The organism is Pseudomonas sp. FP198, from assembly GCF_030687895.1.
Lineage (GTDB): Bacteria > Pseudomonadota > Gammaproteobacteria > Pseudomonadales > Pseudomonadaceae > Aquipseudomonas.
This window is the reverse complement of the sequence record NZ_CP117452.1, coordinates 1892225-2007567: the sequence shown is the minus strand read 5'-3', so window position 1 is coordinate 2007567 and position 115343 is coordinate 1892225. Positions and strand designations below refer to the sequence as shown.

Sequence of the window (115343 nt, the reverse complement as noted above, 5' to 3'; positions counted from 1 at the left end):
AGGGCAAGGCCGCGGTACCCGGCAGCGACAAATGGCTGCCGATCCTGCAGGACTGGCTGCCCTTCATCCTGGTCAGCCAGTTGAGCTTCGTCGTTGGCGCGTTCCTCAATTCTTCCTGGGGCTTCGCCCTGGCTGCCCTGCTGTCGGTGCCGTTGGGGTTGATGGGCCTGCAGTGGCAGCAACGCGGGATCAAGCGCCTGCTGCGCCTGGCCGAGCAGACCACCTCCGATCCGTTGATCGCGCGGATGTATACCGACAGCCGTGGTGTCCAGGCACGCCTGGAGATGTCGATTCTCAGTCAGGAAGCGCGTCTTAAAACCTGCCTGACCCGCCTGCAGGACACCGCCGAACATCTCAACGCGCAAGCGCGGCAGTCCAATTCCCTGGCCCATGACAGTTCCACAGGCCTTGAGCGCCAGCGGGTGGAAACCGAACAGGTGGCCACCGCCGTCAACCAGATGGCCGCGACTACGCAGGAAGTTGCCAGCCACGTGCAGCGCACCGCCGATGCCACCCAGGAAGCCAATCGCCTGACCGGTCGCGGTCGTGACATTGCCGGGGAAACCCGTGAAGCCATCGAACGCCTGTCGGTGGTAGTGGGCGAGACCGGGCAGACCGTGACCCAACTGGCCAAGGACAGCGACGAAATCGGTGGTGTGGTCGACGTGATCAAGGGCATTGCCGACCAGACCAACCTACTGGCGCTCAACGCCGCCATCGAAGCGGCCCGCGCCGGTGAAATGGGCCGCGGCTTTGCCGTAGTGGCCGACGAAGTGCGGCAACTGGCCCAGCGTACCAGCGAATCCACCGGGCAGATCCATGCCCTGATCGCCAAGCTTCAACAGACCGCCAACAACGCCGTACAGACCATGGACGCTGGCCATCGCCAGGCCGAAGAAGGCGTGGCGCGGGTCATGGAAGCGGACCAGGCGCTGGTCGGGATCAGCGAAGCCGTGGCCCACATCACCGATATGACCACCCAGATCGCGGCTGCCACCGAGGAGCAGAGTTCGGTGGCCGAGGAGATCAGCCGCAATATCAGCAACATCTCGGAACTGGCCGACCAGACCTCGGGACAGGCCCACAGCTCGGCGCTGCTCAGCGAAGAACTGACTCGAACGGCCAATACCCAGTATTCGTTGGTGGAACGGTTCAACCGCTGATTTCAGTTGGCAAACTGAAAACCCGGACAGCGAAAGCTTCCGGGTTCTTTGTCGTCTGGCAGGCCGCTATCGCGAGCAAGCTCGCTCCCACAGGGGTTCACCGTGGTTCATTCAACCGGGTTCCAATGTGGGAGCGAGCTTGCTCGCGATGAGGCCGGGACAGGCTGTCAAGACCCTATCGGAGAAACTCGGCTACCTTGAGCGCCGCCGCCTCCAAATGCTCTTCATGACTGAATCCCGAAGCCTTCAGCGGCTTCAGATCATGATCCCCCGCTACCAACCACAACACCTCAATGCTCGGTGACAAGGTATAGCCCTGCACCGCCTCGCGATTACCCAACGCGTCCCGCTCGCCCTGGACAATCAACGCCCGGGTTTCCAACGCCGCCAAATGCTCGACCCGCGGTTTCTCCGGCTTGCCCACGGCATAGAAGGGATACCCGAGGCATACCAGCGCATCGGCACCCAGCTCATCGGCTACAAGGCTTGCCATGCGCCCGCCCATGGATTTTCCGCCAATCGCCAGCCGCCCAGCGACATAGGGTCGCACCGTGGCGTAGACCTCACGCCAGTATTCCAGCAGCTTAGGCGCCGGGTTGGGTGGCCGCTTGCCCCCATCCACGCGCCGTTGGGCCATGTAGGGAAACTCGAAGCGCAGCACATTGACACCCTGTGCGGCAAGGCGCGTGGCCATTTCGTTCATGAAGCCGCTGTCCATTGGCGCACCGGCGCCATGGGCCAGGATCAGCGTCGGCGAATCGGCACCCGCACCTGATTTCGCCGCTGTCCACAACCAGCCGCGCTCGGTCACACATCGCGCCCATTGATCCCCGTCAATACTGGCCTTGTGCTGTTTGTCCATGCTTGCCTCGCTTTCAGTCTGCCTATAACTCCAGGCGAAGATCGCTGCACTGCCCTGCGCAGGCGCACTTCGGCTGAACCGTGGATGGGGAACCATGAACACTTCTATCAGTACCGCCTACAACTACAAGGTGGTCCGCCAATTCGCCATTATGACGGTGGTGTGGGGCATCGTCGGCATGGGCCTCGGGGTTTTTCTCGCGGCCCAATTGGTCTGGCCACAACTCAACTTCGATTTGCCCTGGACCAGCTTCGGTCGCTTGCGCCCGCTGCACACCAACGCGGTAATCTTCGCCTTCGGCGGCTGCGCCCTGTTCGCCAGTTCGTTCTACTCGGTGCAACGTACCTGCCAGACCCAGCTGTTTGCGCCGAAACTCGCCGCGTTCTGCTTCTGGGGCTGGCAGCTGGTCATCCTGCTGGCGGCCATCAGCCTGCCACTGGGCTACACCAGTTCCAAGGAATACGCCGAGCTCGAATGGCCGATCGACATCCTCATCACCATTGTCTGGGTCGCCTACGCCATCGTTTTTTTTGGCACCGTGGCCAAACGCAACACCAAACACATCTACGTCGGCAACTGGTTTTTCGGCGGGTTCATCCTGACCGTGGCGCTCCTGCACATCGTCAACAACCTGGAACTGCCGGTGAGCCTCACCAAGTCCTACTCGGTGTATGCCGGGGCCACGGACGCGATGGTGCAGTGGTGGTACGGGCACAACGCCGTGGGCTTTTTCCTCACCGCCGGTTTCCTCGGGATGATGTATTACTTCGTGCCAAAACAGGCCGAGCGCCCGGTGTATTCCTATCGGCTGTCCATCGTGCACTTCTGGGCGCTGATTACCCTGTACATCTGGGCCGGCCCGCACCACCTGCACTACACCGCGCTGCCGGACTGGGCGCAGTCGTTGGGCATGGTGATGTCGCTGATCCTGCTGGCGCCCAGCTGGGGCGGCATGATCAACGGCATGATGACCCTCTCGGGGGCCTGGCATAAGTTGCGCAGCGACCCGATCCTGCGCTTTCTCGTGGTATCCCTCGCGTTCTACGGCATGTCGACCTTCGAAGGCCCGATGATGGCGATCAAGACCGTCAACGCCCTCTCCCACTACACCGACTGGACCATCGGCCACGTTCATGCCGGCGCGCTCGGCTGGGTGGCGATGATTTCCATCGGTGCGCTGTACCACATGATCCCGAAAGTCTTCGGCCGGGCGCAGATGCACAGCATCGGCCTGATCAATGCGCACTTCTGGCTCGCGACCATCGGTACCGTGCTGTACATCGCCTCGATGTGGGTCAACGGCATCGCCCAGGGCCTGATGTGGCGAGCGGTGAACGAGGACGGCACGCTCACCTACTCCTTCGTCGAAACCCTGGTGGCCAGCCATCCCGGCTTCATCGTGCGGCTGGCGGGCGGGGCGATCTTCCTCGCTGGCATGCTGCTGATGGCCTACAACACCTGGCGCACCGTGCGGGCCTACCAGCCTGCCGAAGCCGCCGCTGCCGCGCAGATGGCTTGAGGAGTCCGCCATGAAACACGAAACAATCGAAAAAAACGTCGGCCTGCTGATGCTGCTGATGGTCCTGGCCGTGAGTATCGGCGGCCTGACCCAGATCGTGCCGCTGTTCTTCCAGGACGTGACCAACAAACCCGTGGACGGCATGAAGCCCTACACCGCCCTGCAGCTCGAAGGCCGCGATATCTATATCCGCGAAGGCTGCGTCGGCTGCCACTCGCAGATGATCCGTCCGTTCCGCGCCGAAACCGAACGCTACGGGCATTACTCCGTCGCTGGCGAGAGCGTCTGGGATCACCCCTTCCTGTGGGGCTCCAAGCGCACCGGGCCGGACCTGGCCCGGGTCGGCGCGCGTTACTCCGATGACTGGCATCGCGCCCACTTGTACAACCCGCGCAACGTCGTCCCCGAGTCGAAAATGCCGGCCTACCCGTGGTTGGTGACCCAGGCGGTCGACAGCAGCCACACCGAAGGCAAGCTGCGCGCCATGCGCACCCTTGGCGTGCCGTATACCGACGATGACATCGCTGGCAGCGTGGCATCGCTGAAGGGCAAGACCGAGATGGACGCACTGGTGGCCTACCTGCAAGTGCTCGGCACTGCCATCAAGAGCAAGAGGTAAGCGCCATGTTCCTTGAAATGAGCACTGGAATGATTCGCGGCCTGGGCACGGTCGTGGTGTTCGTGGCCTTCATCGGCCTGACCCTGTGGGTATTCAGCAGCAAGCGCGGCCCGGAATTCGCCCAGGCGCGCCTGCTGCCGTTCGCCGACGAGCCGCCCGCTGACGCTACCCCCCAAGACCCCGCACCAAGGAGTACCCGGTCATGAGCACTTTCTGGAGTACGTGGATCTGCGTACTGACCCTCGGCAGCCTCATCGGCCTGACGTGGCTGCTGATCGGCACCCGCAAGGGCGAGACCAAGGGCAGCGTCGACCAGACCATGGGCCACAGCTTCGACGGCATCGAGGAGTACGACAACCCCTTGCCGCAATGGTGGTTCCTGCTGTTTGCCGGCACCCTGGTGTTCTCCGTCGGCTACCTGATCCTGTATCCCGGCCTGGGCAACTGGAAAGGCATTCTGCCCGGCTACGAAAATGGCTGGACCGGCGCCCACGAATGGGAAAGGGAAATGGCCAGGGCCGACGCCAGGTTCGGGCCGATCTTCGCCAAATTCGCCGCAATGCCGCTGGAGGAGGTCGCCAAGGACCCGCAAGCGCTGAAGATGGGGGGCCGCCTGTTCGCCTCCAACTGCTCGGTCTGCCATGGCTCGGACGCCAAGGGCGCCTTCGGCTTTCCGAACCTGGCCGACAGCAACTGGCGCTGGGGCGGCAATGCCGAGGCCATCAAGGCAACCATCCTGGGCGGTCGCATGGCGGCGATGCCGGCCTGGGGCGAAGTGCTGGGTGACGCCGGGGTCAGGAACGTCGCCGCCTATGTACGCCACGACCTGGCTGGCCTGCCTCTACCGGCCGACAGCGGTGCCGACCTGCAAGCCGGCCAGCAAGCCTTCAACACCACTTGCGTGGCTTGCCACGGCGCCAACGGCCAGGGCACCGAAGCCATGGGCGCGCCGAACCTGACGCAACCGGCCGGGTTCATCTACGGCACCAGCCTGGCCCAGTTGCAGCAGACCATCCGCCATGGCCGCCAGGGGCATATGCCGGCGCAGAACGAACTGCTCGGCAACGACAAGGTGCAGCTGCTCGCCGCCTACGTCTACAGCCTTTCCCACGGCGCGCGGTACCGAGCGCCTGCAAGCTGAACGCGAAGGCGAAGGCGAAGGCGAAGGCGAATAAATCCTGTCCACTTGATCAGTCGCATTCATCCGGATGCGGCTGATCCATGTCATTGCGCGACGCATTGTCGCACCCTTCCAAGGTCTTCCTTTCGGTTCGCTGCAATCGCGTCTAAGCTTGCCCCAAAGCATCTGGGCGACTGCCGGGACCTGGTCGAGCCGACCCGATGTGTTTGCCGCTCGTTCGACAAAAATCCCGTGAAGTCAGGCAGATACTGACTGTTGCGAGGAAGCCTGGGCATCACTCGAACGCAGCGTTTGAACACACCCCGTTACAACCGACCCGCCCCCCTCGCCTCGTACATTTGGCGCGACAATTTACCGGGGGCGATTTTTGTCCCTACGCGGCGCATGGAAAGGCCGCAGAATCAGCGTTGGAAAGCATTGACGCAGGTCATGGCGCGTTGCAATGACCCCCCGCTTTCTCCATACTTGCGGCCGATTTTTATCCTAATAAAATACCCAAACCGTGGAACCTTAGAATGAGCACAGCAATCAGTCCGACTGCTTATAACTATAAGGTAGTCCGCCAGTTCGCCATCATGACGGTGGTCTGGGGGATCCTTGGCATGGGGCTCGGTGTCTTCATCGCCTCGCAACTGGTCTGGCCGGAGTTGAACTTCGATCTGCCATGGACGACATTTGGACGCCTGCGCCCGCTGCACACCAACCTGGTGATCTTCGCCTTCGGTGGTTGTGCGTTGTTTGCCACCTCCTACTACGTCGTGCAGCGAACCTGCCAGACGCGACTGATTTCCGACAGCCTCGCCGCCTTCACCTTCTGGGGTTGGCAAGCGGTGATCATCGGCGCGATCGTGACCTTGCCAATGGGCTTCACCACCACCAAGGAATACGCGGAACTGGAATGGCCGCTGGCTATCCTGCTCGCCATTGTCTGGGTGACCTACGGTCTGGTGTTCTTCGGTACCATCGTCAAGCGCAAGACCAAGCACATCTACGTCGGCAACTGGTTCTACGGTGCATTCATCGTCGTGACCGCCATGCTGCACATCGTCAACCACGCGTCGCTGCCGGTCAGCTTCTTCAAGTCCTACTCGGCCTACTCGGGCGCGACCGACGCGATGATCCAGTGGTGGTACGGCCACAACGCCGTGGGCTTCTTCCTGACCACCGGCTTCCTGGGGATGATGTACTACTTCGTGCCAAAACAGGCCGAGCGTCCGATCTATTCCTACCGCCTGTCCATCGTGCACTTCTGGGCGTTGATCACCCTGTACATCTGGGCCGGTCCGCACCACCTGCACTACACCGCGCTGCCGGACTGGGCGCAATCCCTGGGCATGGCAATGTCGATCATCCTGCTGGCGCCAAGCTGGGGCGGCATGATCAACGGCATGATGACCCTCTCGGGCGCCTGGCATAAGCTGCGCACCGATCCGATCCTGCGCTTCCTGGTGGTATCCCTGGCGTTCTACGGCATGTCGACCTTCGAAGGCCCGATGATGGCGATCAAGACCGTCAACTCCCTGAGCCACTACACCGACTGGACCATTGGCCACGTACACGCCGGTGCGCTCGGCTGGGTCGCGATGATCTCCATCGGCGCCATCTACCACATGATCCCGAAACTGTTCGGTCGTGCGCAGATGCACAGCACCGGCCTGATCAACGCGCACTTCTGGCTCGCCACCATCGGTACCGTGCTCTACATCGCCTCGATGTGGGTCAACGGCATCACCCAGGGCCTGATGTGGCGCGCCATCAACGACGACGGCACCCTGACCTATTCGTTCGTCGAAGCACTGCAAGCCAGCCACCCCGGTTTCATCGTCCGTGCCCTGGGCGGCGCGTTCTTCGCCAGCGGCATGCTGCTGATGGCCTACAACGTGTATCGCACCGTTCGTGCCTCTGACCCGGTTGAAGCAGAAGCCGCCGCCAAGATCGCCGTAGTTGGAGCTCACTGATGAAGCACGAAGCAGTAGAGAAGAATATCGGCCTGCTGGCCTTCTTCATGGTCATCGCCGTCAGCATTGGCGGCCTGACCCAGATCGTTCCGCTGTTCTTCCAGGATGTCACCAACAAGCCGGTCGAAGGCATGAAGCCGCGCACCGCCCTTGAACTGGAAGGCCGTGACGTCTACATCGCCAACGGTTGTGTCGGCTGCCACTCGCAGATGATCCGTCCGTTCCGTGCTGAAACCGAACGCTACGGTCACTATTCCGTTGCCGGTGAAAGCGTCTGGGACCACCCGTTCCTGTGGGGCTCCAAGCGCACCGGTCCGGACCTGGCCCGCGTCGGTGGTCGCTACTCCGATGACTGGCAGCGTGCGCACTTGTACAACCCGCGCAACGTAGTGCCTGAATCGAAGATGCCGGCCTATCCGTTCCTCGTAGAAAACAAGCTCGACGGCAAAGACACCGCCAAGAAAATGGAAGTCCTGCGTGCCCTCGGCGTGCCCTACACCGACGAAGACATCGCCGGCGCAAGGGATGCCGTGAAAGGCAAGACTGAAATGGACGCGCTGGTGGCCTATCTGCAAGGCCTGGGCACCATCATCAAAAGCAAACGGTGATCTGGATGGATATCGGGATGATTCGTGGCCTGGGCACCGTCGTCGTGATGGTGGCCTTTATCGGCCTGGCCCTGTGGGTGTTCAGCCCCAAGCGCAAGTCGGAGTTCGAAGACGCGACCTTGCTGCCGTTCGCGGATGATCCCGAAGCCATCAAGCACGTCGAGCAAGCTTCTAGGAGTAACAAAGAATGACTACGTTCTGGAGTCTGTACGTCACAGTCCTCAGCCTGGGAACGATCTTCGCCCTGACCTGGCTGCTGCTGTCGACCCGCAAGGGCCAGCGCAGCGAAGCCACCGAGGAAACGGTTGGCCACTCCTTCGACGGCATCGAGGAGTACGACAACCCGCTGCCGAAATGGTGGTTCATGCTGTTCATCGGCACCATCGTGTTCGCCCTTGGTTACCTGGTGCTCTACCCTGGCCTGGGCAACTGGAAAGGCCTGCTGCCAGGCTATAACTACCTGGACACCGAAAAGCAGACCCCCTTCGCCAACGGCCAGACCGGCTGGACCGGCGTGCACGAATGGGAAAAGGAAATGGCCCGCTCGGATGCCAAATTCGGTCCGATCTTCGCCAAGTTTGCCTCCATGCCGATTGAAGAAGTCGCCAAGGACCCGCAGGCCCTGAAGATGGGTGGCCGCCTGTTTGCCTCCAACTGCTCGGTCTGCCACGGTTCCGACGCCAAGGGCGCCTACGGCTTCCCTAACCTGACCGACGCCGACTGGCGCTGGGGTGGCGAGCCGGAGACCATCAAGACCACCATCATGGGCGGTCGTCATGCTGTCATGCCGGGCTGGGCTGCCGTGGTTGGCGAACAAGGCGTCGCCGACGTGGCTGCCTATTTGGTAACCAGCCTGCACAGCCGCAAACTGCCGGAAGGCGCCAAGGCCGATCCGGCCAACGGGCAGAAGCTGTTCGCAGCCAACTGCGTGGCCTGCCACGGACCCGCCGGCAAAGGCACGCCCGCCATGGGCGCACCCGACCTGACGCATCCGGCCGGTTTCATCTACGGTTCGAGCTTCGCTCAGTTGCAGCAGACCATCCGCTACGGTCGCCAAGGCCAGATGCCGGCCCAGGCCGATCTGCAGGGCAACGACAAGGTCCACCTGCTGGCTGCCTATGTCTACAGCCTGTCCCACGGCGAAAAGGCTCCGGCCGCTGACGCTCAGTAAGGCAAGTAGCTGATACACGAAGGCCCCGCCAACAATGTTGACGGGGCCTTTTTTATCTGTGTCTGTAACAGCGCACTGTGTCAGTGCCGCCCGCGTCAGCGACACATCACAGGATGTTTCCCCTGCCCAGGCTATCGAGCCCGCCATGGCCTCGCTTCCTGTCGGCAGCACTCTCGTCATCGACAGATCGGGCACGCCTGTTCAACCGAGTGGTCTCGACAGGGGCTTCATTCTGCGGAATCGGGTCTCGGTCCGCAGCCGTGGTATCGGTTTTTACAATTTCCTGCTCACTCATCTTGGCTTCCTTGTCAGTGGGTAAAAACATTGAACGGATGACCGATCGCAGCGAAGGCCGAGACAGGCGTTCATCCGTAAGCCGACCCTATAACGTGAAGAGACCTGATCCCAGCGCAATTTGATTGCAGCATATGAGACCCGGGCCACCCGCTTGTTTTCAAAACGGCATGCTGGCTATAGTCAATTGATCTGCGTCATGAGTTGTTACATCCGCTACACCATTCGGCGCCAACGCCCAACGCGACCAAAGGTCGCACGCTTGAGCCAGAGCGACAGGCGTATCATTGCGCCATTGCAACACCCTTTCTGACCGTGGTCGGCACGTACTGGCCTCGGCATTTTTCCACTGCCGTGGGATGCAATTGATGAGCAACCAGATTCCGGTACATGACGTTACCCCGCCTGCCAAGGACGCCAACAAAAGCGTCGACCTCTATGCCTCTCGGGAAAAAATCTACACCCGCGCCTTCACTGGCCTGTTTCGCAACCTGCGCATGGTCGGCGGGGCGGTTCTGTTCCTGCTGTATTTCGGTACAGTCTGGCTGAACTGGGGCGGTCATCAGGCCGTCTGGTGGAACCTGCCGGAGCGCAAATTCTTTATTTTTGGCGCGACCTTCTGGCCCCAGGACTTCATCCTGCTCTCGGGGCTGCTGATCATCGCGGCCTTCGGCCTGTTTTTCATTACCGTCTATGCCGGTCGGGTCTGGTGCGGCTATACCTGCCCACAAAGCGTATGGACGTGGATTTTCATGTGGTGCGAAAAGGTCACCGAAGGCGATCGCAACCAGCGCATCAAGCTCGACAAAACGTCCATGAGCGCCAACAAGTTCCTGCGCAAGTTCGCCAAGCACAGCCTGTGGCTGCTCATCGGTTTTGTCACCGGCATGACCTTCGTCGGTTATTTCACCCCCATCCGCGAGCTGGTCTTCGAGTTTTTCACCGGCCAGGCCGACGGCTGGTCGTATTTCTGGGTCGGCTTCTTCACCTTGGCCACCTACGGCAATGCCGGCTGGCTACGTGAGCAAGTGTGTATCTACATGTGCCCGTACGCTCGCTTCCAGAGCGTAATGTTCGACAAGGACACCCTGATCGTCTCCTACGACCCGCGTCGCGGCGAAGCCCGTGGCCCGCGCAAGAAAGGCATCGACTATAAGGCGTTGGGCCTGGGGGACTGCATCGATTGCACCATGTGCGTCCAGGTCTGCCCTACCGGGATCGACATCCGCGACGGCCTGCAGATCGAATGCATCGGCTGCGCAGCCTGCATCGATGCCTGCGACAACATCATGGACAAGATGGATTATCCCCGCGGCCTGATCAGCTACACCACGGAACACAACCTCTCGGGGCAGAAAACCCATAAACTGCGTCCGCGCCTGATCGGTTATGCCCTGGTACTGCTGGCCATGATCAGCCTGTTGGTGACCGCGTTCTTCATGCGCTCGCTGGTGGGTTTCGATGTCAGCAAGGACCGCGTGCTGTACCGCGAGAACGCCGAAGGCCGGATCGAGAACGTCTACAGCCTGAAGATCATGAACAAGGACCAGCGTGACCATACCTACGTGCTCGAAGCCACCGGTCTGCCTGATCTGAAGCTGCAGGGTAAACGGGAAATCAAGGTCGCGGCCGGCGACATCTACAGCCAGCCGGTAGAGTTATCCAGTGCACCGGAACAATTGCCGTCCAGCACCAATGAGGTGACCTTCATCCTCAAGGATGCCGATGACGACAGCGTCCATGTTGAAGCCAAGAGCCGGTTCATCGGCCCACAGACTCGTTGAGAGAAATGCACATGCCTGCAGCAACCGCCACCAGCCCTTGGTACAAGCACCTCTGGCCGTGGATCATTATCGGGATCCTTGCTTGCTCGGTGACGCTGAGCCTGACCATGGTGACCATCGCGGTGAAAAACCCGGACAATCTGGTCAATGACAACTATTACGAAGCCGGCAAGGGCATCAATCGCTCGCTGGAACGCGAACTGCTGGCCCAGACCCTGCAACTGCATGCCAATGTGCAACTGGACGACCTCACCGGCGAAGTGAGCCTGCGCCTGAACGGTAACAGCCGGCCCCAGACCGTGGAGCTGAGCCTGATCTCCCCAACGCAGCCGGAGAAAGACCGCAAGATCGTGTTGACCCGCAACGACAGCGAACCAGGACGCTACGTCGGCCAACTGGCGGACAAGATCGAAGGTCGGCGTTTTGTCGAATTGCTGGGGGTGGAACACGATCAGACCTGGCGCTTGTTCGAAGAAGAACAGATCACCCACGGCCAGGATATCGAGCTTGGCGACGAGCCGCTGCAAGGCGCTGAAGACCTGAAAAAGTAGACCGCTGTCGTGTGGCGAGGGAGCTTGCTCCCGCTGGGCCGCAAAGCGGCCCCGGTTTTTTAATCCAGCATTCCCCAGGCGTATTGTTGTACTCAGACTGCGACTGCTTCGCAGCCGAGCGGGAGCAAGCTCCCTCGCCACAAAAAGGTTTTCACGCGACAACCATGACCACTCCACAGCCCTGCTACCACTGCGCCCTGCCCGTCCCGCCCGGCAGTCGCTTCACCGCCGTTGTCCTCGGTGAGACCCGCGAGCTGTGTTGCCCCGGTTGCCAGGCGGTGGCCGAAGCAATCGTTGCCGGTGGCCTTGAGCACTATTACCAACACCGCAGCGAAGCGTCGGCCAACCCACAAACCCTGCCCGTTCAATTGACCGACGAACTGGCGTTATACGATCGCCCCGACGTGCAGCAATCGTTCGTCCGCCATGAAGGCGAGCTGGCCGAAACCACCCTGCTGATGGAAGGCATCAGTTGCGCCGCCTGCGGCTGGCTGATCGAAAAGCAATTGCGCAGCCTGCCGGCCGTGGCCGAGGCGCGATTGAACCTGTCCAACCACCGCCTGCACGTACGCTGGGCCGATGCGCAGCTCCCGCTGAGCACGCTGCTCGCCGAACTGCGCCAGATCGGCTATGCCGCGCACCCGTACCAGGCCGACCAGGCCAGCGAGCAGCTCGCCGCACAGAACCGCTTGGCCCTGCGTCAATTGGGCGTGGCCGGGTTGCTGTGGTTCCAGGCGATGATGGCGACGATGGCGACCTGGCCCGAATTCAACATCGACCTGAGCCCGGAGATGCACACCATCCTGCGCTGGGTCGCACTGTTCCTCACCACGCCTATCGTGTTCTACAGTTGCGCGCCCTTCTTCAAAGGTGCGCTGCGAGATTTGCGCACCCGCCACCTGACCATGGACGTTTCGGTGTCCTTGGCCATCGGCAGCGCCTATATCGCCGGGATCTGGACCTCCATCACCGGCGTGGGCGAGCTGTACTTCGATGCGGTCGGCATGTTCGCCCTGTTCCTGCTCGCCGGCCGCTACCTGGAACGCCGGGCCCGGGAGCGCACCGCTGCGGCCACCGCCCAACTGGTCAACCTGCTGCCAGCGTCGTGCCTGCGCCTGGACGAGCGCGGCCAGAGCGAACGCATCCTGCTCAGCGAACTGCGCACCGGCGACCGGGTGCTGGTCCAACCCGGAGCGATCCTGCCCGCCGATGGCACGATTCTCGACGGCCAGTCCAGCGTCGACGAATCGCTGCTGACCGGCGAATACCTGCCGCAACCGCGCCAGGCAGGCGACGCGGTAACGGCAGGCACGCTCAACGTCGAAGGCGCCCTGACGGTCGAGGTACGGGCGTTGGGACAGGACACGCGGTTATCGGCGATCGTGCGCCTGCTGGAGCGGGCCCAGGCCGAAAAGCCACGGCTGGCGGAAATCGCCGACCGCGCCGCCCAATGGTTCCTGCTGTTCTCCCTGGTCGCAGCGGCGGCCATCGGCGTGTTGTGGTGGCAGCTGGATGCTTCGCGTGCGTTCTGGATAGTCCTGGCGATGCTGGTCGCGACCTGTCCTTGCGCGCTGTCCCTGGCGACACCAACCGCTCTGACAGCGGCCACCGGAACCCTGCACAAACTCGGCCTGCTGCTGACGCGTGGTCATGTGCTGGAAGGCCTGAACCAGATCGACACGGTGATTTTCGACAAGACCGGCACCCTCACCGAAGGTCGCCTGGCGTTGCGCGCCATTCGGCCACTGGCCGCCCTCGACGGTGATCAATGCCTGGGCTTGGCCGCGGCCTTGGAAAATCGTTCGGAACACCCCATCGCCCGAGCTTTTGGTCGCGCACCATTGGCCGCCGAGCAGGTACACAGCAGCCCTGGGCTGGGACTCGAAGGCCTGGTCGCCGAACAACGCCTGCGCATCGGCCAGCCCGGTTTTGTCTGCGAACTGAGCGGCTCGGCCGTACCGCCGATGCCGGACGAACCCGGACAATGGCTGTTGCTGGGCGACGACATCGGGCCACTGGCCTGGTTCGTCCTCGATGACCGCCTGCGCGCTGATGCGCCGGCGCTGCTCGCCGCCTGCAAGGCGCGGGGCTGGCGTACGCTATTGCTCTCCGGTGACAGCTCGCCGATGGTGGCCAGTGTCGCCGCCGAACTGGGCATCGACGAGGCCCGCGGCGGCTTGCGTCCGGACGACAAGCTGGCGGTGCTTCAGCAGTTGCACCAGCAGGGTCGCAAGGTGCTGATGCTCGGTGATGGCGTGAATGACGTGCCGGTGCTGGCGGCGGCGGACATCAGTGTCGCCATGGGTTCGGCCACCGACCTTGCCAAGACCAGCGCCGACGCAGTGCTGCTGTCCAACCGCCTCGATGCCCTGATTCATGCGTTCAGCCTGGCCCGGCGCACCCGCCGCGTGATCATCGAGAACCTGGTCTGGGCAGGGCTGTACAATGGCCTCATGTTGCCGTTCGCCGCCCTCGGCTGGATCACGCCGGTGTGGGCCGCGGTCGGCATGTCTATCAGTTCGTTGACCGTGGTGCTGAATGCCTTGCGGCTGACCCGCCAACCGCAGGCGCAGGTTGGCGAAACCACGCCCGATACCCGTCCGCTGCCGGCCTGAGCCGCGTGGACCTGGAGTTCCGAGATGCCAGCTCTCTACGTGATGATCCCGGCAGCACTGTTGATCGTGGCCGTTGCCGTCTACATTTTCTTCTGGGCCGTGGACAGCGGCCAGTACGACGACCTCGACGGCCCGGCCCATAGCATCCTGTTCGACGACCAGGACCCGAACCACAAGGCGGCCGTCGAGGAAGCCAGCGGCGCGGAACACAAACCGGACGACAAGGCGCCGCCCCATGCTTGACCTGGCGCCGATGCTGGTTTCCGCCGTCATCCTCGGCCTGCTCGGCGGCGGCCATTGCCTGGGCATGTGCGGTGGCCTGATGGGCGCCCTGACCCTGGCGATTCCCAAGGAACAACGCAGCCGCCGCTTGCGACTATTGCTCGCGTACAACCTGGGACGCATCGTCAGCTACGCCGCGGCCGGCCTGCTGATCGGCCTGGCCGGCTGGGCCGTGGCGAACAGCCCGGCGGCGATGATCCTGCGCGTGCTGGCCGGTTTACTGCTGATCGTCATGGGACTCTACCTGGCAGGCTGGTGGAGCGGCCTGACCCGTATCGAAAGCCTGGGCCGTGGTTTGTGGCGGTATATCCAACCCATCGCCAACCGCTTGCTGCCGGTGTCGAGCCTGCCCCGGGCCCTGCTGCTCGGCGCGCTGTGGGGCTGGCTGCCCTGCGGACTGGTCTACAGCACCCTGCTGTGGTCCGCCAGCCAGGGTAACGCGCTGGACAGTGCACTGCTGATGCTCGCCTTCGGCCTGGGCACCTGGCCGGTCCTGCTCGCCACCGGCCTCGCGGCAGAGCGCGTCACGGCGCTGCTGCGCAAACGCAGCGTGCGCATGGCCGGGGGGTTGCTGGTGATGGTCTTCGGCATCTGGACATTGCCGGGGCCGCATCAGCATTGGCTCATGGGACATTGACCGAGGCGCCCGCAATCGCGAGCAAGCTCGCTCCCACAGGGAATTGTGGCGAGCAACGGATTGGGAAGCTCCTGGGACCAATGTGGGAGCGAGCTTGCTCGCGATGAGGCCAGCAGCCTCAACCCCATGCCCCGTTGACGCAAATCAACACGCTTGCTCCCCCGCCCCCATAGACTTCAAGCATGCCAGCCTAACCGGGGAACGCCCGCATGCTCGACGCCATTCGTTGGGACTCAGACCTGATCCGCCGCTACGACCTGGCGGGACCGCGCTATACCTCGTACCCGACCGCGGCCCAGTTCGCCGGCCAGGTGGGCACGTTCGACCTGCTCCACGCCCTGCGCGACAGCCGCAAGGCCCGCAGGCCTTTATCGCTTTATGTGCACGTGCCGTTTTGCGCAAACATTTGCTACTACTGCGCCTGCAACAAGGTCATCACCAAGGACCGCGGCCGCGCCCATGCCTACCTGCAACGCCTGGAGCAGGAGATCCAGCTGATCGGCTGCCACCTGGACCCGGCCCAGCGCGTGGAACAGTTGCACCTGGGCGGTGGCACGCCAACCTTCCTCAGTCACGACGAGCTGCGCCAGTTGATGGCCAAGCTGCGCGAGAATTTCAACCTGATGGACGATGACGGCGGCGACTACGGCATCGAAATCGACCCGCGGGAAGCGGATTGGTCGACCATGGGTCTGCTCCGGGAATTGGGTTTCAACCGAGTCAGCATCGGCCTGCAGGACCTTGACCCAACCGTGCAGCGCGCCGTCAACCGCCTGCAAAGCCTGGAGGAAACCCGCGCGGTGGTCGAAGCCGCCCGGACCCTGCAGTTTCGCTCGATCAACATCGACCTGATCTATGGCTTGCCCAAGCAGACCCCGGAAAATTTCGCCCGCACCGTCGAGGAAGTGATCAGCCTGCAACCGGACCGTCTCTCGGTGTTCAACTACGCCCACCTGCCGGAGCGCTTCATGCCGCAGCGGCGCATCAACAGCCAGGACCTGCCGAATCCTGTGCAGAAACTGGCCATGTTACAAGGCACCATTGAACAGCTGACCGCCGCCGGTTATCGCTACATCGGCATGGACCACTTCGCCCTGCCCGATGACGAACTGGCGATCGCCCAGGAGGAAGCGACCTTGCAGCGCAACTTCCAGGGCTACACCACCCACGGCCATTGCGACCTGATCGGCCTCGGGGTCTCGGCAATCAGCCAGATCGGCGACTTGTACTGCCAGAACAGCAGTGACCTGAACCAATACCAGAACGCCCTCGCCGACGGGCAATTGGCAACCAGCCGGGGCATTGTGTGCAATGCCGACGACAGGCTGCGACGCGCGGTGATCCAACAACTGATTTGCCATTTCAGCCTGGCATTCGCCGAGATCGAGCAAGTCTTCAATATCAATTTCCGGGGGTATTTCGGCTCTATATGGCCGCAACTACAGGCGATGGACGACGACGGGCTGGTCGAAGTGACGGCTACGCACATCAAGGTACTCCCTGCCGGACGTCTGTTGGTGCGATCGGTTTGCATGGTGTTCGACGCGTATCTGCAGCAGCAGAATCGGCAGCGTTTCTCCCGCGTCATCTGAGCGCGACAATTTGACGGCAATACCACACTGGCCGGTGTTTGCGTGCTGAGTTACCCTTACGGCTTATGTGTGTTTTCCCACAAGGATTTAAGAAATGTCCGAGCCAGTCAAATCGCGCGCTCATAACCAGGCCCATTGCAAGGACTGCAGCCTGGCCCCTCTGTGCCTGCCACTTTCGTTGAATCTGGAGGACATGGACGCGCTGGACGACATCGTCAAACGAGGCCGTCCGTTGAAAAAAGGCGAGTTCCTGTTCCGCCAGGGCGATGCCTTCGATTCGGTCTATGCCGTGCGCTCGGGCGCCTTGAAGACCTTCAACCTGAGCGACGGTGGCGAAGAACAACTTACCGGTTTCCACTTGCCCAGCGAGCTGGTGGGCCTGTCGGGCATGGACACCGAGACCCATCCGGTCTCGGCCCAGGCGCTGGAGACAACCTCGGTGTGCGAAATTCCGTTTGATCACCTGGACGAACTGGCTTTGCAACTGCCACAACTGCGCCGTCAACTGATGCGCGTGATGAGCCGGGAGATCCGCGACGACCAGCAGATGATGCTGCTGCTCTCGAAAAAAACCGCCGACGAGCGCATCGCGACCTTCCTGGTCAATCTCTCGGCACGCTTCCGCGCCCGTGGTTTTTCGGCTAATCAGTTTCGCCTGAGCATGTCGCGCAATGAGATCGGCAACTACCTGGGCCTGGCGGTGGAAACCGTGTCCCGGGTGTTTACCCGTTTCCAGCAGAGCAAACTGATTGCCGCCGAGGGTAAGGAAATCCATATCCTTGACCCGATCCAGCTCTGCGCCCTGGCCGGCGGCTCGGTCGAAGGCTGATGCGCCTGCGCGGCTGAGGCTTTTGCCGCCGCCGCGCTATACTGCCGCGTTTGCAGCCAGCCAGGACACCTCGACGATGGTCTTCGACTCCTTCGACATCAAATCCCTGATCCGCCCGGTAATCGACTTCCCCAAGCCAGGCGTGATCTTTCGCGACATCACCCCGCTGTTCCAGTCCCCCACCGCGCTGCGGCTGGTCATGGACAGCTTCGCCCATCGCTACGTCGAGGCCAGCTTCACGCACATCGGCGCGATGGACGCGCGCGGCTTCCTGATCGGCTCGATCCTGGCCTATCAGTTGAACAAACCGCTGGTGCTGTTCCGCAAGCAAGGTAAATTGCCAGCCGACGTTTTGGCCGAGGGTTACCAGACCGAGTACGGCGAGGCTTTCCTGGAGGTCCACGCCGACAGCCTGTGCGAGGGCGATTCGGTGGTGATGTTCGATGACCTGATCGCCACCGGCGGCACGTTGATTGCCGCCGCCAACCTGATCCGCCGCATGGGCGCCACGGTCCATGAAGCGGCCGCGATCATCGACTTGCCGGAATTGCTCGGTTCCCGGCGGCTGGAAGACATGGGCATACCGACGTTCTGCCTGACCCGGTTTTCGCTCAGCGAGAAATAATTCCCGCCAATAAAACATCTATCCCTTGTGGGAGCGAGCCTGCTCGCGAAGGCGCTGTGTCAGTACATGATTTTTTGACTGATCCACCGCTTTCGCGAGCAGGCTCGCTCCCACAGGGAGGACTTTTGTAGTTTGGTTACAGAGCGATCGGCTTGCGCCCGGCAAACGAATGCGCCAGCGTCCCGCCGTCCACCAATTCCAGCTCGCCACCCAATGGCACGCCATGGGCGATGCGGGAGGCAACCAGGCCCTTGTTGCCGAGCAACTGAGCGATGTAATGGGCGGTAGCTTCGCCTTCCACCGTCGGGTTCGTCGCGAGGATGACTTCGGTGAACGTGCCCGCCTCTTCGATGCGGGCCATCAGTTGTGGGATGCCGATGGCCTCCGGTCCCAGGCCATCAAGCGGCGACAAGTGGCCCTTGAGTACAAAGTAGCGGCCACGGAACCCGGTCTGCTCCACCGCGTAGACATCCATCGGCCCCTCCACCACGCAGAGCAGGCTGTCGTCACGACGCGGGTCGGCACACTGCGGGCAGAGGTCATCTTCGGTGAGGGTGCGGCATAAGCGGCAATGCCCTACCCCTTCCATGGCCTGGCTCAAGGCCTGGGCCAGGCGCGACCCGCCGCTGCGATCACGCTCAAGCAATTGCAACGCCATGCGCTGGGCAGTTTTCTGACCCACACCCGGCAAGGTTCGCAGGGCATCGATCAGTTGGCGGATCAAAGGGCTGAAGCTCATGGAGGAAACGTCCGACATAACAACGAGACGCGGTTTATACCCGCGCCTCCGTTTAGCGTCAAATACTCAGTCCTTCGACACGCGTATCACCAATTTGCCGAAGTTGCGCCCTTCCAGCAGCCCGATGAAAGCCTGAGGCGCGTTCTCCAGGCCATCCACCACATCTTCGCGGAACTTGACCTTGCCATCGCGCACCCACGGCGCCATCGCGCTGATGAACTCCGGCTGGCGGTCGCCGTAGTCGTCGAAGACGATGAAGCCCTGGATCCGCACGCGCTTGGTCAGCAACGTGCGTTGCAGTTGCGGCAAGCGATCCGGACCACTTGGCGGCTGATGATCGTTGTAGGACGCGATCAAGCCGCAAAGTGGGATGCGTGCCTTGGCGTTGAGCAGCGGCACCACCGCGTCGAAGACCTTGCCGCCGACGTTTTCGTAATAGATGTCGATGCCCTGGTCACAGGCCCGGGCCAGTTCGTCGGCGAAATTCGCACTCTTGTGGTCGATGCAGGCGTCAAATCCCAACTCGTCGACCACGTATTTGCATTTTTCACTGCCACCGGCCACGCCCACCACCCGCAGCCCCTTGATCTTCGCCACCTGGCCGACCACCGAGCCCACGGCGCCCGATGCCGCCGCGACCACCAGGGTCTCGCCTGCCTTGGGTTGGCCGATGTCCATCAGTCCCATGTAGGCGGTCATGCCCGGCATGCCCAGGACCCCGAGCGCCATCGAGGGGCTGGGCAGTCCGGACGGGATGGGGATAACGTTGCGGCCATCGCTGATGCAGTGGCTCTGCCAGCCCGTAGCGCCGACCACCAGATCACCTTCCTGGAATTTCGGGTGCATCGAGCGCTCCACACGACTGACGGCGCCACCGGTCATCACTTCGTCGATTTGCACCGGCGCGGCGTAGGAAGGCGCGTCACTCATACGGCCACGCATGTAGGGATCGAGCGAAAGGTACAGCGTCTTCAGCAGGATCTGCCCGTCCGCCAGGTCCGGCAGCGTCACATCTTCAAGACGGAAATTTTCCGGGGTTGGCGCACCTTGGGGGCGCGAGGCCAGGACGATGCGCTGATTGGAAATCGATGACATGGAGGCGGTCTCCTTGTTCGGTGAGTGGACACGTATAGGGAGCAGACCATTGCCGAGGGGGCGGCGTTCGATGTTTGTTCAGTTGGTCCGCAGTGCGGCCTTCGCGAGCAGGCTCGCTCCCACATTTTGATTGCGATCACCTATCCATGTGTGAGCGAGCCTGCTCGCGAAGGCGGCCTGGCATTCACGCAAAACATCCGGGCCACAAACAAAAATGCCAGGCGCGATGCCTGGCATTGTATGTAGCCCATCCCGAGCGGGATGGCGAATCAGAACGGCAGCTTCATGCCCGGCGGCAGTTGCATGCCGGCGGTCATGCCGGACATCTTGTCCTGGCTGTTGGCTTCGATCTTGCGCACCGCGTCATTGACGGCGGCGGCAAACAGGGCCTCGAGCATTTCCTTGTCGTCTTCGCTCAAGCCCTCGACCACGCTCGGATCAATGCTGACGCGCTTGATGTCGTGGCGACCGGTCATGACCACGGTCACCATGTCGCCGCCGGACTTGCCGGTGACTTCGGCGTTGGCCAGCTCTTCCTGCATCTTGGCCATTTTTTCCTGCATCTGCTGCGCCTGCTTCATCAGGCCGGCCATGCCACCTTTCATCATGGGAATCACCTCGAAAGTACGTGGATAAACACAGCGCCCGGCGTTCAGGCCGGCGCTTTCAATTATGAGCCCTGGGTAACCGGGGCCTCGACGGGTTCGATAGTATCGTGACGGACCACAGCGCCGAACTGTTGCATCATCTGCTGGATGAACGGATCGTTGTGAATCGACTCCTCGGCTTCGCGCTGGCGGTCGGCACGCCGACGGGATGCGGCCTGGGCCGGGGTTTCCTGCTCGGGCTTGATCAGCTCGATGGTCAACGTCAGGGTGCGCTGGTGATATTGGTTCAGCGCATCGTTCAGACGACGTTGCTGGGTCGCGTTGAACAGCGCGCTGTGGGCCGGGTCCAGGTGCAGCAGCCAATGGTCGCCGTCCACCGAAATCAAGGTGCAGTTGGCGGCGATGCTGCCGGTCATGCCACTGATCTGCAGTTTCGGGAACAACTCCAGCCATTGCAGCGCCAGCCCGGTGGCCGGCATTGCCGCCGGTTCCGGTTCGGGCTCCGGCGCCGGCTCGGCGGCGTGCTCGCTGGCCAGGTCGTCCAGATAGCTGTAGGCCGAGTCCATGTCCGGCTCGATATAGTCCTCGTCCAACGGCGGCTCATCGTCCAGGTCGATGCCCGGCGTGGCGACAGCAACGTCAGCCACGGTCGGCTCAGGCATCGGCGCGGCCACCCACTCGGGCGCATCGGGCACCACGCTGTCAGGCGTGGGCATCGGCATGGGCGGCAGCTCAGGCTGCTCGGCGACGGTTTCCAGCACCGGCTCCACGGCAGGCTGCTGGACGATCTCCGGCTCGACCGGGTCATTCCAAGGCAAGTCGATGATGGCTTCGGCGACCGGCTCGGATGGCGCCTCGACAGCCGGCTCAGGCCGCGACTCGACGACCGGCTCGGGCGTGGCGACGACAGCTGTCGGCTCGGCCACGGGCGCCACCGCTGCAGGGGCAGAAGCCGCTGCCGACGCAACAACGGGCGTGGCAGCCACTGGCTTGGCGGAATCAGCTGTGGCCTGGCTGATCCCCACTGGCTTTAGCGCTTGTCTCGGCGCGTCCGGCGTATCGGCCGGCCGGAACGCGAGCATGCGCAGCAGGACCATTTCGAAGCCACCACGCGGATCCGGGGCCAACGGCAGGTCGCGTCGACCGATCAGGCCCATCTGGTAATAGAACTGCACGTCTTCGGCCGGCAGCGCCTGGGCCAATGCCAGTACGCGATCGCGGTCCCCGTGACCGTTATCGACACCCTCGGGCAAGGCCTGGGCGATGGCGACACGGTGCAGTACGTTGAGAATTTCCGAGAGCACGCCATTCCAGTCCGGCCCCTGCTCGGCCAGGTGACGCACCGCTTCAAGCAGCGCCTTTGCGTCACCTTCTATCAGCGCGTGCAACACGTCATAGACCTGGCCGTGATCGAGGGTACCGAGCATGGCGCGCACATCGGCAGCCATGACCTTGCCCTCACCAAAGGCGATCGCCTGGTCGGTCAGGCTCATGGCGTCGCGCATCGAACCATCGGCAGCGCGGCCCAGCAGCCAGAGCGCGTCGTCCTCGAAGGGTACGTTCTCCACGCCGAGGACGTGCGTCAGGTGCTCGACCACCCGTTCCGGCGTCATGTTCTTCAGCGAGAACTGCAGGCAGCGCGACAGAATCGTTGCCGGAAGTTTCTGCGGGTCGGTGGTGGCCAGGATGAATTTGACGTAGGGCGGCGGCTCTTCGAGGGTCTTGAGCAGCGCATTGAAGGAATGGCTGGAAAGCATGTGCACTTCGTCGATCAGGTAGACCTTGAAGCGCCCACGGCTCGGTGCGTACTGCACGTTGTCGAGCAGCTCGCGGGTGTCTTCGACCTTGGTGCGGCTGGCGGCGTCGATCTCGATCAGGTCGACGAAACGGCCTTCGTCGATTTCCCGGCAGACCGAACATTCGCCGCAGGGCGTCGAGGTGATACCGGTTTCACAGTTCAGGCACTTGGCAATGATCCGCGCGATGGTCGTCTTGCCCACGCCACGGGTGCCGGTAAACAGGTAGGCATGGTGCAGCCGCTGGCTGTCCAAGGCATTGATCAGAGCCTTGAGCACATGGGTCTGGCCGACCATTTCGCGGAACGAGCGCGGACGCCATTTACGTGCAAGAACCTGATAACTCATCGAAAACCGTCGCAACGAAGGAACATAAGCGGCTAATGCTAGCGGAGCAGGGCCGAAATTGCATCCGGTGTGCTCGTCTAATCTGACTAAGCTTGAGTTGGGGCTCGGTTGTCGACGCGGTTTTGCACAGTCAGGAGAGTTTATGCGCTCAGCCATGGGGGCTTTGCTGTTGCTGGGTACAGGATGTTTCGCCGCCGAAGTGCCCTTGCGCTTCGCCATTACCGATGGCTGGGCCATGCCCATGGTGCAGATCGAACGGGGCCGTCCGACCCAGGGCATTCTTCCGGACGTCATGACCAGCCTGGCAACCCAGGTCGGCATACCGGCACAGTTTCATGTCCTTGCCCGCGCGCGATTGGACAGCGCCATGGAACACGGCGAAATAGACATGCGATGTTACGTCTCGCCCGACTGGGTGAAGGATAAAGGGGGCGATTACCTTTGGAGCGTTCCGCTGTTCTTTCAGCGCGATGTACTCGTTGGCTCGGCCAGCGCCTCCGCCCGAGTGACCCCGGCAACACTTGCCCAGCAGTCCATCGGCACAGTGCTCAGCTATCACTACCCGACGCTGCAACCCTTGTTCGACAACGGCCATCTGCGTCGTGACGACGCGCGCAGCCAGGACCAGGTGCTGGCGAAACTGCTGGCCGGCCGCTACCGCTATGCGGTCAGCAATCAATGGGCGCTGGACTGGTTCAATCAACGGCATGGCGCCGACCGGCAACTGCATGAGGTTGCCGTCCTCCAGGAACAGCAACTGAGCTGTTATGTGCGCAATGACCCGGACATCCCGGCGCAACGCATTCTGCGCACCTTGCTGAAGATGAAGATGTCCGGGGAAATCGACGCGATTATCAAGCTTTATACCGGCCGCAACGAAGGGTCCCAGGCCGCCTCCCCCTGACTGCACGGGTGGGCCTGCCACTGCGGCGGCGAGATGAAGTTCCTTACCCAGCCCGGTATCTCGTCGGCCGGCATGGGCCGGGCGATGAAATAACCTTGGGCCACTTCGCAGCCCAGGCGCAGCAACAATTGCCCATGTTCGAGACTGTCCAGGCCTTCCGCGACCACTTGCCGGCCGAACGCCCGGGCCAAGCCGATTACCGCCTCGGTCAGTGCCAGGTCGTCCCGGTCGTCGAGGATGTCGCGCACGAACGTCTTGTCGATCTTGATGGTTTGCGTGCGCAAGTGCTTGAGGTCATTGAGCGAGCAATAACCGGTACCGAAACCGCCCAGTGAAAACCCTACGCCCAAGGCCTGGCACGCTTGGAGGCAGGCACTGACATGGGCCAGGTTTTCCACGGCGACCGACTCGACGATCTGCAGATCGAGCATCCGCGGCGGCACCGTCGGATGCTGTTCCAGCATACGTTGCAGCCGCTCGACGAAATCCGCCCGCTGGAAATGCCGCGCCGAAATATTGATGCTCACCGGCCAGCCCTGCCCCGCCTGCTGCCATTGCTGAAGCAGCGTCAGGACCTGGCCCATGACCCATTCGCCGATCTCGACAATCAGGTCGGTCTCTTCTACCAGTGGCAGGAATTCACGCGGTGGCACCAGGCCTCGTTGCGGATGTTTCCAGCGCAACAAGGCTTCAAGGCCGACGACCGCGCCGTTGCGCATATTGACCTTGGGCTGGAAATGCAACCGCAGCTCATCGCCGGCGAGTGCCTGCCGAACCCGATCGACGATCTGGTAAGTGGCCCGCACCTCCTTGTCCCGGGATACATCAAACAGATGGAAACGGTTACGACCGCTCTGCTTGGCGACATACATGGCTTGATCGGCGTGGCGCAGCAACGTATCGGCGTCTTCGTTATCCCACGGCGACAGCGTGACACCAATGCTGGCGAAGACATTGATACTCTTGCCATCGATCGCATAGGGCATGGAAACCGCAATCAGGACCCGGTTCAACGCGGCATGCAGTTCGTCCATTCCAAGCACATGACGCAGCACCAGCACGAACTCGTCGCCAGCCAGGCGCGCCACCACATCCTCGCCGCGCACAATGCTGCGCAGCCGCCGGGCGACTTCCACCAGCAGCCGGTCACCGCTGGCATGGCCATAACCGTCGTTGACGGCCTTGAAGCCATCCAGATCGAGCATGCACACCGCCAGGGGTAGACATTCCCCTCGCGAGGACTCCAGGGCCTGGTCCAGCAGCTCGGACAGATAGGTGCGATTGGGCAACCCGGTCAGCACGTCGTGCCCGACACGCCATTGCAACGAGTGCAGCAATCGGCGCTTTTCGCTGACATCGAAGCGAATCGCCAGGTAGCGCTCGATATGCCCGGTGGTTTCGTCGGCTACCGGTACCAGGGTGGTATCGACCCAAATCAGCGTGCCGTCCTTGGACCGATTGCAGATTTCACCTTTCCAGACATTACCCAGGGCGATGGTGCGCCACATCGCACTGAAAAATTCGCTGGGGTGCTGGCCCGAGTTGAGCAACCGGTAGTTCAACCCCAGCAGCTCATCGCGTCGGTAGCCGAACAGGGCGCAGAATTGATCGTTGACGTAGGTGATGCGCCCGCTCAAATCGGTTTCGGAAAAGATCGCGGCGGCGTCAACAGCCCTGCGGTACTTCTTATCCATCGAAGCAGTCATCCATGAGTCAGGCTCGTTTGTCGCGCGCGGTTGCACCGCCCCCGGACGGGCGAAAATCAACTAGGCTCAAATACCTTGAGAAAGCTGGAGCACGGACGCTGGCGGTGCGACCTGCATGCTCCAGGCCCCGCCTTGTGTCGCTGCAAAGAAGCGCGAGCCCCGGTCTTTTCACACACCCGGCTTCTGAAGCAGGTCACCAAATCCCCATGCCAAAGGCCGATTCTACGAAACACATCACATTTTGCAAAGCAAGGTGATGGAACACGCGGTTGCCTAATGCGAAAATCTATCGTTAAGTTCTTGATTCTGAATGGGAATTAAGCGATGCAAATTTCAAGTCTGGGCTCGGCCATCAGACGCTACCGCAAAGTAGCGGGGCTTACTCAGGCTGAACTTGGCGAAAAGACCGGTTTTGACCCCAAAACCATCAGCCGCTTCGAGACCGGCACCTACACGCCCAGCGTCGAAGCCTTGTTCCTGCTGGCCAACGCACTGGACGTACAGCCCAAGGTTTTTTTCGCCGACATGGGCGAGGAAGATGAACAGCGGGCATACCTGTTCAATGTCATTCACAAAGCCACTTCGAAGGATCTTGGGAAGCTGATTGCCGCGGTTGAGCAGGCGTTGGCCAAGTCTTGAGGCACCGTCACAGCCTCCGAAATGTATCCATCCGATCATGGAGCACACGAACAATCACAACCCCGTAGGTTGTGATTTAGAAGTAAATCATATGTCGTCCGACACTATGCCGACGGTACCCAACTCGGATGTGATCACATGCTGGAGCTGTTTCCGGCTTTTGCGCCAGTTCCTGAACGCCGTTGAGATGATATCGATGTATCGATTGGCCTGCCCTAAGCCCCAATGCTGGACGGTATAGGTCCAGACTTTTTCAAGATCACGCTCGGCGGCCGGTGCAAGGCGATATTCAGCCATGCGCTTCCAGCATTCTCTTTTTGAATGCATCGGGATCGAATGATTGCGGATTTCCGCTGGACTCACCCTCTTTCAGGGCTGACCGGATAACCTCGAGTTCAGCGCTACGCTCCTGCTCGCGCCGAATCAGATCGCGGATGTATTCGCTGTCATTGGTGTAGTGACCCGCTTCGATCTGAGACTTGATCCAGCCGTCCTGCTGGTCGGTAACGGTGATGGTTTTTCGCACGGTACCCATGCATAGCCTCCGGGGAGAATGGCCGACTCAGGCGAAATTATCATACTATTGGTGCGATATCGAGATAGCCACGGTTTATCCCAGCCCAAATCTGGACAATGGAAAACCGTCGCCTCGATCAGACATCGAACCGAGCAGCAAGCAAAATATATGAGAGATTGGCAAACCTTGCGAACGAAGGCCTGGGGCGTTATGGAGGCAACCCCACCAGCCACACCCCGGCACACAATGTTCCCGCTGTGGCTGCTTCCTTCCGGATCTGACCAGGTTCACGGGTAATCGTTGCGGGGGGACCGATGGGGTCACCATAACGACGCCCGCCTGACGGCGAGCCGCGCCATTGTACCTATCTGACAAGAAGTTACAACCGTTCGTGCGGGATTAAAAACTGATTAAGCTCAAGCACTTGCTTCGGCTGATCTGCACACATCAACCCGGATGCAAGCCGGCCGGACGCTTTCGCGAGCAGGCTCGCTCCCACAGAACAGATAAGTTATCCAAAGGTGGGAGCGAGCCTGCTCGCGAAGGCGTCGGTACATTCGAGATAGGGGCAGCCTCCTTCCACAGACTACAACAGCACCTCATCCGCCCGGCCACCCTCCTCCTGGATCACCAGATGGATGAAATGCAATTTGGTGATCACTGCCGCCGGCACGACAAACGGGTAGAAATCCGGCTGGCCCATGCTGCGCGAAAGTTCGTTGAGCATGCCGGCCAGTTCGATCCAGGCGTTGACGAATGACAGGAACGCCGTACCGCCGGCGTGCTCGGGGTCGAACAGGGTTTCGGGGGGAAATGGCTGGTAGTCGAAATCCATTTCCCGCGCGCTCATGCCAAAGCCCAGCGCCGTGTCCACCGCATCCATCATGTGCAGGTAATGGGCCCAGGTTTCGGCCCAATCCTCCCACGGATGCATGGTGGCGTAGGCGCTGACGTAACGGGACTGCCAGTCCGCTGGCGCGCCTTGCTGGTAGTGCCGCTCCAGGGCTTCGGAATAGCTGGCGCGCTCGTCGCCGAACAGCTCGCGGAAGGGTTCCAGCCAATGGCTGTCGGCAATCAGGCGATCCCAATAGTAATGACCCACCTCATGGCGAAAGTGCCCGAGCAAGGTGCGATACGGCTCGCGCATCTGCTGGCGCACGTGTTCGCGGTGAGCATCGTCGGCCTCTTTGATATCGAGGGTGATGAGTCCACTGGCGTGCCCGGTCGTCGGCGGCTTGCCGTCGAGGTCGACGCCGATGAAATCGAAGGCCAGGCCAATATTTTCGTCGACGGTCTTCGGAATAACCGGCAAGCCGAGCGTGATCAGTTGTGCCACCAACCGACGCTTGGCGGTTTCGACCTTGCGCCAGCGCTCGGGGTTTTCCGGGATCGACAGATCGGGAATCGTCCGGTTCAGGCAACAAGCGATGCACAGCGTGTCTTGCCCGTTGGCGGGCAGCAGCCAGTTGCAGGACGCCGGGGTATCGAGATTGGCGCAGCGACGAAACAGCCCCGCCTGCGGATCAACGTCCAGGGTCCAGGTATCGGGGTGCTCGCCGGGTTGCAGGGACGACAGGCGGCTCTGCTCCGGCTGATAGCCCAGCGCCGCCAGGCAAGCCAGGCACTGGCTGTTGCGAAAGAATAATGACTGGCCGCAGCGACACGGCCAGATCTTGCTGTTACGTGATCGGTCGCCCAGGAACGGCGCAGCGATGCGTGAGCTCAGTTGTTCGAAGAAGCGGTACATGGCGATCTCTCCCTGGAGCCTGCAAGACTAGATCACCCTGCGTGCATGATCGTTCCCACGTTCTAGCCATGGACCACAACCCGTGGCGAGGGAGCTTGCTCCCGCTCGGCGGCGCAGCCGTCGTAAACCGGCTGATGCGGTCCACCTGGAGGGCTGCGTCGTTCCGGTTGGGGCGGCTGCGCCACCCAGCGGGAGCAAGCTCCCTCGCCACAAGAGTGGGCTGCCCACTCACACTGTGATGCCATGCCCCTTCAAGAAATCGACGAAGGCTTGTTCGTCGAGCACCTTGAGCCCCAGCTCATTGGCCTTGGCCAACTTCGACCCGGCGCCCGGCCCGGCCACTACGCAATGGGTCTTTGCCGATACGGAACCGGCCACCTTGGCGCCGAGGCTTTCCAGCTTGTCCTTGGCGATGTCGCGACTCATCAATTCCAGCGAGCCGGTCAGCACCCAGGTATGTCCCGCTTCAGGCAAACCCTCGACGACTTTTTTCTCGCTCTGCCAGTGCATGCCGAAATCCCGCAGTTGCTGCTCGGCGGCCAAGGCCTGCTCGCGGTTGGCGGCGCTGGCGAAATACTCCCGCACGGCGTTGGCCTGCTTCTCCGGCAATGCCTGGCGCATGTCCAGCCAGTCGGCATTCATGACCGCTTCGAGGGAGCCGAATTTGTCCGCCAGTTTTTGCGCCCCTCCCGGTCCGACCGAAGGGATGTGCAGCTTGTCGAGGAAGCCGCCCAGGGTAGTGCTGGCGGAAAATTCGGCGCCGAGTTCGCCCTGGTCCTGGATCTCCAGGCCATGCCGCAGCAAATCCTTGATCACCTGGCGATTGTGCGGATCCTCAAAAAAGCTGTGGATCTCATGAGCGACCTCCAGGCCGACATCCGGCAAGTACGTCAGCACTTGGGGCAAGGCCGCCTGCACGCGCTCCAGCGAACCGAGGGAGCGGGCCAGGACCTTGGCGGTTTCCTCGCCCACGTCCGGAATGCCGAGGGCATAGATGAAGCGCGCCAGGCTCGGCTTCTTGCTGTCGACGATAGCCGCCAGCAGGTTCCTGCTCGACAACTCGGCGAAACCTTCCAGATCGACCACTTGCTCGAACGTCAGCGCGTAGAGATCGGCTGGCGAGCCCACCAGGCCTTCATCCACCAACTGCTCGACGCTTTTTTCACCCAGGCCTTCGATGTCCATCGCCCGGCGCGAGACAAAGTGGATGATCGCCTGCTTGAGTTGCGCGCCGCAGGCCAGCCGACCGACGCAGCGGTACACCGCGCCTTCGCTGACGGTTTCGCGGCCCTTGCTGCGCTTGATCAGTTGCGTGCGCTCGACATGGGAACCGCAGACCGGACACTGTTCAGGCACCTGCACCGCCCGGGCGTTGTCCGGACGACGCTCGGTGACGACCTGCACCACCTGCGGAATGACGTCGCCGGCGCGGCGAATGATCACCGTATCGCCGATCATCAAGCCCAGCCGCGCCACTTCGTCCATGTTGTGCAGCGTGGCATTGGCCACGGTCACGCCAGCCACCTTGACCGGCTTGAGCCGCGCCACGGGGGTGACGGCGCCGGTGCGGCCGACCTGGAACTCTACGTCCAGCAACTCGGTGAGTTCTTCGCTGGCGGGGAATTTATGCGCGATGGCCCAGCGCGGCTCCCGTGCCCGGAAACCCAGCTCGCGCTGCGAGGCGATGCTGTTGACCTTGAACACCACGCCGTCGATTTCGTAGGGCAGCGAATTGCGCCGCTCGCCAATGTCGCGGTAGTAGTCCAGGCACTCATCGATGCCGTGGGCCAGCTTCAGCTCGCGGCTGACGGGCATGCCCCAGGCCTTGAGCTGCTTGAGGTTGCCGATGTGGGTATCGGCGATGTCCGAGGTCACCTGGCCGATGCCATAGCAGCAGAACTCCAGGGGACGGTTGGCGGTGATCCTCGAATCCAGCTGGCGCAAGCTGCCCGCCGCAGCGTTGCGCGGGTTGGCGAAGGTCTTGCCGCCCGCCTCCAGTTGCGTAGCGTTGAGGCGCTCGAAACCGGCCTTGGACATGTACACCTCGCCACGCACTTCCAGCACCGGTGGCCAGCCGCTGCCCTGCAGCTTGAGGGGAATATTGCGCACGGTGCGCACGTTGACACTGATGTCCTCGCCCGTGGTCCCGTCGCCGCGCGTCGCCCCGCGCACCAGCATGCCGTCCTGATACAACAGGCTGACGGCCAGGCCATCGAGTTTCGGTTCACAGCTGTATTCCACCGCCGCGCCAGCGCCGAGCAAATCGCCGGTGGGCAGGTCAAGACCTTCGGTCACCCGGCGGTCGAACTCGCGCATGGTGGTTTCGTCGAAGGCGTTGCCCAGGCTGAGCATCGGGATCTCATGACGCACCTGGCTGAACGCCGACAGCGCCACGCTGCCGACCCGCTGGGTCGGGGAATCGCTGGTCACCAGCTCCGGATGCTGCTCTTCCAGGGCCTTGAGTTCGTGGAACAGGCGATCGTACTCGGCGTCCGGGATGGTGGGTTCGTCAAGGACGTGGTAGCGATAGTTATGCTGGTCCAGCTCGGAGCGCAGCTCCAGGATGCGGGTTTCGACGGCGTTCATGGGTGTTCTCTCATAAAGCAAAAGAGCAGCCTGGGCTGCTCATTTTTCAAGACATTTTGCGGAGGGCTTCGCCCTCCAGCGGGAGCAAGCTCCCTCGCCACAAAAAAGCTCCTGGCCAAAGACTGACTTCAGCGCTTCTGGGTCAGTGCCCGGCGCTCGAACTCGACGATGCGCTGGCGGTAGTGCTCGATGGTCTGGGCGGTCAGCACGCTGCGCTGGTCATCCTTCAATTCACCGTTGAGTTCCTGGGCCAGCTTGCGAGCCGCGGCCACCATCACATCGAAAGCCTGTTTTGGATGGCGCGGGCCTGGCAGCCCGAGGAAGAAGCTCACCGCAGGGGTACTGAAGTGATCGATGTCGTCCAGATCGAACACGCCTGGCTTGACGGCGTTGGCCATGGAAAACAGCACCTCGCCATTGCCTGCCATGCTTTCGTGGCGATGGAAAATATCCATTTCGCCGAAACGCAGGCCACTTTCGAGAATGTTCTGCAGCAGCGCCGGGCCCTTGAAGCCGGCTGGATCGCGGCAGATCACACTGATCACCAGCACTTCTTCAGCCTGGGCCTGGTCCTTGTCGCTACTGGAACCGGAGGCCTTGCTCTCGTCCGGGAAATCACCGTCGCGGCTGCTGAAACCCGGACCGCCATCAAGATCCAGGTTCAGGTTCAGGTCGCCCTGGGACGGCTCACTGTTGCGCTTGCCGCGCTTGGAGCCCGACTCACGTGGCTCGCGCGCCGGCGCGCTCATGGACGGCAGGTCGTGTTCGTCCAGCTGCGGCTCCTTGTGGGTATCCAGCACCCGGGGCGGGCCCAGCAGTTCGGCACTGTCATCTTCATCCGGCAGGTTCGACAGGCTGCGATCCAGGCGAAACTTGAGTTTCCCCTTGCCGCCGCGCATGCGACGCCAGCCGTCGAAAAGAATACCGGCAATGACAATGATGCCGATGACGATCAGCCACTCGCGCAGACCGATTTCCATGTAATCCCGTGCCTCTATAAAAATGCTGATAAATAAGGGGCTTAGCTATTTGCAAACCGCTTTAAAACGTGGCGCCAACTCTATGTTCTGAATGGCGTTTTGCCCACGCACACGAAAAATTGACATTAAACTAGCACGACCAAAGACAACTTTACACCGTCTGTCGCATTGGCTTATGCCCAATCTGTGAATTGAGTGACAAGCCAAAAGGGTAAAAAGGCCTACAACGCCCTACGCAAAGCGCCTACAGACATGCCTTACGCATCAACCATCGCCATGGCCTCTTCCACATCCACCGCCACCAGTCGCGAGCAACCCGGCTCGTGCATGGTGACGCCCATCAACTGATCGGCCATTTCCATGGCGATTTTGTTATGGGTGATGTAGATGAACTGCACCGTTTCAGACATTTCCTTTACCAGGCGTGCGTAACGGCCGACGTTGGCGTCGTCCAGTGGCGCATCGACTTCGTCGAGCATGCAGAACGGCGCCGGATTCAACTTGAAAATGGCAAAAACCAGGGCCAATGCGGTCAGGGCCTTTTCGCCACCGGAAAGCAAATGAATGGTGCTGTTCTTCTTGCCGGGAGGACGCGCCATGATTGTCACCCCAGTATCGAGTAGATCTTCGCCCGTCAGTTCCAAATAGGCACTGCCGCCGCCGAAAACTTTCGGGAAAAGTGCCTGCAAACCGCCGTTGATCTGATCAAAGGTATCCTTGAAGCGATTGCGGGTTTCCTTGTCGATCTTGCGAATGACGTTTTCCAGGGTCTCCAGCGCCTCCACCAGGTCATCGTTCTGGGCGTCGAGGTAGCGCTTGCGCTCGGACTGCTGCTGATACTCGTCGATGGCGGCCAGGTTGATCGCGCCCAGGCGCTGGATGCGCGCGGCGATGCGTTCGAGTTCTTCCTCGGCCTCTTTCTCGTTGGCACCTGCCACGAGGGTGGCGAGCACTCCGTTGAGGTCGTAGCCGTCCTCCAGCAACTGGTCCTGCAAGGCTTTGCGGCGGACCGTCAGGGCCTGCCATTCCATGCGCTGCTGCTCCATCTGGCCGCGAATCAGCTGGGATTGCTGCTCGGCCTGGCTGCGGCGCTTCTCCGCGTCGCGCAATTCGCGGTCGGCGTCCTCCAGCGCGATCTGCGCGGTCTTGAGTTCTTCGTCGACGCTCATGCGTTTGTCGAGCAATTCCTCGAGTTTCAGCCGCAGCTCCTCCAGCGGCGCCTCGCCCTCCTCCAGGTTGAGGCTCAGCTGTTCGCGCTTTTCGGTGAGGCGTTCGGATTGCATTTCCAAACGTTCCAACGCCTGGCGCGTGGAATCGTACTGGGCCTGGAGCGAGCCCAGGCGCACCGCCAGCTGATGGGCATGATCCTTGTGTTGGCGCGCTTCCTGGCGCACCCGATCGAGGCGTTCGCGCAGGCTGTCGCGCTGGGCCAGGAGCAATTCGCGTTGTTCGGTGTCCAGCGCCATGGCGTCGAGGGCTTCCTGCAATTGCAGGCGCGCCTCGCCGATCTGTCCGTGCTCCAGCGCCCGCTGTTCGCCCAACTCGGCGATTTCTTCATCGAGACGGGTGCGCCGCAGGGCCAGTTGCTCGACCTTGGCCTTGCCGGCGGACAGCTGCGCCTTGAGTTCGCCCTGCTGGCGCGCCTCGTCCTGCAACAACCGGCGCAGGTGTTCGCGACCGTTTTCCTGTTGACGCTGTTGCGCCCGCAGGTTCTGCAATTCGGTTTCCAGGGCTTCGACGCTGGCCTCGCGCTCTTCGCGCTCGGCGCCCAGGCGCTGGATTTCCTGGCCACGGGCGAGCATGCCGCTTTCGGCCTCGCCGGCCCGGCGCACCCGCAGGAAATGCCGGCCGAGCCAATACCCGTCACGACTGATCAGGCTCTCGCCGACGGCCAATTGACCACGCAAGGCCAGGGCCTGCTCCAGGCTATCCACGGGTTTGACCTGACCCAACCAGGGCGACAAGTCAACCTGGGCCTCGACTTTGTCCAGCAGGCTTCCAGGGATCCGCACGCCATCGTCAGCCGGACTGAGCAGACGCAAATCGCCTTGGGCAAACCCCGAGAGATCGAAGCCGGCGAAATCGTCCACCAGCACCGCTTGCAGGTCGGCGCCCAGCACGGTTTCCACCGCCAGCTCCCAGCCTGCGTCGACTTTCAGTCCTTCGGCCAGACGCGGGCGTTCGGCCAGATGTTGGTCGCGCAACCACTCGGCCGTGCCGGTGCCTGGGTCCAGCGCGGCCTGTTGCAAAGCTTCCAGCGAGGCCAGGCGGCCGTTGAGGCGCTGCAGTTCGCCCTGGGCCTGCTGCTGGTTCTGCAAGGCCAGTTGCAAGGCTTGGCGCAGTTGTTCCAAACGCTCGACCTGGGCGTCTTCACTGGCCTGCAAATCTTCCAGGGTCGCTTCGCTGGTGGCGAGCTGCTCGCTCAGGTCGAGGATCGCCGCATCTTCGGGATCCGCAGCGAGCAATGCCCGCTCTTCAGCCAGGCGCCGTTGCCGTTCAGCCAAACGCTCCATGCTGGTTTCGAGCTGCTGGATGCGCGACTGCTGCACCTCGGCCTGGCGCCGCGGTTCGGCGGAAGTCAGGTTGAAACTGTCCCACTGCTCCTGCCAGCCGTGCATGGTCAGCTCGGCTTCTTCGAGGGCTGCCGCGGCCTCTTCGGCGGCGGCGCTGGTGATTTCCTGTTCCGGCGTAAGACGGTCCAGTTCTTCGCCAAGGGTCAGCAGCAAGGTGCGGTCATGGCCCAGGTGGGATTCGGTCTCCAGGCGTGCGCGCTCGGCTTCCTTCAAATCGTCCTGTAACTGGCGCAAACGCTGCTGGCCGTGCTGGATGCTCTGTTCGACCCGGGCAATGTCGCCGCCCACCGAATAGAAGCGTCCTTGCACCAGATTGAAGCGCTCGGACAGCTCGTGGTGCCCGTCGCGCAGGCGTTCGATGGCGGCATCGGCATTGCGCTGCTCGGCCACCAGTGCTTCGAAACTGACTTCCTGGTTGCCGATGATCGCCTCTCGCTGGCCGACCTGTTCGTTCAACGCCTGCCAGCGCAACGCTGACAACTGGGCCTTGAGCTGGCGCTCCTCGCCCTTGTATTCCTGATACTTCTTGGCGGCCTCGGCCTGGCGATGCAGTCGTTCGAGCTGACGTTCGAGCTCCTCGCGCAAGTCGGTCAGGCGCGCAAGGTTCTCGTGGGTACGGCGGATGCGGTTTTCGGTCTCGCGGCGCCGCTCCTTGTACTTGGAGATGCCGGCGGCTTCCTCGATGAAATTACGCAGGTCTTCCGGCTTGGCCTCGATCAGCTTGGAGATCATGCCCTGCTCGATGATCGAGTAGCTGCGCGGGCCCAGGCCGGTGCCGAGGAATATATCGGTGATGTCGCGGCGACGGCATTTGGTGCCGTTGAGGAAATAGCTGTTCTGGCTGTCGCGGGTCACTTTGCGACGAATGGAGATTTCCGCGTAGGCCGCGTATTCACCGATCAAAGTGCCGTCGGAGTTATCGAACACCAGTTCGATACTGGCCTGGCTCACCGGCTTGCGACTGGTGGAGCCGTTGAAGATGACGTCGGTCATCGATTCGCCGCGCAGGTTCTTGGCCGAGCTTTCGCCCATCACCCAGCGCACGGCGTCGATGATGTTCGACTTGCCGCAGCCATTGGGCCCGACCACCGCCGCCATGTTACTGGGGAAGTTCACCGTAGTCGGGTCGACGAAGGACTTGAACCCCGCCAGCTTGATGCACTTGAGTCGCACGTCAGGCCGCCGTCAGGGCCGAAACCACCAGATCGCAACTGCGCTGGGCATAGGCCGTCAGCACGATGCGGATCTGCGGCAGATCACGGGCCAGCACCGCCACAAGCAGGCGCTGGAACAGGTCGAGGAATTCGCTCATTTCAGCCTTGCGCTGTTCAAGTGCCAGGAAGTAGGCGCGGCTCATCGCCGGTTGCAGATTCTCGACGGTCTCTTGCAGATACGGATTGTCGGCAAACGGATAGGCCGCGCGCATCACGCTGAAGCTTTCATCGACGAAGGTGCGGATGTCCTGGCGCTCGTAAGCTTGCTGGAGGCGCTGCTGGATCGCCACGAACGGGGCCATGTCGGCCTGTTCCTTCCAGCCATGAGCCACCGCATTGCCCAGCAGGATGTAGAGCTCGCTCATCAACGCGCACAGGCTGCGCACCTTGTGCTCGGTAAGCTCGGTGACGTGGGCGCCACGGCGCGGCAGGATAGCGATCAGATGACGCCGCTCGAGGATCAGCAAAGCCTCGCGGACCGAGCCGCGACTGACATTGAGCGCCAGCGTGACCTTCTGCTCCTGGATGCGCTCTCCCGGTTTCATTTCGCCGCGAATGATGCGTTCGGCGAGGTAATGGGCGATTTGCTCGGCGAGGCTGTCCGGGGCCTTGAACGTCATGGTTGTCCTTGAAACTCTTCGATCTGCACAAGCGGCGCAGTGTAGCGCACTCGATACGTCATGGCGCAGGGCCTGCACCGGGTTTTTGGCACGATATAAGCAAAAACTTCAGGAGTTTGCACTGAAACAAAAAACTGTGGGAGCGAGCTTGCTCGCGATAGCGGTCTGTCAGCTTGCATCCATACTTAATGTAACGCCGTCATCGCGAGCAAGCTCGCTCCCACAGGGCTCTACAGTGTCCATAGGTCATTGAGTATCGACAAAACAGCTTTTCTTGACCTTTAAGTCAGAAAATCGTTGACCGAAAAGTCAGAACTGCTAAATTCAGCCCACGTCGATACAACAATAATGAATCTGCGAGGCCTTCCGTGATCCAGTTTTTACTCAACCAGGAACTCCGTAGCGAGCACGCCCTGGACCCGAACCTGACCGTGCTCAACTATCTGCGCGAGCATGTCGGCAAACCCGGCACCAAAGAAGGCTGCGCCAGCGGCGACTGTGGCGCATGCACCGTGGTGGTGGGCGAACTGGAAACGGACGCGAACGGTAGCGAGCGCATCCGCTACCGCAGCCTCAATTCGTGCCTGACCTTCGTCTCGTCGCTGCACGGCAAGCAACTGATCAGCGTCGAAGACCTCAAGCACAATGGCCAGTTGCACAGCGTCCAACAGGCGATGGTCGACTGCCACGGCTCGCAATGCGGTTTCTGCACCCCGGGCTTCGTCATGTCACTGTTCGCCCTGCAAAAGAACAGCGAACAACCCGACGCCCACAAGGCCCACGAAGCCTTGGCCGGCAACCTGTGCCGCTGCACCGGCTACCGGCCGATCCTGGCGGCGGCCGACCAGGCCTGCTGCAGCAAACAACCGGACCAGTTCGACGCCCGCGAAGCCCAGACCATCGCCCGCCTGAAAGCCATTGCCCCGACCGAAACCGGCGAGCTCAACAGCGGTGACAAGCGTTGCCTGGTGCCGCTGACCGTGGCCGACCTGGCCGACCTCTACGACGCCTATCCGCAGGCGCGGCTACTGGCTGGCGGCACCGATTTGGCCTTGGAGGTCACGCAGTTCCACCGCACCCTGCCGGTGATGATCTACGTGGGCAACGTCGCCGAACTCAAGCGCATCGAGCGTTTTGATGACCGTTTGGAAATCGGCGCCGCCACCGCACTCTCCGATTGCTACGAGGCTTTAAAAGCCGAATACCCGGATTTCGGCGAGCTGCTGCAGCGTTTCGCCTCGCTACAGATCCGCAACCAGGGCACGTTGGGCGGCAATATCGGCAACGCCTCGCCCATCGGCGACTCCCCGCCCCTGCTGATCGCCCTCGGCGCGCAGATCGTGCTGTGCAAGGGCCAGGCCCGCCGCACCCTGGCCCTGGAGGACTATTTCATCGACTACCGGGTAACCGCCCGCCAGGAAAGCGAATTCATCGAAAAGATCATCGTGCCCCGAGCCAGCGCCGAACAGACGTTCCGCGCCTACAAGGTTTCCAAGCGCCTGGACGATGACATTTCCGCGGTCTGCGCGGCGTTCAACCTGCGTCTTGAAAACGGTCTGGTGGAGGACGCGCGTGTCGCCTTCGGCGGCATGGCCGCAACACCCAAGCGTGCCAGGCACTGTGAAGCCGCACTGATCGGCGCGCCGTGGAACGACAGCACCATCGAACGCGCCTGCGCGGCCCTGGCCGAGGATTTCACGCCGCTGTCGGACTTCCGCGCCAGCAAGGAATACCGTCTGCTCAGCGCCCGCAATCTGCTGCGCAAATACTTCATCGAGCTGCAAACGCCGCACATCGAGACTCGGGTGACCGCTTATGTCTAACCATCACGCCGTAGAGAAGACCCAGGCCGAACTGGCCGAGCTGTTCGCTCGTGACCTGACCACGGGCGTGGGCCGCAGCGTCAAGCACGACAGCGCCGCAAAACACGTGTCCGGCGAGGCCCAGTACATCGATGATCGGCTGGAATTCCCCAACCAGTTGCACGTCTATGCCCGGCTGTCGGACCGCGCCCATGCGCGAATCCTGCGTATCGACACCACGCCCTGCTATGCCTTCGAAGGGGTGCGCATCGCCATTACCCATCAGGACATACCGGGCCTGAAGGACATTGGCCCGTTGTTGCCCGGCGACCCGCTGCTGGCGATCGACGACGTGCAGTTCGTCGGCCAACCGGTACTTGCCGTGGCGGCCAGGGATCTGGAGACCGCACGCCAGGCAGCCATGGCCGCGATCATTGAATATGAAGACCTCGAACCGGTGCTGGATGTGGTCGAGGCGCTGCGCAAGCGGCACTTCGTGCTCGACAGTCACACCCACCAGCGCGGCGATTCGGCCACGGCGCTGGCCACCGCCGAACACCGCATCCAGGGCTCGCTGCACATCGGCGGCCAGGAACACTTTTACCTGGAAACCCAGATTTCCTCGGTGATGCCCACCGAAGACGGCGGCATGATCGTCTACTGCTCGACCCAGAACCCCACCGAAGTGCAGAAGCTGGTGGCCGAAGTGTTGGGCGTGTCGATGAACAAGGTCGTGGTGGACATGCGCCGCATGGGCGGCGGCTTTGGCGGCAAGGAAACCCAGGCCGCCAGCCCGGCCTGCCTGTGCGCCGTCATCGCGCACCTCACCGGCCAGCCGACCAAGATGCGCCTGCCCCGGGTGGAGGACATGCTGATGACCGGCAAGCGCCATCCTTTCTATATCGAATACGACGTTGGCTTCGACGACACCGGGCGCCTGCATGGCATCGCCCTGGAACTGGCCGGCAACTGCGGTTGCTCGCCGGACCTGTCGGCCTCGATTGTCGACCGGGCGATGTTCCATGCCGACAATGCCTACTACCTGGGCGATGCGACCATCAACGGCCATCGCTGCAAGACCAACACCGCGTCGAACACCGCTTACCGTGGTTTCGGCGGGCCCCAAGGCATGGTCGCCATCGAAGAGGTGATGGATGCCATCGCCCGACACCTGGGGCTCGACCCGCTGGCGGTGCGCAAGGCCAACTACTACGGCAAGACCGAGCGCAACGTCACGCACTACTACCAGACCGTCGAGCACAACATGCTCGAGGAAATGACCGCTGAACTGGAAGAAAGCAGCCAGTACGCCGAACGCCGCGAAGCGATCCGCCGCTACAACGCAGGCAGCCCGATCCTCAAGAAGGGCCTGGCGTTGACGCCGGTGAAGTTCGGCATTTCCTTCACCGCCAGTTTCCTCAACCAGGCCGGGGCTCTGATCCACGTCTACACCGACGGCAGCATCCACCTGAACCACGGCGGCACGGAAATGGGCCAAGGGCTCAATACCAAAGTCGCCCAAGTGGTGGCCGAGGTGTTCCAGGTGGAAATGGACCGCGTGCAGATCACCGCGACCAATACCGACAAGGTCCCGAACACCTCGCCCACCGCCGCGTCCAGCGGCGCCGACCTGAACGGCAAGGCCGCGCAGAATGCCGCCGAAACCATCAAGCAACGCCTGGTCGAATTCGCCGCGCGGCAATACAAGGTCAGCGAAGAGGACGTGGAATTCCACAACGGTCACGTGCGGGTGCGCGATCACATCCTGACCTTCGAGGCGCTGGTGCAACAGGCCTACTTCGCCCAGGTCTCGCTGTCGAGCACCGGCTTCTACAAGACCCCGAAAATCTACTACGACCGCAGCCAGGCCCGTGGCCGGCCGTTCTATTACTACGCCTTCGGCGCGGCGTGTGCCGAGGTGATCGTCGACACCCTCACTGGCGAATACAAGATGCTGCGCACCGACATCCTCCACGACGTTGGCGCCTCGCTGAACCCGGCCATCGACATCGGCCAGGTCGAGGGCGGTTTCATCCAGGGCATGGGCTGGCTGACCATGGAAGAACTGGTGTGGAACGACAAGGGCAAGCTGATGACCAATGGCCCGGCCAGCTACAAGATCCCGGCCGTGGCCGACATGCCGTTGGACCTGCGGGTGCGACTGGTGGAAAACCGCAAGAACCCCGAAGACACGGTGTTCCATTCCAAGGCCGTGGGCGAGCCGCCGTTCATGCTCGGCATCGCCGCGTGGTGCGCCATCAAGGACGCCGTGGCGAGCCTGGGGGATTATCGGCAGCAACCGAAAATCGATGCGCCGGCGACGCCAGAGCGGGTGTTGTGGGGATGCGAGCAGATGCGTGGGTTGAAGGTGGTCAAGGCTGAGGAAGCTGAAGCCGAAGTGGCTTCGCTCTAGACCGCGGCGCGGCCAATCGCGAGCAAGCTCGCTCCCACAGGGGATGTGTGAACACCGATCCAATGTGGGAGCGAGCTTGCTCGCGATGAGGCCGGAACAGACAACACAGATGTCGAGGTGAATATGTACAACTGGATCAGCGCCCTCGCCGACCTGCAGACCCGCGGCGAACCCTGCGTGCTGGTGACGATCATCGAGGAGCTCGGCTCCACCCCGCGCAATGCCGGCTCGAAGATGGTCATCAGCGCCCGCCAGACATTCGACACCATTGGCGGCGGTCATCTGGAATACAAGGCGATGGAGATCGCCCGGCAAATGCTCGCCAGCGGCCAGCAGAACACCCATCTCGAGCGCTTCAGCCTCGGCGCCAGCCTGGGCCAGTGCTGCGGTGGCGTCACCGTGCTGCTGTTCGAACCCATGGGTCAGGTCCAGGCGCAGATTGCCGTGTTCGGTGCCGGTCATGTCGGCCGCGCCTTGGTTCCGCTGTTGGCGAGCCTGCCATGCCGGGTGCGCTGGATTGACTCGCGGGAAGCGGAATTCCCTGAGCAACTGCCCCACGGCGTGCATAAAATCGCGACTGAAGACCCGCTGGACGAAGTCGACGAACTGCCCGCCGGCAGCTACTGCATCGTCATGACCCACAACCATCAGCTCGATCTGGAACTGAGCGCCGCGATCCTCAAGCGCAACGATTTTGCCTACTTCGGCCTGATCGGCTCGAAGACCAAACGCGTCAAGTTCGAACATCGCCTGCGTGATCGCGGCTTCGACAGTGGTGCCCTGCAACGCATGCGCTGTCCGATGGGCATCGGCGAAGTCAAAGGCAAGTTGCCCGTGGAAATCGCCATCTCCATCGCCGGCGAAATCATCGCCACCTATAACGCGGATTTCGGCCAACACACCTCCCGCGCCGAACCCATTGCCAGGTTGCTGCCGGTTTCGCGCCGCAACCAGCGTTAATCCTTTTTGTCGAGAATTCCCATGCCCCTGACACGCAAAGCCTACCGCGCCGCCCTGCTCCACAGCCTCGCCGACCCGGCCGAAACCGGTATCGAGGCGTCCTATGAATATTTCGAGGACGGCCTGCTGGTGGTGGAAAATGGCCTGATCAGCGCCATCGGTCACGCCAGCGATTTGTTGCCGACCCTGCCGGCGGATATCGAGATCACGCACTACCAGGACGCCCTGATCACTCCCGGCTTCATCGACACCCATATCCATCTGCCGCAGACCGGCATGGTGGGCGCCTATGGCGAGCAACTGCTGGATTGGCTCAACACCTACACGTTCCCCTGCGAAAGCCAGTTCGCCGACCCGGCCCACGCCGAGGCGGTGGCGGACATTTTCGTCAAAGAACTGCTGCGCAACGGCACCACCACAGCCCTGGTATTCGGCAGTGTGCACCCGCAATCGGTGAACGCATTTTTTGAGGTTGCCGAGAAACTCGACCTGCGGATGATCGCCGGCAAGGTCATGATGGACCGCAACGCGCCGGACTACTTGGTCGACACCGCCGAATCCAGCTACACCGAGAGCAAGGCGCTGATCGAACGCTGGCATGGCAAGGGTCGCCTGCATTACGCCGTGACCCCGCGCTTCGCGCCGACCAGCACGCCGGAGCAGCTGACCCTGGCTGGCCAGTTACTCGGCGAATACCCGGACCTGTACATGCAGACGCACATCAGCGAGAACCTGCAGGAAGTGCAATGGGTCAAGGAGCTGTTCCCCGAGCGCAAGGGCTACCTGGACGTCTACGACCACTACCAATTGCTCGGTGAGCGCTCAGTGTTCGCCCATGGCGTGCATCTGTGCGACGAAGAATGCGCACGCCTGGCGCAAACCGGTTCGGCCATCGCGTTCTGCCCGACCTCGAACCTGTTCCTGGGCAGCGGCCTGTTCAACCTGCCAATGGCCGAGAAACATAAAGTCAACGTGGGCCTTGGCACCGACGTGGGTGGCGGGACCAGCTTTTCGCTGCTGCAAACCCTGAACGAAGCCTACAAGGTCATGCAGTTGCAAGGTGCGCGGCTGAGCCCGTTCAAATCGCTGTACCTGGCCACCCTCGGCGGCGCCCGGGCCTTGCGCCTGGAAGACCGGATCGGCACGTTGCAGCCGGGCACGGACGCAGACTTCCTGGTGCTGGACTACAACGCCACGCCGCTGTTGAGCTATCGCCTGAAGCAGGCCAAGGACATGGCCGAGCGGTTGTTCGTGCTGATGACGCTGGGGGATGACCGGGTGGTGGCGCAGACTTATGCGGCTGGCCGGTTGGTGCACCAGCGCTAACTTTCAGCGCCTGCCAGACCGCTTTCGCGAGCAGGCTCGCTCCCACCGGGTTGCCTGACCCTAGAAATCAGATTGGTCTCCAACTTTTTGGGGGCAGCCCAGGGTCAGTGTGAACACAAATCCGCTGTGGGAGCGAGCCTGCTCGCGAAGGGCGCGACTCGGCATCGCTGACTCAACTCGATCAGAGCTTGGCCGTCGACCGCCCCGGCTTCTTGCTCTGCAACAAATGCGAAAACACCGCATGCAAGTCATCCGAAGCACTTTCTTCGTCGAGATTGAGCTTGCTGTCGATGTGATCCATGTGATGCATCATCAGGTTCACCGCCAGGGCTGCGTCACGGGCCTCGATGGCGTCGATCAGCTGGGTGTGTTCGTCATAGGAACAGTGGGAACGGTTACCGCTTTCGTACTGGGCGATGATCAACGAGGTCTGTGATACCAGGCTGCGCTGGAAGCTGATCAGCGGCGCGTTTTTTGCCGCCTCGGCGAGCTTGAGGTGGAACTCGCCCGACAACCGGATGCCGGCGCCACGGTCGCCGCGAGAGAAACTGTCGCGCTCGTCGCTGACCATCTGCCGCAGCTCGGCAAGCTGTTCGGCGCTGGCGTGCTGTACCGCCAGCTCAGTGATTGCCTTCTCCACCATGCGCCGGGCAAAAAATACCTGGCGTGCCTCTTCGACACTCGGGCTGGCGACCACCGCACCGCGATTAGGGCGCAGCAGCACCACGCCTTCATGAGCCAGACGCGACAGCGCGCGACGAATGATGGTGCGACTCACCCCGAAAATCTCCCCAAGCGCCTCTTCGCTCAACTTCGTGCCAGGCGCCAGACGCTGTTCGAGGATGGCCTCGAAAATGTGCGCGTAGACAATATCGTCCTGGGTTCCGCTGCGGCCGGCTTTGCCTGCTCGCGGTTGTTTCTTGAGGGGTTGCAACTGTTCGTTCATGGGCACTCGAGTCGGGAGAACTGCGGCGATTTAACCGTGACTGTAATACGGCACAGCGGGTCGCTGGCAAGTATCGCGTAATAAACACGGCGATTGTACACAACCTCTGATGGCAACACGACTGTACGGCTCTTTGCGGGCATGGCTGTATTGCAATCGACAACTGCGTTGAGTTTAGGCTTGATCCGGCAATCCGTGGCTCCGCCAGTCCAGCCAAATCTACAACAAGGACAACCGCTCACCATGACCGAAATCAGTACCGCGCCACTGCGCCCCCTGGCCGATACCTCGCCCTCGGCCATCGTCGCCGGTTTCATCGCCATGATGACCGGCTACACCAGCTCACTGGTACTGATGTTCCAGGCTGGGCAGGCGGCTGGGCTGACCAGCGGGCAGATTTCATCATGGATCTGGGCCATCTCCATCGGCATGGCGGTGTGCTCCATCGGCTTGTCGCTGCGCTACCGCACGCCAATCACCATCGCCTGGTCAACACCCGGCGCAGCCTTGCTGATCACCAGCCTGGGCGGCGTGAGTTATGGCGAAGCCATCGGAGCGTACATCACCTGTGCGGTGCTGGTGACGATCTGTGGCCTGACCGGCAGCTTCGAGCGCCTGGTCAAGCGCATTCCGGCTTCGCTGGCGGCCGCGCTGCTGGCGGGCATCCTGTTCAAGATCGGCAGCGAGATATTTGTCGCCGCGCAACATCGCACCGGGCTGGTGCTGGGGATGTTCTTCACCTACCTGATCGTCAAGCGCCTGTCGCCGCGTTATGCGGTATTGGCCGCGCTGATGGTCGGCACTGCCTTGTCGGGCTTGCTCGGGCTTCTGGACTTCAGCGGTTTCGCCCTGGAAGTGGCGACACCGGTCTGGACCACGCCAGAATTTTCCCTGGGAGCCACCATCAGCATCGGCATCCCGCTTTTCGTGGTAGCGATGACCTCGCAAAACATGCCCGGCATCGCCGTGCTGCGCGCCGACGGCTACAACGTACCGGCCTCGCCATTGATCACCAGCACCGGCGTTGCGTCGCTGTTGCTGGCCCCATTTGGTTCCCATGGTATCAACCTCGCCGCCATCAGCGCGGCGATCTGCACCGGGCCACATGCCCATGAAGATCGCAACAAGCGCTACACGGCGGCCGTCTGGTGCGGGATTTTCTACGGCTTTGCCGGGGTGTTCGGCGCCACGCTGGCGGCGCTGTTCGCCGCGCTGCCCAAGGAGTTGGTGCTGTCAATCGCGGCATTGGCGCTGTTCGGCTCGATCATCAATGGCCTGAGCATCGCCATGAGCGAAGCGAAGGAACGGGAAGCGGCGTTGATTACCTTCATGGTCACGGCGTCGGGGTTGACGCTGTTTTCCATCGGCTCGGCGTTCTGGGGGATTGTCGCGGGGGTGGTGACCTTGCTCATCCTGAACTGGCGGAGCACCTGAATCTTGAAAGCTTCGCGAGCCTGCTCGCGAAAGCGGCCTGACGGACAACTATTACCCAACCGACAGGCACAAAAAAACCGGCACCCAAACGGGTTGCCGGTTTTTTTCAGACCATCAAGCCTTGTTGATCGGCTTTTCCGGATACCACACATCCATCAGCGGGCTGACTTCAACACTGGTCAGCTCAGGACGGGCCTCGAGCCAGGCTTCAACGGCAGCGCGCTGCTCTTCGGTCACCGAGCCACGCTTCTGCAGGCAGACCAGACCATAGTCGTCACCGCCGACATAGCCCAGGCCATTGGCTTCCATGGCTTCTTTCAGGAAAGCGTCGAGGAAAGCGTCAATAGCCTCATCGGCCAGATCTTCTTTGAAATCCAGGTTCAGTTCGAAACCCAGCTCTTGAAATTCATCCACGCACAGTTTTTTGCGCAGACGCTGGGAACGGTTAGTCGCCATTGGAACAATCCTCATAAGTAATAACGGCCGGCACTTTACCAGTTTGGTGCGTCGATTGCCCGACTGATCGGGCAAGTCCGCCTACCGCCGGTAAAAAAATACCGCTTCGCTGGGCTTGGGCACGGCACAAGCCGTTGCGCCTTGGGGCATAATGCCGACACTTTCATGACCGTTGAGGGCGTTCATTTTCATGTCCTCGTTCTTTTCCCCCTCGCCTGTAGGGTTTTATTTCACATGATCAAATCTTTGCGCCCATTGCTTCTGGCCAGCCTTCTTCCTTTGGCCCTGCCTGTCACCACCCAAGCCGCCACCATCAACACCGCCCTGTCGCCGAATGTGCAAAAGGCCCTGAAAAACAGCAAACTGCAAGACAACGCCCTGTCCCTGGTGATGGTGCCGCTCAACGGCCCCGGCACCCCGACGCTGTATAACGCCGACGTTTCGGTGAACCCGGCGTCCACCATGAAGCTGGTAACGACCTACGCAGCCCTGGAAATGCTCGGGCCGAACCATCAGTGGAAAACCGAGTTCTACACCGACGGCACCCTCAGCGGGGGCATTCTCAACGGCAACCTGTACCTCAAGGGCGGCGGCGATCCCAAGCTGAACATGGAAAAGCTCTGGCTGTTGATGCGTGACCTGCGGGCCAACGGCGTGCAGCAGATTACCGGCGACCTGGTGCTGGACCGCAGCTTCTTCATCCAGCCGCAGTTGCCCGAGTTCAACGACGATGGCAATGACGAAAACAAACCCTTCCTGGTCAAGCCCGATTCGCTGCTGGTCAACCTCAAGGCGCTGCGCTTCGTGGCCCGCAATGACGCTGGCCGGGTACTGATATCGGTCGAACCGCCCATCGCCAGCATCCGCATCGAGAACGTGGTCAAGGCCGCCAATTCCAAGCAATGCACCGGTGGCGTGCGCTACAACCCGGTGGCCCAGGCGGACGGCAGCATGACCGTGACCGTCAGCGGCCAACTCGGCGAGGGTTGCAGCTCCCAGACCTACCTGTCGCTGCTCGACCATGCCACCTACACCGCTGGCGCCGTACGAGCGATCTGGAAGGAGCTGGGCGGCAGCATCCAGGGCAGCGACCGCCTGGCCGCGACGCCGAAGAACGCCAAACTGCTGGCCCGGGCATTCTCGCCGGACCTGGCGGAGATCATCCGCGACATCAACAAATACAGTAACAACACCATGGCCCAGCAACTGTTCCTGAGCCTGGGCGCAGAGTTTCGCAACGAGGCCGACGGTGACGACGCCAAGGCTGCGCAGCGGGTGGTGCGCCAATGGCTGGCCAAGAAAGGCATTACCGCGCCGCACCTGGTGATGGAAAACGGCTCCGGCCTGTCCCGCGCCGAACGGGTCAGCGCCCGGGAGATGGCGGCGATGCTGCAAGCGGCATGGCGCAGCCCGTATGCGGCGGAATTCATCAGCTCGATGCCCATCGCCGGCACGGACGGCACCATGCGCAAACGCCTCAAGACCACCGCCATGGCCGGTGAAGCGCACGTCAAGACCGGTACGTTGAACACAGTCCGCGCCATTGCTGGCTACAGCCGCGACATCAACGGTAATACCTGGGCGGTCGTGGCGATCCTCAACGATCCGAAGCCATGGGGCGCCTCCTCCGTGCTGGACCAGGTGCTGCTGGACTTGTATCGCCAGCCGAAACTGCCGCAGACGGCGTCGGTGCTCTGAGCCAGCCCCGACACAAGGCCAGATGTGTCCCGGGGTGAAGTTGGCTATCCCAACTGCACCTCGACCCGATCGCGCCCGGCCTGCTTCGCCGCGTACACACCTGAGTCGGCCCGCAACAACAGCGCGTCGGCACCTTCGCCGAGGCGCCAGCTGGCGATGCCAAAACTGGCGGTGATGGTGCCGATGTCGTCGATCGGCGAACCCCGCAGGCCGTCCCATAACCCCAAGGCCAGGGTGTACGCATTTTCACTGTCCGTATCCGGGCAGAGCACCACGAACTCTTCACCGCCCAACCGGCAGAACACGTCGGTGCGGCGCAGCCGTTGGGTGATGCGCTGGCAGACCGCCTGCAACACCCGATCACCCACCGCATGGCCATGCTGGTCGTTGATACGCTTGAAGTGATCGATGTCGAGCATGATGACCGTCAGCTCGCCGGAGCCCCGTTCAACCCGGGCCATCTCCGAAGTCAGGCGCTCCTGGAAATACCGTCGGTTGCGAATGCCGGTCAAGGCGTCGGTGATGGACAGTGCCCGCAGTTCTTCTTCCACGCGCTTGAGGTCGGAGATGTCCGAGACATAGCCGTGCCACAACACACCGCCGCCAGGCAATTGCTCGGGCGTGGCCTCACCGCGTACCCAGCGCAGACCGCGCTGCGGCAGTTGCACCCGGTACTCTTCACGCCATGGGCTCAATGTGTCCGCCGAGATGCGGATCGAAGCCCGCACCCGCGCGCTGTCCAGCGGATGGATGCGCGAAAACACCGCTTCGGCGTGCCGTACCAGCACGTCAGGCTCCAGTTCGTAGATGTCGCGGATGCCGTCGCTGGCATAGATCACGCTGAACTCACCGGTAAAGTCCATCTTGAATTGATAGATGCCGCCGGGGACATGAGCGCTGAGTTTTTTCAACAGCAGGTCCCGTGCGGCCAAGGCTTCGTGGACGCGCTTGCGTTCGGTGACGTCGATGCAGATTGCCAGGTGCCCGACCCACAACCCTTGGTCGTCGAGCACGGGCGTGGCCAGCATGTTGACCGTCAGGTGGCTGCCGTCGCGGCGCACCAGGGTCCACTCCCGAGCCTGTTGGCCGCCCTGCTCACCGCCTTCGAGCAGCATCGCATGGCACGTCGGGATTGGCTTGCCGAAACGCACGGCCAGCTGTGCGGCCCGATGCTGCAGCTCACGCGGAACGTGAAGACTTTCCAGGGTCATGCTCTGCAGGACATCGCAACTGCGGTAGCCGAGCATCTGCTCGGCGCCGGCATTGAACGTGGTGATGACACCGCGCAGGTCGGTGGCGATGATCGCGACTTGCGTCGCGGCGTCGAGCACGCCCTTCAATTGGCCGTGGGTGCCGCGCAGTTCCGATTCCCGGGCATGCAGTTCCCGGGTGCGCTGTTCCACCAGCGCCAAGGCCCGCTGTCGCTGGCTGACCAACGTATACAGCAGGACGCTGAGCATCAGGCTGAGCAGCCCGCCCAGCACCGTGACGCTCACGACGCTGGAATGATTGTTCGACAGGAACGCGAGACTGGGCCGCAGCTCCACGCGGAAGTCATGATCGGCCAGGCGCAACATCCGGACTGCCGACAGCTCGCTTTTACCCGGTCGGTTGGATGTTTCGAACAGGACTTCCCAAGGAGTATCGTGGGAGGAATCAAGCACACGCATCGTCAGATTGTCATCCTCCGCCTCCGGCAGCCCATCGGCGACCAACTGGCGCATGCTGATGGCCGCCACCACGTAACCGAACGGCTCGCTGGCCAGCGGCTTGAGAACAGGCGCCGCCAGCATGACACCACGGGAAAAGGCCGGATCGCCCCCGGTCAGATCGATGGGCTCGGAAACCACCAGGGCGTTACGCTGACGGGCCCGTTCAAGCGTGACACGGCGCAGTGAGTGCGAAAGCAGATCCAGGCCCAGCGGCGCGCCATAGGATGGCTGGCTCTGGACGTATAGGAGCGGCACGTATTCATCCCGTTCAGCGGCCTCGCGCAGGGCTCCAGCCTCGTCTCGCTCACGAATGGTAAAGGTATTGGATAGTTCGGCTCGTGCCTGTTCCTCGAATGCCTGGCGCTCACTGCGCAGCACCCGAGGCGCCCATGCGAAGGCCCGGGTACGCCGCAAGAGTGCTTCGGTATAGCCGTGGAATTCGGCGCCAGACACTCCCGCGGAGTTGGCGAAGAAGCGCCTCAGACTGTCGAGACGTTGCTCCTGGTCCTGGAAACGCTCTTCGAGGCGGCTATAGCGTTCGTCGACGAGCAATTCGAAGCGCTGGCGCAATTGCTGGTTGAACTGCTTCAACGTGCCCCAGGCCAACAGACCGGTCAGCAGCAGGCCTGCCATCAGGACGACGCAAGCCACTAGCCATGCTGAAACATCTTCGCTGATAAAGCCCAGGATCCTGGGACGCACCTGATGTAATGCCATAAACATGACTCAGAAAGGACCAGGCATTGGTCCAGCCCCGGTCACACACTAAGTTATAGCTATTTGCCATTACTTTTGCCAGTCCCAAAAACGCCTGCAGGCCTTGAATTTCAAGGCCTGCATGGATCCAATCGACCGCCGGTCAGCGCGCCATGATTTTCCAGGCGCGGTGAATCTTGCTGTTTCGGGCAAAATCCGGGTCGATGGTCCCGGCGGTGATTTCCTCCACGGCGTAACGCTCGCCCAGGTTGGCTTCGAGCTGGAACTTGCGGAAGTTGTTGGAAAAATACAGCACGCCGCCCGGCGCCAGGCGCGCCATGGCCAGGTCCAACAGCTGGACGTGGTCGCGCTGCACGTCGAACACGCCTTCCATGCGCTTGGAGTTGGAGAACGTTGGCGGATCGATGAAGATCAGGTCGTACTCGTCGCGACTGGCTTCAAGCCAGGCCATGACATCGCCCTGCTCCAGGCGATTCTTGTCGGAAAAACCATTAAGTGACAGGTTGCGCCGCGCCCAGTCCAGATAGGTTTTAGACAAATCGACGCTGGTGGTGCTGCGCGCGCCACCCTTGGCGGCATGGACGCTGGCGGTCGCGGTGTAGCAGAACAGGTTGAGGAAGCGCTTGCCGGCGGCCTCTTTCTGGATCCGCAAGCGCATCGGCCGGTGATCGAGGAACAACCCGGTGTCGAGGTAGTCGGTGAGGTTGACCAGCAGCTTCACACCGCCCTCGTTGACCTCGGTGAACTTGCCCTGGGCGCTCTGGCGCTCGTACTGCCTGGTGCCGCTCTGGCGCTCGCGACGCTTGATGACGACGCGGCTCTTGTCGACATTCAAGGCTTGGGGAATGGCCGCCAGCGCATCGAACAACCGGGCCGAGGCCTTTTCCGGGTCGATGGACTTCGGCGCGACGTATTCCTGGACATGCACCCAATCGTGGTACAGGTCGATGGCCATGGAATATTCCGGCATGTCGGCATCATAGACCCGGTAGCAGTCGACGCCTTCACGCTTGGCCCACTTGCCCAGCAGCTTGAGATTTTTCTGCAGGCGATTGGCGAACATCTGCCCGCCTTCGCTCAACCGCGCCTGCTCGACCACAGGGGCTGGCGCCGGGGCCGGTTTGATCGGGTTGCCATTCTTGTTGTACTGGCGCTCTTGCGGTACTTCAGGGGTTTGATCGTAGACAGCCTGTTCACGCTCGGCCTGGCGTTGTTCCGGGGTGCGCCGCTCGCCAGTGACGAACTGATCCGGGAGCACCTTGATCAGCAGCAACTTGCACGGCAACGCGCCGTTCCAGAACGAATACTGCTTGTGGCTGCGAATACCCATGCGCTTGCCCAGGTCCGGCGCGCCAGTGAACACCGCGGCCTCCCAGTTGAGGCAGGCCTGGCGCAGGCGTTCACCGAGATTCTGGTACAGATAGAGCAGGCTGGCTTCGTCGCCCAGACGCTCGCCGTACGGCGGGTTGCAGATCACCAGGCCCTTCTGGTTCTGGTCCGGGCGCGGCTCGAAGGTGGCGACTTCGCCCTGATAGATCTTGATCCACTCGCTCAGACCCGCACGTTCGACGTTGTTGCGGCCCGGCTGGATCAGCCGTGGGTCAGCTTCGTAGCCGCGAATCCACAACGGTGGCTTGGCCAGCCCGGCGGCGGCGCGCTCGCTGGCTTCTTCGTGGAGTTTTTTCCATAACGCCGGCACGTGGCCGAGCCAGGCGGTAAAACCCCATTGCTGGCGACGCAGGTTCGGCGCCATGTCGGCGGCGATCATGCCGGCTTCCACCAGGAACGTGCCGACGCCGCACATCGGGTCGGCCAGCGCCCCGCCTTCGGCGGCAATGCGTGGCCAACCGGCGCGAATCAGGATCGCGGCGGCGAGGTTTTCCTTCAGCGGGGCGGCGCCCTGCTGCAAGCGATAGCCACGTTGGTGCAGGCTATGGCCCGAAAGGTCGAGGGACAGGATTGCTTCGCCACGGTCCAGGCGCAGGTGGATGCGCAGGTCCGGGTTGAGCTTGTCGATGGATGGCCGCTCGCCCGACGGCGTGCGCAGCTTGTCGACAATGGCATCCTTGACCTTCAAGGCGCCGAAATGCGTGTTGTCGATGCCCGAGCCGTGACCGCTGAACTCGACCGCCAAGGTACCATCGGCGAGCATGTGGTCTTGCCAGTCGACGTCCAGCACGCCGTGGTACAGGTCTTCCGCGTCTTTCATCGCGAAGCGCTTGAGCACCAGCAATACGCGGTTCGCCAGGCGCGACCACAGGCACAGGCGATAGGCCGTTTCCATGTCGGCGATGCCGCGAACGGCCGAGGTGTGCTCGCGCGCCTCTTCAAGGCCAAGCCCGACGGCTTCCTCGAGAAGCAGGCCTTCGAGGCCCTTGGGGCAGGTGAGGAAGAGTTCGAAACGATCGGACATGGATTCAGAGCCTTTGGCTAAGTGGGCCGGGCAACGCATTGCCGGGCCGGGTTCAATCAGGTGCTTTTCTCAAGAGCACCCGCGTGGCACGAACGTGTGCCGTTCCGTCCTCGCCGCTCAGGTTCAAAGAGCTTAGATGCGAGGACAGATAGAAAATTCTGTGCAACAAATTGTGTAAAGTTGTCCCTTTCGTCGAATAGTACCCGAGTGCAACGGGGGGACATTCTCATTCGACACCGGCGACCGCCCTTCGGCGCAGGGCTGATCATACAGGGGTCTGACGCAAAAGCGGGCGTCGAACGTGATGTTACTTATCGCACTAACATCTTTCTTGTTACGTGCTTATGACAAAACGATCATTCCATCCATGTGACGCTTTGGTTAGAACTCACCACAGGTTGACGTCGCAACGGCGTCAACACCCTTGGCTCGTCACGCCGGCAACGAGCCACCAACGGCAGAATGATTCTGCCCCGGCCTCGATAGAGGTCGACGCTAAGCAACAGTCAACAAGTGAGGGCAACACCCTATGAGAAGACTTAAGCGTGATCCGTTGGAAAGAGCATTTTTACGCGGTTACCAATATGGCGTTGGTGGTAAATCCCGTGAGCTTTGCCCCTTTACTCTACCGTCGGTACGTCAAGCCTGGATCAACGGCTGGCGAGAAGGACGCGGCGACAACTGGGACGGTATGACCGGCACTGCGGGTATCCACAGACTCAACGAACTTCACGCCGTCGGCTGACACAGGGCCTGATAATCAAAAACCCGACAATCTGACACTCACATCGATTTAACCACGCACGTCCCATCCGGGCGGCGGGCTACGGCCCAGAGGGCTCCCTTGAGGAGCCCTTTTTAATGGGCTTCCCAAAACCCCGTGGCGAGGGAGCTTGCTCCCGCTGGGTTGCGCAGCAGCCCCATAAAAGCTGACGGGTATCAGCCTGGCACACCGCGGTGATGGGTTTGGGACTGCTGCGCAGTCCAGCGGGAGCAAGCTCCCTCGCCACAGGGGGTCTGCTTCGCCTTCAAGAAAGGGTTAATCAACCCAACGCCGCAATCGCATCCACCGACTCGCGAATCAACGTCGGGCCTTTGTAGATGAATCCGGAATAAATCTGCACCAGGCTCGCCCCTGCCGTGATCTTCTCGGCGGCATGCCGGCCTTCGGTAATACCGCCCGCCGCGATGATCGGCAAGCGTCCCGCCAATTCGCCGGCCAGCACTTTCACCGTGTGGGTGCTCTTGTCGCGCACCGGAGCGCCGGACAGGCCGCCCGCCTCGTCACCATGCTCCAGGCCTTCCACACCTTCGCGGCCCAGCGTGGTGTTGGTGGCGATCACCGCATCCATGCCGGTCTCGATCAAGGCCTGGGCCACCTGGGCGGTTTCTTCGTCGCTCATGTCCGGGGCAATCTTGATGGCCAGCGGCACATGCCTGCCGTGCGTCACCGCCAGTTCCGCGCGACGTCGCGCCAGGTCGGCCAGCAGTTGCTTGAGCGAATCGCCGAACTGCAGGCTGCGCAGCCCTGGCGTGTTCGGCGAACTGACGTTGACGGTCACATAACTGGCGTGAGCGTAGACCTTGTCCAGGCAGATCAGGTAATCGTCGACGGCGCGCTCCACCGGCGTATCGAAGTTCTTGCCGATGTTGATCCCCAGCACACCCTTGTACTTGGCCGCGGCCACACGGGCCAGCAGATGATCCACGCCCAGGTTGTTGAAGCCCATGCGGTTGATGATCGCCTCGGCCTGCGGCAAACGGAACAGCCGTGGCTTGGGGTTACCCGGCTGCGGACGCGGCGTCACGGTGCCGATTTCAACGAAGCCGAACCCCAGCTGGGCAAACCCGTCGATGGCCGCGCCATTCTTGTCCAGGCCGGCGGCCAGGCCGACCGGGTTGGGAAATTCCAGGCCCATGACTGTCACCGGCAGTTTTGCCGGGGCCTTGCACAGCAACCCGTTGAGCCCCAAACGTCCACCCGCGCCGATCAGGTCCAGGGACAGATCATGGGAAGTTTCCGGGGAAAGTTTGAACAGCAGTTCACGGGCCAGGGTGTACATGGGCGGGTTTGACTCGATCAGAGAAATGAGTCGGCGATTATAGCCGGGCCGGAAGAGGCCAGGCGAGCAACCCAGTCAATAGAGCGCTATTTGATAGTCCAGTCCCCCAGAAGCGCTTGATGCTTGAACAGCCATAACAGCCACGCTCCCCTCACTCATGCAGGATGAAAAATGATCCCATCGACTCCAGGCTTGATTACTTCATCTTTCAACCGATCAGGCGTCAACGCGAACGGTCCGACTACCAACTCCACCAACAAGCTTCACACGACGATAGAAATGGGCGATTGCAACAGGGCCCACAGCGAGTTGCTCGAACACTTGAATGAGCCCGATCAGCGAATGGATCGACTGCGGATGGACAACATCGTCCCGATACTGACAGGCGTCAACGAGGAACTTGCCGATCTCATAGCGCAAAACATGGAGAATGCTCCGATCAGGGTCCAGGAGCTGGTTCTTGACATACAAGCGTTGATGCAGGGCGTGCCCGACCGAATGAAAGACCGGAGCGACTACGTCGTCCTGGATATCGAGAGTCCAGAGCTGTTCGATAACTCGATACACTCCGCAGAGCCCGAAACACTCATACAACGCGCCACGATCCTCATGGATTATCTCGGCGAGCAGTTGGGCAAACTGGCCAGGAACGAATTCGAAGGCGACCTTGGACGCTGGGCCAGCAACCTGACCATTTCCACGGTGCGCACCGGGCTGGTTACCGGCACCTTGACAGTGCTCAGGCAGCTCATCGGGTTCGCCGTTGAAAAAGCCCTGCAATCCAATGCCGCCTCGCCTCTGACTCGCAACGTTATCGGTGGGATAGCCCTGGCGATCGGCCCGGTACTGAACACCCTCGGCGCGATCAGGGACGAGTGCAACGGAACTGCAAATGCAGAAACACGCCTGGCTCGCCTCGCCACCTTCGCGCTGTCGCTAGCCGCTTTCGCTGCCGCGGTATCGGTACCCACCGTGCTGCCGGCATTGGCCTCCTTCGGCCCACAGATGGCTTTCTATACTTTTGCCCAGGACCTGGTGAACCTGTTTTGCCCGACCAAAGACAACACAACAGCCAACCCCAACGGCACGGCAGCCACCGGTGCGCTGAACGGCGCCCTTCAGTTCCTGTCCTTTACCGGCATGAACTACACCACACCGCATTCCGGACCCGGATACGTAATGGCGCAAAGTCGCGAGCCACTACCGCCCGAGACGGAAGGCCTGGCCTTTCAACTTGCATCCTGGGTGGAACAGCAGGCGGGTATGACTCTCGATGCCAATCTATCGGTCAAGGCCCGGGCCAACCAGATCGTCGAGTCCCTGGTTCCGGTATTGGGGCACGATGTATTGCGGGGTGTTTTCAACGCCGGCGCCGACGTCGCCGGACAAGTGTTTGGCGGTGAACTGACGCACTTCTTCCAGCCGAACGCTTCTGAACAAGGCTATCGGCTTGATCCCCTCGGCCTACGAACCCCTACAGCCGAGCAAGCACTTGATCAACTGCTGTCGACCAATGCGATACGGACCTCCACGGGCCAGACGGTTTATGGCATTTTGCTCTCGACGTCCCGATACTTTGCGACCCTGCCAATCCCGAAGGAGACGGTGGACCATATCGCCAATCTGATCATCGCGGCCGTATTTTTCGTTGCGCGCGGGAGTAGCGTGTACATCAACCAACGTTCAGCGTCGTGATATCGCCCTCCAGCGCAAAAGCGTCTGCGCCTGGCTTCTCGCTCAGGCGCATGGCATCTACCACTCGGTTTTCTCCCAAGCCTCATCCCCCAATGGCTGGAACACCTGCCCCATGAAGTCTTTGGTGAACAGATCCATCGAGAAAGCCAGGCCATTGGCGCTCTCGACTTCCGCATACAGGCGCGAGTCCTTCAGCCCTCCCTCCATCAATCGAACCAAGACCTGCTGAGTAACCTTGAGCAACTCCTTGGCGGTGGGGTACGCACGTGTTTCTCCATCTGCACCCAGTTGCGTGCGGATGAACTCGTAGATGGCTTTCCCCCCTTCCCCCTCCATCGCCAGCAGCCGTTGATACAGCTGCTCGAACTGCGGATCCGTAAACGCGCTGTCCACCGTCGTCTGGCGCGCGGCAAGCAGCCGCGATTCAAGCGTCTCGAGCGGCGGGCAGGCACTTGAATCCGGCACGCCGATGCCGGCACTTGCTTCAATTTTCAGGGTGGACCTCGGTTTTTTCAGAGAGTGGCGACTCCGCCGGACGCTCGGCGAAACTCGAACACAAGTCGAAGAGTGTCTGTCTCGATGCATGGTCCAGGGCGCGAACCGCTTCAGGCAGATTGGCGATGTTCGCCAACAACCGTGGCTCCAGCTGTTGTCGGGCGGTTTCGATGTTGAATTCCAGCAACTGATCCGCGAGCCGCAGCACATAGCGCTCTTGAGCGTGGTATTCCAGGCTCAGTCTGCCGGACCAGCGTTCACGCAAGTGTCCCAGCAGTTCGTTGCCTCGCGAACGGCAATGCAACGGCAGCAGCAAGTGCAGTACCGCGTCAGAATCGTCTGGTAGCTGTGCCTGAAGCCAACGCTCAAGCATTTCATCCAGCCAATGCGGGCTACTCAAAGCTTGCGAGAGCATCTCACCCGCCGCCCGGGCCAGGTCCTTGCGCAATTGGAACGCCAAGGTTTGCGCTTCAAGCAAAGCGTCGGCCAGATGCCCGGTCGCGCGCAGGATGCCCTCGGCATAGCCTTGCTGGAATGCCTTCGCGTGTACTGCCTCAACGTCGCGGTGTGCCTGCTCGATATACTCGCGCGCCCGACGCTGGGCCTCACCCTGCAAGGCGTGGCGGCGACGCGCAGCGACGATGTCCTCGCGCGCCAGGTACGCATCGCTGCTGGCAGGCAGGTCAGTCAGGGTTCGGATGGAATCGAGCATGCTGCACCGCCAGGAAAAAAAGAGCTGGGTCAGGTTTTGCGAGCGGCCATTGCCTGTGCAGGCGAACAACCGGCTCGGAGAATTGCAGGGGCAGGCGCTCCAGCAGATGGGGCGGAACCTGCTCGCACCAGCTGCTTAACGCGTTGAGGCCGGCGGCATCGACCTGCTCCACTGAAATCGGTGAGCCATCGAGCATCAGTGCGCCGCCACTACCGAAACCGTAGCAGGCAAACCGGCGGACCGGCTCCGCCAGGCGCAGCAGCGCCGCGCCGCGCGCGAGGTCCGGCATCAAGCGAGCGGCCCCGATCAACCTGGCGATATAGGGCAATTGTTGCCAATGACGAACCCATTGTTGCGCCACAGCCGTCAGCGGCGCCGACGCAACCCCCGGTCCCTGCAGCGCCAGCCCGTCCAGCACCATCCGATTGAGCAAGCTGCGCGCTTCGGGCCCATCGAACCCTGCCGGGACAACCAGCCGTTGCCGGTGCAGGTAAGCCAAAGGCTCGGCCAGGATCGCCTGCAGACATGCCTCGGACGACATCACCGCGCCCTGCGCCTGACGACTGGATAGGCCCAGGCCGCGCCACCGATAGTCAGTACAGCGGTTAGCCCGATCAGCCACCAAGGCCAGTTCGACCGACCTTGAGTGACAGCCATCGAAGGCGCGACATGCTGGATAGGGGCGCGCTTGGACAGTACCACCGAAATATTTTCGTAGCCGACCGCCGCAAAGCTGTTCTTGAGGAAACGCTTGATATCGGTAATCAGCAGTTGCGGTTCGACATCGCGCTCATGCAGGACCACCGCAGAAAGATGAATGGGCGGCGCCGCACGCCCGCCTTCCCCGGCATCCAGGTCGTAGCTGACGTGCACCCGCGCGGAAACCACACCTTCAAGTACGCCCAACGATTGTTCGATACGCTGCTCCAACGCTGAATACAGCCGGGCTTTTTCCGCCCGGGGCGAGGCTACCAGCGCATCTGCGGGAAACATCTCGGCTACCTGCAGGCGTGGTCGCGACGGTAACGAATAAAGGTTGAGCAGATCGACCGCGGCCGCGAAGTCGCGCTGATCGATCTTCACTGCATAACCGGTTTTTCCGCCATCGACTTTAACCGCCACGATGTTGTTGCGCTGCAGCACCGAAAGCACTTCGTTGGCTTGTTGCTGGTCCAGGCCTTCGAGCAGGCTGGGCTGTCGACATGCAGACAACGCCAGGCACAGCAGGATCAACCACACGCCCGGTTTCATGATGCACGCAAGAGGGTTTCAGCGGTGCCTACCGCTTTGCGTACCAGCACGTTGAGCAAGTTGATGTCGACGTTGTACTGGCCTGTCACTTCCTGCAAGCGTGCGAGCACTTCAGGGTCGGTAACATCGGCGTGCTGTGCCAGCCGATTGATCGCCGACACTTCCTGCTCGCTATTGACCGCCGAGCCGGCGAACGCCTCGATCAGTCGGGATTCAAGTGAAACGACCGGGACTTCTCCGGGGCTACGCAATTCGCTGAGAGATGACTGGGCGATGAGCGCAGGGGAAAGGTTCTGGATGGACATGGGTGCACCTGTGCAGGTGGCCATTGCCGCCGGGACAATGGCCAATGGAGAAGAGAACGCCTCAGCGCGCCGCCTGGATGATCGCCATGTCGATGTCCTTGAAGCCCTTGACCGTGTTGGTCTGGGCGTTTCGGAACACCGTGTACGACGAAAATGCGGCCTGGTAGGCGGCCAGCATTGAAGGATCGGAGGCATTCCCCTTCAGATCCTCAAGGGCTTTATCCAGAATTCTTTTGAGCTCCACGGCGCCAGACTCAAATGCCTGCGCTTGCTGACCAAGAAAATCATCGTGAAATTCAGGAACCCTTATGGGCAAGGTATCGCTCATTCGTCACCTACTGTGTTTGTCTGGGAAAAATGCCAGGACGAAGCACTCGTCTTGACGTAGCCCTGCGGGCCGGTTTGAAACGACTTGCCCTTGAGCGCGTCGTCCTTCAGCTCGACGGTGAAATGCACATGACGATTACCCCACTGCCGGTAAAACTCATCGACGAACCCGCGCGCGGCGGCCAGCTCGTAGTCCTGCAGGTTGCCTTCGACGGCGAACGTGACGCCGCCTTCGTGCTCGGTCCGCTCGAAACCCAATGCAAGCCGTTCCAGGCCACCTTGCGCCGCGTCGGCAAGCAGCGCGTCGTCCTGCATCTGCACCACGATGTCGCTGGCATACGGCGCCGCCGCGAGCAGCACTTCAAGTAGCCCTGCCTGCTTGTCCGGAGTGAGCACATTGCGTTGCGCGCTGAGCAGCAGACGCGGCACCGAGGGGTCCTTGAGATCGAGGAAATGCCAGGCCAGTTGCGGATCGTGATCGACCAACAATTGCTCCAATCGACGGCGCTCCTGATCGATCAGCAACACCTGACCGGCCAAAGTGTCGTGACGCGTCAGTACCTGCCGACTCCAGCCGGCATCGCGCTCGGAAGCGACAAAGACGTAGACCGAACCATCACGGCCGCGCAACACTTGCGCCTTCGTACTGGCCCCAGCGATCAATGCCTGGATATCCGCCTCGGGCGTCGGCTCCGGCAGCCCCCAGAAACCTGTGGCGATCACCGACACAAGCAGTGCCAACCCGCCACCAGCCCAGCGCATCGACGGCGCAGTCCAGCTTTCCAAAGCATCTGGGTGAATCGGCTCGCTGCCCGGCAGGGTGAAAAGTCCGGGAGCCCAGGACTGGTTTTCGGGACGCAAGGCAATTTCCAGGCCCCCCATCCAGCCCCGGACCTGGAAGGCACAGTGGCGTACCTCCACCGAATCGCCCAGCAGCCGCACCGGCGTGCCATCGGAAGTGGCCTGATCGGCCAATACCTCGAAATTGCATCCACCCTGTTCCAGCGGCACGTAGATCGTACTGACGGGAATGCTGGCGCAACGCGCTTCGTTCCCCAGCACCTGCGCAGGCCCGACCACAAACAAGGTCGAGCCTTCGCCCAGCGGGAACTCGGCACCCTGCAACGGACCGTTGAAGATCCGCAGGATATAGCGCTGTAGAACGGCGGCCGTCGGGACTGTCACTGTAGAAATTCCGGCGAGGCAAGTGAGCAGGCAGGGTAGGAAATCCGTCCGTGGGCTTCCTGATGGGATTCTGTCGATCGCTGCCCGCGCAGGATCAGAATTACCGACCCGCCGGGCCAAGGGGGCCGTCATTCCCGGGCTTGGGTGAGCTCTTGATAGCGCTGCCAGACCTTGCGCGCATAACGTATCCGCGCGGCCTGACGGTCGGGAGAGTTTCCCGCGTTGTAAGCGCCGACCGCCATCCAGTTATAACCGTAACGCTTGATGAACCCGGCGAGCACCGATGCGCCGACCTCCACCGACAGGCACGGTTCGGCCAGCAAACGTCGCTCGGTAATACCCCGGGCGCGCAATCGTTGCAGGTGGATGCTGTTGATCTGCATCAGGCCGATATCACGCGTGCCATTGCCATTGTGGTTGATTACATCGGAGCGCCGGGAGGATTCGACGTCGGCAATCGCTTGCAGCAATTCGGGCTCGATCGCATGCGCCTCGCCCGCCTTGCTCCAGCAGAAGGCGTGCGCCTGAGGCATGCTCACTATCAGGCTCAGGTAAAGCGGCCAACGAAACCAGCGAGCCCCGCGCCGGCTCATGCCAGACACCGCTCATGGACATGACGGCCGCCTCCCGGTTGCAGGTTCCGATACGCCCAGGCACCAACCGATTCGCCATCGCGCCCAAGCCCGATTCGAGCCTGTAAGGCTTGCGCCCGGACACCCCCTGGATCATGTTGCAGGCACTTGTCGATACTCCGCGCAGCCTGATCGCTGCGCTGCCAGGACCAGTGGTGCCAGGCATGGAAATAGTGGACATCCGCCTGGTCGACCGACAACAGGCAGCGCCGGAACAACACCTGGGCCGCCTGATCGCAGCCGCGCAGGCTGGTCAGCAGCGCCAGTCGCGTCAATGCCGGGATGCCGCAGGGATCCAGCGCCAATGCATGGGAAACTGCCGAATGCGCCTCTTCGATCGCCCGCTCCGGCTCGCCCAACCCGATCATCACCTGCCCCAGCCAGACATCCGCCACACCACACCAGGGCGGCGCATACCCGGCATCGAGCTTCAAGCAATGCCTGAACAACACCAGCGCATCACGCAGACTTTGCGCCGTGTGTTGCTGCAAGCAGCACAAGCCATTGAGATAGGCCATCGCCACCGGATAAGACCCACAACGATCACCCATGGGGCGCAAGCCGGGCACACGCTGGGCGACCAGACAAGTCAGCGCGCCCAGTGCCTCCCCTCGGTCGAGGGCGTCCAGCGTCTGCCCATGCAGCAGCGCCTGGTCACCGCCACGAATCAATTCGACCGACCAGTGTCGCTGTTCACCCAAGCCGATATGACGCCCGCTCAGGCAATAATCTGCCGACAGTCGCCCGGCCAGCGACCGTGAATCCGCCGATACCAGGGCGGACGCGATCAGCCCCGAGGGAATGACGTGCAGCGCCTCGCCGAATGCCGTGGTCAGTTGACGGATCATCAGGTCCTGCAGATCCAGCGCCGCCATGTCATCCAGGTGACGAAAAGGCAAAACCGCCAGCGACGGCACTATCACCCTCGCCTGGCTCGGCACATCGAGTTCAACCACGCAACCGGTGAATCGATAACCCTGGCCGTAAACCGTCGCAATGTAATCCTTGTCCTCCCTGAACAATTTGCGCAGTGCATAGATACAACGGGTCAATGACTCCTCCGCCGCATCCATTCGCGGCCAGACATGATCCAGCAGGTAATCCTTGTGGACGACCGTACCCGCCGACCGCAACAACAGGCGCAGCACCTGCAACTCTTTGGGTGGAACGTGAACTCCTTGTCCCTCTCGCATCAGCGTTCCATCGCTTTGCAATAACCAGCGGTCAAAAACATATGACTGAGCCGGTGTTTGATCAGTTGTACTGTCCATACGCAGGGATTTCTCTATAGAAAGTTACTGAAGCGCGATCGAGCCCGGGGTGTGATCAGGCTCGGGAGACGAGCTGCGTGACTATAGGAAGATGTTTGGGAGGAGTCCGTAGGATTTGGATGCTGTAGACGTAGGAAACCGCGACACGAATTGTAGGTTATGGCCAGAATCTAAAAAATCAATCACCTCAATCAGCAATCCAATATCTATAGAAACAAAGCTTTGTGTACATCTGCACGCCACGACATTGAATCTATCAAAATGGAACGAGCTCTGAGAACTCCAAGGCGCCACGCCTCAATTTTGATTCTAGGGTGTCGATTTAGCCAGCTCCTTGTTTAAACGCAAGATTACCCTCTCGACAATGCACGCCGCTACGTTATAAGACTCCGCGCTAGGATGGGACTGAATCCAACCATTGCTCTTGAACTTAACCATCAAATCTTCAAGGCTCATCCGCTCTCCTTCAAACTCAACAGCCACAGTACGTTCTCTTTCAAAAATCTTCTCCAGGGTTCTAACACGACTATCATTCCAGTAAGCGTTCGGTACATCAGAAGCACCTTCAAGCTCCTTCTTTACTATCCTCTCCGCCAGCAGCACCGAGTTCTTTTTATCCTGAATCAATCCTAACTTTTGCCCCATCAACATGTCCTCTCCTCCCGCCACCATATAGGGTGGATACATACCGTCATCCCACTTCATACGAAAAGGCGCCTTGATGGATACAAATTGCTGCGCTGGCGAATTGAAATCAGACAGCTCAGGAGCCCCGGTATTTGAAAAGGTCGGGGAGACTGTTGGCGTGTAGGGTAACCGACACCGTAACCCACAACCGGCTTTTCTGTCAGCTGATGCAGTTGTTCTATATTTTTCCGAACCTGTGGGTTTGTGGGACGTGTCTGCTCAGTTTTTACAACATCCTGATCGACCATGACAATTCTGTTCGGGCTATACGGCAATGTATCGGCAAAGGCCAGCGCAGAGGCTCTTGCAGCGCCAAACCCGGTAAGTTCTCCACCGTCCCATCCAACCAGGTGCAGGTTAGAATTTTCTGCAAGCGTTTCCTTCATGGCAGAAGCGTAGCTTGGATAATCCATTTTATGCACAAGCAAATAAACCGGCTCAGCACGATCAAGATCGCTGCTCATATTTTTTGGGTGCCATACCAAACTGTAATCTTTACTCAGTTCAGCTGCCAATTTATTCGCACTTCCGCCGCTGATTACAATTGTCGGAACCGTCCCGCTGTGTAAATGAGGCTGGTGTAACTGAGGGCCCCGCAGAAATGAAAACCAGCCACCGTCACCCGGCATCGCGCGTTCCATGGACAATTCTCGACATGTTTTGATTCGGTTGTCCAAAATGGCCTGCATGCTTTCCAGTACATCCGGATCAGCTGCCTCATTGACGATCACCGGCGAGTACTTACAAGCCAATCTCGTTTCTGGGTTCACCCAGTCTGGATTGAGCTGCATCTGGATAGGCTGGCTCGCAGCCGAGCTGAACGGAGTATCGAATACGTCTATCGTGTTCCCTACTCTCGAGTCGCCTATCCCGCTAACCATCAACCGCCCCGCTAAAACAACACGCTGCTCCGTAATCACTGCAATCATTTCACGTCGGAACCCAGCAGCTTGTTGTTCGCTGATATTTTCCACCGCAACGCCCATTTTAATGGCGAGCATCAATTTAAAAAACGATTCGTCCCCTGAGGCCTCCCAATGTCCTCCACATCCCTCTGCCACGTAGTCGCCTTTACCGTCGTGGCTTACTTCGACAGTCCGCATCAGTACGTTGCTAATGATATCCGGACTTATCGGGCATCCCTCCCTACCCTGGTGGAACGCGATATGGGGCTCTTCACTGGCATCGTATTTCCAAGCTAAAACGAGGTCACTCGACCAGCAGTCATTATTGACAATTGCCAAGCTCAAGACTTCAAGCGACTCGCCATTTAATCGGGAAGATAAATTTTGATTAAGCCTTTGGATGACGGCATCTACTCGCCTCAACATTGAATCAGATGCGTCATGCATGAATACAGAAAACCCTGATGTGCATTCGCCTCTAACAGCCCTGCTTTCTTCAAATCTCGAGCACGCCGCACGATCAAAAGTATTAACATTTGGAACGGAATGACTTCTAACAAGCATGGCCATTCCCTGCTCTGATTACCGCTCCGCTTACGGAGCAAGCAACGTCCATCACTGTCGCCCATTGCTCAACATCAAGCGCTGACAACTCGATACAAAAAATCGAATTCAACAACAGCGTTATCTCAACCATGCCCATCGAGTCCATGTATAAATCCTCAACCAGTCGGGACGCCCGATTAACGCTCAGCCCGTCACCCGATAGATAGTCGGACAACGCCTCCACCACTTGCCGCTCCACTTCGCACCCAGAGACCATCTCGCCCCACCACACTTACTATTAAAAAACCAAATCACACCAAAAACCATTTTTATGGAGCTCGCACTCGCACTATAAAAAATAACAGCCAGGCAAAGTGATTTTTCTAAAAACTCAACATCGCCTTCAACATATCCGCAAACTGATTCAAATGCGCCGACAACGTCTTGTTGAAATTATCGTGATATGAGTTGGCGTTCGAATATTTCTGCGTCAAGGACTGCAGCATGTTTTTCATGCGTTCTTCCTGGGCGTTGAAGCCGGTTTGCCAGGCGTTGAACCTGGCGGTGTCCCACGTTACGGTGCCGCTGGACGGCAAACTGCCGGTCATACTCCAAAGCGGGCCTGTATCAATGACGACGCACCAGGTGCCATCGGCATTTTCCTTCAGACATTGCGGGGGCAGGCCCAGCGCCTTAAGCCACTTCTCTGCCTCTTGCTTGCTGGCTCCTTCATCACCTGGTTTCGGAAAAAGAACCGAGGCAGACTCCGGATGGGTGTACTTGGCGATAAGCTCAGTCAATGCGGCGTGCAATGCGCCCGCATTCAACTTGACCTCCTTCCCGTCGTTCGCCCCTTCGACCCAATCCTTCATCATCGCAGTGATTTTCGAGTTGAACTCGGCGAAAAAGTCCGAGTAGGCCTTGATGATATGTTCATAGCCGGCAAGGTAGCCGTTCTTGATCAGGTCGATCAGGTCACGCAATTTCTTGAAGAAGTCCTCGGGCTCCTCGGTATTGAACGCACCGATTTCCGGCGGGGTCCGCTGTTCGTAAAGGTTGTTCAGAATCTTGTCCTGCTTGTCTGCCAGTTGCTTAAGCTGTCCCCGCTCAGGGGCGCCGCCTGGATGCTGTAGGTCATCACGGCGAAACATTGCTGCAGTTGCTGCGCCCACATTTCGTAGCGCGCCCCCTTGGCCTGCCCGGTCGAGCCGTCGAACGCGCGGTCGAGATGTCGATCGAGTTTTTTTACCGAGCGTTCCAACTGGTCCGCCAGATCAAATCCAGGCCTGACGGCGGCGGGCATTTCGGGGGGTGTCGGTGGCGAGGCTGCGGTGTTCGGTTCGGTGAGTCGGTGGTTGGTTGGGGTGAACCCTTGAATGATCATCTGATTGACTCCTAGGCCGTCAGGGCACGAATGACATCGCTACGCGATTGAAAGAGCTGCATCACCATCTCCATCAGTTTTTGCAACAGCGCCGCTTCCGCTGCGTCCTTCTGCCCAACCTCATCGCCCAAGGTCTTCTGGCTGGTCTGGGCACTCTGCATCAACACCTCCTTTTCCCGCGCCGCGTGCTCGGCCATGCGTACCGTGTTCGCCACGACCTGGCTCATGCTCATCGACATCGCGTTGAGTGCGCGTCCGATTTCCAGTTTCTTCTCGATGCCCTTGCTGCCCATCTGGCTCAACCAGTCGGAGGTCTGGCCGACCTTCTGGGCCTTGAGGATTTCGCCGTCGAACCAGGCCTGTTCCTGCTGTGTCAGTGCCGCCCCCTTGGGTTTGAAATCGACTGTCATCGGGCGACCGAAGTCATCGAGGGTCTTGATCTTGTAGGTGGCATCCGGATTCCAGTCATTGCGCTCGCGCTCAAGCTTGAGGTCGCGCTCAACGTTGCCGGCATCCAGCGTGTTGCGCTTGTTCAGGTCGATATCCGCATGCTTGAGGTTCTGGCCCTGGAAAGTCTTGACCATGGCGAAGCCTGCAATGGCGCCGGACACGGCCGCCGCCGTGATGGCGCTGTTGAGCGCCGCCCGGCCCGACTCGACGATAGCCCCTCCCTGGGCTTTGGCCGCCTCGGCGGCCATGACGCCGAAGTGGCCGCGTAACTGCGCGTTGGCGACCCGGGCGATGTTCAACGCGATGATCGCGGCCACCAGTACATTGGCGTGTTTCTCCCAGGCGCCCGGATCAAACACCAGGTCGTTGCGCACGTCTTCGCCGACCCTCGACAGGGCTTCATCGAAGTCCTTTCGATCGGATTCAGTAGGCTGATAGGCGTTGATCCGGTTTTCCAGCTCCGTAACCGGTGGCGTCGGGAACCGGCTGTCCTGGAGTACCTGCTTCGCGGTGATCCGGTCGAGCATCGGCGAACCCGCGAGGGACTTGTCCCGCGAAGGTCCGCTCGGCCCTGTGTCGTTGGACGAGTCGTGGTGAACGGCAGCGGGAACGATCCCGGCCGTGGTGGTAATGAGGGTCATGATGGGTTCCTGTCGGATGGGATGTCAGACGTGCCGGGCCATTTGCAGGCTGACGGAATGGCTTCGTTGCAGGTCGGCAAACAGTTGTTCGATCTGACGGGTACGGGCCTGCATCGCCTGGCCGTAGTCCTCGACCACTCGGGTGAGGTAGGTGGTGACTTCCTCGCTGATGGCCATGCGCACCCGCACATCGGCGAGGTGCACGGCCGCCTGGGCCTGGTGCTGGCCGCTCTTGATCTGTAACCCGCCTTGCACCGCCACGTTGCCGAATTCGGTGATTGCCTGGGTGATCTCCAGGTTGGCGGCATAGCGCGCCAGCGTTACGGGATCGGCGCCGTTGGTTATGACGCTGCGCAGTTGCGTCAGCATCTGGGTCAGCGTATTGCCCACCGAGGTTGCCACTTGCTTCATCGCCTGCATCGCCGCGGGTGCGGCCTGGGCAACCATCGAGGCGAGTTTCGAAGCGACGGCGCTGAGCATCGGCCCGATCACCTGCGCCCCGACCACGGCTACCAGCGCGACGGCGGCCAGCGTCGCGACGATCCCCTGGATCATGCCGGCGATCTGCGCGATTTCCCGGGCCTTGTCCTCATCGACGCCCAGGCCGACCAGCAGCCTGGTGTAGAGCTCGGTGAACAGCTTGATGGCTTCCTGCATGACGATGGTCAGCGGCTTCATGACTTCGCCCATGAACGACACTCCGGTTTGGTCCTTGATCACCGAATCGGCGATCATCACGGCCGCGCCGACCACGCCCACCGCGATCAGCACCGGGTTGGCGGTCAAGACCCCGGCGGCGATAGTTGCAATGGCCAATATCGCCCCGACGACCTTGCCGATGCAGCCCATGGTTTTCTGCAACGCCTCGGCCTTGCGGACTTCCTCCAGGTATTTTTCCGACTCACGTTCCATGTGGGCCTGGAGCCTGGCCTGCAGCTCGTGGAAAAGCTCCTGGTTAAGCTCCTCCTTGTTTTGCGCCGACTCGCCGAGCAGCTCGATGATTTGCAAACGGCTCAACAACGCTTGCGCCGCACTGGAGAGGGCTTTTTCGTCGGCTTGCCGAGCGCCTGGCGTGTTGATGCCGGAGGCATGCACTTTTGCGCTTGTTTCGCTCACCGCCTTGGCACAGGCGTTGGCCACTTCGATCAATTTCAGATGAGCATCGGTTGCCACCTTGAAGGCTTGAGTGTGGCTCGCCAACTCGCCTTTGAGCTGGTCGCGACGCGCCAGCTCCCGAGTGTATTCCGGCGATTGCGGGTCGAGCTTCGTCAGCCGGGCCTCGCTTTCGTCCAGCCGTCCCTGGGCATGCGCGACCCGTTCACGCAACTGCTCGAGGTGTTGCTGGCTACTGCCGACGTCGCCCTCGGCGACCTCCATCGCCTGGACGGCAGCGGTGTATTCGGCGGACAGTTTTTCATGCCCCTGCTGCCTGGCACCGGCCATGCTCTGGAGCATTGCCAGGCGACTCTTCAGCTTCTTGACGTCGACCTCGCCGATCAGCTCGTTGATCATCGCCATCAACAACGTGAACAGATCGCCGCTGGTATCCGGCTTGCCGCCGTCGACGCGCGGAGGCGGCGCTTGCAGTACGGGTTTGCCTGCGTTGGCACCAGGCTGACCGTCGCGGCCTTCGTACTTCACCGACATCAGGCGTGCCAAGGCGTCCTGCCCGGCCTTCTGGTAATTCACCGTTCGTGCGACCTTGGCGGCGGCCTCGGCGTATTTTTCAAAGGCCTCGCCACGGCTCATGGGGCCGTGATGCCCCGGGTGGCCAGTCGTCCTTATTTCGCTCATGTGCAGTCCTCCGGACCTTGCTGTTCCATCATGTGAGCCAACGTGTCGAGATATACCCTGGCTTGCTCGTGCAGCTCGTCTTGCGTGGTTTGTTCCAGTACATACTCGAAACACAACCGGGCCTTGCCGACCTTGCCCAAGGCCAGGTGACACTGGCCGGTGTACAACATGGGCCGGTAGTCGTTCTTGCCCTGGGCGAAGGCAATCGCATACAGGTCGATGGCTTTCTGGTGGTTCTGCTTGAGTTGATGCACCGCAGCCAGTCCCATCCAGTAATGGCTGTTGTAGAAGTCGTAGATGCACAGGAAGTGGAAGAACTTCTCGGCATCGTCCAGCCGCCCCTGTTCATAGAACTGGAAGGCAAAGGCATACAGACTGTCCATGTGTTCGTCGGTGATGCCTTGCACATCCTTCAACGCCGCGCCGCCGAGCACGGCGTCGACGACTTCCAGGGCTACCTGCTCGTCGTGTTTGTTGTCGCGACTCATCCGCCACACTCCTGAGAAAACGCCAGCGTCGCTGACCGATGCATTGAGCCAAAAACGCTGAAGGGCCCGCTGCCAGATTGCGCTCATGCAACAAAAACCAGACCGACGAGACTGCTCTTGTGGCAAGCCGCTTTGGTGGCGAGGGCCGTGCCTGGCTTTGCTTGGTTTCAAGCCTGCTCGACCTGTTCGAGCCAGATCAGCAGGCGCAGCACTTCCTCGACTTCCTGCATCTGGAGGAAGCTGTAGCGCTGGTGGGTCTTGAAAATCCGCCGGGCCAAGGCGATGTCGTTGACCACCGGCACGCCCACTTCCTTTGCATATGCCCGCACGGCCAGGGCGCGCTGGTTGGTTTCCATCAGCGAGATGAACGGCAGCAAAGTGATTTCCGGGCGGAAATACACGCCGATGGCAATGTGGGTCGGATTGGCGATGATCATGCGCGAGCCGCGCACATCGGACTTGACCTGCTCCGACAGCAGTTCCATGTGCAGGTCGCGGCGGCGGCCCTTGATCTGCGGGTCGCCATCCTGCTCCTTGTGCTCACGCTTGACCGCGTCCTTGTCCATCATCTGGTCTTTCATGAACAACCAGTATTCGCTGAGAGCATCGAGCACGACGATCAGCAGGACGCAGGCCAGGAAGGCCAGCACCAACACCAGCAACAAGTGCCCCCAGATCGTGAACAATTCCGGTGCCTGGACGAACAACTGGGCGAACAGCAGTTGCCGCTGAGTGATCCAGACGATCCACAGCGCCATGGCAAAACTGCCCAGGTACAACAACGCCTTGAAGGTGTCCTTGACGGTGCGCAGGCTGAACAGTTTCTTGAAGCCGTTGACCGGGTTCAAGGCGTCCAGATTGAGCTTCAACGCTTCGCTGGCCAGGGCAAAACCGCTTTGCAGCAACGCCGGCAGCGCACTGGTCAGTACACACACCAGCAACAGCGGCAACAGCGTCTTGAGGCCGAGCAGCACCAACGTCGCCGAGTAAGCTTGCAGATCCGCCTGAAAATCGCTGGCGATGATGCGCCGGTAAATATCCATGATCTCGACCAGCGAGCTGTTGAACACCATGTAGGCAATGCCGCACAGGGTCAGGCAGGTGATGACCAGGTCCTTGGCCTTGAACGTCTGCCCTTTGCGCGCCGCGTCCCTGAGCCGCTTGGCGGTGGGCTTTTCAGTCTTCGACGCGCTGGACGACATGGCTGGCCTCTCCGCTGTCCAGATAGCGCGCCAACCCATCGGCCTGCATGCCCATGCGCAGGACTTCATCCGGCAGATGCACGCCGAAATACAGGATCAGGACGACCAGTGCCACCAGGCTCTTGACCGTCAACGACACGGAAAAGGCGTTCATCTGTGGCGCATAACGCGAGAGCAAGCCGAGCAAGGCCTCGCTGATCAGCAATGTCGCCACCACCGGCGCGCTGATGACCAGCGTCTTGCTCACCAGCGCATCCAGCAAATCCAGGACGGCAGGCAGGATCACCTGGCAGTGATTCGCCGGCGCACAGATGCGATAGCTATGACTGACGGTCTCAAGCATCAACAACATGCCGCCACCTTCGAGATAGACCGCCGCGGCAAACAACTGGAGAAAATTCGCCAGCTCCGAAGTGTCGACGCCGTTAGCCGGGTCCACCGTGCTGCTGAGCATCGCGCCGCGCTGGTTGTCGATCAGGTTGCCCATGGCATGCAGCACCCAGAACGGCCAGCACAGCAGCACGCCCAACAGCACACCGATACCCGCCTCGCGCAACATCAGAGCGAAGAACGCCAGGCTGTCGAGGGCTGGCGCGGGCACGCCGACGTAACGCCAGAACCCCAGCGCCACCAGCACAATCACCGCATGGCGTGCCACGCCGGTCAGCACACCGCTGTTGAGAAACGGCAACATGAAAAAAATCGGTGCCAGGCGAGCCACGCCCAGTGTTGCGGCGGCAAACCCGGCATAGAGTTCGAAGAACAGCGTCATGGACATCGCTAACCCAACGCCAGGCGGAAAACTTCACGACTGAAATCGAGCAGGGTTTCGCCGTACCACCCCGAGAGCAGGAACAGGCACGCCGCGACCGCCAGCAACTTGAAGCCAAAGGGCAGCGTCTGTTCCTGCAACTGGGTCACGGTCTGGATCAACCCGATCACCAGCCCGACCACCGTGGCAACGATGATCGGCCAGGCGACCATGAGCAGGATCAGGTACAAGGTCTTGTTACCGGCATACACCAGATCATTCATGGCCGCGCCTATGCCAGCAGCGTCAGGTATTGCTTGACCAGGCCGGTCGACAGCAGCGCCCAGCCGTCCAGTGCGACAAACAGCACCAGCTTGATCGGTACGGAAATGATCACCGGACTCATCATCATCATGCCCAACGCCAGCAGAATGCTGGAAATCACCAGGTCCACGATCACAAAGGGCAGGTACAGATAAAAACCGATCTTGAAGGCACTTTTGATCTCGCTCAGCGCATAGGCCGGCAGGAGCGAAAACAAAGACGGCGTCAGTTCTTCATCGGCCGGCGGGTCTGCATCGGTTCCATCCTGGACCGCCTGGGCCCGCTCGAAAAACAGCGCCAGCTCCGGGTCGGTGTACTTGCGCAGGTAATCCTTGTAGCCGCCCAGGCCGTTCTCGGCGAAATCCACCACCGACTCGATATCGGTAAACGCCACCGCTTCGGTCTTGTAATAGTCGTGGCCCTGCTTGACGACCGGCGTCATGACGAAAATCGCCAGCATCAGCGCAATCGCATTGAGGGCCATGTTCGATGGCACCTGCTGCAAGCCCAGGGCATTACGTACGATGACGAAGACAATGGAAAACTTGATGTAGCAGGTGCCCGCCGCCACCAGGAACGGCAGCAGCGAGGCAAAGGCCAGCAGGGCGATCAGCGAGACATCATTCATCGCCACGGTCCCGATAGACGTCCAGCAGTTCAACGCCAAGTTGTCCGTCCAACTGCACCAGCTCACCACGGGCGACAGGCTTGCCGTTGGCACGGACCTCGATGTTTCGCGCAACATCCCCGGACAGAGGGATCAGTTGCCCATCGCTGATTTGCGCGAGCATGGCCAGATTGGTTTCATGGGTGGCAAGGACGAATTCCAGGCGCACCGGGAGCGCCCCCAGGTCGACCTGCGCGCCGGGCCCCGACGTTTCTTCCGGGCAGGCATCAGCCAGCGTTGGTTGCATGCGTAAACCCTCCTGGGTCAAGGTGAAAGTGCCAAGGCATTGCTGTATTGAAAAGCACTGCCGGGTCAGCCGGTTGATGCGCAGCACATCACCTTGAGCCAGGCGCAGGCGACTGACGAGGCTCAGGTGGCTGATGCCCAGGACGAAGGTGAGTCGCAACGGCAGATCGCTCAGCCATGAATCCGTCTCCACAGGGCCACAAGCAGTGCCGGGCGTCGGTAGCTGCAACAACCACAGGCGTCCTCGCGGCGTCGCGATCCAGGGCAAGGGGTAAGTGGGTAATCGCGTCGGGGCGACGCATTCGATGTCGGACAGCTCCTCGTAGCCCAGCTCGTTCATGTCCGGCAGCAAGGGCCGCGGCACGGCTCGAAACAAGGCGACGATACTCGACAACGGGCATTCGGCCGTCAGCAACGGCTGTAGGGTGGGGATCGAATGATGCAGCCAGTCGTGGGCCATGATCAGCCCTTGCCAGCCGCCCCCCTCGCCCTGCGCGCGAAATTGCAGATAGCCGCGACGCTGCGGCATGTGCTCCAGCCCCGCGTGCCGCCCGGTACGCCGCCAGCGTTGAATCGCTTGGGCATGAGCGTGCGCCGAAGCGTCGACGCGGCGCAGCTTCAGCGCGCTCATGCCGAATGCTCCGCCGATTCATCCTGATCCTCATCGGGCGATGGCTGCGACCCTTGGCGCTGCTGTTCGCCACCACGTTCAGCGAGTCGCCAGGCCGGCTCGCGGGCCAGCTCGAAAGGCTCCTTGAGCTGCTCGAGCACCAAGGCATTGCTTGGGCTGAGCGTCAGGTTCCGAGCGGGCTCTTCAGGCCCGCGGCTGATGACCACCTGACCACTGGCCGCGCCTTTGTTGAAAGGGATCTGCAACAAGCCCCGGTCTGCCGATGGCAGTGCTTCAACCAAGGCGTCGCTTGTCGAGGACGGCATGGGCGGCAGCGGGCGCTGCACGGAAACAACCGACGACGCCTGGCGCGGGGCTTGAAGATTCGACGGCAGTTGGGGTATCTGTTCGGCGCCGATGGGGGCCGTTGGCGTATCACTGGCGAGGGCACGGTTCATCGGCTCGGGCATAACTGCAAGCGCTGCCGGCATCATCCTGTCGACGACAGATGCCGCCGGCTCCGGACGTTGTGGCAACGCCTGTTGTAGCGGTGTAGCGGACAACAAAGGCTTTTCCGAAAAAGGCATGGCTGCCCGGAGATTCGGCTGAACGGCGTCTGGTTCGATATCCATCGCCGTCTGGATAATCGATGCAGCGCCGTCGAATTGCACTTCCACGCTTCGCCGGGCAGCGACTGTCGTGTGCCAGGCAATTGCGCCACGGGGTTCGGCAGGTCCCGGCCGTATCAGCAAAGCCACCAGGTCTAGGACACCTTGCGGCAGCTCGTCCAGCTGCACCGGAACCAGCTCGGTCCGGTGCTCATCGCTCGAACGCCGGTCGGCGGGATCCTCGACCTGGATCGGCCGAGTGGGAACCACGGATATCTTGCTCATCGACGAACTCCGATCATCTCTTCCAGCTCCCGCTCTTCCCGGCGCGCCGCTTCAAGCCGTTGCGCGTGCACCAGTCGCTGGACTGAATCCACATATTTGTCATGTCGGCGCTGCCATGAACGCAGCAGCTCACGTTGCCCGAGCAATTGTTGCTCGGCCTGCCGGCACTGCTGCTCGACGCGGTCACGCTCGACGCGCAGTACGTCGATCCGCCGGCGGATCACCGCCTGGGTGCGCAGCAGCGCCAACAGTTGTCCGTGGTCCAGTACGCAATCATTGACCCGATGGCTGACCAGCAGGCCTTGCAGCGCAGCCTCCTGTTCGTCGAACCCGGAGCGTTCTCGCAGCAGCGGTTGCAACTGACGCTGGGCGCGCAGCACGGCCAGTTCGCCGCGTTGCCGGCGGAACAGACTGAAGGCCAGCAAGCGCCGTCGATCATGCAAGGAGTTCATGCAGGCTCCGCAGTGCTTCGTCCGGCGCGCAATATTCGGCTGTCGGTTGGCGCAGCCACCGGTCAAGCGCGTCGCGACGTTGCAGCGCGTGGTCGTTGGCGGCGTCGGCACCCGGGCTGTATTCGCCCATGTCGAGAAAAACCTGCAACTGTTCCAGGCGCGCGAGGATCTCCCGGGTCGCCGCGGCCAACTGCCGGACCTCTGGCGAGGTGACTTGCGTCGCCACCCGACTGGCGCTGCGCAGAACATCGATTGCCGGGTAGTGCCCCTTGGCCGCCAGGGCACGGCTGAGGTAGACATGGCCGTCAAGAATGGAGCGAATCTCCTCGGCGATCGGGTCCGGCTCGTCGTCACTTTCCAGCAACACCGTGTACCAGGCGGTGATGCTGCCCGAGGCGGTCACGCCGGGTCGTTCCAGCAGACGCGGCAAGGCATCGAACACCGAGGCCGGATAGCCGCGCCGGGCCGGCGCTTCGCCAGCCGCCAGAGCCAGATCGCGCCGCGCGCGGGCGTAGCGCGTCAGCGAATCCAGCAGCAACACCACGCGCCGTCCCTCGTCGCGAAAATATTCGGCGATGGCGGTAGCCTGCAACGCTGCGTTGCAGCGATCCACCGAGGAGAAATCCGAAGTGGCGTACACCACCACGCAACAAGAGCGCTTGGGCGACTGGCGCAGGTGCTCGATGAACTCGGTCACTTCGCGCCCGCGCTCGCCAATCAGGCCGACCACGAAGACGTCTGCGTCCGTGTGCTCGATCAGCATGTCGATCAGGATGGTCTTGCCGGAGCCGGCGGCGGCAAAAATGCCGATGCGCTGGCCCACTCCGCAGGTCAGCAAACCATCGATGACCCGAATGCCGGTTCGCAAGGGTTCCACGACTGGCCGCCGCTGCTGGTATGACGGCGGGTCGGCATCCACCGGGCAGTCGCGCTGGACGGTCGCCGTCACCGGCGCCAGGCGCTCGACTACGACGCCCTGCGGATCGACCACGCTGCCAAGCAAGGCGTCGCTGCAGGTCAGTTGCAGGGACGAGCCCGTCGGCACGATCATCGATTCGCGGGACAGGCCCTTCGCATCGCCGAGCAAACTGAGCAGCACCGCACCGGGCTTGAAGCCGATGACCTGGGCCCTGGCGGCGATGTCGGGCGAACGCCAGTGTCGACGCACCTCACAGATCTCGCCAATGACCACCTCGCTCAGCGCCGCCTCGATCAAGGGACCGCTCAGGCGCAACGGATGGGCCGCCCGTCGTTCCAGCCGGGAGTTGATCAACGGAGGATTTCCAGGAGGCGTCCAAGGCCCTGCGCGACCGCTGCCCAGAGCCACACATCGCCTTCGACGACCTCCAGGCTCACATCGGGCAGATTGCTTAATTGCATCGTTATCGTGCCGTGGCTGTCGAAGTGCCCTATCTGACTGTCCACGCAACCGCTGTGACGCAATGCTTCGCGCAACAGGCCGGCAATATCCATCGGTATCATTTGCAGGGTTCCTTAGAGCGTCTTGATGACATTGACCGAGACGGTCTGGGAAACTTCGCCGAACGACATGACGTCCAGCTCCCGGAAACGCCCCTCGATCAGCCGCTTGATGTAGCGCCGTACGTCGACCGAACACAGCAGCACCATGTCCTTGTGGGCGATGTGCAGGCTGCCCAGGCCGACGCTGAGCCGGTCCATCAACTCTTCCGACTCGGAAGGTTCCAGGTTGAGAAAATGGCCGCCCGAGGTCTGCCGAATGCCACGGCGTACCACGTCCTCGAATTCCGCCGACAACAGCAACACCGGCAGCTCGTTGCCCCGGGCAAACTTGTTGCTGATATAGCGGGCCATCGCGCCGCGAACGTGCTCGACCAGCGCCAGTACGTCTTTCTCCCGGGAGGCCCAAAGGGCCAGTGCTTCAAGGATGAGTTTCATGTTGCGCACCGAAATGCGTTCGCCGACCAGCCGTTGCAGCACCTCGGCGATCTTCTGCACCGTGACGTGGCGATAGACTTCCTTGAGCAGATCGGGATACCGCGTTTCCATTTCGTCGAGCAGGTGCTTGGTTTCCTGCACGCCGAAAAATTCCTGGATGTTGCGCGCCAGCAACGTGACCAGGCAGCGGTAGCATTCTTCGTCAGCCGGTCGCAGGTGGTAGCCCAACTGTTGCACCCGCTCCCGGTCGGCGGCGCTGACCCAGACCCCGCCGAGGCGATTGCTGTCGTCGCCGCGCACCAGGGCAAAGCCCAGCGGTTCCAGCTCGGGGGAATAGTCCAGCAGGCGCCAATGGTCGAAATGGATATCGAACTGTTCGGCGCGCACTTCGTTGATCAGCACCGCCACTTGATGCGCCGGCAGCGCTTCGCTGGCCCGTAGCCGCGGCTCCGGAATGCGCAGCCCGTAGTCGACGAAGAACTGGCTGCGAAAGCGCGCCGCCCAGCGGTTCTTTTCCAGCTCCTGCAGGCGTGCCGTAGGCACCAGCAGCATCAGCGCAATGGTTTCTGTCGCGATATTCTCGACATCATCGAGCAACCCCGATTCGCCCTGGACCGAACCCTGTTCGGCGGGTTCGGCGCGGCTTTCGTCCGCACCCGCCTGGCGCAACGAGCGGCGATGGCGAACAAATACGACCAGCCCCAGCACACTGGCGATCGAGAGGAATGTCAGCAACGGAAAACCGGGCAACAGGCCCACGCCCACCGCCAGCAGCGCGGTCACACCCAGAACGAACGGGTTGCCGAGCATCTGGGCGAGCATGTTGCGCCCCAGGTTGCTGTCGTCACCGTTGACCCGGGTGACGATGAAACCTGCGCCAATGGCGATCAGCAGCGCGGGTATCTGTGCGACCAGGCCGTCGCCGATGGTCAGCAGGGTGTAGGTCGACAGGGCCGTGGACATGTCCATGCCCATCTGCCCGACACCAATGGCCATGCCGCCGATGAAGTTGACGAAAATAATGATGATGCCGGCGATTGCGTCACCCTTGATGAATTTCATCGCACCGTCGAAAGAACCGTACAACTGGCTTTCGCGCTCCAGCACACTGCGTTTTTCCCGCGCCTGGGTCGCATCGATGGCACCGGCCTTGAGATCGCCGTCGATACTCATCTGCTTGCCGGGCATGCCGTCCAGGGAGAAACGTGCCGCCACTTCGGCGACCCGCTCCGAGCCTTTGGTGATCACGATGAACTGGACAATCGTGACGATGGAAAAAATCACGAACCCCACCACCAGGCTTTCGCCGATCACGAAGTCGCCGAACGAGGCGATGATCTCTCCGGCATCGGCCTGGCTGAGGATCAGCCGGCTGGTGCTGATCGACAGCGCCAGGCGGAACAGCGTGGTCAACAGCAGCAATGCCGGGAACGTCGAGTAGCTGAGGATGCGTTCGATGTAGAACGAGCCCATGAACACCAGCAGTGAAATGACGATGTTCAGGCCGATGAGGAAATCCACCAGCACCGTTGGCAGGGGGATGATCAGCATGGCGATGATCATCACCATCAACGTCAGGATCAGCAGCTCGGGCCGGGCACTGACATTGCGCAGAAAGACGTTGAGCAGCGAGGCCGGGGGGCGGGAGGACATCATGGTTGGGGCTCGCTGCGGTGCTGCTCGATGCACTCGTGGGCATGGGCAACATCGGCCAGGCGCGTGAACTGCAAGGCCAGGCGCTGCGGCGCGGCTTCGTCGACGAACAGTGGCGCGGGCAAGCGCAGGCAGAGCCGACGCACCGCTTGCAGCAACATCGAGCGTTCACGGTGGGAACTGAGCAGCACCTGCTCGCCCACTGTGCCGAGCAACAGTTGGTCGAGATCATCGGGGCAGGTCAACACGCCGAGCAGAAACACCAGCCAATCGGCCTCGTGGGGGTTGTGCCGGCAGAGGAGCCCATCGTCGAGCACAGCACCGACGAACAGCTGGTCGGCCGAGCGCAGGCGCTTGATATCGGTCACCCTGGCAAAAAGCGGGCCGAACTCGATGCGCGAGCAGCTGGGGTCCTGGGCACTGATGTCGGTCAGCAATGCGGCCTCGATGAAGGCCAGCACATTCATGCGCTGTGGCGCGCCGTACTGGGCAATCCAGTCCTGGTAGCAACCGAGCGGGCCTTCGTCGGACTCGAGGAAATCGCGGTAGGTCTCGCGTAGCAGGCTGGCCCGCACCGCCATGGTCGAACCGGACATTCGCGCCTTGAGCGCCGCATTGATGCCGGCGTTCATGCGCTTGGGATCAGCCTGGGCAACCACCGTCTGCTTCAGCGCCGTGAGTCGCTGCCGCGTGGAGGCTTCGAGTGTGCGGCGGCGCAACAACGCTCGCAGCACCAGCACCAGATCGCTGTCATCGGGAAACAGGCTGCGTGCCATCTGCAGCAACCAGTCGACAGGTTTGTCCGCCAGCCGGGCCAGGCTCAATACCTGGCGCGCCTTGGGCACGGTATCGTCCTCGAGCACTCGTTCGAAGGTATCGGCCTGGGTACCTGACTTGAGCTCGAACAACCGTCGGCCACGGAACTGTGCGAGCGCCGCCGACAGCTCGTCGCTGATCTGCACGATGCGCTGCGCCACCGCGGCCGTCGCGCTATCGTCCGGGCCCGTCTCGACGTCGACTGACGGCTGGCGTTGCTCGGCGGCTTTCTCGGCATTCAAGCGCGCCTGGGCGGCTCGCCCACCTGGGGAAGTCGGCGTCAGGATCATTTCTCCGACATCCGGAAATACATTCGCCGCACCCGTTCGTGCAGCTCCGGGCTCAGTACTTCTTTGCCCTGCTCCAGCGTGGCCGGCTCAAGGGCATCGACGATCTCCTTGGGCTGGATCAGGAACACCCGAACCGTGTTCGCCGAGCGGCTCTGACGATAGCTGAACAACCTGCCGATCCAGGGAATCGAACCCAGCACCGGGATGCGTCCGATCTGCTCGCCGTGGTCATCGCGGGTGAACCCGCCGACCAGCAGGCTCTTGCCTTGTGGCACCCGCGCCACGGTGCTGATACGCGTGCGCCCGACCGTCGGCAAAGCCCCTTGCTGTTCGCCCTGGCCGGGGTTCTCCACCTCGTTGCCGTCCTCGATATTGAGCAGCATCTCGATTTCATCCGACTGGGCGAAACGCGGCAGAACGCTCACCAGCGTGCCGTAGGTCACATGCTGCAGATCGACGCTGCGCTCGCCTACCAGCGGCGCGTAGAACGTGCGGTTGTTATCGAAGATCGCCGGCACGTTCTCTTGCGTCAGAATGACCGGGCGCGAGACGACGTTGGCCCGCTGGGTACGCTCCAAAGCCATGACCTGGGTGACGAACGAAACACCGTCCAGGGTGGTGGCCGAACCGGCGTTGAGCGATGCACTGAACTGGCCACCCGACTTCAATGCGCCTTGCCAGTTGATGCCCAGTTGATTGAGCTCATCCTTGTGCAGATCGATGATCCACAACGACAACTCGACGTGTCGTTTCGGCGTGTCCAGGGCACTGACAAGATTTTCGATGAAGTGGACCTGCTCCGGCAGACCCTTGACCAACAGGCTGTTGGTGTCCGGATAGGCCACCACCCGAATGTTGCCGGCGGCCAGCTCCCGCGCAATGATCCGCGGTGCCAACGGGTCCTGGTCCGACGAGGCGTTTGCCAGCCCCTCCAACGGGAACTGCGGCATCGATCCACGCGCTTGTTGCGCGGGGGCTTGCGCCACTACCGGCTCGACCCCACGCTTCTCGCCCTGCAATAACTGCTCGATCACCGTGGCCAGCCCGGGGACGGTGACCTTGTCGTCACGCAGTTCATACTTGCGGTCACCGACGAAGGTGTTGCGCACATGGATGACGCCGATCTGCTGCTTGCCCAGCAGCAGCTCCGAGCGCTGGTTGTCCATCAAGCCTGCGGCTTGCGTCACCAGGTCGACATAGATCGGCGGCCCCGACACATGGAAGGTCCGCAAACCGTCGTGGCGCAACGGATAACGCGGGTCATCCAGTCCGGAACGCCCGAGGAACGCCTGGAGCCTGGCCACGGTCAGGGTTTGCAGCGACATCATCGAACTCTTGAATTCCGCAGCGTCATACAGGTAGATCGCCTGGCCATCGCTGTACCAGATCAACCCCATCTGCGCGCTGACCCGCTCGAAAGTCCGCTGCGGCGTGCGCAGGTCGAACGTCCCGCCGATCCGCTTGGCCGCCGCGGCCTTGCTGACAATCACCGGCTTGCCCAAGACTGCGGACAATTCGCTGAAAAATGTCCGTGCACTCTGCTCCCGGGCTTCAAACGTATAGACATCGGCCTGCGCGGCAACGGGCGCAAGCACCGCGATACCCAGGCAATAGACGAGAAGAGCGGCAAGGGACAAGCGGCGTTTCATCGGTTCACTGGCCTGGGCAGGTAGGTAATGTCAGCCAGGCTGCTGGGCGTAAAACCCACCAATTGACGAATCTCCCGAGAGAAATGCGAAGAAGAGGCAAAGCCGAACTCCAGCGCCACGTCAGTCAGGGAACCGTTCTGCAAGCTCATGTCCAGTAACGCCCGGGCCGTACGCCAACCACGCAGGGCCGGTTTGGCCGCGCTCCCCAGGGCCTGTCGGCAAAGCCTGCGAAAATGCGAAACCGAGACGCCGTAGCGCTGTGCCAAGGTGTTGAGCTTTTCGCTGTGAGTGCCCTGCTCCAACAGAAAACGCACCAGCCCGTAACTTTCGTGGTGACGCAACAGGTTGGCCACCGCGTGATAGGCCTCGGTGCCGCGCATCGCCTGCTCGATGTACCAGCGTTCGAGGCGCTGCGGCGAGCGGACGATTTCTTCGTCTACCGGCAACAGCGCCCACGGCGCAACATCGGCCTTTTGCCCGGAGAAGGCAGCGCTCATATCGAAAAAAGCCAGCAGCTTCACCAACGGCGCTTCGTCAATCGGCGTGACGTGCAATTCGCCGCCGTGCAATTGCAGCGAATCGCTCAGCACCAGCAGCCCCTCCCACCCGGACTGCAGTGTCTGACCGAGGCCCGGCTGTTCCGCGCTCAGTTGAACCGGGCCTTGGGCAACACGCAGGTGCAGCACTCGCCCGCGCAGATCAGGCGAGGCCGGGAAGCAAAATGATTTTTCCTGCACATCCGTCTCCTTTGCCAGGTGGCGATGAAAGGAGCGACAGGATGCAAGGCACGCCGTCCGCAATCCTGATGGGAAGGTGATGAGACGCGAGCTGGCATATGCCTTGCACCCTTCGTGTTCATCGGCACCCATCCCAATGGCGGAATGAGTGCCACACTGTTTCAAGGACAACGGCGTCGTCCTCCGGCCTTGCTCTGGCATCGGTCCGGGCACGGCGCTTTTTTATGCGGAAGGTGATGCGCGATGAACGAAATTCCAGCCACCCCCCTGGCTTGGGTCAATGGCAGCGATGCCCCGGAAAAGAGCGCGGTCAACCTCGGCTTCATGGCCCTGAGCGACTGCGCCCCGGTGGTCGTGGCCGCCACCCAGGGCTTCGCCCAGCCCTACGGCTTGACGCTGAACCTCAAGCGCCAAGCCTCCTGGGCCAACCTGCGGGACAAGCTGGTCAGCGGTGAAATCGACGCGGCCCACAGCCTGTACGGCCTGATTTATGCCGTGCACCTGGGGATCGGCGGCGTCGCGCCGACCGACATGGCCGTGCTGATGGGGCTGAACCAGAACGGCCAGAGCATCAACCTGTCCCATGGTTTGCAGGCGCAAGGCGTGACCAGTCCTGAGGCACTGGAGCAGCACGTGCACCAAACTCGCCCGAAACTGACCTTCGCCCAGACCTTTCCCACCGGCACCCATGCCATGTGGCTCTATTACTGGCTCGCCGCCCAGGGCATCCATCCGTTGTCGGATGTCGACAGCGTAGTGGTGCCACCGCCGCAGATGATCGCGCACCTGCAAGCCGGGCGCATCGATGGTTTCTGCGTCGGCGAGCCCTGGTGCGCCAGCGCCGTGAAGCAGAACCTCGGCTTTACCCTGGCGACTACCCAGACCATCTGGCCCGACCACCCGGAGAAAGTCCTGGGTTGTACCCGCGCGTTTGTCGAGCAATACCCCAACACTGCCCGCGCGCTGGTGATGGCCATCCTCGAAGCCAGCCGCTTCATCGAACAAAGCACTGAAAACCGCCGCAGTACCGCGCAATTGTTGAGCGCCCCGGAATACCTCGACGCTCCGCTCGATTGCATCGAACCGCGCCTGCTCGGGATTTATGCCGACGGCCTGGGCAACAGCTGGCAGGATCCCCACGCCATGCGCTTTCATGGGGACGGCGAGGTGAACCTGCCGTACCTGTCCGACGGCATGTGGTTCATGACTCAGTTCCGGCGCTGGGGCCTGCTGCGCGAAGACCCGGACTACCTGGCCGTGGCCCGCCAGGTCCAACAGCTCAAGCTGTATCGTGATGCCTGCGCGGCGCTGGGCGTGACCTCGCCTCGCCAGGACATGCGCAGCAGTCAACTGATCGACGGCACCACCTGGGACGGCTCGGACCCGGCCGGGTATGCCCGCAGCTTCAAACTGCACGCCTTGAGCGATGCGGCTCCCCTTCTCGCCAGCCGCTGACAGGAGCCTCGATTATGCTGCGTATCCTGCTGATCAACGACACCGCGAAAAAAGTCGGGCGTCTCAAGGCGGCCCTGATTGAAGCCGGCTTCGAGGTGATCGACGAATCCGGATTGACCATCGACCTGCCGGCGCGCGTCGAAACGGTGCGTCCGGACGTGATCCTGATCGATACCGAGTCACCCGGGCGCGACGTCATGGAGCAAGTGGTGCTGGTCAGTCGTGACCAGCCACGACCGATCGTCATGTTTACCGACGAGCACGACCCGGATGTGATGCGCCAGGCGATCAAGTCAGGCGTCAGCGCCTACATCGTCGAAGGCATCCATGCCGCACGCCTGCAACCGATCCTCGACGTGGCCATGGCCCGCTTCGAAAGCGACCAGGCCCTGCGCGCGCAACTCCTGGCCCGGGACCAGCAACTGGCCGAGCGCAAGCGCATCGAACTGGCCAAGGGCATGCTGATGAAGATGAAGGACTGCAACGAGGAACAGGCCTACACCCTGATGCGCCGCCAGGCCATGAGCCGCCAGCAGAAGCTGATCCAGGTGGCGGAGCAGATCATCGCCATGAACGAGTTGCTCGGCTGAAAGCCTTGTAGCGCCTGGCCAGACGCGTTCGCGAGCAGGCTCGCTCCCACAGGTTCGGAGAACACCTCTGATCCATTGTGGGAGCGAGCTTGCTCGCGATAGCGATTTTGCATCCAACATCACTGTCGACTGACCCACCGTCATCGCGAGCAAGCTCGCTCCTACATGGGGTTGGGTGAACACAGCATTTGTGCCCCCCACCGATCGACTGTGGGAGCGAGCCTGCTCGCGAAGGCCTCCCCCGAACCTCGCAGGTTGGCACAGATCTCGCTTAAGCAACCGCACAGGTAACCAACGGCGGTTGCCCCACCTACGACAAAGACGTCGCACACCCTTCTCGCCTCTCTGGCGATCCGGGTTGCGGCGTTTTTTTGTTTTGGCCCCGCGGGGCCGGTGGTGCGACCACAGGCGGCGCACTGCTCAAAGCACTGACTCATTTCTCGAGACTTTTACAGCTGAGGTGCGCGATGAATTCAAGCTTCTGGAAATCCGGCCACACCCCGACATTGTTCGCGGCCTTCCTCTATTTCGACCTGAGCTTCATGGTCTGGTACCTGCTCGGCCCATTGGCGGTGCAGATCTCCGCCGACCTGCACCTGACCACCCAGCAACGCGGCCTGATGGTCGCAACACCGATCCTGGCCGGCGCCGTGCTGCGCCTGTTCATGGGCTTGTTGGCCGACCGCATTTCACCGAAGACCGCCGGCATGGTCGGCCAGGTGATCGTGATCGGCGCGCTGTTCTGCGCCTGGAAACTGGGCATCCACAGCTACGAACAAGCCTTGCTGCTGGGCCTGTTCCTGGGCGTGGCCGGCGCTTCGTTCGCCGTGGCCCTGCCGCTGGCTTCCCAGTGGTATCCACCACAGCACCAGGGCAAGGCCATGGGCATCGCCGGTGCCGGTAACTCGGGCACCGTGCTCGCCGCGTTGATCGCTCCGGTGATGGCGGTGGCCTTCGGCTGGACCAACGTGTTCGGCTTCGCGGTGATCCCGCTGGTGATTACCCTGGTCCTGTTCGCCTGGCTGGCCAAGAACGCCCCGGAGCGGCCCAAGGCCAAATCCATGGCTGACTACCTCAAGGCCCTCGGTGACCGCGACAGCTGGTGGTTCATGTTCTTCTACAGCGTGACCTTCGGCGGCTTCATCGGCCTGGCCAGCGCCCTGCCCGGCTACTTCAACGACCAATATGGCCTGAGCCCGGTGACCGCCGGCTACTACACCGCGGCCTGCGTCTTCGGTGGTAGCCTGATGCGGCCCTTGGGCGGCGCGCTGGCGGACCGTTTCGGCGGCATCCGCACCTTGCTGGGCATGTACACCGTGGCGGCTGTCTGCATCGCCGCGGTCGGCTTCAACCTGCCGAGTTCCTACGCGGCGCTGGCCCTGTTCGTCTGCACCATGCTCGGCCTGGGTGCGGGCAACGGCGCGGTGTTCCAACTGGTGCCACAACGTTTCCGTCGCGAGATCGGCGTGATGACCGGGCTGATCGGCATGGCCGGCGGCATCGGCGGCTTCGCCCTGGCGGCGGGCATGGGTGCGATCAAGCAGAGCACCGGCAGCTACCAGCTGGCGCTGTGGTTGTTCGCCAGCCTCGGTGTCCTGGCCTGGTTCGGCCTGCACGGGGTCAAGCGTCGCTGGAGGACCACCTGGGGTTCGGCAGCGGTCACCGCGGCTCGGGTATAACCTGCCACCATGAGCCTGCAACTGAGTTTTGCCGAAGCCAGCGCCACGGGTCCCCGAGAGGAAAACCAGGACGCCCTGCGCCTGGTCACCCCCGCCCCGGCCCTGGCCGCCAGCAAGGGTTATCTGTTCGCCATCGCCGACGGGGTGAGCCAATGCGCCGATGGCGGATTGGCCGCGCGTTCGACCTTGCAGGCCCTCGCCCTGGACTACTACTCCACGCCGCAGACCTGGGGCGTGGCCCAGGCGCTGGACCGGCTGCTGCTGGCGCAGAATCGCTGGCTGCAAGGCAACGGCGGCGGCCAACCGCTGCTGACCACGGTCAGCGCGCTGGTCTTGCGGGGCCGGCGCTTCACCCTGGCGCACGTCGGCGATTGCCGGGTCTACCGGTGGCACGCCGACCATTTGCAACGGGTCAGCGAAGATCACGTCTGGGAACAACAGGGCATGCAACATGTGCTCAAGCGTGCCTTGGGCCTGGATCAGCATTTGATCCTCGACTTCCTCGACGGCGAGCTGCGTGAAGATGAAACCTTCGTGCTGCTCAGCGACGGCGTCTGGGCGGTGCTGGGGGACACGGCCATTGCCAGCATCCTGCGCGACCAGCCGGACCTGGATCGCGCGGCGCAGACACTGGTCAACGCCGCGCACCTGGCCGGTAGCCAGGATAACGCCAGCGCGCTGCTGGTGCGGGTCGATGCGGTGGGCGAAGCGAGCATCGGCGACGCGCTGATCCAACTGCAACAGTGGCCGCTGCCCCCTGCACTGAAGGCGGGCCAGGTGTTCGAAGGCTGGCAGATCGAAAGCCTGCTCGGCCAGAGCCAGCAATCGTTGCTCTACCGGGTCCACGATGGTCAGGGCCAACCCTGGCTGTTGAAGACCTTGCCCGTGCAGCTACGGGACGACACCCGCGCCGGCCAGGCGCTGTTGTCGGAGGAATGGTTCCTCAAGCGGGTCGCGGGTCGGCAGTTTCCGGAGGTGCATGGCGTACCCCAGCGCCAACATCTGTACTACGTGATGCGTGAATATCCGGGCGTGACCCTGGCCGAGCTGTTCAACCAAAGCGGTCCGTTGCCCCTGGCTCAATGGCTGGAGCTGGCGCAGCGACTGGTGCGTGCGGTGGGCCTGTTGCATCGAAGGCAGATCTACCACCGCGACATCAAGCCGGAGAACCTGCACCAGGGCGACGATGGGGAGTTGCGCTTGCTGGATTTTGGCCTGGCGTACTGCCCCGGTTTGTCCGAAGACCAGGCCAACGTCTTGCCTGGCACCCCTAGCTACATTGCGCCGGAAGCCTTCGGCGGCGCCGCGCCGACGGCGCAACAGGATTTGTATGCGGTCGGCGTGACCTTGTATTTCCTGCTGACCGGGCATTACCCCTACGGCGAAATCGAAGCCTTCCAGCGACCGCGCTTTGGTGTACCCGTGAGCGCCAACCGTTATCGACCGGACCTGCCCGAATGGCTCGGGCAAAGCCTGGAACGCGCCGTGGCGGCAGACCCTGCGCAGCGCTTCGAAACGGCTGAAGAATGGCTGTTGCAGCTGGAACAGGGCGAGCGGCGAAGCTTGAGCGTAAGGCCCCGGCCATTGCTTGAGCGGGAGCCGCTGAAGGTCTGGCGGACGTTGGCGCTGGTGTCGTTGGTGGTGAATGTTGTGCTGCTGTTTCTGGTATTTCATAACTGAAACCCGGTTGCCCCCTTCGCGAGCAGGCTCGCTCCCACAGGTTGATCGCGGTCTCCTGTGGGAGCGAGCCTGCTCGCGAAAGCGGTGTAACAGCCGCTACATGTGCCAAGGCTGACGCTCCATTACCGGGCAACACGCTTTGATTCGGTGCAATAAATCCCCCCGTAACCCGGCCAATCCGCGCTTCCTCCAGTAAATCCACGCCCTCGCGCTACTTGGCACAACCACTGCATAACCTCTTCCACCATACATAAAGCAACGCCTCCAACGATGAAGGCGGTGCTTCCCGAGAGAACGGGACCAGGACAAAGGCGTCCTCGCTAGTTTGCTAGCGAGACGCCTTTTTTTGTTTTCGAAAAAATTGCCGAGCCAGCCCGACCGCCGTGATGAAACGTGACGAAATCGGTCTGGGCTTGCGGAGAACCCTGATGAAAAAACTCAAACTGGTAATGATCGGCAACGGCATGGCCGGGGTTCGCACCCTCGAGGAACTGCTCAAACTGAGCAACGAGCTCTACGACATCACGGTCTTCGGCGCCGAGCCCCACACCAACTACAACCGCATCCTGCTCTCGCCCGTGCTCGCCGGGGAGCAGACGTTCGAAGAAATCGTGCTCAACGACCTGACCTGGTACCTGGACAACAACATCAAGCTGCTGCTCAACCGCAAGGTGGTGGAGATCGACCGGGTCAAGCGCCGGGTCATCGCCGAAGACGGCAGCGAAGCCGAATACGATCGCCTGCTCATCGCCACCGGCTCCACGCCGTTCATCCTGCCGATCCCGGGCAACACCCTCGATGGCGTGATCGGCTACCGCGACATCGCCGACACCCAGGCCATGATCAACACGGCCAAGACCCACAAACACGCGGTGGTCATCGGTGGCGGCCTGCTCGGCCTGGAAGCCGCCAACGGCTTGAAACTGCGCGGCATGGACGTGACCGTGGTGCACATCGGCGAATGGCTGCTGGAACGCCAACTTGACAAGACCAGCGGCCAGCTGCTGCAAACCGCCCTGGAAAACCGTGGCCTTAAATTCCGCCTCAGCGAGCAGACGCAGGCCTTGCACGACTCCGGCAACGGCCGGGTCGGCTCGGTCCAGTTCAAGAACGGCGACATCATTCCCGCCGACCTGGTGGTGATGGCTGCCGGTATCCGGCCCAATACCGAACTGGCGGAAAAATCCGGCATTCCGTGCAACCGCGGAATCCTCGTCAACGACACGATGCAGACCTATGATCCGCGCATCTACGCCATCGGCGAGTGCGCCAACCATCGCGGCACCGCCTATGGCCTGGTGGCGCCGCTGTTCGAGCAAGCCAAGGTCTGCGCCAATCACCTCGCGCAACTGGGCTTCGCCACTTACAAGGGTTCGGTGACGTCGACCAAGTTGAAAGTCACCGGTATCGATCTGTTCTCCGCCGGGGATTTCATGGGCGGCGAAGGCACCGAGACCATCACCCTTTCCGACCCGATCGGCGGCGTCTACAAAAAGCTCGTCATCAAGGATGACGTGCTGGTCGGCGCCTGCCTGTACGGCGATACCGCGGATGGCGGCTGGTATTTCCGCCAGATCCGTGAGAACCACGGCATCAGCGAGATCCGCGATCACCTGATGTTTGGGGAAAACGCTTTAGGCGATGTAGGCCACCAAGGCCAGGACAAAGCCATGAGCATGGCCGACACCGCCGAAGTCTGCGGCTGCAATGGCGTGTGCAAGGGCACCATCGTCAAGGCGATCCAGGAGCACGGGCTGTTCAGCGTCGATGACGTGAAAAAACACACCAAGGCCGCCAGTTCCTGCGGCTCTTGCGCCGGCCTGGTGGAGCAGATCCTGATCAACACCGTGGGCGGCGCGGCGGACGTCAAGCCAAAAAGCGAAAAAGCCATCTGCGGTTGCAGCGACCTCAACCATGGGCAGATCCGCCAGGCGATCCGCGACCAGCACCTGCTGACCATCGCCGGCACCATGAGCTACCTGAACTGGCGCACCCCGAACGGCTGCGCCACTTGCCGTCCGGCCCTGAACTACTACCTGATTTCCACCTGGCCCGGCGAAGCCCAGGATGACCCGCAGTCGCGCCTGATCAACGAACGCGCCCACGCCAACATCCAGAAAGACGGCACCTACTCGGTGGTCCCACGGATGTGGGGCGGCGTGACCAACCCCTCCGAGCTGCGGCGCATTGCCGACGTCGCCGACAAATACAACGTGCCCATGGTCAAGGTCACCGGCGGCCAGCGCATCGACCTGCTGGGCATCAAGAAGCAAGATTTGCCCGGCGTCTGGAAAGACCTCGACATGCCGTCCGGCCATGCCTACGGCAAATCCATTCGCACCGTGAAGACCTGCGTGGGCAGCGAGTTCTGCCGCTTCGGCACGCAGAACTCCACCCAGTTGGGCATCGAGCTGGAACACGACCTGTTCAACATGTGGTCGCCGCACAAGGTGAAGCTGGCGGTCTCCGGTTGCCCACGCAACTGCTCGGAAGCGGGCATCAAGGACGTCGGCATCATCGGCGTCGATTCCGGCTGGGAGATGTACATCGGTGGCAACGGCGGAATCAAGACCGAAGTCGCCGAGTTCTTCGTCAAGCTCAAGACCGCCGAAGAAGTGCGCGAATACAACGGCGCCTTCCTGCAGCTGTACCGCGAGGAAGCCTTCTACCTCGAACGCACCGTGCACTACATGCAGCGCGTCGGCATGGAGCACATCAAGAAAGCCGTGCTGGAAGACCCGGAGCGGCGCAAGGCCCTGCACGAACGCTTGAAGTTTTCCCTGTCGCTGGAGCAGGACCCCTGGAAACAACGGCTGGAACAACCGCAGCTGAAAAAAGAGTTCGAGGTCATCCCCGTGAAGAACCTGGAGGTACTGGCATGAACTGGCTGGATATCTGCGCGCTGGAAGACATCAACGCCTTGGGCTCACGCATCATCAACGGGCCGAAAGGCGATATCGCGATTTTTCGCACCAGCGACAATGAAGTATTCGCACTCGACGACCGTTGCCCGCACAAGGGCGGCCCGCTGTCCCAAGGCCTGATCTACGGCAAGCGCGTGGCCTGCCCGCTGCACAACTGGCAGATGGACCTGGAAACCGGCCAGGCCCAGGCCCCGGACGTGGGCTGCGCCCATCATCATTCGGCGCGCGTCGAGAACGGCCGGGTGATGCTGGCCCTGCGGGACGCAAGCTGATGAACCGCCAGACGACTGCCTCGACCTGCTGTTATTGCGGGGTCGGTTGCGGCGTGCTGATCGAACATGACGGCGAGCGCATTCTCGGCGTCAGTGGCGATCCCACCCATCCGGCCAACTTCGGCAAACTGTGCAGCAAGGGCTCTACCCTGCACCTGACCGGCGACCTCGCCGCCCGCGCCCTCTACCCCGAACTGCGACTGGGCAAAGGCCTGGCCCGTGGCCGTACCAACTGGGACAGCGCCCTGGACCATGCCGCCAGCGTCTTCGCCGACACGATTGCCGAACACGGACCGGACAGCGTGGCCTTCTACATCTCCGGCCAACTGCTGACCGAGGACTACTACGCCTTCAACAAGCTCGCCCGGGCGTTGGTGGGCACCAACAATATCGACAGCAATTCGCGGCTGTGCATGTCCTCCGCCGTGGTGGGCTACAAGCGCAGCCTCGGTGCCGACGCCCCACCCTGCAGCTACGAAGACCTGGAGTTGAGCGACTGCGTGATGATCGTCGGCAGTAACATGGCCTACGCCCATCCCATCCTGTTTCGTCGGCTCGAAGAAGCCAAATCCCGCCGACCGCAGATAAAAGTCATCGTCATCGACCCTCGGCGGACCGACACCTGCGACCTGGCGGACCTGCACCTGGCGATCCTGCCTGGCACCGATGTCGCCTTGTTCCATGGGATTTTGCATCTGCTGCTGTGGGAAGACTGGGTCGACCGCAGCTTCATCAAGGCCCACACCGAAGGCCTTGCGGAGCTGAAGAACCTGGTGCGCGACTACACCCCCGCCATGGTTGCCCAGCTGTGCGGGATCAGCGTCGAGCAACTGCACCAATGCGCCGAGTGGGTCGGCACCTCGCCAAGTTTCCTCTCGCTGTGGTGCATGGGCTTGAACCAGTCCACTGCCGGCAGCGCAAAAAACAGCGCGCTGATCAATCTGCACCTGGCCACCGGCCAGATCGGCCGACCGGGCGCGGGACCGTTCTCGCTGACCGGCCAGCCCAACGCCATGGGCGGCCGCGAAACCGGCAGCCTGTCCAACCTGCTGCCGGGCCATCGCGAAGCCGGCAATCCGGAGCATCGCGCCGAGGTCGCCAGCTATTGGGGCGTGGAGCAATTGCCGAGCACCACAGGCTTGAGCGCCATCGAATTGTTCGAGCAGGTTCGCAGCGGCAAGATCAAGGCCCTGTGGATCGCCTGCACCAACCCGGCCCAGTCGATGCCAGACCAGGCCGCCGTGCGCGAAGCCCTGCAAGCTTGCCCGTTCGTGGTGTTGCAAGAGGCCTTCCGGACCACCGAAACCGCCGCCTTTGCCGACCTGCTGTTGCCGGCGGCCAGCTGGGGCGAAAAAGAAGGCTCGGTCACCAACTCCGAACGACGCATTTCCCACGTTCGCCGGGCGATAAACGCACCGGGTGAAGCACGGCCGGACTGGGCGATCACGGTAGATTTCGCACAACGACTGGAGAAACGCCTGCGCCCCGGCCAGCCCAGCCTGTTCGCCTTTGAAACCCCGGCCCAATTGTTCGATGAATACAAGCAACTGACCCGTGGCCGCGACCTGGATTTATCCGGCATCAGCCATGACGTGATCGACCGCCTCGGCCCTCAGCAATGGCCCTTCCCGGAGGGCGCCGCGGTCGGAACGGCGCGCTTGTACGGGGACGGGGTTTTTCCGACTGACAGCGGCCGCGCCCGATTCGTGGCCGACCCTTATCGCGCCGCCAAGGAATTGCGCGACGCACGCTACCCCCTGACGCTGAACACCGGTCGGCTGCGCGACCAGTGGCACGGGATGAGCCGTACCGGTACCGCCGCGCAGTTGTTCGGCCATGTGAACGAAGCGGTACTCAGCCTGCATCCCGACGAACTGCTTCGCCATCGCCTGCAGGCCGGCGACCTGGTCAGCCTCAAGAGTCGTCGCGGCAGCGTGATCGTGGCCGTGGACAGCGACGACAGCGTGCGCCCCGGCCAGGCCTTCCTGCCCATGCACTGGGGCGACCGGTTTCTCAAGGGCGGGGTCAATACCCTGACTCAACCGGCGTTCGACCCGTTGTCGAAACAGCCGGAACTCAAGCACAGCGGTGTACGCCTGGAAGCGGTGAACCTGCCCTGGCAGCTGTTCGCCCTGGTTGAAGGCAATGTTCAACAGCACCTGGAGACGTTGCGTCCGCTGTGTGAGGCGTTTGCCTACGTCAGCCTGAGCCTGACCGGCCGCGACCGTCCCGCGTTGCTGATACGCGCTGCCAGCGCCGTGGCGCCCGAACCGCAGCTTTTGCAGGCGATTGACGAACAGCTGGGGCTGATCGAAGGTCCGGTCCTGGCCTATGACGACCCGCGCCGTGCCATTGGCAAGCGGGTACGGATCGAAAACAGCCGCATCACCGCCATTCGCCTCGCCGGCGAAACCCTGGCCCGGCATTGGTTGCAAAACCTCTGGTCGGAAGGGCGCGCCGACGACCAGCTGCGGCGCTGGCTGCTGGCGCCCTTGAGCGCACCGCCGGGTAACACCGGTGCCGCCACGGCTGGTGGGAAGACGCTGTGCAACTGCATGAATGTCAGCCAGCGTGCGGTTTGCGCGGGCATCGAGCGCGGCCTGGATTTGCAGGGCCTGAAAAAAGAACTGGGCTGCGGCACGCAGTGCGGTTCCTGCGTACCGGAAATCAAGCGCCTGCTGGTTGCCACCGCGCAACCGGTCGCCGCGATCTCTTGAGGAAAACACTATGAACGCAAAAGTCTGGCTGGTAGGTGCGGGTCCTGGCGACCCTGAATTGCTGACCCTCAAAGCCGTGCGCGCCTTGGGCGAGGCCGACGTGGTGTTGATCGACGACCTGGTCAACGACGCGGTGCTGGAGCACTGCCCCGGCGCACGCATTATCGCCGTCGGCAAGCGCGGCGGCTGCCGCTCCACTCCCCAGGCGTTCATCCATCGGCTGATGTTGCGTTATGCCCGCCAAGGCAAATGCGTGGTGCGCCTCAAAGGCGGCGACCCGTGCATCTTCGGCCGGGGCGGTGAAGAAGCCCAGTGGCTGCGCGAGCGCGGCGTCGAGGTGGAACTGGTCAATGGCATCACCGCCGGTCTTGCGGGCGCGACCCAGTGCGATATTCCACTGACCCTGCGCGGGATTGCCCGGGGCGTGACCCTGGTAACGGCTCACACCCAGGACGGCAGCAGCCTGAACTGGCAAGCCCTGGCGCAAAGTGGCACGACCCTGGTGGTGTACATGGGCGTGGCGAAACTGAGCGAGATCCGCGAGCAACTGCTGGCCGGCGGACTGGCAGCGGACACGCCGGTAGCGATGATCGAAAACGCCTCCCTGCCCCATCAACGTGACTGCCGCAGCGACCTGGCCTCGATGGAGACCGATGCCGTCGCGTTTCAACTCAAGAGCCCGGCGATCCTGGTGATTGGCGCGGTGGCCGGTGCAGCCGAACTGGCTGCCTCCCCGCCGGTCTTCGCCCAGGCATCAGCCCAGTAACGGACCATCCCTTACCCAACGTGGGAGCGAGCCTGCTCGCGATGGCAATCTTTCAGTAACCCCAATGGTGACTGACACATCGCCTTCGCGAGCAGGCTCGCTCCCACAGTTAGGTCGGGGCAAAGCTGAAGAGACAGGCCGCCTCTCAAACCGCCTCGCTCCTGATCCTGATCTTGATTTTGATCTTGATCTGAGACGCCCCGTTAACCACGCTGGCCGAACGCAGGCATTGCGCAGTGGGCATCCCGGCATGGATGCCGGGATAGCCGCGCTGGGCCAGGGACGGCCCTTCGCGGCGGGCCCACGGAGCAATGCCGGAGTGAGGGCACACCGAGCCTGGGCGAGGTGCCGAGTGGTGGGGCAAAGCCTTTTGGGTTACTTTTTTGGCGTCTGAAAAAAGTGACCCGCCGTAAGGGCGGAACCCTAAGCAGCCGTTACCGCAGCAACGGATATGTACCCAGCCAACAAAACCGTGGCCGACTGTCAGGCCGCCATCGCGAGCAAGCTCGCTCCCACAATAGAATCGAAGTACGACCGGTAAAGATATGCCGGCTGTGAGGCCGCATTCGCGAGCAGGCTCGCTCCCACAGTTAGATCGGGGGGCAAAGCTGAAGAGACAGGCCGCCTCTCAAACCGCCTCGCTCTTGATCTTGATCTTGATCCTGATCTTGATCTGAGACGCCCCGTTAACCACGCTGGCCGAACGCAGGCATTGCGCAGTGGGCATCCCGGCATGGATGCCGGGATAGCCGCGCTGGGCCAGGGACGGCCCTTCGCGGCGGGCCCACGGAGCAATGCCGGAGTGAGGGCATGCCGAGCCTTGGCGAGGCACCAAGTGGTGGGGCAAAGCCTTTTTGGTTACTTTTTTGGCGTCTGAAAAAAGTGACCCGCCGTAAGGGCGGAACCCTAAGCAGCCGTTACCGCAGCAACGGATATGTACCCAGTCAACAAAACCCTGGCCGACTGTCAGGCCGCCATCGCGAGCAAGCTCGTTCCCACAATAGAATCGAAGTACGACCGGTAAAGATATGCCGGCTGTGAGGCCGCATTCGCGAGCAGGCTCGCTCCCACAGTTAGATCGGGGGCAAAGCTGAAGAGACAGGCCGCCTCTCAAACCGCCTCGCTCCTGATCCTGATCTTGATCTTGATCTTGATCTTGATCTTGATCTGAGACGCCCCGTTAACCACGCTGGCCGAACGCAGGCATTGCGCAGTGGGCATCCCGGCATGGATGCCGGGATAGCCGCGCTGGGCCAGGGACGGCCCTTCGCGGCGGGCCCACGGAGCAATGCCGGAGTGAGGGCATGCCGAACCTTGGCGAGGCACCAAGTGGTGGGGCAAAGCCTTTTTGGTTACTTTTTTGGCGTCTGAAAAAAGTGACCCGCCGTAAGGGCGGAACCCTAAGCAGCCGTTACCGCAGCAACGGATATGTACCCAGTCAACAAAACCCTGGCCGACTGTCAGGCCGCCATCGCGAGCAAGCTCGTTCCCACAATAGAATCGAAGTACGACCGGTAAAGATATGCCGGCTGTGAGGCCGCATTCGCGAGCAGGCTCGCTCCCACAGTTAGATCGGGGGGCAAAGCTGAAGAGACAGGCCGCCTATCAGACCGCCTCGCTCTTGATCTTGATCTTGATCTTGATCCTGATCTTGATCTGAGACGCCCCGTTAACCACGCTGGCCGAACGCAGGCATTGCGCAGTGGGCATCCCGGCATGGATGCCGGGATAGCCGCGCTGGGCCAGGGACGGCCCTTCGCGGCGGGCCCACGGAGCAATGCCGGAGTGAGGGCATGCCGAGCCTTGGCGAGGCACCGAGTGGTGGGGCAAAGCCTTTTTGGTTACTTTTTGGCGTCTGAAAAAAAGTGACCCGCCGTAAGGGCGGAACCCTAAGCAGCCGTTACCGCAGCAACGGATATGTACCCAATCAACAAAACCGTGGCCGACTGTCAGGCCGCCATCGCGAGCAAGCTCGCTCCCACAATAGGATCGGAGTACGACCGGTAAGGATATGCCAGTTAAAGAGCCGTATTCGCGAGCAGGCTCGCTCCCACAGGTTCCAAGTTTCTCCAGCCCGGCCACTGACCCACCAAATCGCAGGCAAAGAAAAGCCCGGCCTGAGCCGGGCTTTTCCTAAGCTTTGGGCTAATTACTTAGCTTGGGCTTCAACCTGCGCTTCTACGCGACGGTTAACTGCACGACCAGCTTCAGTGGCGTTGTCGGCAACTGGGCGGGATTCGCCGTAGCCAACAGACTGAACGCGGGACGATTCAACACCGTACTGGTTGGTCAGAACCTGCTTGACGGCGTTTGCACGACGCTCGGACAGCTTCTGGTTGTAAGCGTCAGGACCGACGGAGTCAGTGTGACCTTCAACAGTGGTGCTGGTGGATGGGTACTGCTTCATGAAATCAGCCAGGTTCTTGATGTCGCCGTAGCTGTTTTCTTTAACGACCGACTTGTCGAAGTCGAACTTGACGTCCAGCTCAACACGTACGACTTCAGCAACAGCTGGGCAGCCATCAGCGTCAACGGTTACGTTGGCTGGGGTGTCAGGGCACTTGTCGACGTTATCGCACACGCCATCGTTGTCGCTGTCGGAGCAGACTTCAGCAGGTGCTGGAACTGGAGCAGCGGCAGGCTTGGAACCGCCACCGAAGTTCACACCGATACCAACGCTAGGCGCCCACTCGGTGTCGCCCTGGTCGATGTTGTACTGAGCTTCAACGCCGGCACGGGCGTAGAAGTTGTCAGTGAAATACAGCTTGGCGCCGCCACCAACGTTGGCGAAGGTAGAACGGTTACGACCGTTGCTGCCATTCTGGTCGATGCTCTGGTCCGAGAAACCGGCCGAGACGTAAGGACGCAGCATGTCGCCTGGGTTGTTGAAGTGGTACAGAGCGTCCAGAGCGGTGTTGGCGCCCTTGACGTTAGTGCCGTCGTCGGTACGTGCATTGTGCACTTCGTCGTAGGCCAGACGCAGTTCAACGTCGTCGGTCAGGAAGTAACCGACCGAACCGCCGAACAGGTTGCCGTTGTTCTTGAAGTCGCGAGCGCTGTCGAACATTTCTTTCTTGGCGAAGCCTTCGATTTCAACTGCGCCTTGGCCTTGTGCCAGAGCGCCGAACGAAGTGGCAGCAATCAAAGAACCAATGGCAAAGCCCAAGGTGTTTTTCAGTTTCATCCGTTAAATCCCCATCTGGTGATTGTGAAGCAGTCCCGCAAACCGGGGGACAACTCGGCGGCAAGTCTATCAGAACTTGCCTACACGTAAGAGATATTTGCGCCGAACTAAGTTTCGGCAATGCCTGCAAATTTCTCACGCAGCTTATCGAGCGCGCGCTTGTAACGCATTTTTGTCGCGCTCAAACCCATATGCATTATGTCTGCGATCTCCTGGAATTCCAGTTCTGCGACAAATCGTAGCACCAGAATCTCCCGATCGATCGGGTTCACATAAACCAGCCAACGGTCGAGCCCACCCTTTTCCTCGGGCTTGGGCGCCTTTTCTTCAGACGCTTCCTCGAGGGGGTCCAGGGCTCAAAGCGTCCATCAAGCGACGCTTTCGCCGTTCCTTTCGATACTGCGTGATGCATTCGTTGTAGGTGATGCTGTACAGCCAGGTCTTGAACTTCGATTTCCCCTCGAAGTTCTTCAACCCGTAAAGCACCTTCAACATCACCTCCTGACAGACATCATCAGCATCGCGATCGTTCCCAAGATATCGTGCACAAACGTTAAATAAAGTTCTCTGGTAACGGCGCATCAACTCTTCATAGGCGCGCGTGACGTGGAACAGCTCCGTATGCGCGCGCGCGACCAACTCCTCATCAGAGAGATCACGGGGGGTCGTAGCGCGTGGATAGCGATTGGGGTTTGTTCAAAACAAGTCGGGCCGACAGTCTAGGTCAATGTGCGCCGCAACCCGCCGTGGCGGGGATTTTGCGGCGGCATACATTAGCAGGATTTGCCGGGTTAGCGGCTACTCACATGCTGCTCAAGCAGGATCCGATTAGACAGCGATACCAGTTCGCCCTCTTCGGTCAGCAATGTGGTTTTCACCGTGCCGATCTCTTCGATCTGGCCTTCGACCTCGCCAACACGCACTTGTTGCCCAACCTCATACAATTCACGCACATAGATTCCCGCAAGAATCTGACCGGCGATTTCCCGGCTCCCCAACCCCATTGCCAGCGCGACCGCCAGACCAACGGTAATCAGGACGATCACGATCACGTGGTTGAGCAGGTCCGTCTTGACCTCTAACTGGCTGATCGCAACCGAAATACTGATGATGATCACCAGGCCCTGGGCGATACGCCCAACGCCCGAGGCATAATCCAGCCCGACGCCCTCGGCCGCGCCACGCACCAGCCCGTTGGCCAGTTGCGCCAGCAGTACACCCACCAGCAGCACCAACGCGGCACCGAAGACCTTTGGCAGATAGAGCGCAAGCATGTCGAGCGTAGCCGAGACCCGCTCCAGCCCCAGGGACTCAGCCGCCGAAACCAGGAATATAAGCAGGACGAACCAGTAGACAATCTTGCCGACCAGCGTCGAGATCGGGACCTGGATGCCGCCACGCGACAGCAACTTGGTCAGGCCGGTGCCGCCCATCAGGCGGTCGAGGCCCAGTTTGGCGAGCAATTTGGAGAGCAGCGTGTCGAGGAGCTTGGCCACCACGAAACCCAGCAACAGCACCACCAGGGCGCCAAAGAGGTTGGGGATGAAGTTAGCCACTTTGGTCCACAACGCAGTCATTGCCGTGACGAGGCTCTGGGTCCAGAGATCAAGTTCCATATTCAATCAGCCTTATCAGCGGTGCGAGTAACAGGTTTGCGACGGGAAACCGGCGAGACATGGGCCGACCCGTTGTTCAGGGCGATCATCAGCGCGGGCAACCAACGGCCCAGCAGGCTGAAAAGATCGCCGGCGCCAACCTGACGGTTGGCGGTTTTGAGCACGCGTCCCAGGCACGCATCGTCGTCCCGGCTGGACGGCGAAGCGTTGAGCATGTCGCGCAGAGACTGTTCAAACGGATCGTGCATACACACCTCTCGTGATGTCTGTGGAAGACGCGATCAGATTTCGTCGGGTCACATGAAAGCCCATCACACCCAACGCAAACGGCGGAATAACCACCATTGCCCCGTCGCGACGCAGATCATCAGCAGGCAGGCAATCATGAAACCGTAGGGGCTTTCGGAAAACGGAATGCCGCCGACATTGATGCCCAGCAGGCCGGTGAGAAAACTCATCGGCAGGAAGATCCCGGTAATGATGCCGAAGCGGTACATGGTGCGGTTCATGCGCACCGAAAGACGCCGGTCCTCGGCCTCCAGCACAAGCCCCACGCGCTCTCGGGTCAATTCCAGCTCTTCGAGGTAGCGCGTCAGGCTGTTGTTCAATTCATTCCAATAGTCGCCATCGTCCTCGACGAACCAAGGCAACTTGGTCCGCGACATCTGGCCGAAGATGTCCCGCTGTGGCGCCAGGAATCGCTTCAGTCCGGCGGCCCTGCGACGGATGTGCAAAATGGCGTCGTGTTCGGGTGTATACCGTTCGTCGGTATCGAGTTTTTCTTCCTCGCTGTCGACGATTTCAGACAGGCACGTCACCAGGTCCTGCACTTTATTGGTCAGGTATTGCGCCATATAAAGGATGAGTTCCGACGAGGTCTTCGGTCCCTTGCCTTCAACCAACTCCGCCAGCAGTTCATCGGTGGCGCGCAATGGGCGCAACCGCAGGGAAATCACCCGCTGGGCCGAGGCAAAGATGCGCACCGAAACCATGTCTTCAGGCTCGGCACCCGGGTTGAGGTTGATCCCGCGAAGAAACAGCAGCAGCTCGGCATTGGGCAGCGGCAGCAGGCGCGGCCGGGTGTTCTCTTCCAGCAGCAGGTCGCAATTGAATTCGCTCAGGCCGCTGGATTTGCGCAACCACGTGTGGGTTTGCGGATGACTGCGGTCCCAATGCAGCCACAGGCTTTCATGAGTCTGCAACTGCAAGTCGTCCAGTTCGGTCCGGGCTATCGAACGCGCGCCGCCTTTACCATCCAGCACCAGGGCATGAACCAGCCCCCACTGCGCGTTTTCTTCCTCGAACATCCTCATCCCTTATGGCTGTAGCGCTTCATTCAGGCATTTTCAGCGGGCTCGGCGAAACAATCACGCCGTTGTTGTCCGCATAGACATACTCGCCTGGGCGAAACGTCACGCCGGCGAAGGTCACCGGTACATTGAGATCCCCGATGCCGCGCTTGTCGGTCTTCATCGGGTGGCTGGCCAGGGCCTGGACGCCGAGGTCGGTCTGGGCAATGACGTCGACATCGCGGATGCAGCCGTAGATCACCAGCCCTTCCCAGCCATTCTTCGCCGCTTTCTCGGCCAGCATGTCGCCCAACAGGGCCCGCCGCAGCGACCCGCCGCCGTCGACGACCAGCACTTTGCCCTTGCCCTCGAGTTCAACCTGCTCCTTGACCAGTGAATTGTCTTCGAAGCACTTGATGGTCACGATTTCACCACCAAAGGAGTCGCGGCCACCGAAATTGCTGAACATCGGTTCCAACACCTGCACCAGGTCCGGGTAGGTATCGCACAGGTCGGGCGTGAGGTAATGGTTCATCGGGCAGCTCCTGCAAGGGTTGGACGTCTGGCTGAATGAATAACCGTTTGTGACCGAAACAACGTAGCGCGTCATATCTTAGCCGCAAGCCGACCAGAGCGGAATGCCCTTGTCAGAGCCTTCCCTCAAACCGCTTCGGCCAGGCGAGGCTGTTCTGCCGACAGCGGCGCGCGCTGATCTTCCAGCCAGCGCGCCACCAGCGGCCAGACCTCGGCTTGCGCGGCCTTGCTGACAAGCATTTCGACATGGCCGAAGTCATCACCGAAGCCCTGTGCCCGGCCCAGGCAGACAAACTGCTTGCGCTCGGAACCGATCTGCTCGAAAAGTTTTCGACAGGCCCAGGGCGGATCCTGCTGATCGCCGGCGGCGCTCACCGCCAGTACCGGCACTTGCACGTCCGCCAGGCCGGCCCACCAGTTCTTCTCGGCATCGCCGAAACGCCCGAACAGGCCATACCAGCGCATGCTCTCCAGGGCCAGGCCGATAGGCTCGTCTTCCGGGCCGCGCTTGAGCCTTGGGCCGGACAATTGGGCAAACCGCTTGAGAATGAGGCGTCCGCTCCACTCCACCGGGGGGATTTTCAAGGGCCAGTACGTGCGGCTGACCTGGGTCCCGAAAAACGCCGCCGACGCCACGGCGGGCTCGCCCAGGTAATGGCCGCCCAAGGCTGCGGCCAGGGTGATGCCACCCAGCGAATGGCCAATCCAGTGGGGCACTTGCCCGCTTTGCTCGCGCACAAAGGCGCCGATGGCCGGCAGGTCGTAACGGGCATAGTCCGCGACGCGGTTATTGCGGTAGCCCTGGTTGCGCTGGGATAACCCATGGCCACGCATCTCGGGAATCCAGACATCGAACCCCAGGCGCACCAGGTACGCCCCCAGCCCCAGGCCCTTGGGCGAATACCAGAAGCGTCGGTTGGAAAAACTGCCGTGGAGCAGGATCACCGGGACCCCACGGACCTCGCCGGCATCGGCCATGCCCAGGCGGGTAACGGCCACTTCGACGCTGTAGTCCGGGCTGTTGCCCGGTTTCAGGCGATACACATCTTCGCTCAGATCACCGCGCCGCTCGGCGCTGATCAGGGCGACAGGAAATAGGTTGCTGCTGCTTTGCATGATCTTCTTGCACAAAAAAGGGCGGCGTCCTGGTGGAGCCCGCCCTGCTTCAAATCGAAAGGGACTGGGGAGACATACAGCCATGGACCTGTGGGAGCGAGCTTGCTCGCGATTGCGGTGGATCAGCAAAACTAATTCTGACTGACACTCCGCTATCGCGAGCAAGCTCGCTCCCACAGGGATTTCGCTTGACTGACTGGCATCAGCCTACCAGCCCCCTTCACTCAATCAGACCGCAGCCTGACCCTCAGCCAGGAAGAACCAGGTTTCCAGCACGGAGTCCGGGTTCAACGAAACGCTCTCGATGCCCTGCTCCATCAGCCACTTGGCCAGGTCCGGGTGGTCCGAAGGGCCCTGGCCGCAGATGCCGATGTATTTGCCGGCCTTGTTACAGGCGGCAATCGCATTGGCCAGCAGCTTCTTGACCGCCGGGTTACGCTCGTCGAACAGGTGGGCGATGATCCCGGAGTCGCGGTCCAGACCGAGGGTCAACTGGGTCAGGTCGTTGGAGCCGATGGAGAAACCGTCGAAGAACTCAAGGAACTCTTCGGCCAGGATCGCGTTGGAGGGCAGCTCGCACATCATGATCACGCGCAGGCCATTTTCGCCACGGGCCAGGCCGTTTTCCGCCAGCAGGTCGACCACCTGGCTCGCTTCGCCCAGGGTGCGCACGAACGGCACCATGATCTCGACGTTGGTCAGGCCCATCTCGTTACGCACGCGCTTCAGAGCCCGGCATTCGAGCTCGAAGCAGTCACGGAACGACTCGCTGATGTAGCGCGAAGCCCCGCGGAAGCCCAGCATCGGGTTCTCTTCTTCCGGCTCGTAGAGCTTGCCACCGATCAGGTTGGCGTACTCGTTGGACTTGAAGTCCGACAGGCGCACGATGACTTTTTTCGGCGAGAACGCCGCCGCCAGGGTGCTGATGCCTTCCACCAGCTTCTCGACGTAGAAACCGACCGGATCGTCGTAGCCGGCAATGCGCTTGTCGACGCTGTCCTTGATTTCCTGTGGCAGCCCGTCGTAGTTCAACAGCGCCTTGGGGTGCACGCCGATCATGCGGTTGATGATGAACTCCAGGCGGGCCAGGCCCACGCCGGCATTCGGCAACTGCGCGAAGTCGAAGGCGCGGTCCGGGTTGCCGACGTTCATCATGATCTTGAACGGCAGCTCCGGCATGGCGTCCACGGAGTTCTTCTTGATGTCGAAGCCCAGCTCGCCTTCGAAGATGTAGCCGGTATCGCCTTCGGCGCAGGAAACGGTGACGCCCTGGCCGTCCTTGAGCAATTGGGTCGCGTTGCCGCAACCAACAACCGCCGGGATGCCCAGCTCACGGGCGATGATTGCCGCGTGGCAGGTACGCCCGCCGCGATTGGTGACGATGGCGCTGGCGCGCTTCATGACCGGTTCCCAGTCCGGATCGGTCATGTCGGAAACCAGTACGTCGCCGGCCTGGACCTTGTCCATCTCCGAGACGTCCTTGATGATCCGCACCTTGCCCGCGCCGATGCGCTGGCCGATGGCCCGGCCTTCCACCAGCACGGTGCCGGTTTCCTTGAGCAGGTAGCGCTCCATGACGTTGGCCTGGGTGCGGCTCTTCACGGTTTCCGGACGAGCCTGGACGATGTACAGCTTGCCGTCGTCACCGTCCTTGGCCCACTCGATGTCCATCGGGCACTTGTAGTGTTTCTCGATGGTCATCGCCTGCTTGGCCAGTTCACTGACTTCGGCGTCGGTCAGGCAGAAGCGCGCGCGATCGGCCTTGTCCACGTCGACGGTCTTGACCGAGCGACCGGCCTTGGCCTCGTCGCCGTAGATCATCTTGATCGCCTTGCTGCCGAGGTTGCGGCGCAGGATGGCGGGACGGCCGGCTTCCAGGGTGCCTTTGTGGACATAAAATTCGTCCGGGTTCACCGCGCCCTGCACGACGGTTTCACCCAGGCCGTAGGCGCCGGTGATGAACACCACGTCACGAAAGCCCGACTCGGTGTCGAGGGTGAACATCACGCCGGCGGTGCCGGTTTCGGAGCGGACCATGCGCTGCACACCCGCGGACAGGGCGACCAGCTTGTGGTCGAAGCCCTGGTGCACGCGATAGGAAATGGCGCGGTCGTTGAAGAGGGAGGCAAAGACTTCCTTGGCGGCCCGGATGACGTTTTCCACGCCACGGATGTTCAGGAAGGTCTCCTGCTGACCGGCGAACGAGGCGTCCGGCAGGTCTTCGGCGGTGGCCGAGGAGCGGACGGCGACGGCGATGTCGGGATTGCCTTCGGACAGCTTGGCGAAAGCAGTACGGATCTCGGCGTTGAGTTTCTCGGGGAACTCGGCTTCCATGATCCATTGGCGGATCTGGGCGCCGGTCCTGGCCAGGGCATTGACGTCATCGACGTCGAGGGCGTCGAGCGCATCGTGGATCTGCTGGTTCAGGCCGCTCAGTTCCAGGAAATCACGATATGCCTGGGCGGTCGTGGCGAAGCCACCTGGCACCGAGACACCGGCGCCGGCGAGGTTACTGATCATCTCGCCCAGGGATGCGTTCTTGCCCCCCACATGCTCTACATCATGGACGCCGAGCTTATCGAGGGAAACTACGTACTCTACCAAGGTGATCTCTCCACTGACTGTGTTGGAAAAGCTCAAGTACCGGCAGCTCCAGGGAGCAATCGCCGGCGATATGGCCTGGACCTGGAAAATAAGTGAGAATGCGGGCCACGGGCGGCCGGCAAATCGCGCCTATCATATCCAAGAATCGTTACTAGCTCACTAGCTTAAGGCCCAAGGCGCAAATGAAACGATCCGCTTTCTTTATCTCCGACGGCACCGGCATCACGGCCGAAACGCTGGGCCAGAGCCTGTTGGCGCAGTTCGAAAACATAACCTTCACCAAGCTGACACGGCCGTATATAGACAGCGTCGACAAGGCGCGGGCCATGGTACAGCAAATCAATAAAGCCGCCGAAACCGACGGTTTTCGCCCGATCATCTTCGATACCATCGTCAATCAGGACATCCGTGAGATTCTCGCAACGTCCAATGGTTTCATGATCGACATTTTTTCCACGTTCCTGGCGCCCCTGGAGCAGGAACTGAGCGAACACTCCTCCTACTCGGTCGGCAAGTCCCATTCCATTGGCCACAACTCCAACTACATGGAGCGGATCGAGGCGGTCAACTTCGCACTGGACAACGACGACGGCGCCCGCACGCATTATTACGACAAGGCCGATCTGATCCTAGTGGGTGTGTCGCGCTGTGGTAAGACGCCGACGTGTCTGTACATGGCGATGCAATTCGGGATCCGCGCGGCCAACTATCCGCTGACCGAAGACGACATGGAGCGGCTGCAACTGCCCAGCGCGTTGCGCGCCCATCAGCACAAGCTGTTCGGCCTGACCATCGACCCGGACCGCCTCACCGCGATCCGCAACGAGCGCAAGCCCAACAGCCGCTATTCGAGCTATGCCCAGTGCGAATTCGAAGTGCGCGAAGTGGAAAACCTGTTCCGGCGGGAGAATATTCCCCACATCAACTCCACGCATTTTTCCGTGGAAGAGATTTCGGCGAAGATCCTGGTGGAGAAAGGGGTGGAGCGGCGGTTCAAGTAATCTAGACGCCCAAAACCAAAACCTGTGGGAGCGAGCTTGCTCGCGATAGCGGTGGATCAGCAACATTAATGCCGGCTGACTCTCCGCTATCGCGAGCAAGCTCGCTCCCACAGGGGGTTCTCAGAACTTCTGTATCAATGGGCCACAGTCGCCTGCTCTTCCATCTTCTTGCGCAAGCTCAACGGGCGCATATCGGTCCAGACCTCTTCGATGTAGGCCAGGCACTCCTTCTTGAAGCCGCTCTTGCCCACGGTCCGCCAACCTTCCGGAACGGCCTTGTAGTCCGGCCAGATCGAATACTGCTCTTCGTGGTTGACCACGACCTGGAAGAGAATGTCCTCGCGGTCGAATACTGAAGTCATGGTGTTTCTCCGTCGTTGCTCAAGGTTCGCCGCGCCATGGGCGCAGCCAAGGTATGAAAAGGAACGTACCGGGCCGGATGAAAATTAGGCGTCGGCCACGGCAGCCTCCAGGGCGCGCCGGAACAGCTCGGCCACGCGGTCGATTTCCACAGCCGTAATGATCAGCGGCGGCAGGAAACGCACCACGCCCCCCTGCCGTCCACCCAGCTCCAGGATCAGGCCGCGCTTGAGGCATTCACGCTGCAACCGCGGCGCCAGCCGTGCGTCCACCGGAGGATGGCCCAGGGCGTCCGGCTTGCCGGTCGGGTCCACCAGCTCGACGCCGAGCATCAGGCCGCGACCGCGGATGTCGCCCAATTGCGGAAAATCCCTCTGCAGGATATGCAGGTGCTCGCTCAAGCGCTCGCCCATGGCGGCGGCGTGGGCCGGCAGGTTGTGTTCGACCAGGTAGCGCATCACCGCGCTGCCCGCCGCCATCGCCATCTGGTTACCGCGGAAAGTCCCGGCATGGGCGCCCGGCAACCAGGTGTCGAGCCAATCGCGATACACCACCACCGCCAGTGGCAGGCTGCCGCCGATGGCCTTGGACAGCACAACCACATCCGGAATGATGCCGGCGTGCTCGAACGCGAACATCTTGCCGGTCCGCCCGAAACCACTCTGGATTTCATCGACGATCAGCGCCACCCCGGCCTGCTCGGTGATTCGCCGCAAGCCGCGCAGCCAATCAAGATCGGCCGGTATGACCCCGCCCTCGCCCTGCACTACCTCGACGATCACCGCCGCCGGTAACTGCACCCCGGCCTCGGGATCGTTCAGCAGGTTTTCCAGGTAATGCAGATTGGCCTTGACCCCCTCGACGCCACCGAGCCCGAACGGGCAGCGATAATCGTAGGGGTATGGCATGAACTGCACGCCGTTGCTGAGCAATGCCCCCAAGGGCTTTTTCGGCCCCAGGCTGCCCATCAGGCTCAGCGCGCCCTGGCTCATGCCGTGATATCCGCCCTGGAACGACAGTACGGTGCTACGCCCGGTGGCGGTGCGCACCAATTTGAGTGCCGCTTCCACCGCGTCGGTCCCCGTCGGGCCACAGAACTGGATTTTCGCCTCGGCGGCGAGGCTCGCCGGCAACAGGCCGAACAGGTCCTGGACAAACCGGTCCTTGACCGGCGTGGTCAGGTCCAGGGTATGCAGGGGCAACTCGTCGGCGAGGACCTGCCGGATCGCCTCGATCACGACCGGGTGGTTGTGCCCGAGGGCCAGCGTGCCGGCGCCGGCCAGGCAATCGATGAAGGTCCGGCCTTCGACATCCTCGACGTACAGGCCCTTGGCGCGCTTGAGGGCCAGGGGAATCCGCCGAGGATAGCTGCGGGCATTGGATTCCTGCCGGCTCTGGCGGGCCAGCAACGGTGATTCGTTGAATTGATAGAGCGTCTCGCCCGACGCGGGACTGACCCGCGCTGGCGCTGCTTCGACAGAAGGATTGGCGACTGACATTTCTCGACCCCGCGATTAGTGACCAAACGGCACACCGGACAGGTGCGCATTCAAGGCGCACATGCAGGTTTCCTGTTGTGGAAACGCATCAGCGAGGCAAGGATTTACTATCACCCTATCCCGTGGCGAGGGAGCTTGCTCCCGCTGGGCTGCGCAGCAGCCCCCTCAAGCCAGAGCACGCGGTAGATCAGATTGACCGAGGTGAAAAGTTTGGGCCCGCTGCGCGGTCCAGCGGGAGCAAGCTCCCTCGCCACGAGATCTACTGGCCCGAAGAGACTTGCACGGGCACGGTCAGTTCGACCCGCAGCCCGTCCGGGCGGCTGTCGAAATGCAGGCCGCAGCCGCAACGCTGGACGATCGCCTGGACGATCGCCAGGCCCAGACCGCAGCCGGTGCTGTGGCCGTTGCGCCAGAAGCGTTGGGTCAGGTGCTGGATATCCTCGGCGGCGATTCCGTCGCCATGATCACGTACCAGGAAACGCACGCGCTGGCCGATCATCTCCAGGCTCAGTTCGACCTCGGTATCGGCCGGGGTGTGGCGCAGGGCGTTCTCCAGCAGGTTGCGCAACGCGGCGATGGCCAGCACCGCCGGCATCTGCACCGGCGCAGCGGAAAGCGGCGGCGATATGTGCAGCCTGATCCGCTGGGGCGCGCCGCCGGCCGCATCCTGGATCGCCAGCCGAGCGACCTGCTCGGCGTTGCATTGCACGCCATCATCAAACGAAAGGCTGCCCTCGACCCGCGCCAGCAGCAACAGTTGCTCAAGGGTACGGTGCAAGCGGTCGGCGCCCTCCTCTGCCCGGGCCAGGGACTGATCGCGCGCAGCCCCCTCGGTCATGCGCGCCACTTGCAGGTGGGTCTTGATCGCCGTCAGCGGGCTGCGCAATTCATGGGCCGCGTCACCGGTCAACCGGCGCTCGCGCTCGATGGTCTTGCCGATACGCTGGAACAGCTGGTTCTGGGTTTCCAGCAAGGGCCGCAGCTCGCTGGGCAGCGGATGGATCTGCAGGGGTTCGAGGGAGTCCGCGTTACGGCGCATCAACGCATCACGCATGCGATTGAGCGGCGCCAGGCCCTGGCCGATGCCCAGCCACAACAGGCACAGGCAACCGAGCAACGCCACGCCGACCGGCACCGACGCCGCCAGCAGCACCGACAGGTTCAACGCTTCGCGCTCGATCTGGCGATCGGCCGTGGTAATGCGCAAATCGCCGCGAACCAGGGTAAAGCTGCGCCATGGCGCACCGTCGATCATCTGATCATGGAAGCCTGTCTTCTCGGCTTCCAGGGCCTGTTCCGGGTTGCCGTGGCTGCGCGCCAGGATCTCGCCGCGCAAGGAACTGACCTGGCAGGCCATGCCGCCCGGGATGCTCAACTGCTCCGAGCTCAAATGCGTGCCTTCACCTTTGCTGGGCACCGGTGGCAACTGCTCCAGCAACCCGGCGACCATCCGCGCCGAAGCCACCCAGGCGCTGGTCGAGAGAAAACATCATCTGGTTGCGCAGGTCGCTGAGCATCCAGGCCGCGGCCAGGGCCCAGATCAAGGTAAAGGCCGCGCCGAGCGTCAGGCTCAGCCGCAGTCGCAGGCTCATCACTTGGAGGATTCCCCGCCATCCGCCGGCCCCAGCCGATACCCCAAGCCACGCACGGTTTCGACAATGCCGTTGCCCAGCTTGCGGCGCAGGTGGTGGATATGCACGTTCAAGGCGTTGCTTTCCAGTTCATCGCTGAACCCGTAGACACTGTCCTTGAGCTGCTCGGTGGACAACACCCGACCGCGACTGTGCAGCAGCGCCTGCAACAGCGACTGCTCGCGGCGCGAGAGGTCCACCGGCTGGCCGCCCAGGGTGGTTTCCCGACTGCTGGGGTCATAGGTCAGGCGACCGTGCTCGATCAGGTTGACGCTGCGCCCCGCCACGCGCCGCAGCAAGGTGTGCAGGCGTGCCGCCAGCTCCCGCAGGTCGAAGGGTTTGAGCAGATAATCATCGGCCCCGGCCTGCAGGCCGTCGACCCGATCGGTCACCGAATCCCGCGCGGTGAGGATCAGCACCGGCGTCTCCAGGCCTTGCTGGCGCAATTGCTTGAGCAGCTTGAGACCATCTTCATCAGGCAGGCCAAGATCGAGCACCATGACATCGAATTCGGCGACACCCAGCATCGCCCGCGCCGCCGAGGCGGTGGCGACGTGTTCGACGGTCAGGCCTTGAGCGGTGAGCCCGGCGACAATGCCGCTGGCGATCAACTCGTCGTCTTCGCAGACCAGTACGCGCATGGTAAGCCCCGTGGAAAAAGGTACATTAGGCCGCCGGCCGATTAAGTCGACATTATGCGACGAGTACGCCAGGCATGGGTGATCTTCGCTGTAAACCGGCCGTCGCCGGGTTAATCGACGGTTAATCGCCAGCCACCAATGTGCATTCCACTTGCTTCGTTCTAAGGCTTTATCCATGCGTCGATTGTTTTTGCTGTGTCTACTGCTGATCTCGGGCCTGGCCCAGGCCGCCAATCCCTTCGAGACCAAACCCGACTTCCTGCCGGTGGAAAAGGCCTTCGTCTTTACCTCCGAACGCCTGGACTCGGGTGAGACCCAGTTGTTCTGGCAGATCGCCGACGGTTACTACCTGTATCAGCAACGGCTCAAATTCGACGGTCTGGCCGACGCGCAGAAGCCCAGGCTGCCCGAGGGCGAAGCACACAGCGATGAGTTTTTCGGCGACCAGCAAGTCTATCGCCAGGCACTGGAGCTGAAGATTCCCGCCGGGGCCACCGGCAAGATCAAGGTCGGTTTCCAGGGTTGTGCCGACGCGGGCCTCTGCTATCCGCCCCAGACCCAGGTGGTCGACCTCGGCGGCGACGCACCGGCCACGGCCAGTGGCGAGGCGCAGGACCAGGCCCTGGCCAGCGGCCTGCAACAGCACGCGCTGGGCTGGAGCCTGCTGGTGTTCTTCGGCCTGGGGCTGCTACTGGCGTTTACCCCGTGCTCGCTGCCGATGCTGCCGATCCTGGCGGGGCTGGTGGTGGGCAGCGGCGCCGGGCCCCGGCGCGGCCTGGCACTGGCCGGCAGTTATGTCATCAGCATGGCGCTGGTGTATGCCGCCATGGGCGTGCTTGCTGCGCTGTTGGGCGCCAATCTTCAGGCATTGCTCCAGCAACCCTGGCTGCTGGGCACTTTCGCCGCGGTATTCGTGGTGTTGGCGCTGCCGATGTTCGGCTTCTTCGAACTGCAATTGCCGGCCGCCCTGCGCGATCGACTGGAAAATGCCGGCCGCCAGCGCCGCGGTGGCAGCCTGCTGGGTGCCGGCATTCTCGGGGCGTTATCCGGCCTGCTGGTCGGGCCGTGCATGACCGCGCCCCTGGCCGGCGCGCTGCTGTACATCGCCCAGAGCGGCAATGCCCTGCATGGCGGCCTGATCCTGTTCACCATGGGTGTCGGCATGGGCCTGCCGCTGTTGCTGCTGGTGACGGTGGGCAATCGCTTCCTGCCCAAGCCCGGCGCCTGGATGAATCTGCTCAAGGGCGTGTTCGGCTTCCTGTTCCTGGGCACCGCGCTGCTGATGCTCCGCCCGATCATCGATGGCTCGTTGTGGATCGGACTGTGGGGCGCGCTGCTGGTTGTCGCCGCCTATTGCGCCTGGCGCCAGACCCAGGGCTTCGGTCGCGCCGCCTATCTGTGGGGCAGCGTATCGCTGCTGTTCGGCCTGTGGGGTAGCGTGCTGGTGATCGGCGCCGCGGGCGGCAGCGACGATCTGTTCCGGCCGCTGCAGGTCTACAGCGGCGCCAGGGGCAGCGCCACCGTCAGCGCCCACGATGCCTTCGTCACGGTCAGCGAGCCCGCCGCCCTGCAGCGCGAACTGGACGCCGCCAAGGCGCAGGGCCAATGGGTGTTGCTCGATTACTACGCCGACTGGTGCGTGTCCTGCAAGATCATGGAAAAACAGGTATTCGGCCGCGCCGAAGTGCTCGACGCCCTGAAAGGCGTGCGCCTGCTGCGCCTGGACGTCACCGCTGACAACGCCGCCAGCCGTGAGCTGCTGGGTCGCTACAAAGTGCCGGGGCCGCCGAGCCTGTTGTGGATCGGTGCCGACGGTGAAGAGCGCCGCAGCCAGCGGATCACCGGAGAAGTGGACGCCGAGGCGTTCCTGGAGCGTTGGAACATGACCCGGAACGCACGCTGATGCTGACGTTTACCCTGGGCACCTTTGCCATCGCCCTCAATCATCTGCTGCTGATCAGCGCACTGGCCTTGGCGACTTTCGTCGGCTGGCGCGTGGCCAAGCGCGGCGGCGAGAACCCCGAGTCGGTGCTGTTCGGGCTGTTCCTGCTGGGGCTGCTTGCCGCGAGAATCGGCTTCGTCGCCGCGTACTGGAACCATTACCGGGACGACCCGTGGCAGATCGTCGATTTGCGCGACGGCGGATTCCTGGCCTGGCCGGGCATCATCGCCCTGCTGGTCGCCGCGCTGCTCTGGGCGCGTCGCCGCCCGGCCCTGCGCCGGCCCCTGGGCTTCAGCGTCGGCAGCGGCCTGTTGTTCTGGACGGTGGCGACGATGTCGCTGACGATCTACGAGCAAGGCACCCGGCTGCCGGAGATCGAGCTGCGCAACGCTGAAGGCGAAACCGTGAATCTCGCCGATTACCAGGGCGGCCCCTTGGTGATCAACCTGTGGGCCACCTGGTGCCCGCCTTGCCGACGGGAAATGCCGGTCCTGGAAGCGGCGCAAAAACAGCGCCCGGACCTGACGTTCCTGTTCGTCAATCAGGCCGAAAGCATGCAAAGCGTCAGCACCTACCTCGCTACCCAGGGCCTGAGCCTGACCAACGTGCTGTTCGACGGCAGTGGACGCCTCGGCCAGGCCGTCGGCTCCATGGCCCTGCCGACGACTCTGTTCTACAGCGCCGAGGGTCGCCTGCTGGGCAGCCACCTGGGCGAACTGTCGGAAGCGAGCCTGGCCCGCGCCCTGGAAAATTTCGAAACGCCGGGTTCCACCACGGCGATCCACCCCGCGACAAGGAAATTGCCATGCCCCGCCTCCACCACCTGCTGACCCTGGCCTTCGCCGGCGCACTGCTACAAGCGCCGCTGCTTCAGGCCGAAGAGCTGCCCGCGGCGATCAAGAAGATCGAAGCCAAGGGCGCGAAGATCGTCGGCACCTTCGACGCGCCGAACGGCTTGCGCGGCTACGCGGCGCAGTACCAGAGCCGTGGCATGACGCTCTATCTGACGCCGGACGGCCAGCATGTGCTGCTGGGCAACCTGTACGACGCCGATGGCAAGGACCTGAGCCTCGAACCCCTGAAAAAGCTGGTCTACGATCCGATGTCGAAGGAGATCTGGGCGAAGATGCAAGCCAGCAGCTGGATCGCCGACGGCAGCAAGGACGCACCGCGCACCGTGTATCTGTTCAGCGACCCGAACTGCCCGTACTGCAACATGTTCTGGGAGCAGGCGCGGCCGTGGGTCAATGCCGGCAAGGTGCAGTTGCGCCACATCATGGTGGGCATCATCCGCGAAGACAGCCCGGGGAAATCAGCCGCGTTGCTGGCCGCCAAAGAGCCGGAAAAAGCCCTGGCGGACCACGAAAAGGCCGGCAAGGGCAGCCCGCTGAAACCGCTGAAAGAAATACCACCGGCGATCCAGGCCAAACTGGACGCCAACCAGCAGTTGATGGATGAACTGGAGCTGTCCGCGACCCCGGCGATTTTCTACCTGGACGACCAGGGCGACCTGCAACAGCAGCAAGGCGCGCCGTCGCCGGACAAGCTGGTGAAGATTCTCGGGCCGAAGTAAAACCCCGGCCACCTGTGGCGAGGGGATTTATCCCCGCTGGGCTGCGCAGCAGCCCTGAAACCTGACACCACGGTTATCTGATACCGAGTCGACAGCATTAGGGCCGCTTCGCGACCCAGCGGGGATAAATCCCCTCGCCACAAAGTCAATCCCTGCGCTTTAGGAACCCCAGCAACGCCTCCGTCACAAACGCCGGGTTCTCCAGGTTGGAAATATGCCCCGCCTCGGGAATCAGCAGATGCTCGCAGCCGATCAATTCAGCCATCTCCAGCGCCTCGGACGGTGGCCGTGGCTTGTCCTGGTCACCACACATCACCAGCGTGCGCTCGGCATTCAACGCGGGCAGTTGCCCCAGGATGTCGTCCCGACCAAAGATGATCCGCCCCAGCGGCACGATGCTGTCGCGCAGACGATCGGCCGGCAACGCCGCCAGGGTGGCGCGGAACTGCTGGTAAAGCGCTGATTGCGGGTCGATGCCGGGCCGGAAGAAAATCGGCACGACGATGTCCAGCAACGGCTCCGGGATGCTACCGCTGGCCTCGATTTTGTCGAACAGCGAAAAGTAGTACAGACGGGTCGGCTCCGGCTCGACGCCCACATAGGTGTCCATCAATACCAGCGATTGCACGCGTCCAGGCGCCGCCAGCGCCAGGCGTGCGCCCCACATGCCGCCCACCGACAGCCCCACCAGGCTGAAGCAGTCGATGCCCAACTGATCGAGCAACGCCAATGCCTGGCGAGCCAGATCGTTCAGCGAGGACGTATTCTCGGGCAAACGTCCGGACTGACCGTGGCCCCACAGTTCCGGGACGATGACCCGATAGTGCTTCGACAAGGCGTCAATCTGCGGCGTCCACATGCTGTGGTCCCACAAGTAGCTGCTGCCAAGCAGCACCACCGGGCCCTGGCCCTGGTCGAGGTAATGGAGCGGTTGTCCGTCGATCGTTGCAAAGGGCATGAGTGAATTCCTTGATTGAGTCCGGAAAAACCTTCGGGAGACTGAGCCGCGACGAGCGGGTCGTCAACTTTGAGTTTTGCACTGTTTATGCAGAAGCCATCGCGAGCAAGCTCGCTCCCACAGGGGATTTGTGTCGTCCACAAACCCTGTGGGAGCGAGCTTGCTCGCGATGGCGTGTTCATAGACGCCGCAAAACTACATTCCTTCCAGTTCCGCCATCAAATCATTCAGTCGATCGACTTTCTCCCCAGTGATTTCACTGGCCTCCATCCCTGCAATGTACTCGGCCAGTTCCTGCACCGTGCTGCACTCGAACATGGCCCTGAGCGGCACGTTGCGCTGCAAGGCTTTTTGCACGCGCGAGGCGATCTGTGTGGCCAGCAATGAGTGTCCGCCCAGCTCGAAGAAGTTGTCGCGTACGCCCACCCGTTCGACCTTCAGCACCTCGGCCCAGATGTCCGCCAGGGTCTGTTCCAGCTCGTTGGCCGGGGCCTGGTAATCCTGGCTTTGCAACTGGCCTATCTCCAGGGCCGGCAAGGCCTTGCGATCGAGCTTGCCGTTGGCGTTCAGGGGCAAGCGGTCGAGCCACAGCCAGTGCAGCGGCACCATGTATTCCGGCAACTCGCTGCGCAGGCGCTGCTTGATGCGATCCAGGCGCTCGGTCGGGTTCAGCGTCGCGTCGGCGGCGACCAGATAACCCACCAGATGCCTGCCGTTGGCGCCTTCCTGCACGCCCACTGCCGCATCGCGGACTTCGGGCTGTTCATGCAGCCGCGCTTCGATTTCCCCCAGTTCGATGCGGTAGCCGCGAATCTTCACCTGGTGGTCGATGCGCCCGACATATTCCAGCACCCCATCGCTGCGGCGGCGCGCCAGGTCGCCGGTGCGGTACAGCCGGTCGCCCGGCGCCCCGAACGGATCGGGCACGAACACCGGCGCAGTGCGCAGCGGATCGCCGACATAACCGCGTCCGACGCCGGTGCCGGCGACGCACAACTCGCCCACCGCGCCCAACGGCACCAGTTCCAGCGCACCGTCGAGCAAGTAGAGGCGGTTATTGTCGGTCGGCATGCCGATGGGCAGGTAGCTGCCGCGCGTCGAAGCCAGGTCGACCCGGAAGAACGCCACGTCATCGGAACATTCGGCCGGACCGTAGGCATTCACCAGGCCGATGTCCGGATAACGCAACAACCATTGATGGGCCAGTTCCGGCGGCATTGCCTCGCCGGTCGGAAGCATCCAGCGCAGGCCATCCAAGCCGATGCGTTCCTCGGCGAGCATGCCCTGGATCAACGATGGCACGCTCTCCAGCACGCTGATGCCCTGGCGTTTTACGTGCTCCAGCAGCCCTTGCGGGTCGTGGGCGATGGCATTGGGCACGATGTCCACCCGAGCACCGAACAACGGTGCGGCAAGGAACTGCCAAACGGAAATGTCGAAGCTCTGCGACGCCGTCTGGGCAATCACATCCGTCTCGTCCAGCGCCAGGTATGGCACCTTGCTGAGCTGATTATTGAGCATGCCCCGCTGTTGCACCATGACGCCTTTGGGCAAGCCGGTGGAACCGGAGGTGTAGATCACGTAGGCCAGGTTGTCCGGCCCGCTGTAGAGGCGCGGATTGTCCCGCGACACAGCGCTGGCCTGAACGGTTTCCCAGACCAGCAGCCTTGGCCGGCCGGCGCAGGCGAACTCTTCCAGCAAGGCCAGCGCCTGTTCATGACAGGCCTGGGTGCAGACCAGCAACGGCGTGCGGCTCAGTTCGATGATACGGCTCAGGCGCTGGCTCGGCAGGCCCGGATCAAGCGGCAGGTAACCGCCGCCGGCCTTGAAGCTGCCGATGATCATGCCCAACAGGTCGAGATCGCGTTCAGCCAGCAGCGCCACCGGCTGATCGAGCCCGACGCCAGCGGCGACCAACGCGTGGCCGAGGCGATTGCTGCGCTCGTTCAGCTCGGTGTACGTGCAGCGGTCCTCCAGGCAACTCGCGGCGATGCGTCGTGGATGGGCCGCCACCTGGGCCTCGAACAGCTCGACGTAACTGCGCTCCAGCGGATAGGCGCGCTCGCTCTGATTGC

The 115343-nt window shown here is 61.8% G+C and carries 98 protein-coding genes, 1 other RNA gene and 5 pseudogenes (2 of these 104 running past the window's edge); 39 read left to right on the top strand and 65 right to left on the bottom strand.

The features are described from left to right. Positions 1-1163, top strand: partial view of a methyl-accepting chemotaxis protein gene (locus PSH78_RS09360; protein ID WP_305499967.1) — the 3' portion only. It extends 403 nt beyond the left edge of the window; only the last 1163 of its 1566 coding nucleotides appear in the window; the start codon falls outside the window, past its left edge; its stop codon occupies positions 1161-1163. A 175-nt stretch (positions 1164-1338) separates the two neighbouring features. Here PSH78_RS09360 and PSH78_RS09355 read toward each other — a convergent pair whose 3' ends face one another. Beyond that, on the bottom strand, positions 1339-2025 hold the full coding sequence (locus PSH78_RS09355; protein ID WP_305499965.1) for an alpha/beta family hydrolase: 687 nt from the start codon (positions 2023-2025) through the stop codon (positions 1339-1341). 94 nt (positions 2026-2119) lie between these two features. Here PSH78_RS09355 and ccoN (PSH78_RS09350) point away from each other — a divergent pair, with 94 nt between their 5' ends. From ccoN (PSH78_RS09350) to PSH78_RS09275, 16 genes and pseudogenes are all read left to right on the top strand, one after another. Further along, positions 2120-3544 carry a cytochrome-c oxidase, cbb3-type subunit I gene (gene ccoN, locus PSH78_RS09350; RefSeq protein WP_305499963.1) on the top strand — a complete coding sequence of 475 codons (1425 nt, stop codon included), beginning with the start codon at positions 2120-2122 and terminating at the stop codon, positions 3542-3544. Between the two features lie 10 nt (positions 3545-3554). Next, the gene (gene ccoO / locus PSH78_RS09345) at positions 3555-4163 is read left to right on the top strand and encodes a cytochrome-c oxidase, cbb3-type subunit II (RefSeq protein WP_003183469.1); all 609 of its coding nucleotides are present in this window, start codon (positions 3555-3557) and stop codon (positions 4161-4163) included. A 5-nt stretch (positions 4164-4168) separates the two neighbouring features. Then, positions 4169-4369 carry a CcoQ/FixQ family Cbb3-type cytochrome c oxidase assembly chaperone gene (locus PSH78_RS09340; protein WP_305499961.1) on the top strand — a complete coding sequence of 67 codons (201 nt, stop codon included), beginning with the start codon at positions 4169-4171 and terminating at the stop codon, positions 4367-4369. Continuing rightward, positions 4366-5338: pseudogene (ccoP, locus tag PSH78_RS09335) on the top strand (cytochrome-c oxidase, cbb3-type subunit III). The gene PSH78_RS09340 and the pseudogene ccoP (PSH78_RS09335) overlap by 4 nt, the downstream one beginning before the upstream one ends. Positions 5339-5819: 481 nt before the next feature. Beyond that, positions 5820-7262 carry a cytochrome-c oxidase, cbb3-type subunit I gene (gene ccoN, locus PSH78_RS09330; protein ID WP_186609844.1) on the top strand — a complete coding sequence of 481 codons (1443 nt, stop codon included), beginning with the start codon at positions 5820-5822 and terminating at the stop codon, positions 7260-7262. Then, entirely contained in the window at positions 7262-7870 is a 609-nt protein-coding gene (ccoO, locus tag PSH78_RS09325; RefSeq protein WP_305499959.1) for a cytochrome-c oxidase, cbb3-type subunit II, read from the top strand. Before ccoN (PSH78_RS09330) ends, ccoO (PSH78_RS09325) begins: the two co-directional genes overlap by 1 nt. Before the next feature lie 5 nt (positions 7871-7875). Then, positions 7876-8061, top strand: a complete 186-nt coding sequence (locus tag PSH78_RS09320) for a CcoQ/FixQ family Cbb3-type cytochrome c oxidase assembly chaperone (RefSeq protein WP_003175465.1) — start codon at positions 7876-7878, stop codon at positions 8059-8061. Next, a complete protein-coding gene (gene ccoP, locus PSH78_RS09315) occupies positions 8058-9041 on the top strand; it encodes a cytochrome-c oxidase, cbb3-type subunit III (protein ID WP_305499957.1) in 984 nt (327 codons plus the stop codon). Before PSH78_RS09320 ends, ccoP (PSH78_RS09315) begins: the two co-directional genes overlap by 4 nt. Positions 9042-9703: 662 nt before the next feature. Beyond that, positions 9704-11119: a cytochrome c oxidase accessory protein CcoG gene (gene ccoG, locus PSH78_RS09310; protein ID WP_305499956.1), complete on the top strand. Its 1416-nt coding sequence runs from the start codon at positions 9704-9706 to the stop codon at positions 11117-11119. Between the two features lie 11 nt (positions 11120-11130). Continuing rightward, positions 11131-11670, top strand: coding sequence for a FixH family protein (locus PSH78_RS09305; RefSeq protein ID WP_305499954.1), 540 nt, complete (start codon positions 11131-11133; stop codon positions 11668-11670). 164 nt (positions 11671-11834) lie between these two features. Continuing rightward, entirely contained in the window at positions 11835-14285 is a 2451-nt protein-coding gene (locus tag PSH78_RS09300; protein ID WP_305499953.1) for a heavy metal translocating P-type ATPase, read from the top strand. A 24-nt stretch (positions 14286-14309) separates the two neighbouring features. Then, positions 14310-14528 (top strand): cbb3-type cytochrome oxidase assembly protein CcoS, encoded by a 219-nt coding sequence (gene ccoS, locus PSH78_RS09295; protein ID WP_305499951.1) that lies wholly within the window; start codon positions 14310-14312, stop codon positions 14526-14528. Next, positions 14521-15204: a sulfite exporter TauE/SafE family protein gene (locus PSH78_RS09290; protein WP_305499950.1), complete on the top strand. Its 684-nt coding sequence runs from the start codon at positions 14521-14523 to the stop codon at positions 15202-15204. The genes ccoS and PSH78_RS09290 overlap by 8 nt, the downstream gene beginning before the upstream one ends. Positions 15205-15413: 209 nt before the next feature. Next, positions 15414-16796: an oxygen-independent coproporphyrinogen III oxidase gene (hemN, locus tag PSH78_RS09285; RefSeq protein ID WP_305499948.1), complete on the top strand. Its 1383-nt coding sequence runs from the start codon at positions 15414-15416 to the stop codon at positions 16794-16796. A gap of 94 nt (positions 16797-16890) precedes the next feature. Next, the gene (gene fnr, locus PSH78_RS09280) at positions 16891-17625 is read left to right on the top strand and encodes a fumarate/nitrate reduction transcriptional regulator Fnr (protein ID WP_305499946.1); all 735 of its coding nucleotides are present in this window, start codon (positions 16891-16893) and stop codon (positions 17623-17625) included. A 76-nt stretch (positions 17626-17701) separates the two neighbouring features. Continuing rightward, the gene (locus PSH78_RS09275) at positions 17702-18250 is read left to right on the top strand and encodes an adenine phosphoribosyltransferase (RefSeq protein ID WP_305499944.1); all 549 of its coding nucleotides are present in this window, start codon (positions 17702-17704) and stop codon (positions 18248-18250) included. A 136-nt stretch (positions 18251-18386) separates the two neighbouring features. Here PSH78_RS09275 and recR read toward each other — a convergent pair whose 3' ends face one another. The 4 genes from recR to dnaX all read right to left on the bottom strand — a co-directional run bounded on the left by recR (position 18387) and on the right by dnaX (position 22836). Then, positions 18387-18989, bottom strand: coding sequence for a recombination mediator RecR (gene recR, locus PSH78_RS09270; protein WP_305499942.1), 603 nt, complete (start codon positions 18987-18989; stop codon positions 18387-18389). A 66-nt stretch (positions 18990-19055) separates the two neighbouring features. Beyond that, positions 19056-20084 (bottom strand): NADP-dependent oxidoreductase, encoded by a 1029-nt coding sequence (locus tag PSH78_RS09265; protein ID WP_305499940.1) that lies wholly within the window; start codon positions 20082-20084, stop codon positions 19056-19058. Between the two features lie 269 nt (positions 20085-20353). Beyond that, on the bottom strand, positions 20354-20692 hold the full coding sequence (locus tag PSH78_RS09260; RefSeq protein WP_003183512.1) for a YbaB/EbfC family nucleoid-associated protein: 339 nt from the start codon (positions 20690-20692) through the stop codon (positions 20354-20356). Between the two features lie 62 nt (positions 20693-20754). Continuing rightward, complete coding sequence (dnaX, locus tag PSH78_RS09255; protein ID WP_305499939.1) at positions 20755-22836, bottom strand: DNA polymerase III subunit gamma/tau; 2082 nt, start codon at positions 22834-22836, stop codon at positions 20755-20757. Positions 22837-22978: 142 nt separating this feature from the next. Between dnaX and PSH78_RS09250 the strand changes: the two genes are divergently transcribed. Further along, on the top strand, positions 22979-23740 hold the full coding sequence (locus PSH78_RS09250) for an ABC transporter substrate-binding protein (protein ID WP_305499937.1): 762 nt from the start codon (positions 22979-22981) through the stop codon (positions 23738-23740). Here the strand turns inward: PSH78_RS09250 and PSH78_RS09245 are convergent. Beyond that, the gene (locus PSH78_RS09245; RefSeq protein ID WP_305499935.1) at positions 23698-25434 is read right to left on the bottom strand and encodes a bifunctional diguanylate cyclase/phosphodiesterase; all 1737 of its coding nucleotides are present in this window, start codon (positions 25432-25434) and stop codon (positions 23698-23700) included. The two genes, PSH78_RS09250 and PSH78_RS09245, sit on opposite strands and share 43 nt — an antisense overlap. Before the next feature lie 336 nt (positions 25435-25770). On the opposite strand from PSH78_RS09245, the gene PSH78_RS09240 reads away from it, so the two are divergent. Next, positions 25771-26085 (top strand): helix-turn-helix domain-containing protein, encoded by a 315-nt coding sequence (locus tag PSH78_RS09240; protein WP_305499933.1) that lies wholly within the window; start codon positions 25771-25773, stop codon positions 26083-26085. A gap of 87 nt (positions 26086-26172) precedes the next feature. On the opposite strand, the gene PSH78_RS09235 is transcribed toward PSH78_RS09240, so the two are convergent. From PSH78_RS09235 to PSH78_RS09200, 8 genes are all read right to left on the bottom strand, one after another. Beyond that, on the bottom strand, positions 26173-26382 hold the full coding sequence (locus PSH78_RS09235; RefSeq protein ID WP_370871082.1) for a type II toxin-antitoxin system RelE/ParE family toxin: 210 nt from the start codon (positions 26380-26382) through the stop codon (positions 26173-26175). Continuing rightward, entirely contained in the window at positions 26375-26620 is a 246-nt protein-coding gene (locus PSH78_RS09230) for a type II toxin-antitoxin system ParD family antitoxin (RefSeq protein ID WP_305499932.1), read from the bottom strand. Before PSH78_RS09230 ends, PSH78_RS09235 begins: the two co-directional genes overlap by 8 nt. Positions 26621-26822: 202 nt before the next feature. Beyond that, an RNA gene (gene ffs / locus PSH78_RS09225) (signal recognition particle sRNA small type) lies at positions 26823-26919 on the bottom strand. Positions 26920-27188: 269 nt separating this feature from the next. After that, entirely contained in the window at positions 27189-28349 is a 1161-nt protein-coding gene (locus PSH78_RS09220; protein ID WP_305499930.1) for a putative zinc-binding metallopeptidase, read from the bottom strand. Positions 28350-28577: 228 nt separating this feature from the next. Next, positions 28578-30935 carry an NAD-dependent DNA ligase LigA gene (gene ligA, locus PSH78_RS09215; protein ID WP_305499928.1) on the bottom strand — a complete coding sequence of 786 codons (2358 nt, stop codon included), beginning with the start codon at positions 30933-30935 and terminating at the stop codon, positions 28578-28580. A 128-nt stretch (positions 30936-31063) separates the two neighbouring features. After that, the gene (gene zipA / locus PSH78_RS09210) at positions 31064-31915 is read right to left on the bottom strand and encodes a cell division protein ZipA (RefSeq protein WP_305499927.1); all 852 of its coding nucleotides are present in this window, start codon (positions 31913-31915) and stop codon (positions 31064-31066) included. Between the two features lie 257 nt (positions 31916-32172). Then, complete coding sequence (smc, locus tag PSH78_RS09205) at positions 32173-35661, bottom strand: chromosome segregation protein SMC (RefSeq protein ID WP_305499925.1); 3489 nt, start codon at positions 35659-35661, stop codon at positions 32173-32175. Position 35662: 1 nt separating this feature from the next. Then, positions 35663-36322 carry a GntR family transcriptional regulator gene (locus tag PSH78_RS09200; protein WP_305499923.1) on the bottom strand — a complete coding sequence of 220 codons (660 nt, stop codon included), beginning with the start codon at positions 36320-36322 and terminating at the stop codon, positions 35663-35665. A gap of 368 nt (positions 36323-36690) precedes the next feature. Here PSH78_RS09200 and xdhA point away from each other — a divergent pair, with 368 nt between their 5' ends. From xdhA to guaD, 4 genes are all read left to right on the top strand, one after another. Then, positions 36691-38145, top strand: a complete 1455-nt coding sequence (gene xdhA, locus PSH78_RS09195) for a xanthine dehydrogenase small subunit (RefSeq protein ID WP_305499922.1) — start codon at positions 36691-36693, stop codon at positions 38143-38145. After that, complete coding sequence (gene xdhB / locus PSH78_RS09190; protein WP_305499921.1) at positions 38138-40537, top strand: xanthine dehydrogenase molybdopterin binding subunit; 2400 nt, start codon at positions 38138-38140, stop codon at positions 40535-40537. The genes xdhA and xdhB overlap by 8 nt, the downstream gene beginning before the upstream one ends. Before the next feature lie 123 nt (positions 40538-40660). Further along, positions 40661-41497 (top strand): xanthine dehydrogenase accessory protein XdhC, encoded by an 837-nt coding sequence (xdhC, locus tag PSH78_RS09185; protein WP_305499920.1) that lies wholly within the window; start codon positions 40661-40663, stop codon positions 41495-41497. Between the two features lie 21 nt (positions 41498-41518). Then, positions 41519-42823: a guanine deaminase gene (guaD, locus tag PSH78_RS09180; RefSeq protein WP_305499919.1), complete on the top strand. Its 1305-nt coding sequence runs from the start codon at positions 41519-41521 to the stop codon at positions 42821-42823. A 181-nt stretch (positions 42824-43004) separates the two neighbouring features. Here guaD and PSH78_RS09175 read toward each other — a convergent pair whose 3' ends face one another. Next, positions 43005-43769 carry a GntR family transcriptional regulator gene (locus tag PSH78_RS09175; RefSeq protein ID WP_305499918.1) on the bottom strand — a complete coding sequence of 255 codons (765 nt, stop codon included), beginning with the start codon at positions 43767-43769 and terminating at the stop codon, positions 43005-43007. 243 nt (positions 43770-44012) lie between these two features. Here PSH78_RS09175 and PSH78_RS09170 point away from each other — a divergent pair, with 243 nt between their 5' ends. Continuing rightward, positions 44013-45203, top strand: coding sequence for a benzoate/H(+) symporter BenE family transporter (locus PSH78_RS09170; RefSeq protein WP_305499917.1), 1191 nt, complete (start codon positions 44013-44015; stop codon positions 45201-45203). A 114-nt stretch (positions 45204-45317) separates the two neighbouring features. Here the strand turns inward: PSH78_RS09170 and PSH78_RS09165 are convergent, their stop codons facing one another. Continuing rightward, positions 45318-45659: a YggL family protein gene (locus PSH78_RS09165; RefSeq protein ID WP_305499915.1), complete on the bottom strand. Its 342-nt coding sequence runs from the start codon at positions 45657-45659 to the stop codon at positions 45318-45320. Between the two features lie 234 nt (positions 45660-45893). Here PSH78_RS09165 and dacB point away from each other — a divergent pair, with 234 nt between their 5' ends. Then, complete coding sequence (gene dacB / locus PSH78_RS09160; protein ID WP_305499913.1) at positions 45894-47357, top strand: D-alanyl-D-alanine carboxypeptidase/D-alanyl-D-alanine-endopeptidase; 1464 nt, start codon at positions 45894-45896, stop codon at positions 47355-47357. Positions 47358-47401: 44 nt separating this feature from the next. Here the strand turns inward: dacB and PSH78_RS09155 are convergent, their stop codons facing one another. After that, positions 47402-49786, bottom strand: coding sequence for a GGDEF domain-containing protein (locus PSH78_RS09155; protein WP_305499911.1), 2385 nt, complete (start codon positions 49784-49786; stop codon positions 47402-47404). A gap of 142 nt (positions 49787-49928) precedes the next feature. Then, on the bottom strand, positions 49929-52199 hold the full coding sequence (gene rlmKL / locus PSH78_RS09150) for a bifunctional 23S rRNA (guanine(2069)-N(7))-methyltransferase RlmK/23S rRNA (guanine(2445)-N(2))-methyltransferase RlmL (protein ID WP_305499909.1): 2271 nt from the start codon (positions 52197-52199) through the stop codon (positions 49929-49931). A 529-nt stretch (positions 52200-52728) separates the two neighbouring features. On the opposite strand from rlmKL, the gene rmf reads away from it, so the two are divergent. Further along, on the top strand, positions 52729-52944 hold the full coding sequence (gene rmf, locus PSH78_RS09145; protein WP_003223300.1) for a ribosome modulation factor: 216 nt from the start codon (positions 52729-52731) through the stop codon (positions 52942-52944). A 298-nt stretch (positions 52945-53242) separates the two neighbouring features. On the opposite strand, the gene PSH78_RS09140 is transcribed toward rmf, so the two are convergent. Next, positions 53243-54262: a quinone-dependent dihydroorotate dehydrogenase gene (locus tag PSH78_RS09140; protein WP_305499907.1), complete on the bottom strand. Its 1020-nt coding sequence runs from the start codon at positions 54260-54262 to the stop codon at positions 53243-53245. Between the two features lie 357 nt (positions 54263-54619). Between PSH78_RS09140 and PSH78_RS09135 the strand changes: the two genes are divergently transcribed. Next, a complete protein-coding gene (locus PSH78_RS09135) occupies positions 54620-55957 on the top strand; it encodes a hypothetical protein (protein ID WP_305499906.1) in 1338 nt (445 codons plus the stop codon). 57 nt (positions 55958-56014) lie between these two features. Here PSH78_RS09135 and PSH78_RS09130 read toward each other — a convergent pair whose 3' ends face one another. From PSH78_RS09130 to PSH78_RS08990, 29 genes and pseudogenes are all read right to left on the bottom strand, one after another. After that, positions 56015-56422, bottom strand: coding sequence for a hypothetical protein (locus PSH78_RS09130; protein ID WP_305499904.1), 408 nt, complete (start codon positions 56420-56422; stop codon positions 56015-56017). A 19-nt stretch (positions 56423-56441) separates the two neighbouring features. After that, the gene (locus PSH78_RS09125; RefSeq protein ID WP_305499902.1) at positions 56442-57164 is read right to left on the bottom strand and encodes an oxygen-regulated invasion protein OrgB; all 723 of its coding nucleotides are present in this window, start codon (positions 57162-57164) and stop codon (positions 56442-56444) included. Further along, a complete protein-coding gene (locus tag PSH78_RS09120) occupies positions 57136-57705 on the bottom strand; it encodes a secretion system protein (protein WP_305499900.1) in 570 nt (189 codons plus the stop codon). The genes PSH78_RS09125 and PSH78_RS09120 overlap by 29 nt, the downstream gene beginning before the upstream one ends. After that, positions 57695-58415, bottom strand: a pseudogene (locus PSH78_RS09115) (EscJ/YscJ/HrcJ family type III secretion inner membrane ring protein); the annotation flags it as partial. The pseudogene PSH78_RS09115 and the gene PSH78_RS09120, both read right to left, overlap by 11 nt. Further along, the gene (gene sctI / locus PSH78_RS09110; protein ID WP_305499896.1) at positions 58412-58720 is read right to left on the bottom strand and encodes a type III secretion system inner rod subunit SctI; all 309 of its coding nucleotides are present in this window, start codon (positions 58718-58720) and stop codon (positions 58412-58414) included. The pseudogene PSH78_RS09115 and the gene sctI, both read right to left, overlap by 4 nt. A gap of 61 nt (positions 58721-58781) precedes the next feature. Beyond that, entirely contained in the window at positions 58782-59048 is a 267-nt protein-coding gene (gene sctF / locus PSH78_RS09105; protein ID WP_305499895.1) for a type III secretion system needle filament subunit SctF, read from the bottom strand. Beyond that, entirely contained in the window at positions 59045-60232 is a 1188-nt protein-coding gene (locus PSH78_RS09100; RefSeq protein WP_305499893.1) for a PrgH/EprH family type III secretion apparatus protein, read from the bottom strand. Before PSH78_RS09100 ends, sctF begins: the two co-directional genes overlap by 4 nt. A 128-nt stretch (positions 60233-60360) precedes the next feature. Further along, entirely contained in the window at positions 60361-60765 is a 405-nt protein-coding gene (locus PSH78_RS09095) for a transglycosylase SLT domain-containing protein (RefSeq protein WP_370871081.1), read from the bottom strand. Between the two features lie 56 nt (positions 60766-60821). Further along, positions 60822-62057, bottom strand: coding sequence for a winged helix-turn-helix domain-containing protein (locus tag PSH78_RS09090; protein WP_305499890.1), 1236 nt, complete (start codon positions 62055-62057; stop codon positions 60822-60824). Between the two features lie 387 nt (positions 62058-62444). Then, complete coding sequence (locus tag PSH78_RS09085; RefSeq protein ID WP_305499888.1) at positions 62445-62840, bottom strand: hypothetical protein; 396 nt, start codon at positions 62838-62840, stop codon at positions 62445-62447. Continuing rightward, positions 62837-64174, bottom strand: coding sequence for a hypothetical protein (locus PSH78_RS09080; RefSeq protein ID WP_305499887.1), 1338 nt, complete (start codon positions 64172-64174; stop codon positions 62837-62839). Before PSH78_RS09080 ends, PSH78_RS09085 begins: the two co-directional genes overlap by 4 nt. A gap of 482 nt (positions 64175-64656) precedes the next feature. After that, complete coding sequence (locus PSH78_RS09075) at positions 64657-65424, bottom strand: IpaD/SipD/SspD family type III secretion system needle tip protein (protein ID WP_305499886.1); 768 nt, start codon at positions 65422-65424, stop codon at positions 64657-64659. After that, on the bottom strand, positions 65334-65657 hold the full coding sequence (locus PSH78_RS09070) for a hypothetical protein (RefSeq protein WP_305499885.1): 324 nt from the start codon (positions 65655-65657) through the stop codon (positions 65334-65336). Before PSH78_RS09070 ends, PSH78_RS09075 begins: the two co-directional genes overlap by 91 nt. 11 nt (positions 65658-65668) lie before the next feature. After that, positions 65669-66748: a cell invasion protein gene (locus PSH78_RS09065; RefSeq protein WP_305499884.1), complete on the bottom strand. Its 1080-nt coding sequence runs from the start codon at positions 66746-66748 to the stop codon at positions 65669-65671. 24 nt (positions 66749-66772) lie between these two features. Next, on the bottom strand, positions 66773-68542 hold the full coding sequence (sctE, locus tag PSH78_RS09060) for a type III secretion system translocon subunit SctE (RefSeq protein WP_305499882.1): 1770 nt from the start codon (positions 68540-68542) through the stop codon (positions 66773-66775). Next, positions 68539-69030: a type III secretion system translocator chaperone SicA gene (gene sicA, locus PSH78_RS09055; protein ID WP_305499880.1), complete on the bottom strand. Its 492-nt coding sequence runs from the start codon at positions 69028-69030 to the stop codon at positions 68539-68541. Before sicA ends, sctE begins: the two co-directional genes overlap by 4 nt. A 167-nt stretch (positions 69031-69197) precedes the next feature. Then, entirely contained in the window at positions 69198-70232 is a 1035-nt protein-coding gene (locus tag PSH78_RS09050; protein WP_305499878.1) for an EscU/YscU/HrcU family type III secretion system export apparatus switch protein, read from the bottom strand. Next, on the bottom strand, positions 70207-71010 hold the full coding sequence (sctT, locus tag PSH78_RS09045) for a type III secretion system export apparatus subunit SctT (RefSeq protein WP_305499877.1): 804 nt from the start codon (positions 71008-71010) through the stop codon (positions 70207-70209). Before sctT ends, PSH78_RS09050 begins: the two co-directional genes overlap by 26 nt. Positions 71011-71012: 2 nt before the next feature. Next, the gene (locus PSH78_RS09040) at positions 71013-71267 is read right to left on the bottom strand and encodes an EscS/YscS/HrcS family type III secretion system export apparatus protein (protein ID WP_305499875.1); all 255 of its coding nucleotides are present in this window, start codon (positions 71265-71267) and stop codon (positions 71013-71015) included. Between the two features lie 8 nt (positions 71268-71275). Continuing rightward, the gene (locus PSH78_RS09035; RefSeq protein ID WP_305499873.1) at positions 71276-71935 is read right to left on the bottom strand and encodes an EscR/YscR/HrcR family type III secretion system export apparatus protein; all 660 of its coding nucleotides are present in this window, start codon (positions 71933-71935) and stop codon (positions 71276-71278) included. Then, a complete protein-coding gene (locus tag PSH78_RS09030) occupies positions 71928-72851 on the bottom strand; it encodes a FliM/FliN family flagellar motor switch protein (RefSeq protein ID WP_305499872.1) in 924 nt (307 codons plus the stop codon). The genes PSH78_RS09035 and PSH78_RS09030 overlap by 8 nt, the downstream gene beginning before the upstream one ends. Further along, a complete protein-coding gene (locus PSH78_RS09025; RefSeq protein WP_305499871.1) occupies positions 72848-73723 on the bottom strand; it encodes a type III secretion effector protein in 876 nt (291 codons plus the stop codon). Before PSH78_RS09025 ends, PSH78_RS09030 begins: the two co-directional genes overlap by 4 nt. Then, positions 73720-74175, bottom strand: coding sequence for a type III secretion protein (locus tag PSH78_RS09020; RefSeq protein WP_305499870.1), 456 nt, complete (start codon positions 74173-74175; stop codon positions 73720-73722). Before PSH78_RS09020 ends, PSH78_RS09025 begins: the two co-directional genes overlap by 4 nt. Continuing rightward, on the bottom strand, positions 74159-75445 hold the full coding sequence (gene sctN, locus PSH78_RS09015; protein ID WP_305501215.1) for a type III secretion system ATPase SctN: 1287 nt from the start codon (positions 75443-75445) through the stop codon (positions 74159-74161). Before sctN ends, PSH78_RS09020 begins: the two co-directional genes overlap by 17 nt. Then, positions 75445-75657, bottom strand: a complete 213-nt coding sequence (locus PSH78_RS09010; RefSeq protein ID WP_305499869.1) for a hypothetical protein — start codon at positions 75655-75657, stop codon at positions 75445-75447. The genes sctN and PSH78_RS09010 overlap by 1 nt, the downstream gene beginning before the upstream one ends. Before the next feature lie 12 nt (positions 75658-75669). Next, positions 75670-77721: an EscV/YscV/HrcV family type III secretion system export apparatus protein gene (locus PSH78_RS09005; RefSeq protein WP_305501213.1), complete on the bottom strand. Its 2052-nt coding sequence runs from the start codon at positions 77719-77721 to the stop codon at positions 75670-75672. 23 nt (positions 77722-77744) lie between these two features. Beyond that, a complete protein-coding gene (gene sctW / locus PSH78_RS09000; protein WP_305499867.1) occupies positions 77745-78851 on the bottom strand; it encodes a type III secretion system gatekeeper subunit SctW in 1107 nt (368 codons plus the stop codon). Then, positions 78848-80500, bottom strand: a complete 1653-nt coding sequence (gene sctC, locus PSH78_RS08995; protein WP_305499866.1) for a type III secretion system outer membrane ring subunit SctC — start codon at positions 80498-80500, stop codon at positions 78848-78850. Before sctC ends, sctW begins: the two co-directional genes overlap by 4 nt. After that, complete coding sequence (locus PSH78_RS08990; RefSeq protein ID WP_305499864.1) at positions 80497-81237, bottom strand: AraC family transcriptional regulator; 741 nt, start codon at positions 81235-81237, stop codon at positions 80497-80499. The genes sctC and PSH78_RS08990 overlap by 4 nt, the downstream gene beginning before the upstream one ends. Positions 81238-81480: 243 nt before the next feature. Here PSH78_RS08990 and PSH78_RS08985 point away from each other — a divergent pair, with 243 nt between their 5' ends. The 8 genes from PSH78_RS08985 (at position 81481) to cobA (ending at position 93320) form a co-directional block, all read left to right on the top strand. Then, on the top strand, positions 81481-82692 hold the full coding sequence (locus PSH78_RS08985; RefSeq protein WP_305499863.1) for a CmpA/NrtA family ABC transporter substrate-binding protein: 1212 nt from the start codon (positions 81481-81483) through the stop codon (positions 82690-82692). Between the two features lie 14 nt (positions 82693-82706). Next, positions 82707-83282 carry an ANTAR domain-containing response regulator gene (locus PSH78_RS08980; RefSeq protein ID WP_047737436.1) on the top strand — a complete coding sequence of 192 codons (576 nt, stop codon included), beginning with the start codon at positions 82707-82709 and terminating at the stop codon, positions 83280-83282. 467 nt (positions 83283-83749) lie between these two features. Next, positions 83750-84961: a NarK/NasA family nitrate transporter gene (locus PSH78_RS08975; RefSeq protein WP_305499861.1), complete on the top strand. Its 1212-nt coding sequence runs from the start codon at positions 83750-83752 to the stop codon at positions 84959-84961. Between the two features lie 9 nt (positions 84962-84970). After that, on the top strand, positions 84971-86641 hold the full coding sequence (locus tag PSH78_RS08970; RefSeq protein WP_305499860.1) for a bifunctional protein-serine/threonine kinase/phosphatase: 1671 nt from the start codon (positions 84971-84973) through the stop codon (positions 86639-86641). Positions 86642-87069: 428 nt separating this feature from the next. Then, entirely contained in the window at positions 87070-89523 is a 2454-nt protein-coding gene (gene nirB / locus PSH78_RS08965) for a nitrite reductase large subunit NirB (RefSeq protein ID WP_305499858.1), read from the top strand. After that, the gene (nirD, locus tag PSH78_RS08960; RefSeq protein ID WP_305499857.1) at positions 89520-89837 is read left to right on the top strand and encodes a nitrite reductase small subunit NirD; all 318 of its coding nucleotides are present in this window, start codon (positions 89520-89522) and stop codon (positions 89835-89837) included. Before nirB ends, nirD begins: the two co-directional genes overlap by 4 nt. Next, a complete protein-coding gene (locus PSH78_RS08955) occupies positions 89837-92554 on the top strand; it encodes a nitrate reductase (protein ID WP_305499855.1) in 2718 nt (905 codons plus the stop codon). The genes nirD and PSH78_RS08955 overlap by 1 nt, the downstream gene beginning before the upstream one ends. 10 nt (positions 92555-92564) lie before the next feature. Beyond that, positions 92565-93320 carry a uroporphyrinogen-III C-methyltransferase gene (cobA, locus tag PSH78_RS08950; RefSeq protein ID WP_305499854.1) on the top strand — a complete coding sequence of 252 codons (756 nt, stop codon included), beginning with the start codon at positions 92565-92567 and terminating at the stop codon, positions 93318-93320. Positions 93321-93948: 628 nt separating this feature from the next. Here cobA and PSH78_RS08945 read toward each other — a convergent pair. The 11 genes and pseudogenes from PSH78_RS08945 to ppsA all read right to left on the bottom strand — a co-directional run bounded on the left by PSH78_RS08945 (position 93949) and on the right by ppsA (position 103663). After that, positions 93949-94155, bottom strand: a complete 207-nt coding sequence (locus tag PSH78_RS08945) for a nucleoid-structuring protein H-NS (RefSeq protein ID WP_305501445.1) — start codon at positions 94153-94155, stop codon at positions 93949-93951. 275 nt (positions 94156-94430) lie between these two features. After that, positions 94431-94649, bottom strand: coding sequence for a nucleoid-structuring protein H-NS (locus tag PSH78_RS08940; protein ID WP_305501444.1), 219 nt, complete (start codon positions 94647-94649; stop codon positions 94431-94433). Between the two features lie 276 nt (positions 94650-94925). Next, complete coding sequence (locus tag PSH78_RS08935) at positions 94926-95150, bottom strand: nucleoid-structuring protein H-NS (RefSeq protein WP_305501442.1); 225 nt, start codon at positions 95148-95150, stop codon at positions 94926-94928. Between the two features lie 319 nt (positions 95151-95469). Continuing rightward, the gene (locus PSH78_RS08930) at positions 95470-96504 is read right to left on the bottom strand and encodes an OmpA family protein (RefSeq protein ID WP_058542369.1); all 1035 of its coding nucleotides are present in this window, start codon (positions 96502-96504) and stop codon (positions 95470-95472) included. 107 nt (positions 96505-96611) lie between these two features. Further along, positions 96612-97204, bottom strand: a pseudogene (sigX, locus tag PSH78_RS08925) (RNA polymerase sigma factor SigX). Between the two features lie 91 nt (positions 97205-97295). Beyond that, positions 97296-98120 carry a mechanosensitive ion channel domain-containing protein gene (locus PSH78_RS08920; protein WP_305499852.1) on the bottom strand — a complete coding sequence of 275 codons (825 nt, stop codon included), beginning with the start codon at positions 98118-98120 and terminating at the stop codon, positions 97296-97298. Positions 98121-98122: 2 nt separating this feature from the next. After that, entirely contained in the window at positions 98123-98368 is a 246-nt protein-coding gene (locus PSH78_RS08915; RefSeq protein WP_214999147.1) for a CrfX protein, read from the bottom strand. A gap of 63 nt (positions 98369-98431) precedes the next feature. Then, on the bottom strand, positions 98432-99427 hold the full coding sequence (locus PSH78_RS08910; RefSeq protein ID WP_305499849.1) for a zinc transporter ZntB: 996 nt from the start codon (positions 99425-99427) through the stop codon (positions 98432-98434). Between the two features lie 25 nt (positions 99428-99452). Next, complete coding sequence (rraA, locus tag PSH78_RS08905; protein WP_305499847.1) at positions 99453-99944, bottom strand: ribonuclease E activity regulator RraA; 492 nt, start codon at positions 99942-99944, stop codon at positions 99453-99455. Between the two features lie 125 nt (positions 99945-100069). Further along, positions 100070-101059, bottom strand: a complete 990-nt coding sequence (locus PSH78_RS08900) for an alpha/beta fold hydrolase (protein ID WP_305499845.1) — start codon at positions 101057-101059, stop codon at positions 100070-100072. Between the two features lie 228 nt (positions 101060-101287). Continuing rightward, on the bottom strand, positions 101288-103663 hold the full coding sequence (gene ppsA, locus PSH78_RS08895; protein WP_305501211.1) for a phosphoenolpyruvate synthase: 2376 nt from the start codon (positions 103661-103663) through the stop codon (positions 101288-101290). A gap of 182 nt (positions 103664-103845) precedes the next feature. Between ppsA and PSH78_RS08890 the strand changes: the two genes are divergently transcribed. Continuing rightward, entirely contained in the window at positions 103846-104664 is an 819-nt protein-coding gene (locus tag PSH78_RS08890) for a pyruvate, water dikinase regulatory protein (protein ID WP_186609894.1), read from the top strand. Between the two features lie 134 nt (positions 104665-104798). Here the strand turns inward: PSH78_RS08890 and PSH78_RS08885 are convergent, their stop codons facing one another. The 4 genes and pseudogenes from PSH78_RS08885 to PSH78_RS08870 form a co-directional block, all read right to left on the bottom strand. After that, entirely contained in the window at positions 104799-105026 is a 228-nt protein-coding gene (locus PSH78_RS08885) for an MbtH family protein (protein WP_305499843.1), read from the bottom strand. A gap of 84 nt (positions 105027-105110) precedes the next feature. Next, positions 105111-106523 carry an aspartate aminotransferase family protein gene (locus PSH78_RS08880; RefSeq protein ID WP_305499841.1) on the bottom strand — a complete coding sequence of 471 codons (1413 nt, stop codon included), beginning with the start codon at positions 106521-106523 and terminating at the stop codon, positions 105111-105113. Positions 106524-106782: 259 nt separating this feature from the next. Then, a pseudogene (locus PSH78_RS08875) lies at positions 106783-108115 on the bottom strand (ATP-binding protein). After that, positions 108115-108795, bottom strand: a complete 681-nt coding sequence (locus PSH78_RS08870; RefSeq protein ID WP_305499838.1) for a response regulator — start codon at positions 108793-108795, stop codon at positions 108115-108117. The pseudogene PSH78_RS08875 and the gene PSH78_RS08870 overlap by 1 nt, the downstream one beginning before the upstream one ends. Before the next feature lie 175 nt (positions 108796-108970). On the opposite strand from PSH78_RS08870, the gene dsbD reads away from it, so the two are divergent. Genes dsbD through dsbG form a run of 3 tightly spaced genes read left to right on the top strand, consistent with a single transcriptional unit; the run spans position 108971 to position 112310 of the window. Then, positions 108971-110698 (top strand): protein-disulfide reductase DsbD, encoded by a 1728-nt coding sequence (dsbD, locus tag PSH78_RS08865; protein ID WP_305499836.1) that lies wholly within the window; start codon positions 108971-108973, stop codon positions 110696-110698. After that, positions 110698-111567 carry a TlpA disulfide reductase family protein gene (locus PSH78_RS08860; RefSeq protein WP_305499834.1) on the top strand — a complete coding sequence of 290 codons (870 nt, stop codon included), beginning with the start codon at positions 110698-110700 and terminating at the stop codon, positions 111565-111567. The genes dsbD and PSH78_RS08860 overlap by 1 nt, the downstream gene beginning before the upstream one ends. Next, complete coding sequence (dsbG, locus tag PSH78_RS08855) at positions 111543-112310, top strand: thiol:disulfide interchange protein DsbG (protein WP_305499833.1); 768 nt, start codon at positions 111543-111545, stop codon at positions 112308-112310. Before PSH78_RS08860 ends, dsbG begins: the two co-directional genes overlap by 25 nt. A gap of 145 nt (positions 112311-112455) precedes the next feature. Here the strand turns inward: dsbG and PSH78_RS08850 are convergent, their stop codons facing one another. Beyond that, positions 112456-113268, bottom strand: coding sequence for an alpha/beta fold hydrolase (locus tag PSH78_RS08850; RefSeq protein WP_305499831.1), 813 nt, complete (start codon positions 113266-113268; stop codon positions 112456-112458). A gap of 195 nt (positions 113269-113463) precedes the next feature. Next, positions 113464-115343, bottom strand: a pseudogene (locus PSH78_RS08845) (non-ribosomal peptide synthetase) (it continues 11108 nt past the right edge of the window).

Bases quoted from the DNA above. Each gene is read 5' to 3' on its own strand.
- PSH78_RS08915 (WP_214999147.1), bottom strand. From the start codon at position 98,368: ATGCACGATCCGTTTGAACAGTCTCTGCGCGACATGCTCAACGCTTCG.
- PSH78_RS09020 (WP_305499870.1), bottom strand. From the start codon at position 74,175: ATGAACTCCTTGCATGATCGACGGCGCTTGCTGGCCTTCAGTCTGTTC.
- ccoP (WP_305499957.1), top strand. From the start codon at position 8,058: ATGACTACGTTCTGGAGTCTGTACGTCACAGTCCTCAGCCTGGGAACG.
- ligA (WP_305499928.1), bottom strand. From the start codon at position 30,935: ATGAACGCCGTCGAAACCCGCATCCTGGAGCTGCGCTCCGAGCTGGAC.
- PSH78_RS09340 (WP_305499961.1), top strand. From the start codon at position 4,169: ATGTTCCTTGAAATGAGCACTGGAATGATTCGCGGCCTGGGCACGGTC.
- nirD (WP_305499857.1), top strand. From the start codon at position 89,520: ATGAACTGGCTGGATATCTGCGCGCTGGAAGACATCAACGCCTTGGGC.
- PSH78_RS08885 (WP_305499843.1), bottom strand. From the start codon at position 105,026: ATGACTTCAGTATTCGACCGCGAGGACATTCTCTTCCAGGTCGTGGTC.
- PSH78_RS09095 (WP_370871081.1), bottom strand. From the start codon at position 60,765: ATGCCTCAGGCGCACGCCTTCTGCTGGAGCAAGGCGGGCGAGGCGCAT.
- PSH78_RS08870 (WP_305499838.1), bottom strand. From the start codon at position 108,795: ATGCGCGTACTGGTCTGCGAAGACGACGAGTTGATCGCCAGCGGCATT.
- PSH78_RS09155 (WP_305499911.1), bottom strand. From the start codon at position 49,786: ATGGCATTACATCAGGTGCGTCCCAGGATCCTGGGCTTTATCAGCGAA.
- PSH78_RS09240 (WP_305499933.1), top strand. From the start codon at position 25,771: ATGCAAATTTCAAGTCTGGGCTCGGCCATCAGACGCTACCGCAAAGTA.
- sctT (WP_305499877.1), bottom strand. From the start codon at position 71,010: ATGTCCATGACGCTGTTCTTCGAACTCTATGCCGGGTTTGCCGCCGCA.
- ccoO (WP_305499959.1), top strand. From the start codon at position 7,262: ATGAAGCACGAAGCAGTAGAGAAGAATATCGGCCTGCTGGCCTTCTTC.
- PSH78_RS08980 (WP_047737436.1), top strand. From the start codon at position 82,707: ATGCTGCGTATCCTGCTGATCAACGACACCGCGAAAAAAGTCGGGCGT.
- sctE (WP_305499882.1), bottom strand. From the start codon at position 68,542: ATGAGCGAAATAAGGACGACTGGCCACCCGGGGCATCACGGCCCCATG.
- dacB (WP_305499913.1), top strand. From the start codon at position 45,894: ATGATCAAATCTTTGCGCCCATTGCTTCTGGCCAGCCTTCTTCCTTTG.
- ccoO (WP_003183469.1), top strand. From the start codon at position 3,555: ATGAAACACGAAACAATCGAAAAAAACGTCGGCCTGCTGATGCTGCTG.
- PSH78_RS08910 (WP_305499849.1), bottom strand. From the start codon at position 99,427: ATGTTCGAGGAAGAAAACGCGCAGTGGGGGCTGGTTCATGCCCTGGTG.
- PSH78_RS09010 (WP_305499869.1), bottom strand. From the start codon at position 75,657: ATGATACCGATGGATATTGCCGGCCTGTTGCGCGAAGCATTGCGTCAC.
- PSH78_RS09300 (WP_305499953.1), top strand. From the start codon at position 11,835: ATGACCACTCCACAGCCCTGCTACCACTGCGCCCTGCCCGTCCCGCCC.
- PSH78_RS08975 (WP_305499861.1), top strand. From the start codon at position 83,750: ATGAATTCAAGCTTCTGGAAATCCGGCCACACCCCGACATTGTTCGCG.
- PSH78_RS08970 (WP_305499860.1), top strand. From the start codon at position 84,971: ATGAGCCTGCAACTGAGTTTTGCCGAAGCCAGCGCCACGGGTCCCCGA.
- rlmKL (WP_305499909.1), bottom strand. From the start codon at position 52,199: ATGTCCGATCGTTTCGAACTCTTCCTCACCTGCCCCAAGGGCCTCGAA.
- PSH78_RS09165 (WP_305499915.1), bottom strand. From the start codon at position 45,659: ATGGCGACTAACCGTTCCCAGCGTCTGCGCAAAAAACTGTGCGTGGAT.
- PSH78_RS09320 (WP_003175465.1), top strand. From the start codon at position 7,876: ATGGATATCGGGATGATTCGTGGCCTGGGCACCGTCGTCGTGATGGTG.
- PSH78_RS08860 (WP_305499834.1), top strand. From the start codon at position 110,698: ATGCTGACGTTTACCCTGGGCACCTTTGCCATCGCCCTCAATCATCTG.
- PSH78_RS09275 (WP_305499944.1), top strand. From the start codon at position 17,702: ATGGTCTTCGACTCCTTCGACATCAAATCCCTGATCCGCCCGGTAATC.
- PSH78_RS09235 (WP_370871082.1), bottom strand. From the start codon at position 26,382: ATGGCTGAATATCGCCTTGCACCGGCCGCCGAGCGTGATCTTGAAAAA.
- recR (WP_305499942.1), bottom strand. From the start codon at position 18,989: ATGAGCTTCAGCCCTTTGATCCGCCAACTGATCGATGCCCTGCGAACC.
- ccoS (WP_305499951.1), top strand. From the start codon at position 14,310: ATGCCAGCTCTCTACGTGATGATCCCGGCAGCACTGTTGATCGTGGCC.
- guaD (WP_305499919.1), top strand. From the start codon at position 41,519: ATGCCCCTGACACGCAAAGCCTACCGCGCCGCCCTGCTCCACAGCCTC.
- PSH78_RS09050 (WP_305499878.1), bottom strand. From the start codon at position 70,232: ATGTCGTCCAGCGCGTCGAAGACTGAAAAGCCCACCGCCAAGCGGCTC.
- nirB (WP_305499858.1), top strand. From the start codon at position 87,070: ATGAAAAAACTCAAACTGGTAATGATCGGCAACGGCATGGCCGGGGTT.
- PSH78_RS09245 (WP_305499935.1), bottom strand. From the start codon at position 25,434: ATGGATAAGAAGTACCGCAGGGCTGTTGACGCCGCCGCGATCTTTTCC.
- PSH78_RS08850 (WP_305499831.1), bottom strand. From the start codon at position 113,268: ATGCCCTTTGCAACGATCGACGGACAACCGCTCCATTACCTCGACCAG.
- xdhC (WP_305499920.1), top strand. From the start codon at position 40,661: ATGTACAACTGGATCAGCGCCCTCGCCGACCTGCAGACCCGCGGCGAA.
- PSH78_RS09220 (WP_305499930.1), bottom strand. From the start codon at position 28,349: ATGTACCGCTTCTTCGAACAACTGAGCTCACGCATCGCTGCGCCGTTC.
- PSH78_RS09140 (WP_305499907.1), bottom strand. From the start codon at position 54,262: ATGTACACCCTGGCCCGTGAACTGCTGTTCAAACTTTCCCCGGAAACT.
- dsbD (WP_305499836.1), top strand. From the start codon at position 108,971: ATGCGTCGATTGTTTTTGCTGTGTCTACTGCTGATCTCGGGCCTGGCC.
- PSH78_RS09030 (WP_305499872.1), bottom strand. From the start codon at position 72,851: ATGAGCGCGCTGAAGCTGCGCCGCGTCGACGCTTCGGCGCACGCTCAT.
- sicA (WP_305499880.1), bottom strand. From the start codon at position 69,030: ATGAGTCGCGACAACAAACACGACGAGCAGGTAGCCCTGGAAGTCGTC.
- PSH78_RS08930 (WP_058542369.1), bottom strand. From the start codon at position 96,504: ATGAAACTGAAAAACACCTTGGGCTTTGCCATTGGTTCTTTGATTGCT.
- sctF (WP_305499895.1), bottom strand. From the start codon at position 59,048: ATGAGCGATACCTTGCCCATAAGGGTTCCTGAATTTCACGATGATTTT.
- fnr (WP_305499946.1), top strand. From the start codon at position 16,891: ATGTCCGAGCCAGTCAAATCGCGCGCTCATAACCAGGCCCATTGCAAG.
- PSH78_RS09175 (WP_305499918.1), bottom strand. From the start codon at position 43,769: ATGAACGAACAGTTGCAACCCCTCAAGAAACAACCGCGAGCAGGCAAA.
- PSH78_RS09035 (WP_305499873.1), bottom strand. From the start codon at position 71,935: ATGAATGATGTCTCGCTGATCGCCCTGCTGGCCTTTGCCTCGCTGCTG.
- PSH78_RS08985 (WP_305499863.1), top strand. From the start codon at position 81,481: ATGAACGAAATTCCAGCCACCCCCCTGGCTTGGGTCAATGGCAGCGAT.
- zipA (WP_305499927.1), bottom strand. From the start codon at position 31,915: ATGGAAATCGGTCTGCGCGAGTGGCTGATCGTCATCGGCATCATTGTC.
- PSH78_RS08900 (WP_305499845.1), bottom strand. From the start codon at position 101,059: ATGCAAAGCAGCAGCAACCTATTTCCTGTCGCCCTGATCAGCGCCGAG.
- sctI (WP_305499896.1), bottom strand. From the start codon at position 58,720: ATGTCCATCCAGAACCTTTCCCCTGCGCTCATCGCCCAGTCATCTCTC.
- PSH78_RS09080 (WP_305499887.1), bottom strand. From the start codon at position 64,174: ATGCATGACGCATCTGATTCAATGTTGAGGCGAGTAGATGCCGTCATC.
- PSH78_RS09305 (WP_305499954.1), top strand. From the start codon at position 11,131: ATGCCTGCAGCAACCGCCACCAGCCCTTGGTACAAGCACCTCTGGCCG.
- PSH78_RS09355 (WP_305499965.1), bottom strand. From the start codon at position 2,025: ATGGACAAACAGCACAAGGCCAGTATTGACGGGGATCAATGGGCGCGA.
- ccoN (WP_186609844.1), top strand. From the start codon at position 5,820: ATGAGCACAGCAATCAGTCCGACTGCTTATAACTATAAGGTAGTCCGC.
- dsbG (WP_305499833.1), top strand. From the start codon at position 111,543: ATGCCCCGCCTCCACCACCTGCTGACCCTGGCCTTCGCCGGCGCACTG.
- sctW (WP_305499867.1), bottom strand. From the start codon at position 78,851: ATGATCCTGACGCCGACTTCCCCAGGTGGGCGAGCCGCCCAGGCGCGC.
- PSH78_RS09260 (WP_003183512.1), bottom strand. From the start codon at position 20,692: ATGATGAAAGGTGGCATGGCCGGCCTGATGAAGCAGGCGCAGCAGATG.
- PSH78_RS09085 (WP_305499888.1), bottom strand. From the start codon at position 62,840: ATGAAGTGGGATGACGGTATGTATCCACCCTATATGGTGGCGGGAGGA.
- sctC (WP_305499866.1), bottom strand. From the start codon at position 80,500: ATGAAACGCCGCTTGTCCCTTGCCGCTCTTCTCGTCTATTGCCTGGGT.
- PSH78_RS09170 (WP_305499917.1), top strand. From the start codon at position 44,013: ATGACCGAAATCAGTACCGCGCCACTGCGCCCCCTGGCCGATACCTCG.
- cobA (WP_305499854.1), top strand. From the start codon at position 92,565: ATGAACGCAAAAGTCTGGCTGGTAGGTGCGGGTCCTGGCGACCCTGAA.
- ccoN (WP_305499963.1), top strand. From the start codon at position 2,120: ATGAACACTTCTATCAGTACCGCCTACAACTACAAGGTGGTCCGCCAA.
- PSH78_RS09070 (WP_305499885.1), bottom strand. From the start codon at position 65,657: ATGATCATTCAAGGGTTCACCCCAACCAACCACCGACTCACCGAACCG.
- xdhB (WP_305499921.1), top strand. From the start codon at position 38,138: ATGTCTAACCATCACGCCGTAGAGAAGACCCAGGCCGAACTGGCCGAG.
- PSH78_RS09290 (WP_305499950.1), top strand. From the start codon at position 14,521: ATGCTTGACCTGGCGCCGATGCTGGTTTCCGCCGTCATCCTCGGCCTG.
- PSH78_RS09040 (WP_305499875.1), bottom strand. From the start codon at position 71,267: ATGAATGATCTGGTGTATGCCGGTAACAAGACCTTGTACCTGATCCTG.
- PSH78_RS09125 (WP_305499902.1), bottom strand. From the start codon at position 57,164: ATGCTCGATTCCATCCGAACCCTGACTGACCTGCCTGCCAGCAGCGAT.
- PSH78_RS09230 (WP_305499932.1), bottom strand. From the start codon at position 26,620: ATGGGTACCGTGCGAAAAACCATCACCGTTACCGACCAGCAGGACGGC.
- PSH78_RS09265 (WP_305499940.1), bottom strand. From the start codon at position 20,084: ATGTCATCGATTTCCAATCAGCGCATCGTCCTGGCCTCGCGCCCCCAA.
- PSH78_RS08890 (WP_186609894.1), top strand. From the start codon at position 103,846: ATGAAACGATCCGCTTTCTTTATCTCCGACGGCACCGGCATCACGGCC.
- PSH78_RS09090 (WP_305499890.1), bottom strand. From the start codon at position 62,057: ATGCGAGAGGGACAAGGAGTTCACGTTCCACCCAAAGAGTTGCAGGTG.
- PSH78_RS09025 (WP_305499871.1), bottom strand. From the start codon at position 73,723: ATGAGCAAGATATCCGTGGTTCCCACTCGGCCGATCCAGGTCGAGGAT.
- rmf (WP_003223300.1), top strand. From the start codon at position 52,729: ATGAGAAGACTTAAGCGTGATCCGTTGGAAAGAGCATTTTTACGCGGT.
- dnaX (WP_305499939.1), bottom strand. From the start codon at position 22,836: ATGAGTTATCAGGTTCTTGCACGTAAATGGCGTCCGCGCTCGTTCCGC.
- ccoG (WP_305499956.1), top strand. From the start codon at position 9,704: ATGAGCAACCAGATTCCGGTACATGACGTTACCCCGCCTGCCAAGGAC.
- PSH78_RS09065 (WP_305499884.1), bottom strand. From the start codon at position 66,748: ATGACCCTCATTACCACCACGGCCGGGATCGTTCCCGCTGCCGTTCAC.
- PSH78_RS09250 (WP_305499937.1), top strand. From the start codon at position 22,979: ATGCGCTCAGCCATGGGGGCTTTGCTGTTGCTGGGTACAGGATGTTTC.
- PSH78_RS08920 (WP_305499852.1), bottom strand. From the start codon at position 98,120: ATGGAACTTGATCTCTGGACCCAGAGCCTCGTCACGGCAATGACTGCG.
- PSH78_RS09135 (WP_305499906.1), top strand. From the start codon at position 54,620: ATGGACAACATCGTCCCGATACTGACAGGCGTCAACGAGGAACTTGCC.
- PSH78_RS09120 (WP_305499900.1), bottom strand. From the start codon at position 57,705: ATGTCGTCCGAGGCATGTCTGCAGGCGATCCTGGCCGAGCCTTTGGCT.
- PSH78_RS09075 (WP_305499886.1), bottom strand. From the start codon at position 65,424: ATGTTTCGCCGTGATGACCTACAGCATCCAGGCGGCGCCCCTGAGCGG.
- PSH78_RS09200 (WP_305499923.1), bottom strand. From the start codon at position 36,322: ATGACGTTCAAGGCCCCGGACAGCCTCGCCGAGCAAATCGCCCATTAC.
- PSH78_RS08955 (WP_305499855.1), top strand. From the start codon at position 89,837: ATGAACCGCCAGACGACTGCCTCGACCTGCTGTTATTGCGGGGTCGGT.
- rraA (WP_305499847.1), bottom strand. From the start codon at position 99,944: ATGAACCATTACCTCACGCCCGACCTGTGCGATACCTACCCGGACCTG.
- hemN (WP_305499948.1), top strand. From the start codon at position 15,414: ATGCTCGACGCCATTCGTTGGGACTCAGACCTGATCCGCCGCTACGAC.
- PSH78_RS08880 (WP_305499841.1), bottom strand. From the start codon at position 106,523: ATGTCAGTCGCCAATCCTTCTGTCGAAGCAGCGCCAGCGCGGGTCAGT.